This is a genomic window from Priestia veravalensis, from assembly GCF_001457055.1.
Lineage (GTDB): Bacteria > Bacillota > Bacilli > Bacillales > Bacillaceae_H > Priestia > Priestia flexa.
This window is the reverse complement of record NZ_KQ758627.1, coordinates 88,407-203,749: the sequence shown is the minus strand read 5'-3', so window position 1 is coordinate 203,749 and position 115,343 is coordinate 88,407. Positions and strand designations below refer to the sequence as shown.

Genomic DNA, 115,343 nt, shown 5'->3' with positions numbered 1-115,343 from the left:
ATTTGAACAAGAAGATATTAAACTTCAGTACTCTATTTCAGCAACAACGCGTCGTCCACGTGAAGGCGAAGTTGATGGTGTGGATTATTTCTTTAAAGAGCGCGAAGAATTTGAGCACATGATTGAAAATAAAAAGCTTCTAGAGTGGGCAGAGTACGTAGGGAACTACTACGGTACACCAATTGACTACGTCGAAGAAACGTTAGCTTCAGGGAAAGATGTCTTTTTAGAAATTGAGGTTCAAGGTGCTCTTCAAGTGAAAGAAGCATTTCCAGAAGGATTGTTTATTTTCTTAGCACCACCAAGCTTATCAGAGTTGAAGAGTCGTATTGTAAACCGCGGTACAGAAACAGAAGATTTAATTAACAACCGTATGCGTGTAGCAAAAGAAGAAATTGAGCTTATGGATGCATACGATTATGTAGTAGAAAATGACAAGGTAGAAAATGCATGTGCACGTATTCAAGCAATTGTCACGGCAGAGCATTGCCGCCGCGACCGTGTATCTGCACGCTATAAAAGAATGTTGGAGGTAGAATAAATGCTTTATCCGTCAATTGATTCATTAATGCAACGTTTAGATTCTAAATATACGCTAGTAACAGTAGCTGCAAAGCGCGCACGTCAACTTCAAATGCATAATGATACAACAATCCAAAGACCTGTATCTCATAAATTAGTAGGTTGTGCATTAGAAGAAATCAACTCAGAACAACTTACGTATACGCACGTACCTTCAAAAGATGAGAATGAAGAAAGATAATTGTTAAAATAACAACCTATTCGCAGTAGGTTGTTATTTTTTTCTGTTAGAAAGAGGGTTTGTCAAAATCAACTTCTATTCTTGAACATGTTATAATATGGACATTGTAAAGGTTGTTCAGTAGATAAAAAGATGGGAGTATGGGTAACGATGTTGAAAGGAAAACGAATTTTATTATGTGTTAGTGGTGGAATTGCTGTTTATAAGGCATCGGCTTTAACCAGTAAGTTAGTACAAGCAGGAGCCGAAGTGAAAGTCATTATGACAGATTCTGCTCGTGAGTTTGTTACGCCGTTAACATTTCAAGCACTTTCAAGAAATCCTGTATACACAGATACATTTGATGAAAAAGATCCGGCTGTTATTGCACATATTGACTTAGCAGATTGGCCAGATTTAATTCTTGTCGCACCTGCTACTGCTAATATGATAGGGAAATTAGCAAATGGAATTGCTGATGATATGATTTTAACTACTCTTCTTGCTGCCACAGCTCCAGTTTGGATTGCTCCAGCAATGAATGTTCATATGTACGATCATCCAGCTGTAAAAAAGAACATGCAAACATTAGCTTCATTTGGCTATCAGTTTGTGGAGCCTGGAGAGGGTTATTTAGCATGTGGTTATGTTGGGAAAGGAAGGTTAGAAGAACCTGAAACAATTGTTAGTCTTCTACAGTCTTATTTTTATGACCAAAAGCCACCTCAAGCCCTAAAAGGTACGAATGTTTTAGTTACAGCAGGGCCAACGGTTGAACGAGTGGATCCTGTACGTTTCTTTACTAATCGTTCGACTGGGAAAATGGGCTATGCTATCGCAGAAGAAGCAGCGAAGCAAGGAGCCAACGTAACGCTTATATCTGGGCCAACACAGCTGACGCCACCCGTTAACGTCAAAACAGTTCAAATCGAGAGTGCACAGCAGATGTTTGAAGCGGTGATGAAGCATTATACGGATATGGATGTTGTCATTAAATCCGCGGCAGTTGCTGACTATCGTCCAAAGCATGTTCATCAGCAAAAGATGAAGAAGCAGACGGGAGAGGCAGTACTAGAGTTGGAGCGCACTACTGACATTTTAAAAACGCTCGGAGATTATAAAGATTACAATCAGGTGCTCGTTGGATTTGCAGCAGAAACAGAACAGGTAGACTTATATGCTCAAAAGAAGCTCGAAAGCAAAAATCTAGATATGATTGTCGCTAACAACGTAACAAGTGAAGGTGCAGGTTTTGGAACAGATACGAATATCGTAAAATTTTATAAGCGAAACGGTGAGCAAAGGCAGCTTCCTCTTATGTCTAAATCATCTGTCGCTAAAGTTTTATTAGAAGAAGTGAAGCAGCTGCTAGAGAGTGTTCGACAATGAATTTTGCTAGCGTAATTGTTGACGTAGCAGCGAAGCAGACAGACCGAGCATTCGATTACTCGATTCCTCAACAGTGGAGAGAGATTCTTGTCCCAGGAATGCGGGTAATCGTTCCGTTTGGCCCGCGCAAGGTGCAGGGGTTTGTTGTAGACGTTAAATTAGAAACAGATGTAAAGCGAACGAAGCCAATCGCTGAGCTGCTTGATTTAACACCTGTGTTAACGCCTGAACTATTAGAGCTAGGTCATTGGCTCACTGAAAAAACGCTTTGCTTTAAAATATCTGCTTTTCAAGTAATGCTCCCTGCTGCGATGAAAGCAAAATATGACAAAAAGATATTGCTTCAACCAGGAGTAGAAAGTTCACAGCTTCACTCAAAGGTTCAGCCGTACTTTCAACATACTTCCGAAGTGATGTGGAGCGACATTGAGAAATCAGAGTCTGTAAATAGCTTTTATCGCGATATTCAAAAAGGACTCTTAGAAGTTGTATATTTAGTCAAAAGTAAAGGGAATAAAAAGACCGTGAAAGCTCTTCGTTTAGCTCAGCCGCCTGAACATGTCAAACAGCTGCTCCAAGAGTTGCCTAAACAAGCTGAAAAGCAAAAGCAAGTGCTTGAATTTATGCTTGTGCAAGAAGAAGTAGTAGCACAAAGAGACATTATGACTGTGCTTAACGTAACGAGTGCACCTATTAAAGGATTAGTTTCAAAAGGATTGCTTCACGAGGTTGATATGGAGATTTATCGAGACCCGTATGCCAATCGTGATTTTATTCCTTCAAAACCTTTTTCGTTAACAGATGAGCAATCGGCTGCTATCAAGCCAATCCTGCGCGATATTGAGAACCATGAACACGATGTTTTTCTCATGTATGGTGTAACTGGAAGCGGTAAAACGGAAGTGTATTTACAGTCAATTGATCAAGTGTTGAAACAGGGGAAAGAAGCAATTATGCTTGTTCCAGAAATATCACTAACGCCTCAAATGGTCAAAAGATTTAAAGAGCGATTCGGTTCGAAGGTAGCTGTGATGCATAGCGGTTTGTCGGCCGGTGAGAAATACGATGAGTGGCGTAAAATTCAGCGCAAAGAGGTATCCGTAGTCGTAGGGGCAAGGTCGGCTATCTTTGCTCCGTTTCAACATGTGGGCATCATCATCATTGATGAAGAGCATGAAACGAGCTATAAGCAAGAGGAGAATCCCAGGTATCACGCGCGCGATGTGGCAATTAAACGCGCAGAATTTCACAACTGTCCAGTAATTTTAGGAAGTGCAACCCCGACACTAGAGTCATTTGCACGTGCTCAAAAAGGGGTTTATAAACTTCTGCCACTACGCGAACGAATGAATAAATCAGCTCTTCCAAAAGTAGATATTGTAGATATGCGTGAAGAGCTCCGCGATGGAAACCGGTCAATGTTCTCTACGCTTCTTCTTGAAAAAATACGTGAGCGCCTTGAAAGACGAGAACAAATTGTATTGTTCTTAAATAAGAGAGGGCACTCATCTTTTGTTATGTGCCGTGACTGTGGATATGTTCCTTCGTGTCCGCACTGTGAAATTTCATTGACATATCACCGCTACCAAAACCGAATGAAATGTCATTACTGTGGCTATGAAGAGCTAACTCAAACGGCTTGTCCAGAGTGCGAAAGCGACCATATTCGCTTTTTTGGATCAGGGACGCAAAAGGTGGAAGAAGAGCTTGGAAAGGTGTTGCCTGAAGCGTCTGTCATTCGAATGGATGTTGACACAACAAGCCGAAAAGGGGCGCATGAAAAGCTCCTAACAAAGTTTGGAAATGGAGAAGCGCAGATTTTATTAGGTACGCAAATGATTGCTAAAGGTTTAGACTTTCCAAACGTAACGCTTGTTGGGGTGTTATCAGCAGATACGATGTTGAACCTTCCTGACTTTCGAGCTGCTGAAAAAACGTTTCAGCTCCTTACACAAGTAAGCGGAAGAGCGGGACGTCACCACTTGCCTGGTGAAGTCGTTATTCAAACCTATGCTCCTGAGCATTACAGCATTCAGTTAGCAAGTCAGCACGACTATGATACTTTTTATCTTGAGGAAATGAAGCTTAGACAAGCTCATCGTTATCCACCGTTCTTTTATTTGGCGTTGGTAACTGTCTCACATGAAAACGTGGCAAAAGTGGTGTCTGTGACTGGGAAAATATCGCAGTATTTAAGACAAAAGCTCTCTCCGCAAGCCGTTATTTTAGGACCTGTTGCCTCTCCAATTGCTAAGATAAAAGATAGATATCGATATCAATGCATGATAAAATACAAGCTGGAACCGAATATGATACCAGCTTTAAAATATGTAGTGAACCAGTACCAAGATCAAATGCAGCAGGAACAATTAACGATTACGATTGATTTACACCCTTATTCAATGATGTAAATCGACAACTAAAACGTTAAATGACTGCAGTTTTGGATATAAATAGAAAGAGTTGAAGGAGGGAGTAATTTGGCTAAATTAAAGCTAGTTTACCATCCCGATGAAGTATTAGAGACAAAGTGTGAACCTGTCACAGTGTTTGATAATAAATTAGCTAAGTTAATCAATGGCATGTATGGTTTAATGCTTGAAGCAGATGGAGTAGGACTTGCTGCTCCACAGGTTGGTGTATTACAGCAAGTAGCAGTGGTTGATATAGGAGATCGACACGGAAAAATTGAATTGGTTAACCCAGTCATTCTTGAAAAGCATGGTCAACAAACTGGTCCTGAAGGCTGCTTAAGTTTTCCGGGCCTTTTTGGTGACGTAACTCGCGCTGATTATGTGAAAGTACGAGCACATAATCGTCGTGGAAAAGTATTTGTAATGGAAGCAAAGGGTTTTTTAGCTCGTGCCATTCAGCATGAAATTGACCATTTACACGGGGTACTTTTTACTGAGAAAGTATCGCGTTATTATGAAGATGGAGAACTAGAAGGGTAGGAATTTAAAATGAAAGTTGTGTTTATGGGAACACCGGATTTTTCCGTACCGGTATTGCAGACTTTAATTAAAGATGGATATGAAGTAGTGGCCGTTGTAACACAGCCTGATCGTCCAAAAGGAAGAAAAAGAGTTATGACTCCACCACCAGTGAAAGTAGAGGCACAAAAGCATGGCATTCCAGTGCTGCAACCAGAAAAAATTCGTTTAGAAGAAGCGTACAGTGAAGTATTGGCATATAACCCTGACTTAATTGTAACGGCAGCGTTTGGACAAATTTTACCAACACAAATTTTAGAAGCGCCGAAATATGGCTGTATTAATGTCCATGCATCGTTGCTGCCTGAGCTTAGAGGAGGAGCACCGATTCATTATTCTATTTTACAAGGGAAGCCCAAAACTGGCGTAACGATTATGTATATGGTCGAAAAGCTAGATGCCGGTGATATTTTGACGAAAGTCGAAGTGCCTATTGAAGAAAAAGACCATGTTGGAACACTGCACGATAAACTAAGCGAAGCGGGAGCTAAATTATTATCTGAAACTATTCCAGCCCTCGTATCAGGTAATCTAACGCCAATAAAGCAGAACGAAGATGAAGCCACATTTGCGTTTAACATAAAGCGCGAACAAGAAAAAATTGATTGGACGCGAAGCGGTGAGGAAATTTATAACCACATCCGCGGTCTTCACCCTTGGCCAGTGGCATATACGACGCTAGATGGTCAAGTGATGAAAGTTTGGTGGGGAGAAAAAGTTGCTGCAGAAGGAGATCCGGGGAAGGTAGTATCCCTTGAAAAAGATGGATTTATCGTGGCGACAGGAAACCGTACAGGAATTAAAATTACAGAGCTTCAACCATCTGGGAAAAAGAGAATGGAAGCCGCGCAGTTCTTACGCGGGAATGGCATTGAAGTAGGAGCTGTGTTAGGAGCTCATAATGAGTAAATATAACGTTCGTGATATCGCGCTTGATATTTTACTTTCGATTGAAAAAAATCAGGCTTTCAGTAACTTGTTGTTAAATAAAAGTATTCAAAAGTACGGTGTTCAAGGGAAAGATGCCGGTCTCTTAACAGAGATTGTATATGGTACAATTCAAAGAAGAGATACGCTAGACTATAGTTTGGCTCCATTTTTAGCGAAAGCCAAAAAGCTTCAGCCTTGGGTCAAAGTATTGCTTCGTTTGTCTCTTTATCAGATGCTGCACTTAGATCGTGTACCTGATCGCGCAGTTATTCATGAAGCAGTAGAAATTGCTAAGAAGCGTGGCCATAAAGGAATTGCTTCGATGGTGAATGGTGTTTTACGTAATGTGCAACGAAACGGAGTTCCAAGCGTAGAAGAGATTAAAGATCCTATCGAGCGCTTATCGGTAGAAACGAGTCATCCTTTATGGTTGGTAAAACGGTGGGTGGAACAATATGGATTGGACAAAACGCGTGAAATTTGTTTAGCTAATCTAATGTCCCCTAAGCAAACGCTTCGCGTAAACACAGCGAGGTTCACTGTTTCTGAAGTAGTTGCTCAGCTTAAAGAAGAAGGTATTTCTGTAGAAAGCGGTGAGCTTGTTGAGGAAGCTTTAGAAGTTCAAAAAGGAAATGCTGCATATACAGATGCATTTAGAAAAGGGATGTTTACTGTACAGGACGAAAGTTCAATGCTTGTCGCTCATGCTCTTGGTGTCGAACAAGGAGAAATGATATTAGATAGCTGTGCAGCACCAGGTGGGAAATCAACTCATATCGGTGAAAAGCTTAACAATACGGGACAAGTCATTTCTTTAGATATTCATGATCATAAAGTCAAGTTAATTTCTGAGCAAGCAGAGCGCTTGCAGCTTACGAATGTTTCACCAACGGTGCAAGATAGTCGTAAGGTGGCAGAGCGCTTTGAAGCGGAAACGTTTGATCGCATTTTAGTCGATGCTCCGTGCTCAGGATTCGGGGTTATGCGAAGAAAGCCGGATTTAAAGTATGTTAAGACCGAGCGTGACGTTCAGCAATTGGCAAAAATCCAGCTTGATATTTTATCAGCTGTTGCGCCACTTTTAAAAAAGGGTGGGACGCTTGTATACAGTACATGTACGATTGATCGTGATGAAAATGGAGATGTAGTGGATGCATTTCTCGATAATCATGCAGAATTTATGGTAGACTCTACCTTGGCAGAACGCATGCCAGAAAAGCTTAAACAAAACGTTAAACATGGACAAATTCAACTGCTTCCAAGCGAGGAAAGCGATGGGTTTTATATTGCGTGTTTACAAAAGAAGGTGTAAAAATGGAAGGAACTGTTAGTGAAAGAACGAAAGATACAAAAGTGGAAAATAAAAAACCGTCAATTTACTCATTACAACTACATGAGTTAGAAGCATGGTTAGTATCTCAGGGAGAGAAAAAATTCCGTGGGAAACAGATTTTTGACTGGCTATATGTAAAGCGTGTAACTGAATTTGACGATATGTCAAATTTGTCAAAAGGACTGCGTGATAAGTTAAATGAAGCGTTTGTTTTAACTACGTTAAAAACAGCTGTTCAACAAACCTCTGCAGATGGAACAATGAAATTTTTATTTGAGCTTCACGATGGTTATACAATTGAAACAGTGCTTATGCGCCATGAGTACGGAAACTCAATCTGTGTAACAACACAAGTTGGCTGTCGCATTGGCTGTACGTTCTGTGCATCTACGCTTGGTGGATTAAAGCGTAACTTAGAAGCTGGCGAAATTGTTGCTCAAGTAGTGAAAGTACAAAAAGCGCTTGATGAACAAGGAGAACGCGTAAGTCATGTCGTAATTATGGGTATTGGTGAACCGTTTGATAACTACGATCAAATGATGGGCTTCTTAAAAATTATTAATCACGATAACGGTCTTAATATTGGTGCGCGTCATATTACGGTATCAACAAGTGGAATCATTCCTAAAATCTATAAATTTGCTGATGAGCAAATGCAAATTAATTTTGCCATTTCACTACATGCACCAAACAACGATATTCGTTCGAAATTGATGCCTATTAACCGTGCGTACAAGCTACCTGATTTAATGGAAGCAATTAAATACTATACAGACAAAACAGGTCGTCGTATCAGTTTTGAATATGGTTTGTTTGGTGGAGTAAATGACCAGGTGGAACATGCTGAAGAGTTAGCAGCGCTTATTAAAAACATTAAATGTCACGTGAATTTAATTCCTGTGAACTATGTTCCAGAGCGTGATTACGTTCGTACACCGCGTGAACAAATTTTTGAATTTGAAAGTACGTTGAAAAAACATGGTGTTAACGTAACAATTCGCCGTGAGCAAGGTCATGATATTGATGCAGCTTGTGGTCAATTGCGTGCGAAGGAGCGTAAAGAAGAGACGAGGTGATTGTATGGAAACTGTCTTTATGACAGACCGAGGGAGAATACGTCAACACAATGAAGATAACGGAGGGGTATTTTTGAATGCTCATGGCCAGGTGCTTGCAATTGTAGCAGATGGTATGGGAGGTCATCGCGCTGGAGATGTAGCCAGCGCGATGGCAGTTCAAAAATTGCAAGACGTCTGGACGAGTAGCTCAGTTATAAATGAACCGAATGATGCTACTATTTGGATACGTGAACAAGTGATGAATGTAAATGAAGCTATTCATCAACATGCAAGTAAACATGAAGAATGTAAAGGAATGGGCACAACCATCGTATTAGCTATTTGCACATCCGAATTTTGTACAATTGGTAATATTGGAGATAGCCGGGGCTATTTATTCAGTGAAGATGGTTTTAGGCAAATTACAGAAGACCATTCCCTTGTCAATGAGCTGGTGAAAAACGGTCAAATTTCACGAGAAGATGCGGAACATCATCCTCGCAAAAATATTTTATTACGTGCATTAGGTACTGAAGAAAAAGTAGATCTTGATGTAAAAACAGTTGAAGTTGAATCAACAGATTTATTATTATTGTGTTCAGATGGACTTTCCAATAAAATAAGCGAAGAGAAGCTCCAAGACATTTTACAACCTGGAACGTCCCTAAACGAAACAGGTACACACTTAATTACATTAGCTAATGAATTAGGTGGAGAAGATAATATTACACTCGCAATTGTGGACTTTACATCTGAAAGTGGGTGAGAACGTTGCTAATCGGGAGACGGCTAAACGACCGTTATAAAATTCTACATGTCATTGGTGGAGGTGGCATGGCCAACGTTTATTTAGCACGTGATATGATTTTAGATCGCGACGTGGCAATTAAAGTTCTGCGGCTAGATTTTGCTAATGACGATGCTTTTATTAAGCGTTTCCACCGTGAGGCACAATCTGCAACAAGCATTGCTCATCCAAATATTGTGAGTATTTATGATGTTGGAGAAGAAGAGGACATCTACTATATTGTAATGGAATATGTCCCTGGAATGACCTTAAAGCAATATATTTTACAAGAGTCACCGTTATCTTTAGAGAAAGCGATACATATTATGACTCAAATTACATCCGCAATTGCTCATGCTCATCAATATGGAATTATTCACCGAGATATTAAACCACAAAATATTCTAATTGACCATGATGATACGGCAAAAGTAACGGACTTTGGAATTGCCGTGGCTTTAAGCTCAACAACTATTACACATACAAACTCTGTATTAGGGTCTGTTCATTATCTATCTCCAGAACAAGCAAGAGGAGGTCTAGCGAATAAAAAGTCCGATATTTATTCATTAGGCGTTGTTTTATTTGAATTGTTAACTGGGCGAGTACCATTCTCGGGAGAGTCTGCTGTTTCCATTGCACTAAAGCACTTACAAACGGAAACACCCTCACCAAGGAAATGGAATCCTTCTATCCCACAAAGCGTAGAAAACGTTGTATTGAAAGCAACAACAAAAGACCCTTTTTATCGCTATAATACGGTAGAAGAATTTGAAGAAGATTTACGCTCTGCTATTCATCCCACTCGACACAATGAACAAAAGTTTATTGTACCAGATGATGATGAAGTAACAAAAGCAATTCCAATTATAAAAGATGAGCCGTATGGTCATGAATTGGAAAAGACGGCTGTTCGTAAACCTTCTAATACACATCAAAATGAAGTAGAATCTAAGAAAAAGCCTAGAAAGAAAAGTAAAGTTATTTTAACGCTTGCACTCATTTTTTTATTGTTAGCGGCAGCGAGCGTCGCTGCTGTGACTTTTATTCCTTCTTTACTATTGCCTAAGGATATTACGGTACCTGATTTACATAATGAAGACTATGAGTCAGCCGTGACTGAGCTTGTATCATTAGGGTTTAATGTGAAAGATCCAAAGGATATAGCTGATGACGAAGTACAAGAAGGAGATGTCGTTAAAACATTACCTAAAGCGGGAAATGTGGTAAAAGAAGGTACAGCTGTTATTATCTATCGAAGTACTGGGAAAGCAAAAGTAGCGTTTGATCGCTTTAATGGCCGAGATGTAAGTGAAGTTCAAAAGCTGCTTGAAAGTCAGAATTATAGTGAAGTGCGAACAATTGAAATCGACAGTGAGGAGCCCAAAGGAACAATATTAGATCAAAGTCCAAAAGAAGGTGAAGAGGTTGTTCCAGAAAGCACGGCCGTTACGTTATGGATAAGCAAAGGACCTCCGGAAATTAAAGTGAAGGATTTCTCAGGATGGACGGAAAAAAGCGTTCGAGATTATGTAGCAGAAGAAGAATTTGAAATTGCAGTAGAAAACGAATATTCTGATACTGTTGAAAAAGGTTTGGTTATTTCTCAAACCCCGAAAGCTGGTTCGGTTATTAAAAAAGGTGATAAGCTAACGTTTAAAGTTTCCTTAGGGAAGGAAGAAGTACCTCCTCAAACTGTCAATGTACAAGTAACAATTCCCTATGAGGAAAAGAATAGTGAAGGAAAAAATCCTGAGCAAAAAGTAGAGATTTACGTAGAAGATGCAGATAATACAATGTCTGTGCCTATTAAAGAACTAACAATTACAGAAACGGTTACTGAATCATTCGATGTGTTAGTGAAAGAAGGCGAGCCAGCCAAGTACAAAGTAGTTCGAGATGGTCAAGTAATTGAAGAAAAAGCTGTAGAATATCCAGAAGAATGATAGGAGTGAGGTTATGCCAGAAGGAAGAATTATTAAATCCTTAAGTGGATTTTATTATGTTCTTCATGATGGACAAGTAACCCAGTGTCGCGGAAGAGGAGTGTTTCGAAAGAAGAAAGTCACTCCATTAGTAGGCGATGAAGTAGTATTTCAAGCTGATAATGAGCTTGAAGGGTATATACTTGAAATTAAAGAACGTAAAAATGAGTTAGTGCGACCCCCAATCTCAAACGTTGATCAAGCGTTGTTAGTATTTTCAGCTATCGAGCCTGATTTTAGTACGGTGCTTTTGGATCGCTTTTTAGCTTTGGTAGAGTCAAATGATATTCAGCCGGTTATTTGTATTTCAAAAGTTGATTTGTTGTCAGAGAAACAAAAACAATTAATTGAGCAATATGCCGAAGATTATCGTAAAATAGGATATGAGGTAATTTTAACATCAACCGTAATGGAAAGTGGTATTGCAGAAATTAAGCCGCTGTTTGAAAATCAAATAACGGTCATTGCAGGACAATCAGGAGTTGGTAAATCTTCGTTACTAAACGTTTTGAAGCCTGAGTTAGAGCTGAAGACAAATGATATTTCAATATCTCTAGGGCGAGGAAAGCATACAACCAGACATGTAGAGCTTATTTCATTTGGTGAAGGACTCGTAGCAGATACACCGGGCTTTAGCTCCTTGGAGTTTCTAACTCTAGAGGTAGAAGAACTTTCTCACTGCTTTCCAGAAATGTCTCGCTTAAGTGAAGACTGTAAGTTCAGAGGATGTCTGCATGTGAAAGAACCAAAATGTGCAGTTAAGCAGGCAGTGGAGAACCAAGCAATTCCTGCTTACCGTTATGAGCATTATTTGCAGTTTGTTGAAGAAATCAAGCAAAGAAAGCCGAGGTATTAAACATGACAAAAATTGCACCTTCCATCTTATCAGCTAATTTTTCTAAATTAGGAGAAGAAATTCGTGAAGTAGAAGCTGGTGGAGCTGATTATATTCATGTGGATGTAATGGATGGCCATTTTGTTCCTAACATTACAATTGGTCCTTTAATTGTAGAAGCAATTCGTCCAATTACATCTCTTCCGCTAGATGTTCACTTAATGATTGGTAACCCTGATGCGTATATTCCGATGTTTGCAAAAGCAGGTGCTGATATTTTAACTGTGCATGCAGAAGCTTGTACGCATTTACATCGTACGATTCAATTGATTAAAGAACATGGTATGAAAGTTGGAATTGCGTTAAATCCAGCTACTCCAATTGATGTTGTAAAGCACGTGTTAGAAGACATCGACCTAATTTTATTAATGACGGTTAATCCAGGTTTTGGAGGCCAAAAGTTTATTAATAGCGTACTACCGAAAATTGAACAAATCTCGCAGCTTATTGAAATTCGTCAGCTATCTATTGAAGTGGAAGTAGATGGTGGAGTAAACGAAGAAACAGCAAAAAAATGCGTAGAAGCTGGAGCAAACGTTTTAGTAGCTGGCTCAGCTATTTATGATCAAGAAGACCGCGCAGCGGCAATTGATCGAATTCGTTCAACTATATAAAGAGTCTACAAAAGTTGTCAAAGGAGGAGTGAAATCTGCTTTTCCTTGGCAACTTTTTTAAATAATTCATAAATAGAAAGGGTGGCTTATCATTATTATTCATATTTTGGCAGGAGGTCCGGATAATTATGTGCCGGAACTTCACAAGTGGAAGGCGTGTGATAAGTGGATAGGTGTAGATCGCGGTGTGTTCACTCTTCTTGAGCAGGGGATTATTCCTGATGAAGCGTTTGGAGACTTTGACTCCATCAATGAAGAGCAGCTGAAGGCTATTCAGGATCGGCTGCAAGATTTACATGTTTATCCTTCTGAAAAAGATGCAACGGATTTAGAGCTTGCGGTTGAGTGGGCTGTGTCTAAAAAACCTGCGTACATTCGGGTTTTTGGAGCTACGGGCGGTAGAATTGATCATACGTTTGGAGCCATTCAGCTTCTGTATAAAAGCCTGCAAGAAAACGTGAAGGTAGAGCTAATTGACAAGCAAAATAGCATTCAATTGTTCTCTCCTGGAACGCATGAAATTGAAGTAAGAACTCAAGCGAAATACGTCTCGTTTGTTCCTTATGCTGGCGGTGTTGAAAACCTTACGCTAACAGGCTTTAAGTATCCCCTAACAAACCACTATGTAGAACTTGGCTCTACTTTATGTATAAGTAACGAACTTCTTGCACAAAGAGGTACTTTTTCATTTACTACAGGCATATTAATGATGATAAGAAGCAATGATGCAGATTGCTTGTAAAAGACTTTAATAATGTTGATGGAAGAATGGATGAAGGTAGTCCATTAAAAGTAGATGAATGGTGGAAATGGTGAGGAGGAGTAGTATGAAATTTTATACGATTAAACTTCCAAAGTTTTTAGGTGGTATTGTAAAGGTCGTGCTAAATTCATTTAAAAAAGATTAAAAAGCAAGATAATAAAAGAAGCACCATATACATGGTGCTTTTTCGTTATCGGAAATTAAACGCGCTCAACTTTACCTGATTTAAGGGCTCTAGCTGATACGTATACACGTTTTGGTTTACCGTCCACAAGGATACGTACTTTTTGAACGTTAGCACCCCATTTACGCTTTGTAGCGTTCATAGCGTGAGAACGTGCATTACCTGAACGAGCTTTTCTGCCAGTGATTACACATTTGCGTGCCATAGTTTTCCCTCCTAACACAAAAAAACTACTCAATTCTGCTTTTTGAGAAATACTATATTAATTTATCACAGCATTCTTTATAATGCAATACTTCTCAACAAAAGCTTTCAAGAAATTTTCCTTGACATATAAATTGAATGTATGTTCAATAATAAAGAGAGTTAAATTTGGGTAATTAGGGAATGTTCTTTTAAAAAGAGATTGGTTATAGTAAAATATTTATTAGCCTATGTATAGAAAGGGGAAAAAGTATGTCCATCGAAATGAAAACTAAGTACGGTCAAATTGATATCTCCACAGACGTAATTGCAACGATTGCTGGAGGGGCAGCTATTGACTGCTATGGCATCATCGGCATGGCTTCTAAGAATCAAATTAAAGATGGTCTTACTGACATTCTTCGTAAAGAAAACTTTACACGGGGTATTATCGTAAGGCAAGAAAATGATGAAGTACATATTGATATGTATATCATTGTTAGTTATGGAACGAAAATCTCAGAAATTGCTCATAACGTACAGACTAAAGTGAAATATACGCTAGAACAAACAGTGGGTCTAACGGTTGACTCAGTAAATATTTACGTGCAGGGTGTTCGTGTAACGAACGTGTAATTAAGGAGGAAGATTCGTGTCAATGACAACATTGAACGGAAAGCGTTTTGCGGAAATGGTGCTTCAAGGAGCACAGCATCTGTCAAACAATGCTGACTATGTAGATGCACTAAACGTTTTTCCAGTTCCAGATGGAGATACAGGTACCAACATGAACCTGTCGATCACATCAGGTGCTAAAGAAGTAAAAAGAAATGTATCAAATCATATTGGACAAGTAGGACAAGCTTTATCAAAAGGCCTATTAATGGGGGCGCGTGGTAACTCAGGCGTGATCTTATCACAGCTTTTCAGAGGTTTTGGCAAAGCGATTGAACAAAAAGAATTTATTACGACAGTAGACTTTGCACACGCGCTTGAGATGGGCGTTGAAACAGCCTATAAAGCTGTTATGAAGCCAATTGAAGGTACGATTCTAACCGTTGCAAAAGATACGGCTAAAAAAGCAGTTGAAGTAGCTGAAAAGCAACCAGAAATGATTCCATTTATGGAAGAAGTGCTAAAAGCATCAAAAGCCTCTCTTGATCGCACCCCAGAATTACTGCCTGTTTTAAAAGAAGTAGGCGTTGTAGACAGCGGTGGACAAGGCTTAGTTTTAATTTATGAAGGATTCCTAGCAGAGCTAAAGGGAGAAAAGCTTCCAGGTGTACCTCTGGCAATTCCATCAATGAATGAGCTTGTAAACGCTGAACACCATAAGCACGCTCAAAGCCATATGAACACTGAAGACATCGAGTTTGGGTACTGTACAGAATTTATGGTTCGGTTAGAAGCAGACAAAATGGAAAAGCACGCATTCTCAGAAGAGACATTTCGCCAGGATCTAAGCGAATGGGGCGATTCTTTATTAGTTGTGTCTGATGATGAAGTCGTAAAAGTGCATATTCATGCTGAGCATCCGGGTGAAGTATTAAATTATGGCCAGCGCTACGGTAGCTTAATAAAAATGAAAATTGAAAACATGCGTGAACAGCATAGCGAAATTGTTTCGAAAGAAGCACCTGCTCCTGTAAAGGCTGAGAAAAAGCCATACGGTATTGTGACGGTTTCAATGGGAAGTGGCATTGCAGAGCTGTTTAAAAGTATCGGAGCCACTGTTGTAATTGAAGGTGGCCAAACGATGAATCCAAGTACAGAAGATATTGTCAAAGCAATCGAAGAAACACACGCTGAAAAAGTGATTATCCTTCCTAATAATGGTAATATCGTGATGGCTGCAAATCAAGCTGCGTCTGTAGTAGGAGATCACGTTGCTGTTGTTCCTTCTAAAACAGTTCCACAAGGAATGACAGCGCTTCTATCGTTTAATCCTCAATCAGATCTAAATACGAACGAAGAAGCGATGACAGAAGCCCTTGGTCATGTGAAGACGGGGCAAATTACGTACGCTGTACGTGATACCAATATCGACGGCTTAGAGCTTGCAAAAGGTGACTTTATGGGAATTGCTGAAAAGCAAATTGTTGTAAAGGATACTGAAAAGCTTGAAGCTGCTAAAAAGTTACTACAACATATGGTTGATGAAGACTCAGAAATCATCACGATTTTGCAAGGTGAAGATGTAACTGATACAGAAATGGATGAGTTAGTATCATTTGTTGAAAGTCAATTTGACGATGTTGAAGTTGAAGTCCATAAAGGTGGGCAACCATTATACTCATATATCTTTGCGATTGAATAATATAAATGCAGGTTAGTTTTATGACTAACTTGCATTTTTTTTATTGATTTTTAAACTGTCGGAATTTACACAATACGAACATTTTGTTTTGTATTTGTTCTTTTGTTCGTATAAATGGTTCTTTCGGTTGAAAAGCCTACTATATTGTGATAATTTTTAAAGGGGGCGTACATCGTGCGTTACTTTAAAGTGAATACTTAAGTGAAGATGAATGCAGCATAGGGGGAATTTACAATGGAGATTTTGAAAGGTACGGCACTGCTTTTATTGGTCTTATTTTTATTTTGGCTTTTCAGTAACAAAGCACCGTATGGGATGAAAGCTATGGGTGCTTTGGCAAGCGGTGCCGTTGCGGCGTTTCTCGTTGAAGCATTTCAACTGTATGTGGGTGGCGATTTATTAAACATCAAATTTTTAGGTGAAGTAGGAGAAGCTGCTGGGGGTATGGGTGGCGTCGCTGCTGCTGCGTTAGTAGCGTTGGCACTAGGCGTATCTCCCGTTTACGCATTAATGATGGGGGTTGTCTGTTCAGGATTAGGCCTGTTACCTGGCTTCTTTGCTGGCTATATCATGGCTTTTGCTATGAAAGTAGTAGAGAAAAAAGCGCCTGCAGGTTTAGATTTATTGGGAGCAATTTTAGTTATTGCACCGTTAACACGCTTAATCGCAACAGGGATTTCGCCTTTGGTGGATGCCACGCTATTGAACATTGGTTCCATCATTAAGGAAACAGCAAATGCTAATCCAATTCTAATGGGAATTATACTCGGTGGCGTTATCACGGTTGTTGCTACGGCACCTCTAAGCTCAATGGCTTTAACAGCTATGCTTGGCTTAACGGGTCTTCCGATGGCAATTGGTGCACTAGCGGTTTTCGGTTCGTCATTTATGAATTATGTATTATTCGATCGTTTGAAATTTGGAGATCGTCGTACCACAATTTCAGTAGCTGTAGAGCCATTAACGCAAGCTAATATAATATCGGCTAACCCAATTCCAATTTATGTAACAAATTTTGTTGGTGGAGCAGTAGGTGGTGTCATTGTTTCCCTATTTGGATTGGTAAACGATGCGACAGGAACAGCTACTCCTATTGCAGGTTTAGCAGTTATGTATGGCTTTAACGATCCAATAAAAGTAACAATTTGCGCAGCACTATGTGCAGTTGGTGGAGCAGTTATTGGGTATATTGGTTCAAACGTGTTTAAAAACTTTAATATCAAAACAGTTGCAGAGCTTGAACAAGAAACAAAAGAAGCAGCATAACTCAAAGGGGCTGGGACATAAGTAATTCAGCCAATGATAAACCTGAACGATTGAGAGTTTCTCACTTTTAATCGTTCAGGTTTTTTGGTTGATTGTGAAAACAATGTTGGAGACAGGGTGGAATGGAGCGTAGGACACTCGACTCCTGCGGGAAAGAGAGGGAAACCTGAGATCCCGCAGCGCAGCGAGGAAGCTCAGGTTCCTCCCCGCGGAAAGCGAGTGGTCGTAGCGCAATGGAACGAACGTGTTCAGACAAACCAAAGAGATGGGAACAGCTAGTGTTCGTCTCTTAGAAGCAATCATTTTGTTATGTCCCAAACTCTTTTTTATCGGAGAATAAAGAGAAAAATGTTAGCTTATTATTTCGAATTTTAAAACTTTATTATAACGAATTTCTAGGGTTCCAAAAATAGAAAACGTCAAGTAACATATAAAGTGATAGCGATAACATTAAAGTTTAATATCCTTTTTACAGGGGGAGAGTAACCATGAAATATAAATCCGTATTCGATATTATTGGTCCAATTATGATTGGTCCATCAAGTTCACATACAGCAGGTGCTGCGCGTATTGGTAGGGTAGCAAGAACGTTGTTTGGCAAACAGCCAGAAAAAGTCATCGTCTCACTTTATGGATCTTTTGCTCAAACATATAAAGGCCATGGGACAGATGTAGCAATCATTGGAGGGGTATTAGATTTTGATACGTTTGACCCTCGAATTCCTGAGTCTCTTACATTAGCTAAACAAGCGGGCATGGACGTGACGTTTATTGAAGAAACAGCGATTACTGATCATCCAAACACGGCGCGCGTGCGAATGATTGATGGTGATAAAGAAATTGAAGTTGTTGGTATCTCAATTGGTGGTGGTAAAATTCAAATCACAGAATTAAATGGATTTGAGTTAAATTTATCAGGCATGAATCCTGCTATCCTTGTTGTACACAACGATCGTTTTGGAGCGATTGCAACGGTGACGAATATATTAATGAAGCATTCTATTAACATTGGCCATATGGAAGTATCTCGAAAGGAAAAAGGACAGGTTGCATTAATGGCCATTGAAATGGACACAAACATTGAAGATGCAGTAATTGAAGAGCTGCAAGGATTACCGCACATTATTAAAGTGACAAGAATGGTTGAGTAGCGTACTGCTTTTTATGCCTTTTTGGAAAAAGGAAGTAATCTATCGTTTAAATAAATGCTTAGCAAGATGATATTGGCTTAGATAGAATGACATCATGTTGTAAAATGGGAGGATACTATGTTTCGAAATGTAGCGGAATTAGTAGAGTTAGCAGAAAGTAAAAAGGTCAAAATAGCGGAAATTATGATTGAACAAGAAGTAGAAGTTACTGGCTTAAACCGTGAAGAGGTCTTTGAAAGAATGGATCGCAATTTAACGGTTATGGAAGAAGCGGTGGAGCGTGGGTTAAGAGGCGTTCAGTCCGTTACTGGTCTAACAGGTGGCGATGCTGTTTTAATACAAAAGTATATTGAAAGTGGAAATGCTTTATCTGGTAATTTAATCTTAGATGCAGTAAGTAAAGCGGTAGCAACGAACGAAGTAAATGCTGCGATGGGAACGATTTGTGCAACACCGACAGCCGGTTCAGCTGGAGTGGTGCCTGGAACGTTATTTGCAGTGAAAAATAAATTAAATCCAACGCGTGAAGAAATGATTGAATTTCTATTTACATCAGGAGCATTTGGATTTGTTGTGGCAAACAATGCTTCCATTTCAGGTGCAGCAGGAGGGTGTCAAGCTGAAGTAGGGTCAGCGTCTGGCATGGCAGCGGCAGCGATTGTAGAAATGGCGGGTGGTACACCTAGTCAAGCAGCTGAAGCAATGGCAATTACGCTTAAAAATATGCTAGGATTAGTATGTGACCCTGTAGCAGGATTAGTAGAAGTACCGTGCGTAAAGAGAAACGCGATGGGCGCTGCGAATGCAATGATTGCTGCTGATATGGCGTTAGCAGGTGTTACAAGTCGAATTCCGTGTGATGAAGTAATTGATGCAATGTATCGAATTGGTCAAACAATGCCAGTAGCGTTACGAGAAACTGCACAAGGAGGCTTAGCGGCAACACCAACAGGTCGCGAGCTAGAAGCAAAGATCTTTGGTATTGCATTAAACAAAAGTGAATGAATTAAATAAAATTTCCATTAAAACCATTAAAGGGATTGGAGAAGAGACAGCGACTCTTCTCGAAGAAATGAAGATACAATCTGTACAAGATTTACTTGAGCATTTTCCTTATCGCTATGAGGACTATGAGCTGAAAGATTTAGCGGATGCTAAACATGATGAAAAAGTAACGGTAGAGGGAAAGGTTCACAGCGTTCCCTCTCTTACTTATTACGGAAAAAAACGGTCTCGATTAACCTTTCGCTTGTTGGTTGGTCGTTATCTTGTTACCGTTACGTGCTTTAACCGACCTTATTACAAATCAAAGCTTGAAATTGATCAAACGGTTACTGTGACGGGAAAATGGGATCAGCACCGCCAAACGATTACTCTTCAAGAACTACAGTTTTCACCTTTCAAAAAAAATCAAACCATTGAGCCAGTTTATTCCACAAAAGCAGCGCTTACTGTAAAAGCAATTCGTAAGTTTATCACCCTGGCTTTAAATCAGTATGGAAGTCAAATTGAAGACATGCTCCCTTTATCGCTCCGAAATCGATATAAGTTAATGGCACGAGAAGATGCGGTGCGAACGATTCATCTACCTCGAGACCATAGCGATTTAAAACAAGCGCGCAGGCGATTTGTATATGAAGAGTTTTTGCTGTTTCAGCTAAAGATGCAGGCGCTTCGAAAGCGTGAGCGAGAAGAAACGGCTGGTATGTCTCAAGTGTTTCAATCAAGCGATTTAGTTGAGTTTACAAATCAACTGCCATTCCCGTTAACAAACGCTCAAAAACGAGTAGTGAATGAAATTACTGCTGATATGAAGTCGCCTTATCGAATGAATCGCCTATTACAAGGAGATGTAGGTTCAGGTAAAACGGTTGTTGCTGCCGTTGCGCTATATGCAACGGTATTGGCAGGGCATCAAGGTGCTCTAATGGTTCCAACTGAAATTTTAGCCGAACAGCATGCTGAATCCTTAAGTGCCATGCTTGAAAAAGTTCAAGTGCGCGTCGGGTTGTTAACGGGTTCAGTTAAAGGGAAAGCAAGGCGTGAGCTTCTGCGACAAGTTCAGGCCGGAGAAATAGACGTGTTAGTCGGTACTCATGCGCTCATCCAAGATGAAGTAGTGTATAAAAGTCTTGGTCTTGTCATTACGGATGAGCAACATCGCTTTGGTGTAGGTCAGCGTAGAGTTCTTCGTGAGAAAGGTGAAAGTCCAGATGTATTATTTATGACGGCGACTCCTATTCCAAGAACGCTTGCCATTACTGCTTTTGGTGAGATGGACGTGTCGATTATAGATGAAATGCCAGCTGGTCGAAAAGCAATCGAAACGTATTGGGTAAAGCATGATATGCTAGAGCGTATTTTGCAATTTGTCCAGAAAGAACTGAGTGAAGGACGGCAAGCCTACGTAATTTGTCCATTGATTGAAGAATCAGAGAAGTTGGACGTTCAAAATGCCATTGATGTTCATAGTACCCTTGTTCAATATTTTAAAGGGCAATGGAATGTAGGACTGATGCATGGGCGCTTAACACCAGATGAAAAAGAAGAAGTCATGAAAGAGTTTAGCGTAAACAATGTGCAAATTCTTGTTTCGACAACGGTTGTTGAAGTAGGGGTGAACGTTCCAAACGCCACGGTTATGGTCATCTATGATGCGGAGCGCTTTGGACTATCACAGCTCCATCAGCTTCGCGGGCGAGTAGGAAGAGGAGACGCGCAGTCGTATTGTATTTTGTTAGCAGATCCAAAGTCTGAAGCTGGAAAAGAGCGCATGAATATTATGACGGAGACAAATGATGGTTTTGTATTATCAGAAAGAGACCTTGAGCTTAGAGGGCCTGGGGACTTTTTTGGCCGAAAGCAAAGCGGAATGCCTGAGTTCAAAATAGCGGATATGGTCCACGATTATCGAGCGCTTGAAGTAGCCCGTACAGATGCTACTGAGCTTGTGAATTCGGAGGCGTTTTGGCAAGATGAGCAATATCAGTTGATGCGTTCTTATTTGGAAGCAACAGGTGTATTAGCAGGTGAAAAATTTGATTAATAGTCAGTGAATCGGCTTTGCAATTGAGGTGTAACTTTACTAAAAATGTTGCATTTCAATTGCAATAATTATATACTGCTGTTAGTACCTAGTATTAAAAGTTCGGATGGTGTGTTATGAAGCGTAATAAAAGAGATCGACAGCTGTTATTAAAAGCTACAATTGACGAGAATCCATTTATCACAGACGAAGAATTAGCCGACCGTTTTTCAGTTAGCGTACAAACAATTCGCTTAGACCGCCTAGAATTGTCTATCCCTGAATTACGCGAGCGAATTAAATATGTAGCTTCTAAGAAATTAGAAGATGAAGTGCGTTCTCTGCCTATTGAAGAAGTAATTGGGGAAATTATCGATATTGAACTAGACCAATCCGCTATTTCCATCTTTGATGTGCGTGAAGAACACGTTTTTCAACGCAATCAAATTACAAGAGGACATCACTTGTTTGCTCAAGCAAACTCACTTGCAGTAGCGGTTATTAATGATGAATTAGCATTAACAATTGAGGCTACAATTCGCTATCATCGTTCGGTAAAGATTCATGAGCGCGTGATAGCAAAAGCAAAGGTTCTGTCTACAGATGAAACTCGAACAATCGTAGAGGTAAATAGTTTTGTAGGACAAGAGCAGGTGTTTTCAGGAACGTTTAATATGTACCGATCTACATCTGATAAATAAAACTAAAGGATGAGAAAGAACATGAAAATAGCAATTGATGCTATGGGAGGGGACAACGCTCCCAAAACGGTTATTGAAGGTGCAGAATTAGCCATTCAGCAGTTTGAAAACTTACATATTACACTTGTTGGTAATGAAGTTGAAATAAAGAAGTACCTAACAAATCCAGAGCGTATCACAATTCTTCATACTGAAGAAGTAATTGAAGCAACAGATGAACCAGTTCGTGCAGTACGCAGAAAGAAAAATGCATCAATGGTGCTTATGGCTACTGAAGTAGCTGAGGGGCGTGCTGATGCATGTATTTCTGCAGGTAACACGGGTGCTTTAATGACGGCTGGGTTATTTGTTGTTGGTCGTATTAAAGGAATTGAGCGTCCTGCTCTAGCTCCGACGCTGCCAACTTTGGACGGCAAAGGTTTCTTAATGCTAGATGTAGGAGCTAACGTTGATGCGAAACCTGAGCACCTTGTACAATATGCAATTATGGGCTCGGTATACGCAGAGAAGGTAAGAGGTGTTCAATCGCCTAAAGTTGGGCTTTTAAACGTTGGAACGGAAGAGAAAAAAGGTAATGAGTTAACAAAGCAAACGTTTAAATTGCTTCAAGAAACCAACATTAACTTTATCGGAAACGTAGAATCACGAGATCTTTTAAACGGCGTTGCAGACGTTGTAGTAACGGATGGTTTTACGGGTAATGTTGCATTGAAAACTATTGAAGGAACGGCACTTTCACTATTTTCAATGTTAAAAGCAGAGTTAATGAGTAGTTTTAAAAGCAAGGTAGCTGCTTCCGTGTTAAAGCCTCAGCTTAAAGGGCTAAAAGCAAAAATGGACTATAGCGAGTATGGCGGCGCAGGCCTGTTCGGTCTAAATGCACCGGTTATTAAAGCTCATGGTTCGTCAGACGCTACGGCCATCTTTAATGCGATTAAACAAACCGTAAATATGGTAGAAAATAACGTCTCTTCTACCATTCAAGCTTCCGTTGAAAGTGAATAAAATAACGAATAAACGAGGAGAGGATAAGAATGGGGAAAATAGCTTTTATGTTTCCAGGCCAAGGCTCACAAGCCGTAGGTATGGGGCAAGACTTATATGAGCAATCTGAAGAAGCAAAGCAACTTCTTTCAAAGGCAGATGAAGTGCTAGGCTTTTCATTATCAAACCTTATGTTTGAAGGTCCACAAGATGAACTGACGTTAACGTATCATGCGCAACCTGCTCTTGTTACTGCTAGCACAATGCTTTTAAACGAGTTTAACAAAAGTGGGATTACACCTGATTATGTAGCAGGTCATAGTTTGGGAGAATACAGTGCGTTAGTAGCAGCTGGAGTAATGTCTTTTGAAGATGCTGTTGTTGCTGTAAACAAGCGTGGACGCTATATGGATGAAGCTGTTCCTGCTGGTGAAGGAACAATGGCTGCCATTTTAGGAATGAGTGCTGAAGAGTTAAAAGCTGTAACGGACGAAATTACGGCTTTAGGAGCTTCTGTCCAGCTTGCTAACATTAATTGTCCAGGTCAAATTGTAATTTCTGGAACAGCAGAGGGTGTTGAAAAAGCGAGTGAACTAGCGAAAGAAAAAGGAGCAAAACGAGCGATTCCTTTAGATGTAAGCGGACCGTTCCACTCTAGCTTAATGAAGCCCGCTGCTGCTAAACTGCAGGATACGCTTAGCATAATGGATTTTAAAGATGCGAAAGTTCCTGTTGTAGCTAACGTAACGGCGCAACCAACAATCCAAAAAGAAGCTGTACAAGCGCTGTTAATTGAACAATTATATTCTCCAGTTCGCTGGCAAGAAACGGTTGAGTTATTGCTTGCTGAAGGCGTAGATACATTTATTGAGATTGGTCCAGGAAAAGTATTATCAGGGCTTGTGAAGAAGGTGAATCGCCGTGCTACGGTTTATTCAGTGAGTAATGTTGAAACGTTACAAGCAACAATTGAAGCAGTGAAAGGGGTAGAATAAAATGTTAGAAGGAAAAGTAGCGGTTGTTACAGGAGCGTCTCGTGGAATTGGACGTGCGATTGCGCTTGAATTAGGAAAGCAAGGAGCTAAAGTAGTTGTAAACTATGCAGGTAGCGAAGCGAAAGCACTTGAGGTCGTTGATGAAATTAAAGGTTATGGAACAGATGCCATTGCGATTCAAGCAAACGTAGCGGATGCAGATTCTGTTCAAAGCATGATTAAAGAAGCAATTTCAACGTTTGGCTCTTTAGATATTTTAGTAAACAATGCTGGTGTTACAAGAGATAACCTGCTAATGAGAATGAAGGAAGATGAGTGGGATGATGTTTTATCAACAAACCTAAAGGGCGTGTTTTTATGTACGAAAGCAGCAACTCGCCAAATGATGAAACAACGTCATGGACGAATCATCAACATTTCATCTATTGTGGGTGTTAGCGGAAACGCAGGACAAGCAAACTATGTAGCTGCTAAGGCTGGTGTTATCGGATTAACAAAAACATCTGCAAAAGAGCTTGCAAGTCGTAATATTACAGTAAATGCAGTGGCACCAGGGTTTATCGCAACTGATATGACGGATGAGCTTCCAGAAGAAGTAAAAGCTGAAATGCTAAAGCAAATTCCACTTGCATCCTTTGGTGATCCACAAGATATTGCCAATATTGTTTCATTCTTAGCTACAGATGCAAGCCGCTATATTACGGGACAAACCATCCATGTTGACGGCGGAATGGTTATGTAATATCTTAAAAGAATTGAAAAGTAAGGGTTTTGACAAACTTTATTATTCAGCCATAGTATTTTAAAGGAAAATCTACTATAATGACTTGAGGGGAGGTGAAGAACAATGGCAGAAGTACTAGAGCGCGTAACAAAAATCATTGTTGATCGTCTTGGTGTAGATGAAAGCGAAGTGAAATTAGAATCTAATTTCAAAGAAGATTTAGGTGCTGACTCTCTTGATGTAGTTGAGCTTGTAATGGAGCTTGAAGATGAGTTTGACATGGAAATCTCTGATGAGCAAGCAGAACAAATCGCAACTGTTGGAGATGCGGTTAATTACATACAGAGTCAAGTTTAATTCTGTTGTATCATTAAAAGCCCCGTTTAATAGCGGGGCTTTCTGTGTTTTTTGCGTTATTTTTGAAAAAAATAATTTTTTTTTTCAAAATGCGATGTATCTTTTAGGATACCTCGTTTTATAATGGGTTATGTTATGAAAAAACTATGAACTAATTGTGGCTGGTAAGCGGAGGTATTTTATGCCTAAACATTATTCGAATCGAGACCGAAAAAATAATTCTCAAGTAGTAAAAAACTTTAAACAGTTTCAAGAAGAAATCAACGTGACGTTTGAAAATGAAAAGCTCTTATTTCAAGCTTTTACACATTCATCGTATGTGAATGAGCATCGTAAAAAACCTCATGAAGATAATGAGCGTTTAGAATTCTTAGGGGATGCCGTGTTAGAGTTGACCGTCTCACAATTTCTATTTAAAAAATACCCAATGATGAGCGAAGGAGAACTGACAAAGCTACGTGCAGCCGTAGTGTGTGAGCCATCTCTTGTGACTTTCGCAAATGAGCTCGAATTTGGTAAACTAGTGTTGCTCGGTAAAGGTGAAGAAATGACGGGTGGCCGTCAACGTCCAGCTTTACTGGCGGATGTATTTGAAGCATTTATTGGTGCATTGTATTTAGATAAAGGAATTGAAACAGTAAATCAATTTTTAACAAAAGTTGTATTCCCGAAGATTAATGAGGGTGCTTTTTCTCATGTGATGGATTTTAAAAGTCAGTTACAGGAAATTATTCAACGAGATGGGTTTGGTCAGCTAGAGTACAAGGTGCTACAAGAAAAAGGCCCGGCTCATAATCGTGAATTTATGTCACGTGTATCACTTAATGGTGAAGAGCTAGGTGTTGGAGTTGGTAGATCTAAGAAAGAAGCTGAGCAAAAAGCGGCTCAAGTAGCCATCTCGAAAATAAAAGCGTCGAATGCAAAGTAAAAGAGAGTATTAGTCTGATGTAGGAACGAGTCCCCCCAAGCAACGAATGGTTGTTGCAAAGGGGGATTTACTATGAAAATAAGGAAAAGGGGGAATCTATATGTTCCTCAAGCGTTTAGATATTACTGGCTTTAAGTCATTCGCTCAGAAAGTATCAATTGACTTTGTACCAGGGGTTACAGCAGTTGTTGGACCAAACGGTAGTGGTAAAAGTAACATTACAGATGCAATTCGCTGGGTAATGGGCGAGCAGTCTGCAAAGTCACTGCGTGGTGGGAAAATGGAAGACGTTATTTTTGCGGGAAGTGAATCAAGGCGTGCTGTTAATGTAGCAGACGTAACGATTACGCTAGAAAATGACGATCAGTTCCTACCGCTTGATTATCATGAAGTAAGCATTACAAGGCGAGTAAATCGCTCAGGTGATAGTGAATTTCTTATTAACAACCAACCATGTCGTTTAAAAGATATTGTGGATTTATTTATGGACTCAGGTTTGGGAAGAGAAGCTTTTTCCATTATTAGTCAAGGTAAAGTTGAAGAAGTTCTCAGCAGCAAACCAGATGAGCGTCGTAAAATATTTGAAGAAGCAGCGGGCGTTTTAAAGTATAAAACGCGTAAACGTAAGGCTGAGTTAAGGTTAATTGAAACACAAGAAAACTTAAATCGCGTGCTTGACATTTTACATGAAATTGAGGGACAGTTAGAGCCTTTAAAAATACAGTCTTCCATTGCAAAAGATTACTTGCAGAAAAAAGAAGAATTAGAACAGATTGATATTGAAGTAACAGTTTTTGAAATTGAAGAGCTTCATGGTAAGTGGGAAGCGCTTAAACGAGAAATAGCATCTCATCAGCGAATGGAGCAATCGCTTTCTGCCAACATTGGAGAGCGTGAGCAAGAGATTAATTGTTTACGCGTGCGTATTCAGCGTGCGGATGAGGAAATCGACGCGCTACATAAACACCTTCTTTTTGTTAGTGAAGAAGTTGAAAAGCTAGAAGGTAAGAAAGAAGTGTTAAAAGAGCGTAAAAAGAACGCTTCGCAAAATAAAGAGCAGTTAGAGCGACTTGTAAAAGAGTATACTCAAACAAAAAAAGAGTTGCTGATAGCGAAGCAAAAAGAAGAGAATGACTTAACTGCCTTTGAAAACGACGTTGCTAAAACGCGTGAAGAAGTAGCCGAACAAGAGCGTCTGTTTGCAACGTATAGTGAAAACCTGGATGAGCAGTTAGAGCAGTTAAAAAGCGAATATTTTGAGTTGGCAAATGCACAGACAGCTTCTCGAAATGAGATTGCTTTTCTAGAGCAGCAAAAGCATCAAACGTCTGAAAAAGAAGCGCGGCTTTTAAAAGCAAACGAGCAATATGTTCAACAACGAGTGGATCTAGAGCGGAAAAAAGGAGCTCTTATTGATAAACTGCAAAACTTTCAACAAGAATTGCAGGATGCCACGCGTCAATTAAAAGAGCAGCTTGCAAAGCTCGATTCCCTGCGAGAGGAATATCGAAAGCAAGAGTCAACCCTGTATCAAGCCTATCAATACGTCCAGCAAACAAAGTCTAGAAAGCAAATGCTTGAAGAGATGCAGGAGGACTATGAAGGGTATTTCCATGGTGTAAAGGAAATTTTAAAAGCGAGAAGCCAGAAGCTTCACGGGATTGAAGGAGCTATTGCTGAACTAGTTAGCGTGCCGAAAGAGTATGAGACAGCGATTGAAATTGCGCTCGGTGGTGCAACTCAGCATATTGTGACGTCTGATGAGCAGAGTGCGCGACAAGCAATTAGCTTTTTAAAACAAAATCATTACGGACGCGCTACATTTTTACCATTAACATCCGTGCGTTCGCGTTTTATACCGCCACAAACCATTTCGTTAATTGAAACTCACGATACGTTTGTGGGCGTCGCTTCTTCGCTTGTAAAATATGATGAGAAGTATCGTAGTATTGCAGAGAACTTGCTTGGTACGGTTATTATTGTAAAAGATTTAAAAGGAGCAAATGAGCTTGCTAGACTGATTCAGCATCGCTACCGCTTTGTTACTTTAACAGGAGACGTGGTGAATCCAGGCGGGTCCATGACAGGTGGATCGGTTAAGCAAAAAACCAATTCATTGCTTGGTCGTCAGCGAGAGCTTGAAACAATTACTGCGAAGCTGAAGGAAATGGAAGAAAAAACGCTTCAACTTGAGAAAAATGTGAAAGCTAAGAAAGAAACGATTGAAGAGTTGGAACAAGCTATTGGTAAAGAACAGTCTTTTGTTAAGCGTCTAGAAGAGCAAGAAAAAGCGTTAGATCGAGATGTGAAGCAAGTAGAAATTGAAGAGCAAGCGGTAAACGATCGATTAGCGATGTATGATCAAGACATGGTTAGCTTTAAAAGCGATCAAGAACATTTGATCAAGCGAATTCAAGTGTTAGAAAAGCAGCTAGGTGAAGCAAAAGAACAGACTTCAGAGCTAGAGGGAGTTATTGAAGAGCTTACTCATCGTAAGCGTACGCAACAAACTTCCCGAGAGGAAGTGCGCCAGAAGCTAACCGAAGTAAAAGTAGAGCTGGCTGGACAAGAACAGTCTCTTAAAAATAAGCGTGAAAAATATGATCGTATTTGCTTTGAGCTAAATCAAACAACGAAGCGCTTAGAAGAAGTAACAGAAGACTTGGCACTTTTAACGAATGAGATGACATCAAATGATTCTGGAGAGCTTTCACTAGAAGAAGCGGCTGCAGAAAAGGTTAAAGAAAAAGCAGAAACGTTGAAGAAAATGGATGACTGTCGGGCAGAGCGCTTGAAATCACAAAACAAGCTAGAAGATGCAGAGCGCTTTGTCAAAGAGTTGCATCGCCAGCATAAGCAAATTGCAAATGCGTTAAAAGACGAAGAAGTAAAACTGAACCGAATTGACGTTGAGTTAGACAGTCGTTTACATCAGCTGAATGAAGAATATCAAACGAGCTTTGAAGCAGCAAAAGCTTCGTATCAGCTAACGATTCCAATTGACGAAGCTCGTAAAAAGATTAAGCTTATTAAGTTAGGTATCGAGGAGCTTGGTACGGTTAACTTAGGGTCTATTGAACAATATGAGCGAACAGCAGAGCGCTATGAATTTTTAAGCAACCAGAAAAATGATTTAGATGAAGCTAAAAACACGCTTTATCAGGTTATTGATGAAATGGATGAAGAGATGAAAAAGCGTTTCTCTGATACGTTCTACCGAATTCGGGAAGAGTTTAACCATGTATTCCAGTCTCTATTTGGTGGAGGAAAAGCAGAGCTGAAGCTAACAGATGCGACGGATCTGTTGAACACTGGGGTGGACATTATTGCCCAGCCTCCAGGTAAAAAACTTCAAAACTTAGGGCTTCTTTCTGGAGGAGAACGGTCTTTAACAGCCATTGCTCTTCTCTTCTCCATTTTAAAGGTTCGTCCTGTACCGTTTTGTGTATTAGACGAAGTAGAAGCAGCTTTAGATGAGGCGAACGTGCACCGTTTTGCTACGTACTTAAGAAGTTATAGTGAGCAAACACAGTTTATTGTCATTACGCATCGTAAAGGAACAATGGAAGAAGCAGATGTGCTGTACGGCGTAACAATGCAGGAATCGGGAGTTTCAAAACTTGTATCCGTACGCTTAGAAGATTCGAAGCAATATGTTTAGTAGAAAGGGTGTTAAAACATGAGCTTTTTTAAGCGATTAAAAGAAAAGATTACAAATCAAACAGACTCCGTTACTCAAAAGTTTAAAGATGGACTTTCAAAAACGCGCGATTCGTTTTCAGAACGCGTCAATGATTTAGTTTCTCGCTATCGAAAAGTGGATGAAGAGTTTTTTGAAGAGTTGGAAGAGATTCTAATCGGCGCAGACGTTGGCGTTTCGACTGTTATGGATTTGATTGATGAATTAAAAGATGAAGTAAAACGAAAGAACATTCAAGATCCTCAAGAAGTTCAAGCGGTCATCTCTGAAAAATTAATTGATATCTATGAGTCAGGCGAGGAACAGCTGGCAGGCCTTAATATGCAGCAAGATAGCCTTACTGTTGTTCTGTTTGTTGGTGTTAATGGCGTAGGGAAAACAACAACAATTGGTAAAATTGCTCATAAGTTTAAGTCAGAAGGCAAGAACGTTCTGATGGCAGCAGGCGATACGTTCCGTGCAGGTGCTATTGAGCAGCTTGAAGTATGGGGCGAACGCGTTGGAGTAGATGTTATTAAGCAATCAGCTGGGTCAGATCCAGCTGCTGTAATGTATGACGCTATTCGGTCAGCAAAAGCTCGTAAAGCGGATATCTTACTATGTGATACAGCGGGTCGTTTGCAAAATAAAGTGAACTTAATGAAGGAGCTAGAGAAAGTAAAACGCGTAATTGAGCGTGAAGTGCCTGGAGCTCCACATGAAGTGCTACTTGTGTTGGATGCAACAACTGGGCAAAACGCTCTTAGCCAAGCTAAAATCTTCTCAGAAGCAACAAACGTAACGGGAATTGTTCTGACAAAGCTAGATGGTACTGCAAAAGGTGGTATTGTGTTGGCTATTCGAAACGAACTGAACTTACCAGTGAAATTCGTAGGGCTAGGGGAAAAGATGGACGACCTTCAGCCGTTTGATACGGAACAATACATCTATGGGTTATTTGCTAATGCGGTAGAAGATGAAGTGCAAAACAGTTAATTTAAAAACGCGATGAAGCCTTTCTTCGTCGCGTTTTTGCTGTTAAGGAAAAAACTTGACATTCTAATTGCTTCTTTGTAAACTAAAGACATGTAAAGGCTTTTCACTTAACAAGGGGGGCGGTCGTATGTTAGAAAAAACGACGCGAATGAACTTTTTATACGACTTCTATCAAGCGTTGCTTACACCAAAGCAAAGAAGTTATATGTCTCTTTATTATTTAGATGACTATTCCCTAGGTGAAATAGCAGAGGAATTTGATGTGAGTCGTCAAGCAGTTTATGATAATATAAAACGTACAGAGCAAATGCTTGAACAATATGAGGAAAAGCTATTGTTATTTCAACGGTTTCAAGAGCGTCAATCAATTGTTCAACAACTAAAAAATGAACTGACAGGCGAACTTGAAACAAACAACAAGCTTTCTTCTCTTCTTGATTCGCTCGAGAAATTAGATTAGGGGGCGGCATATATGGCATTTGAAGGATTAGCTGACCGTTTGCAAAGCACGTTACAAAAGCTAAAGGGAAAAGGTAAAGTAACTGAAGCAGATGTTAAGGAAATGATGCGTGAGGTACGCCTAGCCCTTTTAGAGGCGGATGTAAACTTTAAAGTAGTAAAAGACTTCATTAAGCGAGTAAGTGAGCGCGCAGTAGGTCAAGACGTATTAAAAAGCTTAACGCCTGGTCAACAGGTTATTAAAGTTGTACAAGAAGAATTAACAGCACTGATGGGTGGCGAACAAAGCAAAATTGCAGTGGCTCCAAAGGCTCCTACGGTTATTATGATGGTAGGACTTCAAGGTGCAGGTAAAACGACAACTACTGGTAAGCTAGCTAACCTACTGCGTAAGAAACATAACCGCAACCCATTGCTTGTAGCAGCTGATGTATATCGCCCTGCGGCGATTAAACAGCTTGAGACGCTTGGAAAGCAGTTAAGTATGTCTGTTTTTTCACTGGGAGATCAAGTAAGTCCCGTTGAAATTGCAAAGCAGGCCATTGCTTATGCTAAAGAAGAGCATCATGATTATGTATTAATTGATACAGCCGGACGTTTGCATGTAGATGAAAATTTAATGGAAGAGTTAGAGCAAATTAAAGAGCTCACAAACCCTCATGAAATTTTCTTAGTTGTCGATGCAATGACGGGTCAGGATGCTGTAAACGTAGCTGATAGCTTTAATAAACAGCTTGGCTTAACAGGTGTGGTATTAACGAAGCTAGATGGAGATACGCGCGGTGGTGCGGCTTTATCAATTCGTGCAGTTACCAATACACCGATTAAGTTTGTTGGTTTGGGTGAAAAGATGGATGCAATCGATGCATTCCATCCAGAGCGTATGGCTTCTCGTATCTTAGGAATGGGAGACGTTCTTACGCTGATTGAAAAAGCGCAGGCTAACGTAGATGAAGAAAAAGCTAAAGAGCTTGAAGCGAAACTGCGTACGCAGTCGTTTACATTTGATGACTTTTTAGAGCAGCTTGCTCAAGTTCGTCAAATGGGGCCGTTAGATGAACTTATTGGCATGCTTCCAGGTGCTAATAAAATGAAAGGCCTCAAGAACTTACAGGTAGATGAAAAGCAAATTAGTCATGTAGAAGCGATTATTCGTTCCATGACAAAAGCTGAAAAAACAAATCCTGAAATCATTAACGCTAGTCGACGAAAACGCATTGCAAAAGGTAGCGGTCGATCGGTTCAAGAGGTTAACCGACTATTGAAGCAGTTTGAAGACATGAAGAAAATGATGAAGCAAATGACAAACATGTCTAAAGGGAAGAAAAAGGGCATGAAATTACCTTTCTTTTCTTAATTTGTCACTAAATTTAGTTGTAAAAATAAACAGAATAAAATATTTTTTATACTGTTAAGAAAAAAACCTTTACAAACATTTTATCTTTTTGATATTATATTATCTTGTTGAAACATATTCGGAGGTGCTTTAAAAATGGCAGTAAAAATTCGTTTAAAACGTATGGGAGCTAAAAAATCTCCTTTCTATCGTATCGTAGCAGCAGACTCTCGTTCACCACGTGATGGACGTTACATCGAAGTGGTTGGGACTTACAATCCAGTAGCTCAACCAGCTGAAGTTAAAATTGATGAAGAGTTAGCTCTTAAATGGTTACAAAATGGTGCAAAACCATCTGATACAGTACGTAACCTTTTCTCTAACGAAGGCATCATGGAGAAATTCCATAACGCTAAATTAGGAAAATAATTATACTCGCGATGACATCACTAATTGAAACGATTGTTAAGCCACTTGTTGATTATCCAGATGAAGTCCGAGTGAAAGAAGTAAGTGAAGAACATCAAGTGACGTACTTCATTGAAGTTCACAAAGAAGATATCGGAAAGATTATTGGAAAGCAAGGGCGGGTTGCCAAAGCGATTCGGACTGTTGTCTCTGCGGCGGCATCGCAATTAGATAAAAAAGTGCATGTGAAAATTCAAGAGTGAAAAAAGGGAGAGGGATAACCTCCCCCTTTTTTTTATGTAACTACTTCTCAAATGACGGATAGAAATGGTTTAATAAGAATCGTAGGATGAAGAGGAGGGGTTTGATGCAAATTATTCAAAAGGTTGTTGTGAAGCAAGTTGTGACGGAAAGCAGCAAGGCGTTACTACATAATCGTTTCTCTCAGCGAAAAGTCGAGCTGCAAAAAGAGTTAGAGCAGCTTAAGTTTCAACTGAAACAAATAGAGAAAACAAAAAAAACTCAATCATCTTTGCTTCATACCCAGTTTGAAAAAGAGCGTTCATCCAGACTTGAAAAAATAGACGTAATTGATTTTCAAATTGAACAGCTAGAGCGCCTGGCGTTAGGAAGTGAGCTTGTTGAATCAGAAATGGATTCGTTGCTTGAAGTGAAAATCGGTGATAATTGGAATGATATAAAGCAAAAAAAAGAGATTGTAATCAAAGACGGCATTGTCGTTGAAATTCGATAGAGGTGAACAATGAATAATTGGTTTAAAGTAGGTAAAATTGTTAATACACATGGGATTAAAGGTGAAGTACGCATTATCTCAACCACAGATTTTGCAGATGAACGCTACGAAGTAGGAAACAAACTTTATTTGTTCCAAGAAAAGCAAACTGAACCTGTTGAGGTAGTTGTGGCTACGCATAGAAAGCATAAAAATTTTGACCTTGTATCATTTGAAGGGTATCCAAATGTAAATGACGTTGAGAAATTTAAGAACAGCACGGTGAAAGTATCGGAAGATCAATTGTCTGAGCTTGAAGACGGTGAGTTTTATTTTCATGAAATTATTGGCTGCATTGTTAAAACGGAAGAAGGTCAAGAGCTTGGGAAGATAAAAGAAATCTTAGTTCCTGGTGCGAATGATGTGTGGGTTGTAAAAGGAAAAGATGGAAAAGAGATTTTAATTCCTTATATCGACGCAGTTGTTCAGGAGATTGATGTTGAGAATAAAGAAATTATTATTACAGTAATGGAAGGGTTATTAGACTGATGAAGATTGATGTCCTGTCTTTATTTCCTTCAATGTTTGAAGGAGTGTTTGGTGAATCCATTTTAAAAAAAGCGCAAGAAAAGCAAGCCGTAGAGTTAAACGTGGTAAATTTTAGAGAATACTCAGCGAATAAGCATCAAAATGTTGATGACTATCCGTATGGCGGCGGAGCAGGGATGGTATTAACACCTCAGCCAATTTTTGATGCGGTAGATGCGCTGACAAAAGACTCTAAGCCACGCGTTGTTTTACTGTGTCCACAAGGAGAGCGCTATACGCAAAAAAAAGCAGAAGAGCTAGCGCAAGAAGAGCATCTAATCTTTGTATGTGGTCACTATGAGGGATATGACGAGCGAATCCGTGAGCACGTTGTAACTGATGAGATTTCAATTGGTGATTATGTGTTAACCGGTGGAGAGCTAGGGGCAATGGTTGTAATTGACAGCGTAGTACGTCTATTGCCAGGCGTATTAGGGAATCAGGATTCGGCTGTAAAGGACTCGCATAGCACAGGGTTGTTAGAACACCCACATTATACACGTCCTGCTGATTTCAGAGGATTTAAGGTTCCTGATGTCTTAATGAGCGGTGACCATCAAAAAATTGCAGCATGGCGCGAAAAAGAGTCTCTCAAGCGAACGCTGCTAAGAAGGCCAGATATGCTAGAACAGCTTGAGCTTTCTTCACAGCAAAAGAAAATAATAGCTGAATTGCAAAATGAAGAAAGTGAATAAGACGAAGAGTTCCCAATGTGTTTTAAAAGATACAGAAAAATAATTTCTCTTATTGCATACGCCATGAGAGTGTGCTAAGATAAATCTTGTGGCTTGAGCTGATAGGCTTTTGTCACTTATAACGGTGTTCCGCTGCAATGATCTATAAGCATTGTTATGAGCGTCTGTTGGAAGGAGTTGAAACACGCGATGCAAAAATTAATCGAAGAAATTACAAAAGAACAACTTAAAACCGATCTTCCTACGTTCCGTCCTGGTGATACTGTACGTGTACACGTAAATATCGTTGAGGGTAGCCGTGAACGTGTTCAGGTATTTGAAGGTGTTGTTATCAAGCGTCGTGGTGGTGGTATCAGCGAAACATTTACAGTACGTAAGATCTCTTACGGTGTAGGTGTAGAGCGTACATTCCCACTTCATACGCCAAAAATTGCAAAAATCGAAGTAATGCGCCGTGGTAAAGTACGCCGTGCGAAACTTTATTACCTACGTGAATTACGTGGTAAAGCTGCGCGTATTAAAGAAATTCGATAATCGTGAAGGGGAGCTTGTTAAACAAGCTCCTTTTTTCAAATCTTTTTTTATAATTATTAGGTGTTTCAGTGACTTTCAGATACAATAAAAGATGTAGTATATAAAGGTTGGGGGACTGAGAATGGCCCGAGGAAAAAATGAATTTTTTGAATGGATTAAAGCCATTGCTATTGCTGTTTTATTAGCTGTAGTTATTCGCTACTTTTTATTTGCGCCGATTGTAGTAGATGGATTATCAATGATGCCAACTCTACATGATCAGAACCGCATGATTGTAAATAAGTTTTCGTATAAAATTGGGGATCCTGATCGTTTTGATATTATCGTCTTTCATGCAGATGAACAAAAGGACTACATAAAGCGAATTATTGGTCTACCGGGTGATCATATTGAATATCGTGATGATGTTTTATATGTGAACGGAAAGCCGTATGAAGAACCATATCTTGATGAATATAAAAAAGAAGTTATTGATGGTAACTTAACAGAAGATTTTACCCTAGAAGGTTTAACAGGTGAAGGAGAAGTACCTGAAGGCCATTTGTTTGTAATGGGAGATAATCGTCGCTACAGTAAGGATAGTAGACAAATTGGGTTTGTAAGTATGGATCAAGTACTTGGAAAGACAAGCTTAGTTTACTGGCCGCTATCTGAAGCTCGACTATCTAATTAAAAAATGTAGTAATTGATAAAAGGTGAGTAGAACATGACAATACAATGGTTTCCGGGACATATGGCGAAAGCGAGACGTCAAGTTACGGAAAAACTAAAATTAATTGATATTGTATATGAGCTAGTAGACGCTCGTATTCCACAATCATCAAGAAATCCAATGATTGATGAGATTATTGTAAATAAGCCTCGCATTGTCTTATTAAATAAAACAGATAAAGCGGATCCGCGCATGACAGAAGAATGGTTGCGTTACTATCGTGAACAGGGTGTACAAGCGTTAGCGATTGATGCACAGGCAGGAAAAGGGATGAAACAAATTGTCTCTTTATCAAAAGAAATTCTCCATGAAAAATTTGAGAGAATGAAAGCAAAAGGAATTAAAAAACCTCGTGCGATTCGAGCGATGATTGTTGGAATTCCCAACGTAGGAAAGTCTACGCTTATCAACCGCTTAGCAAGCAAAAAGATTGCCAAAACAGGAGATCGTCCTGGTGTGACTCAAGCACAGCAATGGATTAAAGTGGGAAGTGAGCTAGAGCTTTTAGATACGCCAGGAATTCTTTGGCCGAAGTTTGAAGATCAAACGGTAGGCTATAAATTAGCGACAACAGGTGCAATTAAAGATACAATCGTTAACATGCAGGACATTTGTGTTTATGCACTTCGCTTCCTTTCTCGCTATTATCCCGTTAATCTTAAAGAGCGTTATGGTCTTGAGGAGATACCAGAGGATATTGTTGAGCTTTTTGATGCGATTGCCAAAAAAAGAGGTTGTATTATGAGCGGTGGAATGGTTGATTATGATAAAACAGCCGAACTGGTGCTGAGAGAGATTCGAACGGATAAGCTAGGAATGCTAACGTTTGATGATCCAGCTGAGCTTTCGTCAGAAGAATAGGCTGTAAAAAAAGTTAAGGTCGCTTTTTACCTATGTAAGGTAAAGGCGGCTTTTTTATTGATTGAAAATAATAACAGAACAGTCGATATAGAAGGATAGTAAGGAGAGAGGAAAAGATGAAACTAAACATTAATGACATTAAGCAGGCGTTGCAAGCAATCGACAACCTTCAGGATCCCTTATTTGCGCAGTATGAGCAAGATGAGCGCAAGGGTGTACAACAAGCTGTTGTACAAAGAAAGAAACAAATACAAGCCTCTGAGAGCTTAAAAGAGCAATTCTATCAAATGTTAGCATATGAAAACAAACTGTATGACCAAGGCTTACAGTTTATTGCAGGAGTTGATGAAGTAGGGAGAGGACCTTTAGCAGGACCGGTAGTTGCCGCCGCAGTTATTTTGTCTAGGGACTTCTTTTTACCTGGATTAACAGATTCTAAAAAGTTATCAGAAGCCAAGAGAGAAGAGTTTTACGAACAGATTTGTCAGCAAGCAGTAGCAGTTGGTGTTGGAATTGTAGATGCAGCAACTATTGATAAATTAAATATCTATCAAGCAACGAAAAAAGCCATGTTAGAAGCAATCGAGGGATTATCTATTGAGCCTCAAGCCTTATTAATAGATGCTATGGAGTTGCCGCTTAATATTCCGCAGGAGTCTATCATTAAAGGTGATGCCACAAGCATTTCTATTGCAGCAAGCTCTGTGGTTGCAAAAGTGACAAGAGACCGAATGATGAAGGAACTAGCTTTAATTTATCCCGAATATGGATTTGAAAAGCATATGGGATATGGTACAAAGCAACACTTAGAGGCAATTGATACCTATGGAATTTTAAAGGAGCATCGCCGTTCTTTTGCACCTATTAAAGAGAAAATATAAGTGGTAAAGAGGGGGAAGAATGATGAAAATTTCAGGTTTTCAACAGCTTTTCTCAGCATCTAGTCATAGTACCAGGTCGTTTACACTTACTGCTGGCGATCATGTTCTTGGACGGGTGCTCAAACTTTTTCCGAAACAAACAGCACTTTTAAAGCTCAACGGAATGACAATGGTAGGAAAATTGGAAGCCCCATTAATAGTTAGACAAAACTACTGGTTTCAAGTTACTTCGACAGAAGGAGAATTGCCGCACTTAAAAATGATTTCTCCCATCAAACAAGGTTCTGAATTAGTTGAATCATTAGTGCAAGAACTGAGAATTGAAGTGAATAAAGAGAGCAAAAAGTGGTTGTCTAATCTTGTAGAACAAGGACATGCGCTTACTAAAGAAAAGGTAAATAGCCTCGGTAATATTCTTGCAAAAGAGAGCTTGACAGAACAAACGAAGGAAATTCTAACCTATATGTTAAAGCTGCGTCTTCCCTTGTCTAAAGAAGTGTTCGATGCATTGAAAAATGTTATGGGAAGCAGCTCTTTTTCAAAAGAGTTACAAGCGATTAAAGAATATAATCCAAACTCAGGGCTTGGAAAGGTAATTGATTCAATCTTTTTTCAGTCTAGCGGTGCTCAAAATGAACCTTTTAAAAAAACATTCGTGAATTGGTTACAAGCGACGAATCATAACGAAAAAGCCTATCAAATGCTGCAACATTTGAATTTGTTTCCTAAGAGTAAAAGGGAAGAAGACGTATTAAGTGTAGCCTCACGCTTATTTACCTTACAGCAAAGCGAAGTGAAAGCTGTGTTCTTAGCCAAGGTGCAAGAATCTTTTCGTGAAGGTTTTGACATGGTGCGTCAGCTATCACAAGAAGTGTACGAACAGGCTGGGGAGTATGAAGCATTCTCGAACGCATGGAAAGCAATTGACCAGTACTCTAATAGCGAGGTAATCAAACAACTAATGGGAGTACAGCGCTTAACAGCTTTCTTTCACGCGTTTGGATTATCACAAGAAGGTGGAGGAGCACTTCTGAACCTTTTAGCTTCAGAAGTCAAATCGGTCGACGATGCAGGTATTCGAGAGAAGATGGAGCTGCTTATATCTCGAATAACTGGTTTTCAACTTCTATCACAGGCCAATGGTCCACTGTCTAACTTCTACATGGAAGTTCCACTGTTAGTTGGCAAACAGTGGAGAGATGTTTCTATACAATGGAGTGGTCAAAGACAAGAAAACCAAGGGGTTAATCCTAATTATTGTCATATTTTGTTTTATGTGAACCTTGAAGCGTTACAAGACGTTGTCATTAGTGTAAATATCCAAAATCGAATCATTACTTTGCAGATAATAAATCAATATGCCGACCTGTTGAAAGAGAGCGGTGAAAAGTTTACAAAAAGCTTAGTAAAAAAGCTGGAAGAGTTGGATTACCAGCTATCAGGAGTTAGTTATCGTCCTTTGAAACAAGAAAGTTCAATTGAAAAGAAAATGTCTACATCGTCTTATTCGTATAGAGGAGGAGTTGACTTTTTGATATGAGCATAAATGATAGAAAACAAAAGGCGGTTGCGCTAACGTATAATCAAGAAAGAGATGAGGCGCCTAGGATCGTTGCCAAAGGAAGTGGAGAAGTTGCAAAGCGTATCATTGAACAGGCACAGGAGCATAACGTTCCTGTTCAAAAAGATGCTTCTTTAACCGAGCTAGTAAGCACGCTAACTATTCATGAAAAGATTCCAAGCGAGCTTTATGAAGTGGTGGCAGAGGTTTTTGCGTTTGTTTATCAGCTGGACCAAGAGATAAAGAAAAAATAATTTTCCAATTATTTTAATATTTTTTAATTGAATAGTAGACAACTAGACAATTATTTTTATACAATGAAAGCGCAGTCTATTTTATTGGTTGATTACGTTAGGAGGATGGGAAATGAATATCCATGAGTATCAAGGGAAAGAACTCCTAAGAAAATATGGAGTAGCAGTACCTAATGGTAAAGTAGCATATAGTGTAGAAGAAGCGGTTGAAGCTGCTAAAGAACTTGGATCTCAAGTTTCAGTTGTTAAAGCGCAAATCCATGCTGGGGGACGTGGAAAAGCGGGTGGTGTAAAAGTAGCGAAAAGCTTAGATGAAGTTCGTACATATGCACAAGATATTTTAGGTAAAACGCTCGTTACGCATCAAACAGGTCCAGAGGGGAAAGAAGTAAAGCGTTTACTTATTGAAGAAGGTTGCGATATTAAGAAAGAATACTACATTGGTTTAGTATTAGATCGCGCTACTTCTCAAGTTGTATTAATGGGTTCTGAAGAAGGTGGTACGGAGATTGAAGAGGTAGCGGAAGCAACTCCTGAAAAAATCTTCAAAGAATACATTGATCCAGCAATTGGTCTACAAGGTTTCCAAGCGCGTCGACTCGCGTTTAATATTAATATTCCAAAAGAATTAGTAGGTAAGGCAGTTAAATTTATGGCTGGTTTATATACTGTATTTGTTGAAAAAGATTGTTCAATCGCTGAAATCAACCCACTTGTTGTAACAGGCGATGGAAACGTAATGGCACTTGATGCGAAGCTAAACTTCGACTCAAATGCACTATATCGTCAAAAAGATATTTTAGAGTATCGCGATTTAGATGAAGAAGATGCGAAAGAAATTGAAGCGTCTAAATATGACCTAAGCTATATTTCATTAGATGGAAACATCGGTTGTATGGTAAACGGTGCTGGACTTGCTATGGCCACAATGGACATCATTAAGCACTATGGCGGAGACCCGGCTAACTTCCTTGATGTTGGGGGCGGCGCTACAGCTGAGAAAGTAACAGAAGCGTTCAAAATTATTCTATCTGACCAAAATGTAAAAGGGATTTTTGTTAACATCTTTGGTGGAATTATGAAGTGTGATGTAATTGCAACTGGTGTTGTAGAAGCGACAAAACAAGTTGGCTTAAGCTTACCATTAGTTGTGCGTTTAGAAGGAACAAACGTAGAGCTAGGTAAGAAGATTCTTCAAGAATCAGGGCTGAATATCACAGCAGCTGAGTCAATGGCAGACGGCGCACAAAAAATCGTTTCACTAGTGAAATAGAAAGGCTGGGGGATAGGAATGAGCGTATTTATTAATAAGGACACAAAAGTAATTGTACAAGGTATAACAGGCGGAGTAGGTCTTTTCCATACAACGCAGATGTTAGAGTACGGCACACAAATCGTCGGTGGTGTAACGCCAGGTAAAGGTGGTATGGAAGTTGAAGGCGTTCCCGTTTTTAATACGGTATTAGAAGCCAAAGAAAAAACAGGTGCTACAGCTTCTGTTGTTTACGTGCCACCTGCGTTCGCGGCTGATTCAATTATTGAAGCAGTTGATGCAGAGTTAGATCTTGTTATTTGTATCACAGAAGGTATTCCTGTATTAGATATGGTAAAAGTAAAGCGCTATATGGAAGGCAAAAAGACTAGACTTGTAGGACCAAACTGCCCAGGTGTTATTACGCCAGAAGAATGTAAAATTGGTATTATGCCAGGATATATTCACAAAAAAGGTCATGTTGGTGTCGTATCACGCTCTGGTACGTTAACATACGAAGCAGTACATCAACTTTCTGAAGCAGGAATTGGTCAATCAACAGCTGTTGGTATCGGTGGAGACCCGGTTAATGGTACAAACTTTATTGATGTTCTAAAAGCCTTCAATGAAGACGAAGAGACGTATGCTGTTATTATGATTGGTGAAATTGGTGGTACAGCGGAAGAAGAAGCTGCAGAATGGATTAAAGCAAACATGACAAAACCTGTTGTAGGGTTTATTGGTGGGCAAACAGCACCTCCAGGGAAACGTATGGGCCATGCTGGTGCCATTATTTCTGGTGGAAAAGGAACGGCTGCTGAAAAGATCAAAACAATGAATGAATGCGGTATCAAAGTCGCTGAAACGCCGTCTGTAATGGGTGAGACATTAATTAGTGTGTTAAAAGAACAAGGTTTATTAGAAAAATGTAAAACTCATTAAAGCATAAAAATGGTCCTCCTTGCTGAGGACTATTTTCTATGCCATAAAAGGAGTCGATGATATGGATGAGTTGCGCAAAAAAATAATTCACTTATCGCATTGTCAGCTATTGACTTGGAAGCAAATCTTTTCGTTTCTTCAGTATGATTCTTCTCTTCAACATCTGTACAATTATTCTCCGAATGACCTTCAGCAAATCCTTCAGGTTCCATTCAATCGAGCATGTCAAGTGAAAAAATATTTGCAAACTATTCCAATACAAGATATTCTAAATAAATATGAAGAGCAAAGTATTTACTGTATAACAATTATTGATGATGAATACCCCCATTTATTAAAAAATATCTATGATCCACCTTGGGTTTTGTTCTGTAAAGGAGATTTTTCATTATTTCAGTATAAAGATTGTTTAAGCGTGGTTGGAACAAGACAGCCTACTCAGTATGGATATGATGCTATACAATCGGTTTTAGCTCCGTTGCTTCATAATCAATTTGTAATTGTAAGCGGATTAGCTTTGGGTATTGACACAGCTGCTCATCAGCTAGCCATTGCTAAACAAGCAAAAACTATTGCAGTTTTAGGAAGTGGCTTTTATAATATCTATCCAAAGCATAATCTTCCATTAGCAAATGAAATTGCTCATAACCATTTATTGGTGTCAGAGTATCCGCCACCGACTAAACCAGCCAAGTGGCACTTTCCAAAGCGGAATCGAATTATTAGTGGCTTGACAAGTGGTACAGTTGTGGTTCAAGCTAAAGAGCGAAGTGGTTCATTTATTACAGCTGATCAAGCACTTCAACAAGGAAGGGAAGTATTTGCTATACCTGGCCCTATTACAGATGATGCTTCAAAAGGAGTAAACAAACTGATTCAAATGGGTGCGAAGCTTGTACAGAACCCTACAGATATAATAAATGAATTACATCGATTCCAAAGTCATAGGTAATTTTTTATTTGGAAAGATGTATGATTTGTAAGATGAAAGAGTATTACTGAAACATAACGAAATTTAGAGAAAAGTATTTGATACAATATGATAAAAAAAAGATTAATTAATAATAATGAAGGTTTTATTTTACCTCTTGAGGAGGAGCAAATAGATGTCTGACTACCTAGTAATTGTAGAATCGCCTGCTAAGGCCAAAACAATTGAACGCTATTTAGGAAAAAAATATAAAGTGAAAGCATCGATGGGACATGTTCGTGATTTACCCAAAAGTCAAATGGGCATTGATACTGAACATAACTATGATCCAAAGTATATTACCATTCGTGGTAAGGGACCGGTACTGAAAGATTTAAAAACAGCAGCTAAAAAAGCGAAAAAGATTTATCTAGCAGCCGATCCAGATCGTGAAGGTGAAGCCATTGCATGGCACTTGGCTCATAGCCTAGATGTAGATATTGCATCAGACTGTCGCGTTGTATTTAATGAAATTACAAAAGATGCAATTAAAGAGTCTTTTAAACATCCACGTGCAATCAATATGGATTTAGTTGATGCGCAGCAAGCAAGACGTATTTTGGACCGATTAGTGGGATATAACATTAGTCCATTACTATGGAAGAAAGTGAAAAAAGGATTAAGCGCTGGACGTGTTCAATCGATTGCAGTACGCTTAATCATTGATCGTGAAAAAGAAATTACGGACTTTGAGCCGGAAGAGTATTGGACGGTACAAGCAACTTTCCAAAAAGATAACGATCAGTTTGAAGGATCGCTAATTGAGTACAAAGGGAAGAAAGCAAACCTTTCCAATGAAGAAGAAGTAAAAGCCATTCTTCAAACGATAGAAGGTAACGAGTTTAAGATTTCAAAAGTAACAAAAAAAGAAAGAAAACGAAATCCAGCTCCTTCCTTTACAACTTCTTCTCTTCAACAAGAAGCAGCACGAAAGCTGAATTTTAGAGCAAAGAAAACAATGATGATTGCTCAGCAGCTATACGAAGGTATTGATTTAGGGAAAGAAGGAACCGTTGGTTTAATTACGTACATGCGTACCGATTCAACCCGTATCTCTGAAACAGCGCAAGAAGAAGCAAAAGAGTACATTTTAAACGCATATGGCAATGACTATTTAGCACAAGAAAAGAAAAAAGAAAAGAAGCAAGCCAACTCACAAGATGCTCACGAAGCAATTCGTCCTACTTCGGCAATGCGTAAACCTGCAGATGTGAAGGAATTTTTATCAAGAGATCAGTTTCGTTTATACAAGCTTGTTTGGGAACGCTTCTTAGCAAGCCAAATGTCTTCGGCCGTAATGGATACAATGGCTGTTGATTTAAAAAATAGTGACGTAACGTTTCGAGCAAATGGGTCAAAAGTGAAGTTTCCTGGGTTTATGAAGCTATATGTAGAAGGTAGCGATGACCAAGTCGAAGAAAAAGAAAAGCAGCTTCCAAACTTAGAAGAAGGGGAAACAGCTTATTCAAAAGATATTGAGCCAAAGCAGCATTACACACAGCCACCACCGCGTTATACGGAAGCGAGATTAGTTAAAACGCTTGAAGAATTAGGGATAGGAAGACCATCCACCTATGCACCAACGCTTGATACGATTCAAAAACGCGGATATGTTGCTTTAGAGAACAAGCGCTTTGTACCAACGGAACTTGGTGGGATTGTGCTAGAACTTATTTTAGAATTTTTCCCTGAAATTTTAGATGTTGAATTCACAGCTAAAATGGAAACGGACCTTGATAAGGTGGAAGAAGGAAGCGTACAGTGGGTTAAGGTTATTGACGAATTTTATCGCGATTTTGAAAAGAGGCTTGAAAAAGCAGAAAAAGAAATGCGTGAAGTAGAGATCAAAGACGAACCTGCTGGAGAAGACTGTGAAGCTTGTGGATCACCAATGGTATTTAAAATGGGGCGCTATGGAAAGTTCATGGCATGTTCAAACTTTCCAGAATGTCGTAATACAAAGCCAATTGTCAAAGAAATTGGCGTAAAGTGCCCGACGTGTGAAGAAGGGAACATTGTAGAACGTAAGTCCAAGAAAAAACGTACTTTCTATGGCTGTGATCGTTTTCCAAGCTGTGAATTCATTTCTTGGGATAAGCCAATTGCTAGAAAGTGTCCAAAGTGTGAGAGCTTACTTGTAGAGAAAAAGCAGAAAAAAGGAACGCAAGTAGTTTGCACAAGCTGTGATTATAAGGAAGAAACGCAACAATAAGAAGCGCGGTTAGTTATTTAGAATAAATTGTAACGATGAATGATTGATTATTATGAAGGATATAAGTGCGACGACATGAGGTAGTGTGCTAAAATGGAAACGTTCTTAGCGACTCATTTACATGGCGTCGTATTTTTTTGAGAAAAAAGTAGCAGCGAGTGGAGATAAACGATTAAACAAACAGAAAAAAGGTATGTTATAATACTTCTTTGTTTGATATTTTAGTTGGAGGATTGAACATGACAGAACAAGTAATTAACGTAATTGGTGCTGGTCTTGCTGGAAGCGAGGCCGCTTGGCAAATTGCGAAAAGAGGATTAAAAGTAAGACTTTATGAAATGCGTCCAGTAAAGCAGACACCAGCGCATCATACAGATAAATTTGCTGAATTAGTATGTAGTAACTCACTTCGTGCCAATACTTTAACAAATGCAGTTGGAGTATTAAAAGAAGAGATGCGTAAGCTAGACTCAATTATTATTGAATCAGCAGATGCGTGCGCAGTTCCGGCAGGTGGCGCTTTAGCTGTAGATCGTCATGAGTTTGCAGCGCGCGTAACGGAAAGTGTAAAAAACCACCCGAATGTCGAAGTTGTACACGAAGAAATTACGGAAATTCCAAAAGGCCCAACAATTATTGCAACAGGTCCATTGACATCAAAAGATTTATCAGAACAGCTACGTACTTTAACAGGTGAAGACTATCTTTATTTTTATGACGCGGCGGCTCCAATCATTGAAAAAGACAGCATTGATATGGACAAGGTATATTTAAAATCACGTTATGATAAAGGTGAAGCAGCTTATTTAAACTGCCCAATGACAAAAGAAGAGTTTACGAAGTTTCACCAAGCATTAATTGATGCTGAAGTGGTACCTTTAAAAGAGTTCGAAAAGGAAATCTACTTTGAAGGTTGTATGCCAATTGAAGTAATGGCAGCGCGTGGAGAAAAAACGATGTTGTTTGGACCACTTAAGCCTGTAGGGTTAGAAGATCCCAAAACCGGTAAACGACCTTACGCTGTTGTACAATTACGCCAAGACGATGCAGCAGGAACGCTTTATAATATCGTTGGTTTCCAAACGCACTTAAAGTGGGGAGCTCAAAAAGAGGTATTAAGCTTAATTCCTGGCCTTGAAAATGCTGAAGTAGTTCGCTATGGAGTAATGCACCGCAATACGTTCATTAACTCTCCGAAACTACTTCGCCCAACTTATCAATATCGCGAACGTGAAGACTTGTTCTTTGCTGGTCAGATGACGGGAGTAGAAGGCTATGTTGAATCTGCTGCTAGCGGTCTAATGGCTGGAATGAATGCAGCCCGTTACGTTTTAGGAGAAGAGTTAGTTGTCCTACCTCAAGAAACAGCAATTGGAAGTATGGCTCACTATATCACGCATACAAACGCTAAAAATTTCCAGCCGATGAACGCAAACTTTGGCTTGTTTAAAGAGCTAGAAGTCCGTATTAAAAACAAAAAAGAGCGAAATGAAGCGCTCGCTACAAGAGCATTAGAAACTATTCAGAATTTTACAACAAAATAACGAAATTGTTTGCAAGGGCTACTGAATTGTGATAATATTTAGTAGCCCTTGTGAGGTGATATGAGTGGAATTTGTTAAAGTTTCTTTAAATTCCTTCCTAGAATATTTACAAATTGAAAAGAACTATTCACAATATACAGTTGATTGCTATGAAAAAGATATTGAGTCATTCATCTCTTTTTTAGAAGCAGAACAAATACAAAATTTACAAGATGTTACATATGCAGATGCAAGACTGTTTTTAACAAGGTTATATGAAAAGTCATATTCAAAAAAATCAATGTCGAGAAAGATTTCATGTTTACGAAGTTTTTATCGATATTTGTATCGTGAACAAATAGTGGTTGAAAATCCGTTTGCGCTTGTTTCATTGCCGAAAAAAGATCAGTATACGCCACGCTTTCTTTATGCGGAAGAGCTGATGAAACTGTTTGAGTTAAATGATCTTACTACGCCGCTTGGCCAGCGTAATCAAGCGCTCCTTGAATTAATGTATGCTACGGGAATTCGTGTGAGCGAATGCGCAGCCATTCAGCTTAGTGATATTGACTTTTCACTTCAAACGCTTCTTGTGCATGGAAAAGGAAAAAAACAGCGTTACGTTCCATTTGGTAAATATGCAAAAGACTCTCTTCATACATATATACAGAATGGGCGAGTGCAGTTGAAAAGCAAAAGCGCTACCAATACGAATGCGCTCTTTTTAAATAATCGCGGAACAACATTGACGGATAGAGGTGTTCGCTTAGTTATTGAAAAACTCATGAATAAAACGGCAGAGAACATACATATTAGTCCTCACGTTTTACGTCATACTTTTGCTACGCATTTATTAAATGAAGGAGCCGACTTACGTACGGTTCAAGAGCTACTTGGTCATGAAAATTTATCCACAACTCAAATATATACGCATGTAACGAAGGATCGGTTAAAAACAGTATATATGAATCATCATCCTCGTGCATAGAAGGAGGAGTTAGTTATTATGTCTACATTTCATGCTACAACGATTTTTGCCGTTCAACATAATGGTCAATGTGCTATGTCAGGTGATGGGCAAGTGACGTTTGGAAATGCTGTTGTGATGAAACATACAGCTAAAAAAGTACGTCGCTTATTTCAAGGACAGGTTTTGGCTGGATTTGCAGGTTCAGTTGCTGATGCGTTCACACTGTTTGAAATGTTTGAGAGTAAATTAGAAGAGTATAACGGCAATTTACAGCGCGCATCAGTTGAATTAGCAAAACAATGGCGAAGTGATAAAGTTTTACGCAAACTAGAAGCTATGCTGATTGTGATGAACAGAGATAGCTTACTATTGGTTTCGGGAACAGGTGAGGTCATTGAGCCTGATGATGGGATTTTAGCTATCGGTTCTGGTGGGAATTATGCATTATCGGCTGGTCGTGCATTAAAACAGCATGCTGGAGAACATTTAACTGCAAAAGAAATTGCAAAAGCTGCTTTGGATGTTGCAAGTGAGATTTGTGTGTATACGAATAATCAAATTATTGTAGAAGAACTGTAGGAAAGGGGATTTTCTATGAATTCTCATTTAACGCCTCGACAAATTGTTGAAAAGCTTGATCAGTATATTGTTGGCCAAACAAGTGCAAAAAAAGCGGTTGCGGTTGCGCTAAGGAATCGCTATCGACGTAGTTTATTAAACGAAGCTTTGAAAGACGAAGTCGTTCCCAAAAATATTTTAATGATTGGGCCAACTGGTGTTGGTAAAACAGAAATTGCGCGCAGGCTTGCAAAGCTTGTTGGTGCACCTTTCGTTAAGGTAGAAGCAACAAAGTTTACAGAGGTTGGCTACGTTGGTCGTGATGTAGAATCGATGATTCGTGATTTAGTTGAGACATCCGTTCGTTTAGTGAAGGAAGAAAAAATGGTTTCTGTATCCGACAGTGCTCAAAGAAATGCCAATAGGCGTCTTGTTGAGCTTTTAGTTCCAAGCAAGAAAAAGCAGCAGACATTTAAGAATCCATTTGAAATGATTTTCTCCAATAATTCACAGCAAGCCGATACTCAAGCAGAACAAGAAGAAGAAGTAAATGTTGAAACAAAGCGCAAACAAATTGCCCATCAGTTAGCCCTTGGAGAACTTGAGGATCATTATGTAACAATTGAGGTAGAAGAACAACAGCCTTCTATGTTTGATATGCTGCAAGGTTCGGGTATGGAACAGATGGGGATGAATATGCAAGATGCTTTAAGTAACTTTATGCCAAAGAAACAGAAAAAGCGTAAACTTACGGTGAGAGAAGCTCGTAAAGTGTTAACAAACGAAGAAGCTCAAAAGCTAATTGATATGGATGAAGTAACGCAAGAAGCAATTCATCGTGCAGAACAGTATGGAATTGTCTTTATTGATGAAATTGACAAAATTGCTCAAAAGAGCGGTAACTCATCTTCAGCGGATGTATCACGTGAAGGTGTACAACGTGATATTCTACCAATTGTAGAAGGTTCTACAATTGTAACAAAGTATGGAGCAATTAAGACAGATCATGTTTTATTTATTGCTGCAGGAGCGTTCCATGTTTCCAAGCCTTCGGATTTAATTCCGGAATTACAAGGGCGTTTTCCAATTCGTGTTGAGTTGACAAAACTAACGGTAGAAGATTTTATGAGTATTTTAGTTGAACCAGATAATGCACTATTAAAACAATATGTAGCATTATTGGAAACTGAAGGTATACAAATTGAATTTTCTGACGATGCTATACGTAAGATTGCAGAAATTGCCTTTCAAGTTAACCAAGACACGGATAACATTGGGGCAAGAAGACTTCATACTATTCTGGAAAGACTGCTTGAAGACCTATCATTTGAAGCGCCAGAAGTTACGTTAGAAAAGATTGTTATTACTCCTCAATACGTGGAAAGTAAGTTAGAGAAGATTGCAAAAAATAAAGATTTAAGTCAATTTATTTTATAGGTATAGAATAGAGATTTCAGGAGGAACAAAGATAATGGATTTATTAGGAAAAACTAGAAAGATTAATGCGATGTTACAAAAGGCTGCGGGTAAGCCCGTAAACTTTAAAGAAATGGCTGAAACTTTATGTGAAGTTATTGAATCGAATGTATTTGTTGTTAGTCGTCGCGGTAAGTTATTAGGAATCGCAGTTAAGCAACAGATTGAAAATGACCGCATGAAAGGCATGTTAGAAGCGCGTCAATTCCCAGAAGAGTATACACAAAACTTATTCAACATTTCTGAAACATCTTCAAACTTAGATATTAATAGTGAATACACAGCGTTCCCTGTTGAAAACAAAGAGCTTTTTGAAGCTGGTTTAACAACAATCGTTCCAATCATCGGTGGAGGGGAAAGATTAGGTACGCTAGTATTAGCTCGTTTAGATCGTAACTTTGCAGATGATGATTTAATTCTAGCTGAATATGGTGCAACTGTAGTCGGTATGGAGATTCTTCGTGAGAAAGCAGAAGAGATTGAAGAAGAAGCGCGTAGCAAAGCGGTTGTTCAAATGGCAATTAGTTCACTATCGTACAGTGAATTAGAAGCAATCGAGCATATCTTTGAAGAGCTAAACGGTAATGAAGGTTTATTAGTAGCAAGCAAAATTGCTGACCGTGTAGGGATTACACGCTCTGTAATTGTAAATGCACTTCGTAAGCTTGAAAGTGCGGGTGTAATTGAGTCGCGTTCTTTAGGAATGAAAGGAACGTACATTAAAGTATTAAACAGCAAGTTTCTTGTTGAATTAGCAAAATTAAAATCAAACTAATCGTTAGAAAAAAGAGATCTTTGATTAGCAGTCAAAGGTCTCTTTTTTTTGTTAAGATCGCCATCCTAAAAAAGTACCTCTTTTATATAAAATGCGAGTTAATAGAACTATTACCATTTTTAATTAAAATATAAATAGTCCATAAAGAACTAGTTAATTTGAATAAATATAATTCTTTAAGACTATACAAAAAAAGATTAACTTTGATTATTTTAGTGTTTAAGAATTAATTAAATTACTTTTAATGTCATTTATTAGAGACTTATTAATTATATTTAGTGTATTTTGTCGAAAAAAGCGCCCGGATTTATTTTGAAGGTGTTAAAATAGATTTGTAAATTCAACGATAAATTTTAGTAATGTAGTACAAAAGTTGCTTATTAGGTATAGACAAGAAGCATACTTTTTTTTACAATAGGCTTTATGGTAGAAAAGTCGAAATTTGTCAGAAAATTAAACGCGGTAAGTAGGTGTCCTATATGAGTTTATTTTCAGGAACAATTCAGTCATTAGAGCAAGGTCTGAATTATTCAACGCTTAAGCAGCAAACAATTTCTCAAAACATTGCAAATGTAGATACGCCAAACTATAAGGCTAAAGATGTATCTCGGAAGAATCAATTTCAATCAGAGCTTCAATATTCATTGAAAGCATACCGTACGAACGAAAAACATATTGAATTCTCAAAATCATCCGAACAAGCAGCTGTTATTTCAAGAACAAGTCATACATACCAAGAAAACGGCAATGGGGTTGATTTAGATAAAGAAATGACGACAATGGCAGAAAATCAAATTTACTATGAAGCATTAATTGATCGACTTAACGGTAAATTTAATTCTCTACAAACTGTCATTAGAGGAGGTAAGTAGAGGTGTCAATATTTCAAAATCTCAGCATATCTGGGTCAGCTTTAACTGCTAATCGACTACGAATGGATGTTATTTCTTCTAATATGGCGAATGCCGAAACAACAAGAAGTGAACTTGTAAATGGAGAATGGCAGCCGTATCGCAGAAAAGTGGTTTCGCTCCAATCAAACGGTGGTCCAAGTTTTTCTTCGTTGCTACAAAATGAAATGAGTAAAGGGTCAGCGGGCGGTGTGAAAGTTAAGTCCATAACAGAAGATCAATCTCCTTTTAAGCTTGTGTATAACCCAACGCATCCTGACGCAAATGAAGATGGGTATGTTCAGCTTCCCAATGTGGATCCATTAAAAGAGATGACAGATTTAATTGGTGCAACAAGATCCTATGAAGCAAATATTACGGTGTTAAACGCAAATAAAAATTTATTATTGAAAGCATTGGAAATAGGAAAGTAAGGTGAAGCAGTATGATTCAAGGGATTCAACATCAAATGCCTGTACTAACTGAGAAAATATCGAACACAGGAACCGTTAAAGAAGCTCACGGTCAATTTTCAACTTTTTTAAAGGAGTCGTTAAACCAAGTAAACAACGCACAAAAGGCATCAGATCTAGCCACAGAAAAGTTAGCTCGTGGAGAAAAAATTGATTTACATAATGTCATGATTGTATCACAAAAAGCCAGTATTGCGATGCAGACGACAATTGAAATACGTAATAAAGCTGTTGAAGCATATCAAGAAATGATGCGTATGCAAATGTAGTAAACGGTTTTAGCTAAAAAGCGGTTATTTCATCCCTAGATAGAAAACAAGCAATAGCCGGAGGATTGTAATGAATGAAAAACTAGCACTCTATAAAAATCAAATAGGTGCGTTCTGGTCAAAGCGCACTAAGGTTCAAAAAGGTTTGATCATCGGCGGCCCCTTGGCGCTGCTAATTGCCCTTATTGCTATTTCTTTAGTAGCAACCAATGAGAAGTTTGTTCCCCTTTACAGCAATTTATCTGTACAGGAAACGGGTCAAATTAAAGCGGAGCTGGATACAAGAAAAATACCTTCTGAAATCTCAGAAAATGGAACGGTTATTTCAGTACCGGAACAACATGTTGACTCATTAAAGGTGGATCTTGCTGCACAAGGTATACCAGACAGTGGGAGCATTGATTATTCTTTCTTTGGGCAAAATGCTGGATTTGGTATGACGGACAATGAGTTTAACGTTGTTAAATTGGAAGCTATGCAAACCGAAATAGCTAATCTGATGAAAAATATCCAAGGTGTCAATAATGCGAACGTGATGATTACCTTGCCAGAAGAAAGTGTTTGGGTGAAGGATCAGCAAGGAGAAGCTTCAGCATCAATTGTTTTAAATACACAGCCAGGCTACAAATTTGATGAAGGACAAATAAAATCTCTCTATCATTTGGTTTCAAAAAGTGTTCCAAATTTACCTACTGATAATATCGTAATTATGAATCAAAACTTTGAATATTTTGACTTGAAGAGCAGTGACGAAATGTCTAATTCATCTAGTTTTGCTACTCAGCATGGTATTAAAAAGGAAATTGAACGTGATGTTCAGCGCCAAGTTCAACAAATGTTAGGTAGATTAGTTGGACAAGACAAAGTAATGGTTTCAGTTACAGCTGATGTTGACTTTACACAGGAAAATCGAGAAGAAAATTTAGTGGAACCTGTAGATAAAGAAAACATGGAAGGAATCGCAGTAAGCGTGGAGCGAATCAATGAAACGTTTACGGGAAAGAAACCTGAAGATGGTGGGGTTGCAGGGACCGGTGAAGAAGATACAACCAACTATGTAGAAAGTGGAAGTACCGACAGTGGAGACTATGAAAAGGCAGAAGAACGAATCAACAACGAAGTAAATAGAATTCGTAAAGAAATTGTAGAGAGTCCTTATAAAGTTCGTGACTTAGGAATCCAAGTAATGATTGACCCTTCTAATGCAAACGGTGAAGGTGAACTAGCAGAGAATTTAGAGGATGACATTCAGCAAGTTTTAAGCACGATTGTTCGTACGTCAATTTCAAAGGATGAACAAGGTGCTGAGTTAACTGATAATCAGGTTGCAGACAAAATTGTAGTCTCCGTACAGCCATTCCAAGAACAGAAAGTAGCCGTTAATCAACAGCAAAGCGGAATCCCAACATGGCTATATTTTGTAGGTGGTGGCTTATTACTAGTTATTCTTGCACTACTATTCTTATTGTTAAAGCGTAGAAAAGATTCTGAAGAAGAGTTCTATGAATATGAAGAAGAGTATGAAGATTCAGTTGAAACCATTCAAAAGCCTCCTGTCCTAAGTGAAGAGCAGCAGTCAAGAAAACGTCTAGAAGAGCTTGCAGGTGAGCAGCCAGATGAATTCGCAAAGCTATTGCGCACGTGGATTAGTGAGGAGTAGGAGGGAGTATAGTGGCGAAAGTGGTAAGTAAAAGTGAATTAACAGGTAAGCAAAAAGCAGCTATTTTATTAATTTCCCTTGGTCCTGATGCATCCGCTTCCGTCTATAAGCATTTAAGCGAAGACGAAATTGAACAGCTAACGTTTGAGATTTCTTCAATGCGAAAGGTAGAGCCTGCGGTTAAAGAAGCCGTTTTAAAAGAATTTGAGCAAATGACAATTGCTCAGAATTATATTGAAAAAGGCGGCATTACTTATGCGAAAGAAGTGTTGGAAAAAGCTTTAGGTCCTGAACAAGCAATAATGGTTATTAATCGTTTAACTTCATCTTTGCAAGTTCGACCATTCGATTTTGCGCGTAAAGCAGAACCAATGCAGCTTTTAAATTTTATTCAGCATGAGCACCCGCAAACGATTGCTTTGATCTTATCATACTTAGAGCCAGCTCAAGCTGGGCAAATTTTGTCATCTTTACCTCAAGAGCGTCAAGGTGATATTGCGAGAAGAATTGCTACAATGGATAGCACATCTCCAGAAGTCATCAGTGAAGTAGAACAAATTTTAGAAAGAAAGCTTTCGACAACGGTGACGCAAGATTACACCCATACTGGTGGAATCGAGACGGTGGTTGAAGTGTTAAATGGCGTGGATCGTGCAACAGAGAAAATTATTATTGATACTCTAGAAATTCAAGATCCAGAGCTTGCGGAAGAGATTAAACAGCGTATGTTTGTCTTTGAAGATATTGTGACGTTGGATAACCGCTCCATCCAGCGTGTCGTTCGTGAGGTTGAAAACGAAGACTTGCTATTGAGCTTAAAAGTAGCAAGCGAAGAAGTAAAAGATATTATATTCCGCAACATGTCCAAGCGAATGGTAGACACGTTTACAGAAGAAATGGAGTATATGGGACCAGTCCGTTTAAAAGATGTGGAAGAAGCTCAGTCTCGCATTGTGGCGGTTATTCGTAGATTAGAAGATATGGGAGAAGTAGTCATTGCAAGAGGTGGAGGAGACGATATTATTGTCTAGTATCATTAAATCTACCTATGCAAATCACGTACATGATTCAGCCAAAACAATCGAAATCAAGCCATTATTTAGTGGGAGAAATTTGATCAATTCAAATGGTCAGACAGCAAAGAATGAATGCCCTGACAAAATTCTTACTGAAGCAAAAGAAGCGTCTACACGTCTTTATGAAGAAGCTGAAGCAAGACTATTAGAAGCAAGACAGCAAATTGAAGCAGAGCGACAGCAGTGGGAGAATGAAAAAATACAGCTATATGAAGCAGAGAAAAAAAAGGGTTTTAACGCTGGGTATAGTGAAGGTCAACAGGCTGGATATAAGGACTATACATCGCTTATAGAAGAAGCCCGTACGGCTGTTAACGTAGCTAAAAAAGATTATACCGATTACCTTTCTCAAGCTGAAGAGGTTATCTTAGAGCTTGGCTTTACACTTGCTGAGAAAGTCATTGGGCAGAATATTCAACATAAAAATGAGAAAAGTTTTGTATCACTGGTTAAGCATGCAATAAAGGAAGTTAGAGAGAGCAAAGAGCTTCGAGTCTTTGTGGCACCTTGCCATTATGAAATGGTTTGTGAAAATAAACAGCAATTGTTCGATATATTGAATGGAGAAGCTAGCTTATTCATATACGCAGATGAAAATTTGACAGATGAACATTGCATTATTGAGTCGATGTACGGAAAGCTCGATGCATCGGTTGATAGTCAGTTAACGGAGCTAAAAAAGAAATTGAAACTACGTTTAATGGAGGAAAAGCAAAGTGAAAGTGAAGCAGCTTATTCCTGAGATAGCTCATATCTCTTCGTTTAAACGATATGGGAAAGTTAACCGAGTTATTGGAATGATGATTGAATCACGAGGACCACAAGCTTCCATTGGTGATGTTTGCTATATCCACTTAAAGGATACTTGTGAGCGAATTCAAGCAGAAGTAGTTGGATTTAAAGATGAACATGTCATTTTAATGCCCTATACATCTGTTCGATATATTGGACCTGGTTGCATCGTGGAAACAACTGAAAAACCGCTTCAAGTAAAAGTAGGACCTGAGCTAATTGGTCAAGCACTAGATTCCCTAGGAAATCCACTTGATGGAACTAGCTTACCTAGCTATCTTCCATCAGTGTTAACTGAACAGGAACCTCCTAATCCATTGCAACGCCCACCAATTTCTGAACCAATTGAAGTAGGGGTTCGAGCAATCGACAGTTTGCTTACAGTTGGCAAGGGTCAGCGGATTGGAATCTTTGCAGGAAGTGGAGTTGGGAAAAGTACGCTTATGGGAATGATTGCGAGAAACACGAATGCAGATATCAACGTCATTGCATTAGTAGGGGAACGTGGTCGAGAAGTCCGTGAGTTTATTGAGAGAGACCTTGGTTCGGAAGGTTTGAGAAATTCAATTGTCGTTGTCGCAACTTCTGATCAGCCTCCACTATTACGAATGAAGGCGGCTTATACAGCTACATCTATTGCAGAATACTTTCGAAGTCAAGGGCTTAACGTCATGATGATGATGGATTCCGTTACGCGCGTTGCTATGGCGCAGCGAGAAATTGGTTTAGCAGTGGGAGAACCTCCCACAACCAAAGGATACACACCATCGGTTTTTGCTTCATTACCTCGCCTATTAGAAAGAACAGGTACTACTGAACAAGGCTCTATTACGGCATTTTATACGGTATTAGTTGACGGTGATGATATGAATGAACCGATTGCTGATACGGTTCGAGGAATTGTTGATGGGCATATTGTATTGGATCGGAATTTAGCTAATAAAGGTCAATATCCAGCCATTAATGTGCTCAAAAGTGTTAGCCGCGTTATGAATCATATTGTAGAAGCAAATCATAAAATAAGTGCTGAAAAGCTACGGTTATTACTTTCTACATATATTGAAGCAGAAGACCTTATTAATATCGGAGCTTACAAAAGAGGGTCCTCTGCTGAAATTGATGAAGCAATTTTATATTATCCAGAACTTATTTCATTTTTAAAGCAAAAAACGAGTGAACATCCCACGCTTAAAGATAGCGTAGAGATACTAAAACAGCTCTTTCAGAAAGGTGAACGAACGTGACGTATCAGTTTAAGTTAGCAAAAGTCATGACGGTTAAGCAAGATGAAAAAAATCGTTTATTGGCTCAATATAATGAATCAGTTCAATATTTCGAGCAAGTCGGGCAGAGGCTTTACGATAAGCTCAAGCAGAAAGAAGAAATGCTTGAACTTCAGGCAAAAAAGCTTAAAAGTGGTTTAGCGGTTAGCGAGATTAAATTTTTTCAACAAGCGCTTGAAAGCATTGAGGCGACGATTGCCAGGCTCCAGCGAGACGTCATGTTGGCGCGACAGCAGATGAGTATGAAAGAGCTGAAGCTTCAAGAAAAAAATATTGAGTGCAAAAAGTATGAAAAGCTTAAAGACAAAAGCTATACAAGCTACCTAAAAACTCAGGGTGATGCGGAAAGTAAGCAAATGGATGAGATTTCTCTGCAACAGTTTATGCTACACAGAAATTAGGTGAGAAGATGGCTAGAAAAAAGCAAGATGAATATGAAGAAATAGAAGAAAAAAGAAATAGTAAGTGGCAAGTCTTCTTGTTTATTATTTTTATACCCCTGCTGTTTATTATTACAGCTATTTATATTGGTCTAACAATTAGTGGAGTCGATGTTCAAGAGAAAATCTCGTCGGTAACTTCATCTCTTCCTTTAATAGGAGACGATAATGAAAGCTTAAAATCTACTAATCAGCAACAGGCGAATAAAGAGTTAGAAAATCAAATAAAGAGCCTGAATGAAAAGCTTCAAAAGAAAGAAGACAATATTAGAAGTTTAGAAGAAAAAATAACGGCTAAAGAGCGCGAGATTGATGAGTTAAAAATTAAGATTAGAGATTCAGAAGATGAGAAAGATGTTGCTAGTCAAGAACAAGACGGTGGAGACGATAAACAGAAAGACATTGTTTCTACTTATGAAAAGATGAACCCGACGAAAGCAGCTCTCATTTTTACCGAATTAAAAGAAAATGAAGCAATCTTGCTGCTAAAAGCGTTAAAAACGGATGCACGCACGAAAGTCTTAGAAAAGATGGACCCTGCCGTTGCAGCTCGCTATACAAGCTTACTAGCTGAGCCGTTAAGTGAGTAATGGAGGTGAAAGAATGAAGGTAGCTATGCAGCCTATGCTTCCAGTTATGAATGAGAAGCAAAACGTAGATCGTACAGTTAAGAAAGAACATCCTTTTTTATTTCAAGCAATGCTATTCGTAGAGCTGGAAACGACTGATAATCTCAGCACGAACAGTCATTCTATTAGTCAGCCTTTGAACAATCAAATGATGAACGTAGATGATAACGAAGATTTGGCTGAATTCTTGGCGCTTCTTGAGCTTCATTTAGAAGAAGGGAATGTTGAAAAGATAGAAAATGAAGAGCAAAGTATTTTGTTTAAGTCTTTTGTTGATCTTATTCAACAGCTCCCTACAAGCGGAGTAAAAGAATCTAAGCTGAAGCAATTGCTTTCCAATGCTACGAATTTGCAGGCATACTTAGCGGATGTCACATTGCCAGGAAGTGCAAAAAATTTCGTTAAGGAATTTCAACAGTTTTTTCAAACCTTGCGAGAGCTTGTTCCAGTGGAATCCAGTCAACTAAAAGCATTGCAAGAAAAGCTGCAGCAGCCTGAGATACAATCTGTTCAGTTTTCTCGTAAAGAAATGAAACAGCTTATTGAACTGATTACACAAAAAATTGCTTCAGCAAGTGATAATCACTCACTGCCAACTAGACAATTAATAAGCATGGAAACGGATGAGTTAGGTAAGCAAAAAATTCCTGTTGATAAAGCGACGTTTGTACCGGGTGAAATGAGTAAGTTGCAGCAGCTATCGTTTCATGTAAATACGAATTTGCCCAAAGATATGCAGGCATCACAGGTGATGAAGCAGGTACAAGAGCTATTAGTGAAAGCTTCTTTTCAGCATAATGCGTCTCAAACGAAGCTAGTTTTAAAGCTCTTCCCTGAAAGGCTAGGATCCATTCAAATTGAACTAGTGCAGCGAAACCATGAGACTGTCGCTCGTATTATCGCATCATCTGCTCAGACAAAAGATCTCTTAGATACTCAGCTAGGGGCTTTGAAACAAACGCTTATTAGTCAGCAGGTGCAAGTAGATAAAATTGACGTTTTTCACACAGCAGAACAATGGATGACTAACGGCGAAGAACATCAAGAACAAAAGCAGCAAGAAAAACGAGTTGAAGAAAAAGACGAAAAAGACGAAACTAATCAAATCTTTTCTCACTCATTAGAAGAAGCGTTAATTAACTACAATGTGTAGGTGATGTATATGACAAATAAGGTTCAGTCTGATTTGTATTTGGCAAATCAGCCCGTGCAGCAAAAGCAAACAGGAACAAGCTCGCTTGGAAAAGATGACTTCTTAAAGATTTTAATTACTCAATTACAAAATCAAGATCCAACTAGTCCTATGGAAGATAAGGAGTTTATTTCTCAAATGGCTCAGTTTTCAACACTAGAACAAATGACAAATATGAGTACATCGATGGAGAAATTTTTACAAGTAGTTCAAAGTGAATCTCCAATTCTAAAAGGTAGCGAGCTTATTGGTAAGACGGTTTCTTGGGTAGATGAAACGAATAAAGAAAGCGAAGCTGTTGTGAAAGCCACTTCTGTAAAAGACGGCAAGCTTACTTTTATGTTAGATGATGAGTCTCATACAACTTTAACTCTTGACGATATTTTGTCTGTCACTCGTTGAACACTATAAATAAGGGGGAAGTTACATGTTACGTTCAATGTATTCTGGAATTAGTGGAATGAAAAATTTTCAAACCAAGCTAGACGTAATCGGTAATAATATTTCAAATGTTAATACGTACGGATTTAAGAAAGGGCGTACAACGTTTAAAGACTTAGTTAGTCAGCAAATAGCAGGAGCGAGTGCACCGGGAGCGGATCGAGGCGGAGTGAATCCAAAGCAGGTAGGGCTTGGGTCTCAAATTGGAACAATTGATACGATACATACTTCTGGAAGCATTCAGCCAACAGGTCGCCCACTTGATCTAGCTATTTCAGGAGAAGGATTCTTTACTGTAGCTAATGGGGCAGATGGCCAAACAATTGATAGACCACTGTATACACGAGCAGGTAATTTTTATTTAGATGAAGGTGGAAACATTGTAACAGCTGAAGGCCTTTACCTTATTGGTTCTGTTTATGACGTTAATGGAAATGAAACGGAGTTTATAGGGGCAATAAATATTCCAGATACAGCTAAAAGTTTTAGCATTGGTCAAGATGGAGTCGTAAATTATGTTGATTCAGACGGTGCTTTACAAATAGCGGGTAGAGTTCGATTAGCAAAATTCTCAAACAATGATGGCCTTGAAAAGGTAGGAGGTAATCTCTTTGCTGAAACAGCCAATTCAGGTAGCGCAAAAGTTGATGGTACAGAATTTTTTGATTTAAGTGAACCGGGAGTAAACGGAACAGGAACGCTTGTATCGAGTGCTTTAGAGATGTCTAATGTTGACTTATCGGAAGAATTTACGGAAATGATTGTATCTCAGCGTGGTTTCCAAGCGAATACTCGAATCATTACAACTTCTGATGAAATCTTACAAGAACTTGTCAACTTAAAACGATAAACTGATAGCCTAGGAGGAAAGAAGCTGAGCTGATCAGCTTGGCTTTTTATCAATTATGGTGACTTTAACAAGGTTAAATGGAAAGCAATTTACGCTAAATGCAATTTACATAGAGCAAGTGGAATCGTTTCCTGACACAACTATTACATTAACCAACAATAAAAAGTTGGTTGTAAAAGAGTCGATTGCTGAAGTGAATGAAAAGGTATGCGCTTATTATCAATCGATTAATGTGTTAGGACTTCGGCGCGATATGGAGGAATAAGCTGTGTTTAAAAATAAGTTAGTTGGCACTATGATCATTATTTTATTGTCTTTAACATTGATTGGGAGTGTTGGGGTCATTGTCACGCTAAAGTTAGCAAGCGAGCCAGCGGCTGAAGCTGCGCCTTCCATTGATGAAGTAATTGATTCATCTGTTGACATTGCTGATATTAAAACAAATTTAAAAAGCAATAATTATATTAGCCTATCATTTAAAATTCAAATGGATAGCAAAAAAGCAGCTGAAGAACTACAGAAAAGAGAGTTTCAAGTAAAAGACATTATTATTAAAGAACTATCGGAGATGACAGCTGAAGATTTCGAGGGAAAAAAAGGTTTAGAAGCGCTTGAAGAGCGAATTTCAAAACAGATCGATAGCTCGATTGAGACTGGGCATGTGGTGAAGATTTATACGACCTCCAAGGTTCTACAATAATGGAAAAATGGCAGGTAGGAGGTGAGGTTTTTGGCCGGTGATGTATTGTCTCAAAACGAGATTGACGCACTGTTGTCTGCGCTGTCGACAGGAGAGATGGATGCGCAGCAGTTAAAAGATGAAAACACGAAAAATCGCGTCAGGTCCTATGATTTTAAAAGAGCCTTACGGTTTTCAAAAGATCAAATTAGAAGTTTAACAAGGATCTATGAGAACTATGCGAGATTATTAACAACATTACTTTCAGCTCAACTGCGAACAATCACACAGGTTTCAGTTGTATCAGCAGATCAAATTCCTTATGAAGAGTTTGTTCGCTCGGTTCCGAGCATGACGGTCTTAAATGTCATGTCAGTCGAACCTCTGGATGGCAGAATAATTATGGAAGTAAACCCGAATATTGCATACGCGATGCTAGACCGTATTTTAGGTGGCAAAGGAGAAGCAGGAAATAAAAAAATAGATAATTTAACAGAGATTGAAACAAAACTACTTCGTAATTTGTTAGATAAAACGCTGGATATTATGGAAGAGGCCTGGAGTTCAGTTGCTGTGATTAATCCAGAAATGGAAGAACTTGAAGTTAATCCACAATTTTTACAAGTTATATCACCAAATGAGATTGTTGTAGTCATTTCGCTAAGCGTACAAATTGGTGAAGAAACAGGCATGATTAACTTATGTATCCCACATGTTACGCTGGAGCCTATTATTTCAAAGCTATCAGTGCATTATTGGATGCAATCATCTAAAAAAGAGCCAAATGAATTAGAGGTTGAGCAGATTCGAACACAAGTTCAAGGTGCAACCGTTCCTGTTGTTGCGATGCTAGGACAGACTGATATATCCATTGAGGATTTCCTTTCTTTAGATAAGGGAGACATCATTCGCTTGGACCGAGGTGTTAATCAACCTCTCATCGTTCAAGTTGGAGGTGTACCGAAATTTAGTGCGCAGCCAGGACAATTAAAAAGGAAATTGGCGATTCAAATTTTAGATCAGTTTAAGGGGGGAACGTCGTTATGACAGGAGATATGCTTTCTCAAGATGAAATCGATGCATTGCTAAAAGGAACGTCTTCATTAGACCCTATGCCTTCAGATAGCAACCTAGAAGAAAGTGAAATTAGTAAACACTTTACAGAGATGGAACGCGATGCGCTTGGTGAAATTGGCAATATTTCATTTGGTAGCTCTGCTACTGCATTGTCAACCTTATTAAATCAAAAAGTTGACATTACAACGCCTTATGTTTCGTTGATTCATAAAGAAGAGCTGAAAGAAGAATTTCCCAATCCGCATGTTGCGGTAGAAGTTCATTATACAGAAGGAATTTCAGGTCGAAACTTACTTGTTATTAAACAAAGTGATGCAGCTATTATCTCTGATTTAATGCTTGGTGGAGACGGTGAAAATCCAGGAGAATTACTAGATGAAATTAAACAAAGTGCCGTTCAAGAAGCGATGAACCAAATGATGGGTTCAGCAGCGACATCTATGTCTACGATTTTTCAAAAGAAAGTAGATATTTCGCCACCAATCCTTGATATTTTAGATCTTCCAGAAGGAGAAGGCACGAACTTATTAGAAGGGGACGATGTGCTAGTTAAAGTTTCATTCAATCTAAAAGTTGGCACGCTAATCGATTCTAATATTATGCAATTGTTATCTCTTCCTTTTGCAAAAGGGTTAGTAAATGAACTGCTGAATCCAGTTGCGACCGCAGAAGAAGAGAGTGAACTTGTTCAAGAAATACCATCTCAACAACCTTTGCAAAATCAAGTGAGTGAATCACTGCAACAAGAACCAGTTATGCCTGCAGCTCCTGTTAATGTTCAACCTGTTGCTTTTTCATCTTTTGATGGAAATGAAATACCATCACAGTCCGAAACAAATAATTTAGACATGTTGTTAGATATACCACTTCAAGTAACTGTAGAGTTAGGGCGTACAAAACGAACTGTTAAAGAAATTTTAGAGATGTCATCGGGGTCAATAATTGAGTTAGACAAACTTGCTGGTGAGCCGGTCGATATTTTGATTAACAGCAAGCTAATCGCTAAAGGTGAAGTAGTGGTAATTGATGAAAACTTTGGCGTTCGCGTGACGGATATAGTTAGTCAACGTGATCGTATTAATAAATTAAAGTAACTTTATATAGGGGGAAAATAAAATGAGTAAACGAGTATTAATTGTAGACGATGCGGCATTTATGCGCATGATGATTAAGGATATTCTTGTGAAAAATGGATATGAAGTTGTGGGGGAAGCTGCTGATGGAATGCAAGCTATCGATCTTTATAAAGAGCATCAGCCAGACCTCGTAACAATGGATATTACAATGCCGGAAATGGATGGTATTACGGCTTTAAAAGAGATTAAGCAACTGAATCCAGCTGCGAAAGTAATTATGTGTTCAGCAATGGGACAACAAGCAATGGTTATCGATGCAATTCAAGCTGGTGCAAAAGACTTTATTGTGAAGCCATTTCAAGCAGACCGTGTGCTTGAAGCCATTTCAAAAGCTGTAGGATAAAGAAAAAAGTGGAGCAGCTGCTCTGCTCCACTTTGTATTATGAAAAGGTAAGAGGTGGCAAACATTGCTGCGATATATCGTATTTATTTTAGCTATCGCTGGAAGTCTGTTGTTTCAAAATAGTATAAGCGTGCAAGCGGCAGAAACATCGGATTCAGTGAAAGAATGTATAGAAAATCCAAGCGCTTGTGAAAAAGAGTTGGACCCTAACGCAGTTGGTGATAGTGATACCAATCAAGGTGCGACTATTTCCGCTGGTGAAGTGGTGAAAATGTTAGTTGCTTTTGCATTTGTGATTGGCTTATTGCTAGTTGTCTTAAAATTTGTGAAGTCAAAAGGAAATGTATTAAAGCAAAATCAGCTGGTGGAAAATTTAGGTGGAACTAACCTTGGGAATAGTAAATCGGTTCAAGTTGTTAAGGTCGGTGAGCAGCTGTTCGTTGTAGGTGTAGGAGAAAATATTGAGCTGCTTTCAGAAGTAGTTGGAGAAGACAAGGAGCAGTTGTTAAAGAAGTACGAAGATCAACGCAGTGATGGTGAATATAAAGTGGTTCTTCCATCACTATTTGAACGAAAAGAAAAGGAAGCTATTTCAGTTGAAAGTATGAAATCTTTTACACAATCGTTAAATCAGATGATGAAAAAGCGGAAAACCAAGTTGGAAGAATTAGAAAGGAACCGTAAGCAACATGAATGAAGTGATGGAGATTTTTAATGCTAGTGATGCTGAAAATGTATCAACCTCAATCCAATTATTGCTGCTTTTAACGGTTCTATCAATTGCTCCAGGTATTTTAATTTTAATGACATGCTTTACTCGAATTGTTATTGTTCTTTCGTTTGTTCGAACGTCATTAGGCACTCAGCAAATGCCTCCCAATCAAGTACTGTTAGGACTCGCTTTATTCATAACATTCTTTGTTATGGCACCGACGTTTTCACAGGTGAATAAAGAAGCTTTGCAGCCTTTATTTAATGAAGAAATTAATTTAACAGAAGCGTACGATCGAGCATCTCTTCCTATGAAAGAGTTTATGAGTGCTCATACAAGGCAGAAAGACTTAGCGTTATTTTTAGAATATGCAGAGATGGATAAACCAAGTTCAGTAGAAGAAATTCCATTAACGGCATTGGTTCCTGCATTTGCAATTAGCGAATTAAAAACAGCCTTTCAAATCGGCTTTATGATCTTTGTTCCGTTTCTTGTCATTGATATGATTATTTCCAGCGTATTAATGTCGATGGGGATGATGATGTTACCGCCAGTGATGATTTCTCTGCCGTTTAAAATTTTGCTTTTTGTCTTAGTAGACGGTTGGAATTTAGTCGTTAAATCATTATTAATAAGTTTTCAATAGGTGAAAAACATGAATGGAGAATTTGTCATTTCGTTAGCAGAAAAAGGCGTATATACAATCTTAATTGTGTGTGGTCCACTTTTGCTATTAGCACTCGTTGTCGGTTTGCTTGTCAGTATTTTTCAAGCGACAACTCAGATTCAAGAACAAACCTTGGCCTTTGTGCCAAAAATTGTAGCGGTACTTGTAGGAATTGTATTTTTTGGGCCATGGATGTTATCTAAGATGGTGTCATTTACGTATAATATCTTTTCAAACCTACATAGGTATATCGGATAAAGATGGTGGAGCTAATCAATGTTTATCCGGCATTTCTCTTAATTTTAGTACGATTGTCCGCTTTCTTTATTACGGTACCGCTTTTTTCATATCGTACAGTTCCAACTTTTCACAAAGTAGGGCTAGCGGCAGCTTTATCACTTGTTGTAGTCACAACACTAGATTTTCCAATTATTCCACTTGACGATCGCTTTTTGCTTCTTGTCATTAAGGAGTGTCTCGTTGGAATTTCGATGGGGTTAATTGCATATATCGTAATCATGGCAATTCAAATTGCTGGTGGGTTAATTGATTTTCAAATGGGTTTTGCTATCGCTAACGTGATGGATCCGCAAACGGGTGCTCAAAGTCCAATTACCGGTCAGTACCTTTATATTTTTGCCCTGCTCTTTTTATTATCGACCAATGGTCATCATTTGTTAATAGATGGAGTTTATCATAGTTATGAAGTATTAAAGATTAACGAGCTTTCATTTTCAGTTGGAACCGAACTGTTTGTGACGACAATTATTAAAACATTTAGCATGATGTTCCTATTAGCGGTTCAAATGTCGCTCCCGGTTGTTGGCGCGTTATTTCTTGTTGATATAGCACTAGGAATCGTCGCAAGAACGGTACCTCAGCTTAATATTTTTGTAGTAGGATTTCCGCTCAAAATCATCGTGGCGTTTATTTTTCTAATCGTGGTTATGGGAAGTATGTTTTATATGATGCAGCTAATCTTTGAATACATGCTAGAGGCGATGCGAACGATGGTTCATTTACTAGGAGGAGTATAAAAATGTTTCTCGTTCGGTTAGATTTGCAGTTTTTTGCGGGAGAAAAAACGGAAAAGGCAACGCCTAAAAAGAGGCAAGACTCTAGAAAAAAAGGACAAGTAGCAAAAAGCCAAGACGTCACGACAGCCATTATGCTACTTCTTGTTTTTCTCTATTTTATATTCGGAGCTCGGCATACGCTTGAAAAGATGATGCTCATTATAAAGGAATCTTTTCAGACATATATGCTAACGGAAGTTACGGAAGAAAGTGTGTTTATTTTGCTACGAGACCTTCTTCCTGAAATTGCATATGCACTCGGACCTATTATGCTCGTTGCCTTGGTAGGTGCGCTTGCAGCTAATTATATGCAGGTGGGTGTCCTCTTTTCAGCTGAACCCCTTCAGCCAAAATTGGAGAAGGTTGATCCAATTAAAGGGGCTAAAAGAATTTTTTCAATGAGAGCCATTGTAGAACTATTGAAATCAACGTTAAAGATCGTCTTAATTGGTGCCGTTACGTTTGCTGTATTATGGATTAACATTGATGAGGTTCTCATTTTATCTCATCGGAGCATCGGAGACAGTCTGGTATCGCTAGCAAAACTAGTGTTGCAAATGGGCCTTGCAGCCTCTTGTGTTCTACTTTTATTATCTGTTCTTGACTACATGTACCAAAAGTTTGATTTTGAAAAAAACATTCGGATGTCAAAGCAAGATATTAAAGAAGAAAATAAAAATGTTGAAGGAGATCCACTCATCAAATCTAAAATTAAGCAGAAACAACGTGAGATGGCGATGTCTAGAATGATGCAAGAAGTGCCGAAAGCGGATGTTGTCATTACGAATCCAACTCATTATGCAATTGCTTTAAAATATGATGAAGATAAAATGGATGCTCCATACGTGGTGGCAAGCGGAGTAGATTTTGTAGCTCAAAAGATAAAAGCCGTTGCAAAAAGCCATGAAATCATTATGGTAGAAAACCGACCTTTAGCAAGAGGCTTATATGAACAAACGAAAGTTGGCGATGTGGTGCCCGAAGAGTTTTTTAAAGCGGTAGCTGAGATTTTAGCGTATGTGTATCGCATTCAAAAAAAGGTATAAGTATTGAAGATTATAAGAAATAAGGAGAGAAATGATTCATGTCTGCAAGAGAGTTACCAGTTGTTATAGGTGTTGTACTCATTATTGTTATGCTTGTTATTCCGCTCCCGTCTTGGTTGTTGAGCGTGTTAATTATGGTAAATATATCTCTTGCACTGCTTGTTTTGCTTGTATCAATGAACATGAAAGAGCCGCTTGAGCTATCTGTTTTTCCATCGTTATTGCTTGTGCTGACACTTTTTCGCTTGGGGTTAAATGTATCCACCACAAGAGCTATCTTAGGTGAAGGTAATGCCGGCGGTGTGGTAGAGACATTCGGTAACTTTGTTATCAGTGGGAATCCACTTGTAGGATTTGTTGTTTTTGTTATTTTAATTATCATTCAGTTTTTAGTTATTACAAAAGGAGCTGAGCGCGTTTCAGAGGTAGCTGCACGCTTTACTCTTGATGCAATGCCAGGAAAACAAATGAGCATTGACGCTGATTTAAATGCAGGAATGATTTCCGAAAAAGAAGCCATTCAAAGGCGTGAGAAAATTCAGCGTGAAGCGGATTTTTACGGATCAATGGACGGAGCCAGCAAGTTTGTAAAGGGAGATGCAATTGCTGGTATTGTTATTACACTAATTAATATTTTATTTGGCATCATTATTGGAATGATGCAAATGGGTATGAGCATTGGAGAAGCATCCCAAACGTTTACTTTATTAACAGTTGGTGATGGGTTGGTCAGTCAGATTCCAGCATTAATGATTTCCACTGCTACAGGTATTATTGTAACAAGAGCAGCTTCTACAGGGAATTTAAGTCAAGATATTACGGGACAGCTATTTGCGTTTCCTACAATGCTATATGTTACTGGAGCGACTATTGCTGTTCTTGGCCTCATTACGCCAATCAATGATTTATTAACACTTCCATTAGCACTTTTACTAGCAGCAGGAGGTTATTACTTATCTCCTAAAAAAGCAAAACTTCTTTTAAACGAAGAAGCCGCATCAGAAGAAGAAGTGCCAGCTGATGATATGAAAAGTCCTGAGAGCGTTGTGAATTTATTGAGCGTAGATCCTATCGAGTTTGAATTTGGTTATGGTCTTATTCCTTTAGCAGATACAAATCAAGGAGGCGACTTGTTAGATCGTATCGTTATGATTCGCCGTCAGCTTGCTTTAGAGCTTGGTTTAGTAATTCCTGTTGTAAGAATTCGCGACAATATTCAACTACAGCCAAACGAATATCGGCTAAAAATTAAAGGGAATGAAATGGCAAGAGGTGATTTATTGCTCGATCATTACTTAGCAATTAGTCCTGGAATGGGTGACGATATGATAGAAGGCATTGATACAATTGAGCCTGCCTTTCAAATGCCAGCCAAGTGGATTAATGAAGCAACTAAAGAGCAAGCAGAGATGTTTGGGTATACCGTAGTAGATCCGCCTTCAGTGGTATCAACACATATTACAGAAGTAATTAAAGCATATGCTCACGAGCTAATAGGTCGCCAAGAAACTAAACAATTAATTGATCATGTAAAAGAGTCGTATCCAATCTTAATTGAGGAGGTTACCCCATCTCCACTCTCAGTAGGAGAAATCCAGCGAGTATTAGCTAAATTATTAAAAGAGCAGGTATCGATTCGGAATTTGCCAGTTATCTTTGAAGTACTAGCTGACTATGGAAAGATGACATCTGATACGGATCTATTAACAGAATATGTTCGTCAAGGATTATCTAGGCAAATTACCACCCAGTATGCTGCTGGAGAACAGCTGCTTCGCGTCATTACGCTATCGGGGAAGGTTGAAAAAGTACTAGCTGAAGGAGTTCAACAAACAGAACATGGGAACTATTTATCATTGGATCCATACGTTTCCCAAAACATTGTGGAACATATTGTAGCTCAAGTTGATGGGGCAGGGTTTCAAGATCAAACACCGATTGTTCTTTGCTCACCAGCTGTACGGATGTATGTCCGCCAGCTAACAGAAAGATATATACCTCAAGTTGCGATTTTATCATATAACGAACTAGAAGCAAGTATTGAAGTTCAGAGCGTTGGAGTGGTTGATTTATCATGAAGGTAAAAAAATATGTGGCATCTTCAATGCCGGAAGCAATGAAAGTTATTCGAGCAGAGCTTGGTCCAGAAGCGGTGATCTTAAAGTCGCGTTCTGTTAAAGTTGGTGGATTTATGGGCGTCTTTACTAAAAAGAAGTTGGAAGTAATTGCTGGGGTAGACGACCAAGTAAAAAAAACTAAAAAATATGTTAAAAAACGTACAGATGAACAGCTTATGAAGCAGATTGATGAATTAAAACAGCTTATTGCAACGGTGCACCCATTAAGAAATACTGTTGTTGAATATCCGTTGCTTGTTCAAAAAGTTATTTCATATTTGCAACATCAAGAGATCGAAGAACGATTGTTAAAAGAAGTAAGAGATAAAGTCATGGAGTTATATTATACAACACCTTCGCTAGGCGATAAGCAGGTGGTTGAATGGCTGAAAAGCTGGTTTGAAGATTACCTATCATATTCAGAACGTTCAAAAGTATTTCAAAAGAAATATATTAACGTTGTTGGTCCTACAGGCGTTGGTAAGACAACAACGCTAGCAAAATTAGCTGCGTCGTGTATTTTAGAACAAAATAAAAGAGTTGCGTTCATTACAACTGATACATATCGTATTTCCGCTATCGATCAGTTAAAAACGTATGCGTCCATTCTGAATGTTCCAATTGAAGTTTGCTATAACAATGAAGATTTTCAGCAAGCGCTTCAGATATTTAATGAATACGATATTGTGTTCATAGACACAGCGGGGCGGAACTTTTTAGACAGCCAATACATTCATGACCTCCACAATATGATGTCGTTTAATGAACACATGGAAACCTTTTTAGTGTTAGCAGCGACGGCAAAAATGGCTGATTTACGTAAAGTTTACCAACAGTTTAGTAGTATACCAATTGATTCAATTATTTTGACAAAGCTAGATGAGACCACAACATTTGGTCCAATTATTAATGTGCTAACGGAGTGTCAGCTGCCAGCTTCTTTTATGACGATTGGACAAGATGTCCCTGACGATCTAGAGAAATATACTGCTGAAAAAATAGTGGATTATCTGTTTGGAGATTGGAAACATGAATGATCAAGCAGCAGCTTTAAGAAAAAGGGTAGCAGCGGTCAAACATGGTTCTAATCAACGGACGGAGGCTAAGACATTAGCAGTCATTAGTGGAAAAGGGGGAGTTGGAAAGTCTAATTTTTCGCTGAATTTTTCATTGTCTTTACAAGAGAAAGGATATCGGGTGCTGCTTTTTGATATGGATATTGGAATGGGCAATATTGACGTATTAATGGGAATTGCTTCGACCTACACTATCGTGGATATGTTAGAGAATAAATGGCCCATTCAGCGTGTCATCAAACAAGGACCAAAGGGTCTTTCATATATTGCAGGAGGCTCTGGAATTACCTCTTTATTTGAGTGGAAACAAAATGATTTGCATTATCTAATTGATCAATTTAACTCCGTTTCTCAAGATTATGACTACTTAATTTTTGATATGGGAGCAGGAATGACAGAGGGCGTCATTGCTTTTTTAAAGGCAATGGATGACATGGTGCTCATTACTACGCCTGAACCAACATCAATTACGGATTGTTACGCTGCATTAAAGTTCTTACATTTATATGGTGTGAATGCTTCTTTTAAGATGGTAGTAAATAAGTCACTTTCTATTAAAGAAGGTGTAAACACGTATGAACGCTTTAATCAAGCAGTTAAACAGTTTTTGAAGTGCTCAATTGAATTGTTAGGAACAATAGAGGAAGACCGCTGCGTTTCTCATTCGGTAAATAGTCAGGTTCCATTCATTTTACAATATCCAAAAGGCAGTGCAAGCCAAGGAATTAAGAATATTGTAAATCAATATGCAACATCGTCTAGTACCAGAAATCACAGCGTTGGGTTTGTAGCCAAGCTGAAGAAGTTATTTCTCGAAAGGTAGGGTTTGCTAGTTGAATAAAATTAAAGTATTAATCGTTGATGATTCAGCGTTTATGAGAAAGGTTATTACTAGTTTACTAGAGGAAGACGGTAGGTTTAACGTAGTGGGGACAGCTCGAAACGGCGAGGAAGCACTAAAGAAAGCTGTGCTATTGAATCCACATGTTATGACACTTGACGTAGAGATGCCTGTGATGAACGGATTAGAGATGTTAAAAGAATTAATGAAAATTAAGCCAACTCCTGTTGTAATGTTGTCTAGTACAACGTTTGAAGGAGCAAATAATACATTTTTAGCGATGGAGTATGGAGCAGTTGATTTTGTTGCCAAACCTTCAGGTGCTATTTCACTAGATATCGACAAAGTAAAAGATGAGCTATTAACAAAACTCTATATTGCGAGCAAAGCAAATCTTCCTTTCAATTCAAAAGAATCAATTAAAGACAAGCCTGTGAAATCATCAATGGTAAGGGGAGACCGAAAGCCGTTAAAGAAAGTGGTTTGCATCGGTACATCAACCGGAGGGCCAAGAGCATTACAAGAAGTTCTAACAATGCTTCCTGCAACGATTCCAGTCCCTATTTTAATTGTTCAACACATGCCAGCTGGTTTTACGAGTTCACTAGCAGCTAGATTAGATCGGTTAGCTGCTATTTCGGTAAAAGAAGCAAGAGATGATCAAAAGTTAGAACCAGGATGTGCGTATATTGCACCCGGAGGCTACCATCTAACCGTAAAAGAATCTAAAGAAGGATTAATAACTGTTTTGGATCAGTTGTTACCGGTAAAAGGGCACCGACCATCAGTTGATACTTTGTTTCAGTCGCTTGCAGATTGTCCTAACTATGAAAAAGTCGCGGTTGTATTAACTGGAATGGGAGCAGATGGAACGGAAGGCGTTATTCATATGAAAAGCAAAGGGCAAACCATAGCGATTGCCGAGTCGGAAGAAACGGCTATTATTTATGGAATGCCAAAGTCTATAATCGCCACAAGGTTAGTAGATGAAATACAGCCATTACATTATGTAGCAAATCGTATTTTACATTACGTGCAGAAATAGGGGGAGCACTCAATGGATATGAGTCAGTATTTAGAAGTATTTATTGAAGAGAGTAAGGAACACTTACAGAATATTAATCAACAGTTGTTAGAGTTTGAAAAGGATGTTAATAATCTTAGTTTTGTAAATGAAATTTTCCGTTCAGCTCATACGTTAAAAGGAATGTCAGCAACGATGGGGTTTGAAGATTTAGCGAACCTTACTCATAAAATGGAGAATGTACTAGATGCGATTCGTAACCAGCAATTAAGCGTAAATACACGCGTTGTCGACTTAGTGTTTGAATCAGTGGATGCTTTAGACGTCATGGTGGAGTCAATCGCCACAGGTGGTGACGGAGGATATGATGTACAAGAGATTGTAACGAAACTCCAGGCTTTAGAAAGCGGAGGATTAGAAGTGGCAGCAGCTACAGAAAGTAAAGTCGTATCACCTAGTATTGTATATGATGAATTTGAAACGGACCTTCTAAACCAAGCGTTACAACAAGAATTCTTTGTATATGAGGTAACCGTTACATTAGATGAGCGCTGTTTATTAAAGGCAGCGCGAGCATATATGGTATTTGACGTGTTTGAGCAAGCTGGTGAAGTGGTTAAGTCAAACCCATCAGTTCAAGATATAGAACAAGAACAGTTTGATCAACAATTTACGGCTGTATTGGTATCAAAAGAAGAGGAAAGCTCGTTAAAGGAGCAGCTGATGCAAATCTCTGAAGTAGAGCATGTTCAGATTAATACTGTGGAGCCAAAAGAAAATGTAGCAACCGATAGTGAAAAACAAATGTCACGCCCTCAACAGTCTAATACAAAGCGTGCTGATGACCTTAATGTCAAAGAAACTGCACCAGCAAAAACTGCACCTATTAATAAAACAATCCGAGTGAACATCGATCGCTTAGATAGCTTAATGAATTTATTTGAAGAGCTAGTTATTGATAGAGGGCGCCTTGAGCAGATTTCAAAAGACTTAAATAATCAAGAGTTAGAGGAAACTGTTGAGCGGATGTCACGTATCTCTGGAGATTTGCAGTCTATTATTTTAAACATGCGTATGGTTCCAGTCGAGACTGTTTTTAATCGTTTTCCACGTATGGTTCGTCAACTGGCAAAAGATTTAGGGAAAGAAATCAACTTGCAGATTATCGGTGCTGAAACAGAGCTTGATCGTACGGTTATTGATGAGATTGGTGATCCCCTGGTCCACTTGCTTCGCAATGCGCTAGACCATGGGATTGAAATGCCGGACGTGCGTGAACAGAATGGGAAAAAGAGGGAAGGTACAGTTCGACTGAAAGCATATCATAGTGGTAATCATGTGTTCATCGACCTTGAAGATGATGGTGCAGGGATCGACCGCGATAAAATTTTAGAAAAAGCCCTGAAAAAAGGAATTGTTTCAGAAACAGGTGCTCAAGGTTTAACAGATCAACAAGTATATGATCTTATGTTTGCATCTGGTTTTTCCACAGCCGAACAAATTTCTGATGTTTCAGGGCGTGGTGTAGGGCTTGATGTTGTCAAAAATACAATTGAGTCCTTAGGTGGAACGGTGACAATTGATTCAATACCAGGCTATGGATCTACTTTTTCTATCCAACTACCCTTAACATTATCAATCATTTCAGCGTTGCTTGTTAATATGCAAGATGAACGCTATGCACTTCCATTGTCATCTATCATTGAAACAGCACTTGTAAATAAAAAAGACGTTATGAAAGCTCACGGGCAAGAAGTTATTGATTTCCGAGGAAAAATCATACCGCTATTAAACCTAAAAAAGCTGTTTGACGTACCGGAAACTTCTGAGGAAAAAGATGTTTATCCTGTTGTGATTGTACGAAAAAGTGATAAGACAGCCGGTTTAATTGTTGACTCGTTTATAGGTCAGCAAGAAATCGTTTTAAAATCATTAGGCAATTACTTAACTTCTCCGTTTGCCATTTCAGGAGCAACAATTTTAGGTGATGGGCAAGTAGCGTTAATTATTGATTGTAATGCTTTAATTAAATAATAATGTTTGGGAAAACAACGTTTTAAACCGTAGTGGAGGAGAGCGAAATGGAGACAAAATTCATTGTATTTCAGCTGGGGAACGAAGAGTATGGAATTGCAGTAGAGCAGGTTAAATCAATTGAGAAAATGCAACATATCACGCGAGTCCCTCGAACAGAAAAATATGTGCGCGGCGTCATCAACCTACGTGGAGTAGTAATTCCAATTCTAGATTTGAGAAAGCAGTTTGGCTTGCAAGAGCAAACTCATACAGATCATACACGAATTATTATTGTCATAATAAACGATATTGAAGTTGGCTTAATCGTAGACGCAGCAAACGATGTGTTAGATATTTATGATGACCATATTGAACCAGCACCTGAAGTCATCGAAGGTATTGAAGCTGATTATATAAGCGGTGTTGTAAAAGTAGAGGAGCGCTTAATAGTACTAGTGAATTTAGGAAAGGTTTTAGGTTTGGATGACCAAGAATAAAACCAACTTAGACAATTTGAAGTTTGACGCAATCCATTTAGATGTTTTGAGAGAAATAGGAAATATTGGAGCTGCTAATTCAGCCACGGCCCTTTCTCATTTGGTAAAAAAAAGAATTGAGATGCAGCTTCCAAGCGTAAAAGTTACTGATATAAACGAAGCGGTTGAAGAAATTGGAGGTCCTGAGCGAGTAGTAGTGCAGCTATTATTACAGATTAAAGGAGATATTCAAGGTAGCTTGTTTTTTCTATTATCAGTAGATGATACGAAGACATTACTAGGCTATTTATTAGATGAACCTTCAATAGAAATTGAAAGTTTGAATTTCCTTGAATCAGAATTAATGCGGTCTACGCTATATGAAATAGGGAATATTTTATGTGGCTCCTATTTAACTGCTCTTGCAGATTTAACAAGCCTTCATATCTACCCTTCATTACCAGCTGTTTGTGTAGATATGCTTGGTGCTACGATGACGAGTGGATTACTGGAAGAAGGGTATCAGATGGAATCGGTTTTAATAATTGAAACAATGTTACAAGAACAAGCGCACTCTTCCGTTATGAAAGGGAATTTCCTCCTTGTTCCAGACAACGATTCTATTCAACCATTATTTCAAGCATTAGGAGTACCATTGCATGGATAAGCATATTGTAAAAGTTGGTATTTCAGATATGAATGTTGTGCAAGGACCTGATTTAATTCGCACAGCAGGATTAGGCTCGTGCGTAGGAGTTGTATTATATGATGACATCTTAAAGGTAGCGGGTCTAGCTCATATTATGCTGCCGGATTCTCGGCATGTGAAAGAGTCATTCAACCGGGCTAAGTATGCAGATACAGCCATTATTGATTTGATTGAAATGCTCGTACATTTAGGTGTAAATAAAAGACACTTATGTGCCAAAATAGCAGGTGGTGCGCAGATGTTTCAATTTACTTCAAATAATGATTTTATGAAAATTGGCGCTCGAAATATTATAGCTGTGGAGCAGGAGTTAAAACAGCATCATATTAGGTTAATATCAAAAGATGTGGGAGGAACAAACGGCAGAACAATTGAATTCGATCCCACAACTTCACGACTAATGGTTCGAACGGTAAACAAAGGTGTGGTTGAAATCTAGCCAGTAAGCTAAAAGGGTAGCTATTTATTGTACGAAAGAAGGGGGAGAAGCCGTCATGACAAGTGTAAATGTAATGGATGAAAAGAAACGGTGGGAAAAATGGTCAAAAGAACGAGATGAAGAGGCTGGTAATTTGCTTGTGAAGCAATATATGCCGCTTGTCAATTACCATGTGCAACGAATTGGAGTGGGTTTACCTCGAAATGTACATAAAGAAGAGTTAAAAAGCCTTGGCTTAATGGGGTTGTATGATGCACTTGAAAAATTTGACCATAAACGTGATTTGAAATTTGATACGTATGCATCGTTCCGTATCAGAGGTGCTATTTTAGACGGATTAAGAAAAGAAGATTGGCTCTCTAGAAGCGCACGTGAAAAAGCCAAAAGAGTGGAGCATACGATTGAAAAACTTGAACAACATTATTTACGAAATGTTACTGTTCAAGAGATTGCTAGTGAAGTAAAGATGACAGAAGAAGAAGTCATTCATGTGATGAATGAAGGTTTTTTCACTAATGTTTTATCAATTGAAGAACCAATAAAAGAGCATGATGAAGGTGATCACCAATCGTATACAATCCGTGACGAGAGAATGATTACTCCTGAAGACCATCTTTTAAAAGAAGAATACTTTGCGGAACTGGTTCGGGTAATTGAAAAGCTTAATGAGAAAGAGCAGCTTGTCATTTCATTATTTTATAAAGAAGAATTGACGTTTACTGAAATTGGACACGTTTTAGGTTTATCCACATCACGTATTTCACAAATACACTCAAAAGCTTTGTTCAAACTAAGAAATACGTTAAATAAAATGATGTAGGTTAGAGGGATTTTACAATGTATATCTTATTAATGATTAGCTTTGTTTTACATAGTGTGACGCTTCTAGTTATTTGGCGGTTGCGTCAGCAACTGTATTCGGTAAATGCTTTAGAAAAAAAACAGCGTGAAATAATAGAGGAAATGGATAGCACAATGGCGACTTATTTAGCGGAAGTGGATGCTCAAAACGATGCTTTTCTACTAAAGGTGCAGCAAAGAATGAAGCGAATAGAAGCTGAACAGCCAGGTGTGTCTATAACAAAACCACCTTCTGATGAGGAAGGGAAAGAAAAGTTAGATATTGCTTATCAAAAAATAGATTTAAAAAGCGAACCACAAGAGTCTTTTGCAGAACTTCTTCAACAAGAGATGACCGAAGAAGTTGAAAGAAGTGAAAACGAACTGACAAAGGAAGAAGCTAGTAAATTATCTAGAAATGAAGTACAAGAAATTGCGCTTTCTCTGCAAAAAAAAGGTTTAACAATCGAAGAAATTGCGAAAAATCTATATAGAGGGAAAACTGAAATTGAGTTATTATTGAAATTTCAACAATAAACTGCATTTTAGGCTTGCTTGTGAAAAGTGAGTGTGCTATATTTGTTTTTGGTGTTAATACACACGCTCATTGATTTAGTCATTGGTGCTACGCTTTGTAGTTTTGGCTAAAGATGAAATGAGCGGAGGATAATCAAAACCATTAGGAGGAAAAACACATGTCAGTAATTTCAATGAAACAATTACTAGAAGCTGGTGTACATTTCGGTCACCAAACTCGCCGTTGGAACCCAAAAATGAAGAAATATATCTTCACTGAGCGTAACGGTATCTACATTATCGATCTTCAAAAAACAGTTAAGAAAGTAGAAGAAGCTTACCGCTTCGTTAAAGAATTAGCTGCTGATGGCGGTACTATGTTATTCGTAGGTACTAAAAAGCAAGCTCAAGATTCTGTTAAAGAAGAAGCAGCTCGCGCTGGTATGTACTTCGTTAACCAACGTTGGTTAGGTGGTACATTAACAAACTTCTCTACAATCCAAAAACGTATTAAGCGTTTAAAAGACATCGAAAGAATGCAAGAAGACGGTACTTTTGAAGTACTACCTAAGAAAGAAGTAGTTCAACTTAAAAAAGAGTTAGAGCGTCTTGAGAAATTCTTAGGCGGTATCAAAGATATGAAACAACTTCCTGATGCATTATTCATCATCGATCCTCGTAAAGAGCGTATCGCAGTAGCAGAAGCTAAAAAATTACACATCCCAATCGTTGGTATCGTAGATACAAACTGTGATCCAGACGAAATTGATTATGTAATCCCTGCAAACGATGATGCAATTCGTGCTGTGAAACTTTTAACTTCTAAAATCGCTGATGCAATCTTAGAAGCAAAACAAGGTGAAGAAACAGCAGTTGAAACTGAAACAACTACTGCTTAATTCCACGAAAGGTGATAAGAGGGAATAGCCTTTTATCACCTTTTTTTGAAAAGATTTAATTAATTGATATAGAGTACATACCCAAATAAGGAGGCTATTTATTATGGCAATTACAGCTCAAATGGTAAAAGAATTACGTGAAAAAACTGGCGCTGGTATGATGGATTGTAAAAAAGCATTAACTGAAACTGGCGGTGACATGGAAAAAGCAATCGATTTCTTACGTGAAAAAGGTATTGCTAAAGCGGCTAAGAAATCTGATCGTATCGCTGCTGAAGGTTTAACTTACATCGAAACACAAGGTAACGAAGCAGTTATCCTTGAAGTAAACTCTGAAACAGATTTCGTTGCGAAAAACGAAGGTTTCCAGAAGTTAACAAAAGAACTTGCTGCACATATCTTAGCTAACAAACCAGCTAACGTTGAAGAAGCTGTTGCTCAAAAAATGGAAAATGGAGCTACTGTAGAAGAGCACATTAACTCAGCAATCGCTACAATTGGTGAAAAACTTTCTCTACGTCGTTTCGCTGTAGTAAGCAAAACAGATGCTGACGCATTTGGTGCTTACTTACACATGGGTGGACGTATTGGTGTATTAACAGTATTATCTGGTACAACTGATGAGCAAGCTGCAAAAGATGTTGCAATGCACATCGCTGCTATCAACCCTAAATATGTATCTCGTGACGAAGTTTCTGCTGAAGAGACTGAGCGTGAGCGTGAAGTATTAACACAGCAAGCATTAAACGAAGGTAAGCCAGAAAAAATCGTTGCAAAAATGGTTGAAGGTCGCTTAAGCAAATTCTTCGAAGATATCTGCTTATTAGATCAAACATTTGTTAAAAATCCTGATCAAAAAGTTCGTCAATTCGTTGAGAGCAAAGGTGCAACAGTAGAGAGCTTTGTACGCTTTGAAGTAGGAGAAGGTATTGAGAAGCGTCAAGATAACTTTGCTGAAGAAGTAATGAGCCAAGTTAAAAAGTAAGAATGTGATTAAATGGGGAACACTCTGTGTTCCCTTTTTCAAAAAAATGGATCTCACCGTTGACGATGGAGGTTAGGCATGAGTCAAGCAAAATATAATCGTATTGTATTAAAATTAAGTGGCGAAGCATTAGCAGGAGAAGACGGATTTGGTATTAATCCTTCTATCATTAAGTCGGTTGCAGAGCAAGTGAAAGACGTTTATGACTTAGGCGTTGAAGTAGCAGTAGTCGTTGGTGGTGGAAACATTTGGCGTGGTAAAATTGGTAGCGAAATGGGAATGGACCGTGCAGCTGCAGATTACATGGGCATGCTTGCAACTGTTATGAATTCACTAGCACTTCAAGATAGCTTAGAGAACATTGGAGTACAAACTCGCGTTCAAACATCTATCGAAATGAGACAAGTTGCTGAACCATACATAAGAAGAAAAGCGGTTCGTCACCTTGAGAAGAAACGCGTTGTAATCTTTGCAGCAGGTACAGGAAATCCTTACTTCTCTACTGATACGACAGCTGCGTTGCGTGCGGCTGAAATTGAAGCAGATGTAATTCTAATGGCGAAAAATAATGTTGATGGCGTATACAATGCTGATCCGAAACTAGTTCCAGACGCAGTAAAGTATGAAACATTAACATACATTGATGTCTTAAAGGATGGACTAGCTGTAATGGATTCGACTGCTTCTTCTCTATGCATGGATAATGATATTCCGCTAATCGTCTTCTCGATTACGGAAGAAGGAAACATCAAACGTGCCGTAACAGGCGAAAATATTGGAACAATTGTAAGGGGGAAATAATGATGGCAAAACAAGTGTTGCAAGATGCAAAGGAAAGAATGGAAAAAGCACTTCAGTCATATAGTCGTGAATTAGCTTCAATTCGTGCTGGACGTGCGAGTGCTTCATTATTAGACCGCGTGACGGTTGAATATTATGGTGTTCCAACACCAATTAATCAACTTGCACAAGTTAGCGTACCGGAAGCTCGTATGTTGGTAATCCAACCTTATGATAAATCACAGCTTGGTGAAGTGGAAAAAGCAATTATGAAATCTGACCTAGGCCTAACGCCAACAAGCGATGGTTCAATCATCCGTTTATCAATTCCTGCTTTAACAGAAGAGCGTCGTAAAGAGCTTGTTAAAACAGTGAAGAAAGCGTCTGAAGATGCGAAAGTAGCAGTTCGTAATATTCGTCGTGATGCAAACGATGACCTTAAAAAGTTAGAGAAAAACGGTGAAATTACAGAAGATGATCTTCGCGGATATAGTGATGATATTCAAAAGTTAACGGATGACCACATTGCTAAAGTTGATAGCGTGACAAAAGATAAAGAGCAGGAAATTATGGCGGTATAAGTCATTTCAATGTAAAATATATTGTAAAAGACCCTCTATTGTTTACAGGGGGTTTTTTTGTTAATAATGTGTAGTAAGACAAAATATCGAATGACAAAGAACAAAATGTCAATGAGAACATACAACGGGGGACCTTTGCATGTTAAAAAAAATTCAAGCATGGAAAAAAAGTCAAGATCCAGGCACACAGTCTTTTGAGGAACGAAAAGAGCGAGTGAAGAAGCAGGCTGTACCAGAACATATTGCAATTATTATGGATGGTAATGGGCGCTGGGCACAAAAAAGAGCACTTCCTAGAATGATGGGACATCATGAGGGAATGAAAGTCGTTCGACAAATTACAAAAGCAGCAAGTCAATTGGGCGTTAAAGCGCTAACTTTATATGCTTTTTCAACAGAGAACTGGAAACGACCAAAGGTGGAAGTAGAATTCCTTATGAAGTTACCTGAGGAATTTTTAACGACTTTTTTACCGGAGCTGATTGAAGAAAATGTTCAGGTGCGCATTATGGGAGATAAGAGTGAACTACCTTCTCATACATTACGTGCAGTTGATAAGGCAATTGATGAAACAAAAGATAATACAGGCCTTATTTTGAACTTTGCACTTAATTATGGAAGTCGACATGAAATCGTTAAGGCTGTCCAGGCTATTGCGAAGGATGTTGAATCTAACAATTTAAATCCTTCTGAAATTAATGACGAATTGTTTTCTTCGTATTTAATGAGTAAGAGCTTACAAGATCCAGATTTGTTAATTCGAACAAGTGGTGAACTGCGCTTAAGTAACTTTATGCTTTGGCAGTTAGCTTATACTGAATTTTGGTTTACAGATGTATTATGGCCAGATTTTAAAGAAAATCATTTAATTGAAGCAATTGAGGCGTTCCAAAATCGTGGGCGTCGCTTTGGTGGAGTCTAAGAGGGTGTTGAACTAACATGAAACAAAGAATCATTACAGCCATTGTTGCACTAGCGGTGTTTGTTCCTATTGTCATGATTGGTGGCATGCCATTTACTGCTTTAATGTATTTGTTAGCAACAATTGGTGTTGTTGAACTGTTAAATATGAAAAAAATCAAACCATTGTCTTTTCCCAGCATTATCAGTTTCCTACTAACGTGGGTGTTTTTACTACCAAATAGCTCAGATGTTGCATTTCAAATGGTAAGTGAACATAAAGTAGAAGTAGCTCTATTTGCTACGCTGTTATTATTAATGTATACAGTAGTTGTAAAAAATGTATTTACATTTGATGGCGTAGGTTTTCTTTTATTAACGACCATTTACGTAGGGCTAGGCTTTCACTACTTTATTGAAGTTCGTGCAGAGCATGGGTTAACATATTTATTTTTCGCATTTCTTTTAATTTGGGCAACTGATTCTGGCGCTTACTTTATCGGACGAGCAATGGGGAAGAGAAAGCTGTGGCCTGAGATTAGTCCTAATAAAACAATTGAAGGCTTTGTTGGTGGAGTAGTATGTGCATTAGTAGTTGCGGTTATTTTTAAAGTCACGTCGGGCATTGAGCAGTCCATGGGCGCAGTACTTTTAATTGGAATCATCATCTCTTTGTTTGGACAAATGGGAGATTTAGTACAGTCGGCATTTAAACGACATTATGGAGTAAAAGATTCAGGTAAACTCTTACCGGGGCATGGAGGAATACTAGACCGATTTGACAGTCTGCTATTTATTATGCCAATTCTGGCGTTTCTTTTATCTCTCTAGTAGAACCATAATTAAAAATAGCTAAGGCTTGTCTACTCAGTAAAAACATGTCTTTGAAGTAATGGGAGTGAATATATTTGAAGAAACTTTCTTTATTAGGTGCTACAGGTTCGATTGGACTTCAAACAGTTGACGTTGTTCAAGCTCACTGTGATTCTTTTGAACTTGTAGCTATGTCATTTGGTCGAAATGTACAAGAAGCACGCAAGATTATTCAAGTATGTAAGCCATCTCTTGTCTCACTTATGAACAAAGAAGACAGTGAAACACTGCAGGCGGAGTTTCCAAACGTAACGTTCATGTATGGTGAAGAAGGTTTGGTGGCGGTAGCGACACACCCGGAAACGGAAGTAGTAGTGAATGCCGTTGTGGGAAGTGTTGGATTAGTACCAACGCTTGAAGCGATTAAAATGAGAAAAACAATTGCGTTAGCCAATAAGGAAACGTTAGTTACAGCAGGCCATATTGTTATGAGTGCGGCTAAGGAGTATGGAGTGGACATTTTACCAGTAGATAGCGAGCATTCAGCTATTTTTCAAAGCCTTCAAGGGCAAGATGATAAAGCAATCGATCGTTTAATCTTAACAGCTTCTGGCGGTAGCTTCCGAGATAAAACAAGAGAAGAGTTAAAAGGTGTAACCGTTCAAGAAGCGTTAAATCATCCAAATTGGTCGATGGGCGCAAAAATTACAATTGACTCAGCTACTATGATGAATAAAGGACTAGAAGTCATTGAGGCACGCTGGCTTTTTGATATTCCGTATGAACAAATTGATGTATTATTACATAAAGAAAGTATTATTCATTCAATGGTGGAGTTTGCTGATACTAGTGTAATTGCACAGCTTGGAACACCAGATATGCGCGTGCCAATTCAATATGCGTTAACCTATCCAAAACGCTTACCGCTGCAGGGCACAGATCGTTTAAGCTTGGCTGATATTGGACAGCTACACTTTTCGAAAATGGATCAAGACCGCTTTAGATGTTTGCGTTTTGCTTTTGAAGCAGGTAAAGTAGGCGGTACGATGCCAACGGTTTTAAACGCAGCAAATGAATCCGCTGTTCAGGCCTTTTTAGATGGGGCTATTACGTTTTTAGAGATTGAAGATGTGATTGAACGAGCAATGAATGAGCATCAGGTTATAAAAAATCCTTGCTTGTCTACAATAAAAGAAGTAGATTTAGAAACAAGAAAACTTGTAAACCTTTTAGCTCGTACTAATTAAAGTTAGTATGATAACTTAAGAAGGCGTACATTTCTGATTAACGTTTCACCTTATCATAAGAAGGGGGGCATACCCATTGAATACGGTCATTGCGTTTATTATTATCTTTGGTGCTCTTGTCTTTTTCCATGAGTTAGGGCATTTAATTTTTGCGAAACGAGCTGGAATTCTATGCCGTGAATTTGCTATCGGCTTTGGGCCGAAAATTCTTTCGTTCAAACGAGATGAAACAGTCTATACAATTCGCTTATTGCCATTAGGTGGATTCGTACGTATGGCCGGGGAAGATCCGGAAATGATTGATGTGAAACCGGGTCAGGTTATTGGCTTACTGTTTAATAATGATGAAAAGGTAGAAAAAGTCATTATTAATAATAAAGAGCAATATCCAGATGCTAGAGTGATTGAAGTAGAGCATGCAGACTTAGAGCATGAAATGGTTATTAAAGGATATGAATCAGAAGATGAAGAACGATTACACACCTTTAGAGTAGCTGAAGAGTCGTACTTTATTGTTGATGGTGATGAGGTTCAAATCGCACCGTACAGTCGTCAATTTGCTTCCAAAACATTGGGACAACGTGCTATGGCTATCTTTGCAGGTCCTTTAATGAACTTTGTGCTAGCTTTCGTTATTTTTGTGGTGCTAGGGATTTCACAAGGCTATGCAGTTGATAAGCCGGTACTTGGTGAATTAACAAAGGACGGCGCTGCTATTGAAGCGGGCTTGAAACAAGGTGATGAAGTACAAGCAATTGATGGTGCAGCTGTTTCGACATGGCAAGATGTTGTTGAAGTCATCCGTAAGCATCCAGAGCAAGAGATTACGTTCACTGTTAATCGCGGTGATGAAACGCGTGAAATAGAGGTAACACCGGATAGTCGTGAAATGGGAGAAGAAAAAATCGGTTTAATAGGTGTGTATGCACCTGTTGAAAAGTCGGTAATTGGCTCTATCACAAACGGCGCAACTGAAACAGCAACGTGGATGAAAGAAATTGTGACTGGGTTAGGAAAGCTAGTGACAGGACAGTTTTCACTTGATATGCTTTCAGGTCCTGTTGGTATTTATGCAGCTACTGACCAAGTGGCACAGTCAGGTATTTACTACCTAATGAAGTGGGCGGCTGTTTTAAGCATCAACTTAGGAATCGTGAATCTATTACCTATTCCGGCTTTAGATGGTGGACGTCTCGTGTTCTTTGCAGTTGAAGCAGTACGGGGTAAGCCGATTGATCGTCAAAAAGAAGGTGTAGTTCACTTTATTGGATTTGCGTTACTTATGCTATTAATGCTTGTAGTAACGTGGAATGACATTCAAAGTTTCTTTTTATAAAAACAAATAGGGAATACGTGATGAACAAAGGTAAGCCCCTGTAAATAGGGGCTTACTGTGGTTGTAAAAGCGTGATAAACTATGAAAATAGAGAAGTGAGTAAAGAGGTGCAAGGTTATGAGACAAAGTGCAACATTAATTCCTACATTAAGAGAAGTACCTGCTGATGCAGAAGTAAAAAGTCATCAGCTTTTAGTGAGATCAGGCTTTATTCGCCAAAATGCTAGTGGTGTATACAGCTTCTTACCTTTAGGTAAAAAAGTGCTTCAAAAGGTTGAAGAAATTGTAAGACAAGAAATGGAGCGTGCTGGCTCAGTTGAATTGCTAATGCCTGCACTTCAACAAGCAGAGTTGTGGAAAGAGTCTGGCCGTTGGTATTCATATGGACCAGAATTAATGCGTATGAACGATCGCCATAGCCGTGAATTCGCTTTAGGCGCAACGCATGAAGAAGTTATTACAAGCTTGCTTCGTGATGAAGTAAAATCATACAAAAGATTACCTTTAAACCTATATCAAATCCAAACAAAGTTTCGTGATGAAAAACGTCCGCGTTTTGGACTATTACGTGGTCGTGAGTTTGTGATGAAAGATGCTTATTCTTTCCATGCTTCACAAGAAAGCTTAGATGAAGTGTATGATAAGATGTACGAAGCATACAGCCGCATTTTTGAGCGTTGCGGATTAAACTTCCGCGCAGTTATTGCAGATTCAGGGGCAATGGGTGGAAAAGATACGCATGAGTTTATGGTGCTATCTGAAATCGGTGAAGATACAATTGCTTATTCAGATACATCTTCTTATGCTGCAAATATTGAAATGGCTCCAGTCGTAACGCAGTATAAGAAATCAAACGAAGCACCTGTTGAACTTGAAAAAGTAAATACGCCTGATGCGCGCACAATTGAAGAAGTTGCATCGTTTTTAAATGTCGAAGCATCATCATGCATTAAGTCGCTGCTATTTAAGGTAGATGATCGCTTTGTGTTGGTCTTAGCTCGTGGAGATCATGAGATTAATGATATCAAAGTAAAAAATTATTTTGAAGCAACAGTTGTTGAGCTTGCAACGCCAGAGGAAGCAAAAGAAGTGATGGCAGCTCAAATTGGTTCACTTGGTCCTATTCAAGTAAGCGAGAAGATTGAAGTAGTCGCAGATCATGCAGTAAAAGCTGTTGTAAATGGCGTATGCGGAGCAAACGAAGATGGTGTTCACTACCAAGGCGTGAATCCAGAGAGAGATTTTACAGCAACATATGAAGACTTCCGCTTTATTCAAGAGGGAGACGCTTCTCCAGATGGACAAGGTATTATTAAGTTTGCTAAAGGAATCGAAGTGGGTCACGTATTTAAATTAGGTACGCGCTATAGCGAAGCAATGGGCGCAACATACCTAGATGAAAATGGCCGTTCTCAGCCAATGATTATGGGCTGTTACGGAATTGGTGTATCGCGTACATTAGCAGCGATTGCTGAGCAGTTTAATGACGAGAAAGGTTTTGTGTGGCCTCAAGCTGTTGCGCCTTATCATGTCCATGTTATCACGGTAAATGTGAAAAATGATGAGCAGCGCAAGCTTGGTGAAACGTTATATAACCAGCTATTAGATCGTCGTGTAGAAGTGCTGCTTGATGATCGACAAGAACGTGTAGGAGTTAAATTCGCAGATTCAGATCTAATTGGAATTCCAGTGCGCGTTACGGTTGGTAAACGTGCCTCAGAAGGAATTGTAGAAGTGAAAATGCGTCAAACAGGGGAATCATTTGAAGTCCATGTTGATGAAGTAGAATCAAAAATTATGGAAATGTTAGCTAAGTAATTTACGCTAATTTTAAAATCGCTCAATGCAAATATGACAAGTTTCGTATTTGCAGTTGAGCGATTTTCGTTTGATTTTATAAGCATTGCATCAACAGCCGATGCTAGGTTTATGTTAAAATGAAGTGCATTATTTTTTAAAGGAGGCAGAAGTTTTGGGAGAACAAACGCTAGGAAAAAAAGAGCGTTTTAAGCTACTGCTGCAGCAGTTAGAGTTAACGAGTGACCAAGTTGTTCCTTATTTTGACCAAGCCTCAATTGAGAAGGTAGTCATTAATAAAGAACAAAAAAAATGGCACTTTTACTTTCAATTTCAACGAGTGCTTCCGTTTAATGTGTATGAGCTTTTTCAAACACGTATTCGGTCAGCTTTCTCACATATAGCAAACGTCTCTTTTTCTATTACAGCAGAGACGAAAGAATGTACACAGGACGACATTCAAAGCTACTGGCAACATTGTATCAGTGAACTTCAAGGTATTTCGCCTTTACTTATGTCGCTTTTACAAGGACAAAGGCCAACGCTAAATGGTGTAAAGCTAGTATTAAATGCAAGACATGAGGCGGAAGGAACGGCTCTGCGAAAAAAATATGGTCAGCTAATTGCCGACCAGTATTCGTCCTATGGTTTTCCACAGATGCAGCTGGTAACAGAGGTTGTGCATTCTGAGGAAGCTTTTCAACAGTTTGTTGAGCAGCGCAAGCAGGAAGATACAGAAAAAGTGCTTCAGGCCATTACTGAAATGCAGAATAAAGAAAACGATAAAAGTGATGGGCCAGATTTACCAAAAGGTCCGCTTACAATCGGTTATACAATTAAAGATGAAGTGGTCTCACTTGATACCATTGTTGATGAAGAGAAGAGAATTGCTGTACAAGGCTATGTATTTGATGCTGAAACAAGAGAGCTTCGAAGCGGCCGTACGCTATTAATCTTTAAAATTACAGACTATACAAATTCCATTATGATTAAGATGTTCTCACGCGATAAAGAAGATATTCCACTGCTTCAAGCAATTAAAAAAGGCATGTGGGTGAAAGTACGAGGCAGTGTACAAAATGATACGTTTGTACGCGATCTTGTTATGATTGGAAACGATGTGAATGAAATTTCACCAATTACAAGACAGGATAAAGCTTCTGATGACGAAAAGCGTGTTGAGCTTCATCTCCATACACCGATGAGTCAAATGGACGCTGTAACATCGGTGAGCACATTGGTTGGTCAAGCTAAAAAGTGGGGACATAAAGCCATTGCCGTAACGGACCATGCTGTAGCACAGTCTTTCCCTGAAGCATACGGTGCGGGAAAGAAAAACGGGATTAAAATTTTATATGGTGTCGAAGCAAATCTCGTGGATGACGGTGTGCCGATTGCATATAATCCTCAAGATGTTTCGCTTCCAGATGCCACGTATATCGTATTTGACGTAGAAACAACTGGTTTATCAGCCGTGTATGACACGGTCATTGAGCTGGCTGCTGTTAAAATGAAAGAGGGAGAAATCATTGATAAGTTTGAAAGCTTTGCTAACCCGCATCACCCTCTTTCAGCTACGACAATTGAGTTAACGGGTATTACGGATGACATGGTACAAGATGCGCCAGATGCTTCAGAGGTCTTAAAGAAGTTCAGCGATTGGATTGGAAATGACATTTTAGTTGCACATAACGCGAGCTTTGATATGGGCTTTTTAAATGCAGGATTACAGCGAGCTGGATTTGAAAAAGTACAAAATGGTGTGATTGATACCTTAGAGCTAGCAAGGTTTTTATATCCACATATGAAAAATCATCGTTTGAACACGTTAGCGAAAAAGTTTGATGTAGAGCTAGTCCAGCATCACCGTGCGATTTATGATGCTGAAACAACTGGTTATTTACTAGTCAAAATGTTAAAAGATGCGTTTGAACGTGATATCTTAAATCATAATCAGCTTAACGATTATATGGGAGAAGGGAATGCTTACCAGCGCGCACGCCCGTATCATGTAACGATGTTGGCTCAAAATGAAACAGGCTTAAAAAACTTGTTTAAGCTCATTTCAATTTCTCATTTAAACTATTTCTATCGTGTACCGCGTATCCCGCGTTCCAAACTTCAAAAGTTTCGAGAAGGGATTTTAATCGGGACTGCTTGCGACCGCGGTGAAGTATTCGAAGGAATGATGCAAAAAGGTATCGATGAAGTGCAAGAAGCGGCAGAATTCTATGATTACATTGAAGTACAGCCGCCTGAAAACTACAAGCACCTCATCGAACTAGAGCTGGTGCGAGATGAGCGAGCGTTAAAAGACATTATTAACAATATTGTGAAGCTCGGTGAAAAGTTAGAGAAGCCTGTAGTTGCTACTGGAAACGTTCATTATCTGAATCCAGAAGATAAAATATATCGAAAAATATTAATTAGTTCACAGGGTGGCGCTAATCCGCTTAATCGTCATCAGCTACCGGACGTTCATTTCCGCACAACAGATGAAATGTTGGAGTGCTTCTCATTTTTAGGTGCTGATAAAGCCAAGGAAATTGTCGTAGCCAATACGCAAAAAGTTGCTGATATGATTGAAGAAGTTAAGCCGATTAAAGACGACTTATATACGCCGAAAATTGAAGGTGCCGATGAAGAAATGAGGGCGATGAGCTATGCGATGGCTAGAAGCATCTATGGAGACGATTTGCCTGAAGTTGTTGAAGCAAGGTTGGAAAAAGAGTTAAAAAGTATCATTGGTCACGGCTTCGCGGTTATTTATCTAATTTCTCATAAGCTTGTAAAGAAATCGCTAGATGACGGCTATCTCGTTGGGTCGCGTGGTTCTGTCGGATCTTCATTTGTAGCGACGATGACGGAAATTACCGAAGTAAATCCACTGCCGCCGCACTATGTTTGCCCTTCATGTAAGCATTCGGAGTTTTTTGATGACGGTTCGGTAGGTTCTGGATTTGACCTCCCTGATAAAAGTTGCGTCGAATGTGGCACTCCGTATAAAAAAGACGGACATGACATTCCGTTTGAAACGTTCCTTGGTTTCAAAGGAGATAAAGTACCGGATATCGATTTGAGTGCGTCACGTTGCTAATTGAAAAGATTAGCCACTAGCTATAATGCTAGGAGAACTACTATTTCGAAGTGTGGAATGATGGGGTAACGCCCTGAAACACACTCACTGAAGCTGCGGCAGGCATAAGAAGTAATGCAAAAACAACTTTTGTCTGAAGCCCGCTAAAGTAGGCTGAAGGTCACCCTAACAGTACGGCTGAGGAAAGGGAGCTATAAAGCTTCTGTGAACGATAGGTCTGGTGTCTATAAAATCTATATGGTTAGAATCAGTAGAATAACTGGGACGAACCCTCGATTGACTTCTCGTGAATGTCACATATCAGAAATGATATGGGTTCCTAATAGGAATTTTGAGTGTGGATGAGTAAACGTTTGGTTATGAAAGTCCATACTGTGTTACAGGCACAGTCAAGCTCAACGGGATTTAGGGGGAACCTAAGTAGATTATGTAAAGATAGAAATAGTGGAACGTGAGAAGCTTCCAACACATCAGAAGGTTGCACTTCGTTAAAAGTGTTTCTATGGAAAAGTAACAGCTATAACATAGATTTATGGAAGTGGCAGTGATGCCGTAGTACCGCTTACAAGATTGCCTATGATGACTGAATAACCAATAAGTCGGAGGATAAAACACTCTTGAGGGAAGGGCATTAGTCGTTAACGTCGAAACAAACCTACAAAAGTCAGGTTCTAGTAAGACTTAAAGAAACGAAAACTTTCGAGAGGAAGTGATTAGTTGACTGACTTAATGATACAAAAGTTGAGAAATAACGAATACTTTGGTATGCAAGACCGGTTGGATAATCTTTATGAAGAAAGCGCAAATGGTAGATACTTTAAAAACCTTTATGATTTTATTGTATCGGAAGAGAACATTAGATTAGCATATCGAAATATCAAAAGTAATACTGGAAGCAAAACAAAAGGCACAAATGGACATACCATTAAACATTTACAAAGAATGGATATTAACAAGCTTGTTGCAATAACAAGAAAAAGACTTAAATACTACGAACCACATTCTGTTAAAAGGGTATTGATACCTAAACCTAATGGCGATAAGAGACCACTTGGAATTCCCACAATAGAGGACAGATTAATTCAACAGATGTTTTTGCAAATTCTTGAACCTATTGTGGAAGCAAAGTTTAACTCAAATAGTTTTGGGTTTAGACCGAAAAGAAGTACCCACGACGCTTTGGCTAGATGTTATCATCTAGTAAATCACAGCTTCAATCATTATGTGGTTGATGTAGATATAAAAGGATTTTTCGATAATGTTAATCACACCAAGCTTCTCAAACAACTATGGACCATCGGGATACGGGACAAAAAAGTATTATCAATTATTAAGAAAATGCTGAAAGCCGAAGTCAAAGGAATTGGAGTACCAGAGAAAGGCACGCCACAAGGCGGGATATTATCACCACTACTCGCAAATGTTGTATTAAACGAGTTAGATTGGTGGATATCAAACCAATGGGAAACAAAACCTACGAAAATATCTTATAAATTAAAACGAAACAAAACAGATGCTCTTAAAAAGACGAAACTCAAACCGATGTACCTAGTAAGATATGCGGATGACTTTAAAATCTTTACGAATTCATACAATAATGCCAAGAAAATCAAAATAGCCGTCGAAAAATGGTTACAAGAAAGACTTGGCTTAGAGACAAGCAAAGAGAAAAGCAAAATCACAAATATCCGAAAAAATGGTACAGACTTCTTGGGAGTACGGTTCAGAGCCGTTAAAAAGGGAACTGGAAAAACAGGATATATAGTAAACTCAAAAATGTGTCCTAAATCTAAAAATAAGGTAGAAGAAGTAATTAGGCATAAGTTAGTAAAGATAAGAAAAAGTCCTACACCAGAAAAGATTATGATGTACAACGCCAATATCCTTGGAATGCAGAACTATTACAAAATAGCTACAAGAGTATCCCAAGACTTTAATGATATAAGGCATAGAGTACACAAAAATATTAAATCACTTTTATACAGAAATATTTTTAATTTTACTCAAGAGAAAAACAAAGTGATTGAAAAATTTTACACTGGTTACCGATGTCCTAGATTTAAAAGTAATGGCATTTTAGTATATCCGATGGAAGCAGTTAAACACGATATCCGAGGTCAACGCAAGCCAGAATTTACAATCTATAATGCTAAAGACCGAAAAGCCATTCACAAAGAGATTAAAAACGTATCCGTTACTGAAATTGAAATGTTTAGAAAAGGTACTTATAAGTCCAAGAGCGTAAAATACGAAGACAATCGTCTAAGTAAATACGTTGCCCAGAAAGGTTGCTGTGGAATAACGGGTGAAAGATTAACCCCGTTTAACGCAATATGTCACCACAAGAAACCAACTGCCCAAGGTGGAACTGATGACTACGATAATCTAATAATTATCAAAAAAGACTACCATATGTTAATTCATAATAACAATCCAACGACAAATCCAAAGTACAAAGCAATACTTGAAACTTTTGATTTAAAAGCAATTAAAAACCTAAATCAGTTAAGAACGGAAGTAGGAAATCCAAAACTTAGCTGAGTAACTTCGACAATGTTAACGATGGAACGCCGTATGACACTGAAAGGGTCACGTACGGTGTGAGATGGGGGAAAAGCTGGAGATAACTTCAAATGCTTACCTATCATCATACTTCTCTGGTGAATATCAGCCAAGAGCGCATAACTATACAAAAGTGCTGTTTGGAGAAGACAACGTATACCGTGCTGGAACAATCGGTACCGTTGCAGAGAAAACGGCGTATGGATATGTAAAGGGATACGCTGGAGATCATGAATTGCATTTGCGAAATGCGGAAGTTGATCGATTAGTAGCAGGGTGTACAGGAGTAAAACGAACAACAGGTCAGCACCCTGGAGGAATTATCGTTGTACCAGACTATATGGATATCTATGACTTTACACCAATTCAGTTCCCAGCAGATGATCGAAACTCTGAGTGGCGTACAACTCATTTTGACTTCCACTCTATTCATGACAATCTCTTAAAGCTTGATATTCTAGGGCACGATGACCCTACGGTTATTCGTATGCTACAAGACTTAAGTGGAATTGATCCAAAGACCATTCCGACAGATGACCCTGAAGTCATGAAGATCTTTAGCGGAACGGAATCTTTAGGTGTAACAGAAGAGCAGATTATGTGTAAAACAGGAACTCTTGGTATCCCTGAATTCGGTACTCGATTTGTTCGCCAAATGTTGGAGGATACAAAACCATCTACGTTCTCAGAACTTGTTCAAATTTCTGGGCTATCTCACGGAACGGATGTATGGCTAGGAAATGCGCAAGAGTTAATTCGTAATAATATTTGTAACCTAAGTGAAGTAATTGGCTGTCGTGATGATATTATGGTGTATTTAATTTATCAAGGGTTAGAGCCTTCCTTAGCGTTTAAAATTATGGAGTCAGTTCGTAAAGGGAAAGGGTTGACCCCTGAATTCGAAGAAGAAATGATTAAAAACGGCGTGCCAGATTGGTACATTGATTCGTGTAAAAAGATTAAGTACATGTTCCCGAAAGGTGCGACACGTTGCTCGTTTAACCCCAACAGAAATGTTGGATAAAGACAAGCCCGTGTAGATACAAAGACAGTAAATCTACATGAGAACTACATGAAATGAGTCGGAGGCGTGAAATCCCCTCCTACCGTAACAGGATACGGTGAAACCCCCTGAGCACCGCGACTTGCAGGAATGGTCTCCTGGCTTGAACTGTAAGAGAGCTCGCTAAGGTTCGTCTTAAAAGCGTGACACGTAGACGTGAGTAAAGGCGGGGGTCCCAAAAAGTGGCTATGGTGAGGCAACGAATCCTCGTATGGAAAGGCTCGTAAGGACAACTCAGTTGAGAAGCTGAGGCTATCGCTTGCGATGGAACATTTGCGGATTACCTATCTTTTGGGGGAATATCTGCGTTCAACCATTAAAGGTTGTTCGGCTGAAGTCTTTAAACTCCTGTTAGATTAAGCTAAATGTCGGGTCAGAGAGGACACCTAAGGTCACCACTAAAGAAGGGATAATTTCATGTGGAACGTGTGAAGGGTGTAGGATGGATGGCAGGAGCCAAGTGAAATCCCTGAGAGTAGGAAATGACTCTCTTCATACACCTGGCGGCAGCCCGTAGTAGTGTTGAAGCTTCTGTAATGGAAGTGGAGCGAAGGGGCATAGTCGGACTTAAGAAAAGGAGCAACCAACATTCACTAACTGCTAAGAAATTCCGTTGAGAGTAAAGTACCGAGATGCAAGTATCCTTGTGAAAGGAGCGAGCATCTATAAAACTTAGCATACCGAAATCGGAAGAGGAGTTTCAAGCTCTCAGAGATACAATATACGCGGTAACGAAAGCCGCAATCGCTGAGAGAAAGCAACCTAAGTTCCAAGGAATTATTGAAGTAGCTAGAAGCAATGAAGACAAGCTTCTTAGCTTAGGTTATAAGCAAAAACAAATTAAAAAGATACTTTCATTTCGGGAAAAATTAGTGAAGTAACATTTGGTTGTTGTTCGATGGAACGCCGTATGAATCGAAAGGTTCACGTACGGTGTGAAGCGGGGGAAAATGGAACCCAAACAGGTGAGGCTGAGGGGAATATTACCTATCGCTACCCCATGCAGCAGCATACGTTTTAATGGCTGTACGTATTGCGTATTTTAAAGTTCATCATGCGCTTTTATATTATGCAGCATATTTCACAGTACGCGCCGATGACTTCGATATTGACACAATGATCAAGGGTTCGACTGCTATTCGGGCGAAAATGGAAGAAATCAATGGTAAGGGACTTGATGCTTCTCCGAAAGAGAAGAACTTATTAACAGTGCTTGAACTTGCGCTTGAAATGTGTGAGCGTGGCTATTCATTCAAAAAAGTTGATTTGTATGAATCGAGTGCAGATGAGTTTATTATTGATGGTACATCGTTAATTCCACCATTTAATTCCATTCCAGGATTGGGTACTAATGCGGCTTTAAATATTGTGAAAGCTCGCAAGGATGGAGAGTTTTTATCAAAAGAAGATCTACAGCAAAGGGGAAAAGTATCAAAGACAATTCTAGAGTATTTAGACAATCACGGTTGCTTAGAAAGCTTGCCAGATCAAAACCAACTTTCACTTTTCTAACATTTGCATAAAATAAGCGGTTATGATATAGTGAATGTGGAAATGCTAAGGATACGGACGAGTAAAGAGTGGGGAAACCCGCTCTTTCTTATTGATATGAACTTACGAACTAGTAAGGAGTATGGGAAACGAATCGGCGGTTAGCATGATTCGTTTTTTCTGTACGTGCATGCTTTTTGACTCGAGACGTTCTAGCATCGAAACTTAAGTACCGGACTGTATCACGGCGATATGAATTGAAAACATTCATTATTATTTTCATCATTCTTACTCATTAGTATATCGTGCGTATGTACCAGCTTCATACTAGGTATTGAAAGGACAGTATCAAATGTGTCCACTCTTTTTTAGATAAGAGACATAGATTTTGTTGTCTCGAAAGGAGGATTAGAAATGGGCAAAAGCGTAAAAGAAACAGTAGAAGAAATGGTTACACCAATTTTAGAAGAAATGAACTTAGAGCTAGTGGAAATAGAGTATGTAAAAGAAGGGCGCGATTGGTTCCTTCGAGTTTTTATTGATTCTGAAACGGGTGTAGATATTGAAGACTGCGGAGCTGTAAGCGAAAAGCTTAGCGAGAAAATGGATGAAGTTGATCCAATCACACATAACTATTTTCTTGAAGTATCCTCTCCAGGTGCTGAGCGACCTTTAAAGAAGGACAAAGACTTTGAACGTTCAATCGGTAAGCATGTATACATAAAAACATATGAGCCAATTGAAGGAGCAAAGGAGTTTGAAGGCGAACTAGTAGCATTTGACGGTACAACAGTAACGTTATCAATTCGCATTAAAACACGTACAAAAACAGTGGAATTACCATATGAAAAAGTTGCGTTTGCTAGGCTGGCAATTGTGTTTTAACGCATTAGCAACTAGTGAATATTAAAGGGGGATTAACCAAAATGAGCAGTGAGTTATTAGATGCCTTGGTAGTTCTTGAAAAAGAAAAAGGCATTAGTAAAGATGTTATTATTGAAGCGATTGAAGCAGCGTTAATTTCTGCTTATAAGCGCAATTTTAATCAAGCGCAAAACGTGCGTGTTGATTTAAATTTAGATCGAGGAACAATGCGCGTATTCGCACGTAAAGACGTTGTAGATGAAGTGTATGATCCACGCTTGGAAATCTCAGTTGAAGAAGCCCAAGGGATTAATCCTAACTTTCAATTAGACGACGTTGTAGAAATTGAAGTAACGCCAAAAGACTTCGGTCGCATTGCTGCACAAACAGCGAAGCAAGTTGTAACACAGCGCGTTCGTGAGGCAGAGCGTGGCGTTATCTATTCTGAGTTTAGCGATCGTGAAGAAGACATCATGACAGGAATTGTTCAGCGTCAAGACTCACGCTTTATCTATGTAAGCCTTGGGAAAATTGAGGCTCTATTGCCACAAAGTGAACAAATGCCCAACGAACAATATAAACCACATGACCGTATTAAAGTGTATATCACAAAAGTGGAAAAAACAACAAAAGGTCCTCAAATTTACGTTTCAAGAACACACCCTGGATTACTTAAGCGTTTATTTGAAAAAGAAGTACCAGAAATTTATGATGGTACAGTTGAATTAAAGTCAGTTGCACGTGAAGCTGGCGATCGTTCTAAAATCTCTGTTCACTCAGAATATGCTGAAGTAGATCCAGTCGGTTCTTGTGTAGGACCAAAAGGTCAACGTGTTCAGGCTGTTGTGAATGAATTAAAAGGTGAGAAAATTGATATCGTTCGCTGGTCAAATGACCCGGTAGAATTTGTGGCAAATGCATTAAGTCCATCAAAAGTATTAGAAGTAATGGTGGATGAAGAGGAAAAAGCAACAACGGTTATCGTGCCAGATTACCAGCTGTCATTAGCAATCGGTAAACGTGGACAAAATGCACGTTTAGCAGCTAAGTTAACAGGATGGAAAATTGACATTAAGAGTCAATCCGAAGCCGAGCAAGAAGGTATTTATATTCAAAAAAGTGATGACATGTTAGTGAGTCAACATGCATTTGATTCAGACGAAGATGACATGGAATAAGAGGTGAGCCAAATGAACAATCGTAAAAAAGTCCCGATGCGAAAATGTGTGGCCACTGGTGAAATGATGCCTAAAAAAGAGCTAGTACGCGTTGTACGCTCTAAAGAAGGTGAAGTTTCGGTTGACTTAACGGGTAAAAAGTCCGGGCGCGGTGCCTATTTAAGTAAAGATAAAGAAGCCATTTTATTAGCAAAAAAGAAAAATGTCTTATCTACTCACTTGAGCGCACCGATTGAAGATGCAGTTTATGATGAATTGTTGACGCTTGTAGAGAAGGAGAAGCAATGACATTGAATAATGAAAAGTGGCTCTCTTTTTTAGGACTTGCAAATCGAGCACGTAAATTAATTTCTGGTGAAGAGCTTGTAATAGGAGAAGTGCGCAAAAAAAAAGCAAAGCTTGTTCTTTTAGCCGGTGATGCATCAGATAACACAACAAAAAAAGTCATCGACAAATGCACGTATTATCAAGTTCCGGTTCGAACCGTTGTGGATCGCTACGTTTTAGGAGAAGCAATCGGTAAAGATGCACGTGTTGTCGTTGCAGTGATGGATAGTGGCTTTGCCAAAAAGCTAATCACGATGCTCGATTAATCTTTTTGGGGGTGAAAATATTGAGTAAAGTTCGCGTACATGAATATGCAAAACAATACAATATTTCAAGCAAAGACGTTATAGAAAAATTAAAAGAAATGAATGTTGAAGTGTCTAACCACATGACAACGTTAGAGGATGAGCATGTGAAAAAACTAGATGCAGCACTAAATAATAATTCAAAACCAAATAATAATGATAAAAAAGGCAACAAAAAGCCAGCAAAACCTGCTGCCAACAAAGGTGGAAAAGGTAATAGAAAGCCTCAGGGAGGAAAAGGAAGACCGGCTCCGGCACAACCAAAAGAACTTCCTGAAAAAATCACATACTCTGAAAGTTTAACAGTTTCTGAATTGGCAAAAGAGTTAGGCAAAGAGCCTTCAGAGATTATTAAAAAGCTGTTCATGGTTGGGGTTATGGCAACAATCAACCAAGAGCTTGAAAAAGAAGCAATTGAATTAATTGCTGGTGAGTATGGCGTAGAAGTGGAAGAAGAAGTTGTGTTAGACGCAACTGATTTTGAAGCAATGGAAATCATTGACGATGAGAAAGACCTTCAAATTCGTCCACCAGTTGTTACAATTATGGGTCACGTAGACCATGGTAAAACAACGCTATTAGATTCAATCCGTAACACGAAGGTAACGGCTGGAGAAGCTGGTGGAATCACGCAGCATATCGGTGCTTACCAAGTTGTGGTAGAAGAGAAGAAGATTACGTTCTTAGATACACCAGGACATGCCGCGTTCACAACAATGCGTGCGCGTGGAGCAAAAGTAACAGATATTACAATTCTTGTTGTTGCAGCTGATGATGGTGTAATGCCACAAACAATTGAAGCAATTAACCACGCGAAAGCTGCTGAAGTACCAATTATCGTAGCTGTTAATAAAATGGATAAAGAAGCAGCAAACCCAGACCGCGTTATGCAAGAACTAATGGAACACGGATTGGTAGCGGAAGAATGGGGTGGCGATACAATCTTCTGTAAGCTATCTGCTCTATCAGGAGAAGGTATTGACCAGCTTCTTGAAATGATCCTATTGGTAAGTGAAGTAGAAGAATTAAAAGCAAACCCAAATCGTCGTGCTGTTGGAACGGTTGTCGAAGCACAGCTTGATAAGGGCCGCGGTTCAGTAGCTACTTTACTTGTTCAAAATGGAACACTAAAAGTTGGAGATCCAATCGTTGTCGGAAACACGTTCGGTCGTGTTCGTGCAATGGTAAACGACATCGGTCGTCGCGTGAAAGAGGTTGGTCCTTCAACTCCAGTTGAGATCACAGGTCTAAACGATGTACCGTTAGCTGGTGACCGCTTCATGGTGTTTGAAGATGAGAAAACAGCTCGTCAAATCGGTGAGCTACGTGCTCAAAAGCAGCTTGAACAACAGCGTGGTGAAAAAACGCGCGTAAGCTTGGATGATTTATTTGAGCAAATCAAGCAAGGTGAAATGAAAGACTTAAACATAATCGTAAAAGCTGACGTACAAGGTTCTGTTGAAGCTTTAGCAGCATCTTTACAAAAGATTGATGTTGAAGGCGTAAACGTACGCATCATTCACACTGGTGTAGGTGCAATTACAGAATCTGATATCATCTTAGCAACAGCTTCTAATGCAATCGTAATTGGATTTAACGTACGTCCAGATGCAGGTGCAAAACGCACGGCAGAAGCTGAAAAAGTAGATATTCGTCTACATCGTATTATCTACAAAGTGATTGAAGAGATTGAATCAGCGATGAAAGGAATGCTTGATCCTGAGTTTGAAGAAAAAGTTATTGGTCAAGTTGAAGTTCGTCAAACGTTCAAAGTATCTAAAATTGGTACAATTGCCGGCGGTTACGTCACAGAAGGTAAAATTACGCGCCACAGCAGCATCCGTTTAATTCGTGATGGTATCGTTATCTTTGAAGGTGAAGTTGATGCCCTAAAACGATACAAAGATGATGCAAAAGAAGTAGCTCAAGGCTACGAGTGTGGTATTACAATTAAAAACTTCAATGACATTAAAGAAGGCGATGTTATTGAAGCATATGTAATGGAGCAAATCGATCCTAAGTGATTGGATTAGTGGAATGTGAATGTTTAATTTATAACGCGGCCTCACTAAAGGATAAGCGAGCGGTTTTACAGCGGATTTTAATGCGCCTAAAACAAAAGTATAATGTATCGGTATCCGAAACAGATTTTCAAGATGTGTGGCAGCGTACAAAAATTAGCATAGTTGCAGTTTCATCTAGTCGCGTCGCAACGGAACAAGAATTACAAAAAGCAATTGCTCTAATGGATTCTTTTCCAGAAATCGAACGCACTATTACAACCTTTGATTGGTTATAATACCGATTATAAGCAGAAAATTTTTCTGTTGATGAAGTGTTGGAACCAATTGGATTTTTCAAGCTGATTTAATAGCAGTCAGCCTGTTGAAGTGGTATAAAAGGGGTGACACAGTATGAAAATTAGAGCAACTAGAGTCGGTGAACAAATGAAAAAAGAGCTAGGTGAGATTTTAAATCGAAAGATTAAAGATCCACGCATCGGCTTTGTAACGGTTACGGACGTTCAGGTTTCAGGCGATTTGCAGCAAGCAAAAGTATATATCTCTGTATTAGGAGATGCTGAGCAGCGTGAGAATACGTTAAAAGGTCTTGCAAAAGCAAAAGGCTTTATTCGCTCAGAGATTGGTCAGCGCATTCGCTTACGTAAAACACCTGAAATTACATTTGAATTTGATGAGTCAATTGATTATGGTAATCGGATTGAGTCGTTACTTCATGAAATTAAAAAAGAAAGCAACGATGAGCAAGACCATAATTAATGGATGATTAGGGTGCTCAAATGAGCATGATAAAGGGTGTCTCAACAAGTACATGTGCTTTTTGAGGCACCTTTTTTATGGAGGAAAAGGAGTTGAGTAAGTTGGATGGTGTTTTAGTTTTAAATAAGCCAGCGGGGATGACGTCTCATGACTGTGTCTTTAAAGTTAGAAAGTTACTAAAAACAAAAAAAGTAGGTCATACGGGCACGCTTGACCCAGATGTAACAGGTGTACTCCCCATCTGTATCGGTCGCGCAACCAAAATTGTAGAGTATTTAACAGGTGCAACAAAAACGTATGAAGGGGAAGTCACTATTGGTTTTTCTACCACGACGGAAGACTCATCTGGTGATGTGGTGGAAAGAAAAGAGATAAATGCGACGTTTACGCGTGCTCAAATTGAAGAGGTTCTTAAATCCTTAACGGGGACGATTGAACAAGTTCCTCCCATGTATTCAGCCGTAAAAATTAATGGTAAAAAGTTATATGAATACGCAAGGCAAGGGATTGAGATTGAAAGACCTGTGCGTACTATTCAAATTTATCAGTTTGAACTTCTTGATGACCGAGATGTATTTACGGGCGAAAACATTTCATTTCGCTTCCGTGTGACCTGTAGTAAAGGAACGTATGTTAGAACACTTGCTGTTATGATCGGTGAGAAACTTGGTTACCCGTCTCATATGTCTTATTTAAAAAGAACAGGATCGGGTCAGTTTTCTTTAGAGGATTGCTTAACGTTTGAACAGATTGAACTAGCAGTAAAAGAAGGAACAATTCAATCACTTTTACATCCTATTGAGCGTGCGCTCTTTCATTTGCCGAAATTCAAAATAAATGATACATTAGCAGAGAAAGTGAGAAACGGTGCGGTATTACCATGTCCAGAAGATGAATCTTTACTCGAGGGGCAATTTCTAATGGTGGATTCAGCTGGAAAATGCATGGCGATTTATGCGCAGCATCCCACAAAAAAACATTTAATTAAACCGGTAAAAGTCTTAGCAATCGACTGAATTGGTTAAGGAAAAGGTGAAGTGCGTTTTGGAAACGATAGAGATTCGACATCCACATCATTTAGGACGAGAGGTTGTACAGCGTTCTGTTTTAGCTCTTGGATTTTTTGATGGTGTACATTTGGGGCACCAGCAAGTGATTAAAACAGCAAAGCAAATCGCTGATGAGAAAAATGTAGCGAGCGCAGTGATGACTTTCACACCTCATCCATCCGTCATTCTTGGGAAAAACGTTCAGCACGTTGATATGATTACACCTTTAGAAGAAAAAAAACGACTTATTAAAAAACTGGGAATTGACTTTTTATATATAGTGCATTTCGATCGGGCGTTTGCATCTTTATTACCACAAGAGTTTGTTGATCAGTATATTATCGGCTTAAACGTAGAGCATGTTGTGGCAGGATTCGATTATTCATATGGTAAGCTAGGAAAAGGGACGATGGAAACGTTACCTTTTCACTCTCGTTCACAGTTTACGCAGACGGTCGTAGATAAGCTAACAACAAATGAAGAGAAAGTAAGCTCAACGTTAGTTAGACAATTCTTAGCTGATGGTGAAATGGAGAAAGTGAAATTGCTGCTTGGACGTAATTATGAAGTAGAAGGAACGGTCGTTCATGGTGAAAAAAGAGGCAGGCAAATTGGGTTTCCAACGGCAAATGTTTCCTTAGCCGCTGATTATCTCTTGCCAAGAACAGGCGTATACGCAGTGGAGTTAGAGCTAAATAATCAATGGTATCAAGGAGTATGCAATATAGGATATAAACCAACATTTCATGAAGACTTAAAAAAGCCCACAATTGAAGTGCACCTTCTATCATTTAATAAGCAAATTTACGGTGAGCATGTAAGAGTTCGTTGGCATAAGCTCATTCGTAGTGAGCGCAAATTTTCTGGAATTGAAGCGCTAATTGAACAAATTTCATTAGATAAAGAAGAAGCAAACCAGTACTTTTTAGGTGTTTCAAAAAACGTACAATAAACTAAAAGAAAAAGCAGAGATTTTCTTGCTTTTTTGAAAAGAAAGTAGTAATATAACACTTGTATGCAAAACAACCATTGCTTGGCATGACGATTCACCAACGTCTTGCTCGGTAACTGGGGTTTATAAACAAGGAGGTGAATAGGATGGCTATCACACAAGAGCGTAAAAATGAAATCATTAATGAGTACAAAACTCATGCAAACGATACTGGATCTCCAGAGGTTCAAATCGCTGTCCTAACAGAGCAAATTAACAATCTAAACGATCATTTACGTACTCACAAGAAGGACCACCACTCTCGTCGTGGACTTCTAAAAATGGTAGGTAGACGTCGTAACTTACTTAACTATCTTCGTAACAAAGACGTTACTCGTTATCGTGATCTAATCAACAAGCTTGGTTTACGTCGATAATAAGAAGAAAGCGGGAGCATTCCCGCTTTTTTAGTATGTACATTTAGATGTTTTGAAAAGATGCTACATAATGTGAAAAAAGCTATTGTTTTTTAGTATTTCGTTTATAATAAAACTATCACATTTATTTACATACATATATTTTATATGTAGAGAGGGGTACTCGTCGATATGGAACAAGAAAAACGAGTGTTCTCCATGGAACTAGCCGGTAGAAGGCTAGAGGTTGAAGTTGGTCAATTAGCAAAGCAAGCTAACGGAGCAGCACTGATTCGTTATGGAGACACAGTAGTATTAAGCACGTCAACAGCTTCAAAACAAGCGAAAGACGTAGATTTTTTTCCTTTAACAGTTAACTATGAAGAGCGTTTATACGCAGTTGGTAAAATTCCAGGTGGATTTATTAAGCGTGAAGGTCGTCCAAGTGAGAAAGCTATTTTAGCTAGCCGCTTAATTGACCGTCCAATTCGTCCGCTATTCGCAGATGGATTCCGTAACGAAGTACAGGTCGTAAGTGTTGTAATGAGTGTAGATCAAAATTACTCGTCTGAAGTTGCCGCTATGTTTGGTTCTTCTTTATCACTTTCTATCTCTGATATTCCATTCGAAGGCCCAATTGCTGGGGTTATCGTAGGGCGTGTAGACGGTAAATTTGTTGTAAATCCAGGTGTAGAAGACCAAGAAAAAAGCGATATTCATTTAACGGTTGCTGGAACAAAAGACGCTATTAACATGGTTGAAGCTGGTGCAGATGAAGTACCAGAAGAAGTGATGTTAGAAGCAATTATGTTTGGACATGACCAAATTAAGAAGTTAATTGAATTCCAAGAAGAAATTGTTGCAGCTGTTGGTAAAGAGAAAATGGAAGTGCAACTTTATACAGTAGATGCAGACTTAGAAAGACAAGTGCGTGAAATTGCAGAAGCAGACATGAACCGAGCTGTTCAAGTTCAAGAAAAGCATGCTCGTGAAGAAGCAATTAGCGAAGTAAAAGCAGCGGTAATTGCGCAGTTTGAAGAGCAACAAGTTGAAGCTGATGTATTAGGTCAAGTCAGTGAGATCTTATCTAAGCTTGTTAAAAGCGAAGTGCGTCGTCTAATTACAGAAGAAAAAGTGCGTCCAGATGGTCGAAGCATTGACGAAATTCGACCATTATCATCTGAAGTTGGCTTATTGCCGCGTACACACGGCTCTGGGTTATTCACGCGTGGACAAACGCAGGCACTTAGCATTTGTACACTAGGAGCGCTTGGAGATGTGCAAATTCTAGATGGCTTAAGCGTAGAAGAATCTAAACGCTTTATGCATCACTATAATTTCCCTTCTTTCAGCGTAGGTGAGACAAGACCAATGCGTGGACCTGGACGTCGTGAAATCGGTCATGGAGCACTTGGTGAACGTGCATTAGAGCCTGTTATTCCAACAGAAAAAGATTTCCCATACACAATCCGCCTTGTATCTGAAGTGTTAGAATCAAACGGTTCAACGTCTCAAGCAAGTATTTGTGCAAGTACGCTTGCAATGATGGATGCTGGGGTTCCAATTAAAGCTCCTGTAGCGGGTATTGCAATGGGTCTTATTAAATCGGGTGAGCATTACTCAATTTTAACTGATATCCAGGGAATGGAAGATCACTTAGGTGATATGGACTTTAAAGTAGCGGGAACAGCAAAAGGTGTTACTGCGTTACAAATGGATATTAAAATTGATGGCCTATCTCGTGAAATCTTAGAAGAGGCTCTTCAACAAGCACAAAAAGGACGCATGCAGATCTTAGATCACATGATTTCTACAATTAATACACCTCGTGAAGAGCTGTCTCAGTACGCTCCGAAAATCTTGACGATGGCAATCAATCCAGACAAGATTCGTGATGTTATTGGACCAAGTGGTAAACAAATTAATAAGATCATTGAAGAAACTGGTGTTAAGATTGATATTGAACAAGATGGTACAATCTTTATCTCATCAATTGACCAAGAGATGAACCTAAAAGCGAAGAAAATCATTGAAGATCTTGTTCGTGAAGTTGAAGCTGGACAAATGTATCTAGGTAAAGTTAAACGCATCGAGAAGTTTGGTGCATTTGTTGAAATTTTCAGCGGTAAAGATGGCCTTGTTCATATTTCTGAGCTTGCTGAAGAACGTATTGGTAAAGTGGAAGACGTTGTTGCTATCGGTGATGAAATTCTTGTAAAAGTAATGGAAATCGACAAGCAAGGTCGCGTTAACTTATCAAGGAAAGCAGTTCTGAAAGAGCAAAAAGAAAAAGAAGAGCAGGCAAAAGAAACAAAATAATTGCCTTGTTATTCCCCCACGCAGTCTAACTGATGTGGGGGTTTTATTACATTGGCTTGAAGACGCTGTTCTACCTTGTCCTTTTTCTACATACTTTGTATGGAGAAGGGGGAAGGATAAGTGAAACGTTCAATCATTCAATTTACTGCATTTTTATTTTTACTTGCAATTACATATAAATCAATTTATAATCCGTTTGCTACTGATTATGTAGAAGCATTTCAGACAACGGTTGAGCAAGCTGGTGTCGAAAGAAACGACCTATATCAGAAGATTGCCGAGAAAGCAAAGATATATAACGTTAAGCCTTCTAATGCAGCCATTGACCCAGTCTGGAAGAAAACGCCGGGTTACAATGGAATCGCTGTAGATGTAAAGGCTTCCTATGAGAACATGAAAAAAAGCGGTAAGTTTAATGAAGACAAGCTGGTTTATAAACAAATAAAGCCAAAGGTGCATTTAGATGATCTTCCATCTGAAGCTATCTATCGAGGACACCCTGAAAAGCCTATGGTATCGTTTACGATAAATGTGGCCTGGGGAAATGAATATTTACCAGATATGCTTCAAACTTTAAAGAAGCACGATGCAAAAGCAACGTTTTTTTTAGAAGGAAGATGGGTTAAAAATAACCCTGAGTTGGCAAAGATGATTGTAGATGAGGGACATGAAGTTGGAAATCATTCCTACTCGCATCCTAACATGGCTACATTATCATCAGGACAAATTGTTGATCAATTAAAGAAAACGAATGAAGTAATTACGGCTACTACTGGTAAGAAAGTAAAGTGGTTTGCGCCCCCAAGCGGTAGCTTTCGAAAAGAAGTAGTAACGTTAGCTTCAGAGCAAAAAATGAGTACAATTATGTGGACAGTAGATACAATTGATTGGCAAAAGCCAACAAAAGATGTGCTGATTAATCGCGTGATGAAAAAAATTCATCCAGGTGCAATCGTGCTGATGCATCCTACTGAGGCTACAGCGAATTCATTGGATCAGCTGTTAACGGATATTGAGAAAAAAGGGTTAGATGTTACGACGGTAACGATGCTGCTTGATGAAGAAAGAATGGTCAGTTATCGTAAAGATTAACGGATATCAAGCGTATTTTTCTTATAAACGTATCTCATTAAAATGAAGCAAATGACAAAGGAGGAGTTAGCTTGATTACTCGACATACATGCAAAAATGGTGTGCGAATTGTGCTTGAAAATATCCCAACGGTTCGTTCGGTAGCGATTGGAGTTTGGATTGGGACTGGTTCTCGAAGTGAACATCCAGAAATTAATGGTGTCTCACATTTTTTAGAGCACATGTTTTTTAAAGGTACTAAGACACGCTCTGCTCGTGACATTGCAGAGAGCTTTGATCAAATTGGAGGACAAGTTAATGCCTTTACATCAAAGGAATATACTTGTTACTATGCAAAAGTGTTAGATGAACATTCCAATCAAGCGCTTGATGTGCTAGCAGATATGTTCTTTAACTCTGCTTTTGATGAAGAAGAGTTAGCTAGAGAGAAAAATGTAGTATACGAAGAAATTAAGATGTATGAAGATACCCCAGACGACATCGTACATGACTTATTAGGTAAAGCTGTGTATGGTGACCATCCGTTAGGATATCCAATTTTGGGAACGGAAGAGACGTTAAAAACGTTTAACGGTGATTCGCTTCGTAGCTATATGGAAAAAATGTACATTCCTGAAAATGTTGTGATTTCAGTAGCGGGTAACGTAGATGATTCTTTTATTAAAGAAGTTGAAAAGTATTTTGGTACATACACTTCATCATATGATGCCCATCAGTATGTACAGCCAGCTTTTCATACAAATCACATCGCTCGCAAAAAAGATACAGAACAAGCGCATTTATGCTTAGGTTTCGAAGGGCTTCCAATTGGTGGAAAAGATGTGTATAGCCTAATCGTTTTAAATAACGTATTGGGAGGAAGTATGAGCAGTCGCTTGTTCCAAGAGGTACGAGAGCAACGTGGATTAGCTTATTCGGTCTTCTCTTATCATTCTTCCTACCGTGATAGTGGCCTTGTGACTATTTATGGTGGAACAGGTAGCAATCAGCTTGATGTGCTGTATGATACAATTCAAGATACGCTTACAGAGCTTACAGACACAGGGATTACGGCGAAAGAGCTTGCTAACAGTAAAGAGCAGTTAAAAGGAAACTTAATGCTGAGTCTAGAAAGCACAAATAGTCGTATGAGTCGTAACGGAAAAAATGAACTAATGTTGGGTCATCATCGCTCATTAGATGAAATTTTAGATCTAGTTAACAATGTGACAATTGACAGCGTTAATTCATTGGCACGTTCTATTTTTAAAGATGATTTTGCACTATCTTTAATTAGCCCTAGCGGTGAAATGCCAAAAGGATTGAATAAAAAATAAGAGTACGAAAGCGGCTGGAACATAAGTATTTCAGTCAATGATCTATCCGAACTATTGAGAGTTAACGACTCTTTTATAGTTCGGATTTTTTGTTGATTAGGAAACTAATTTTAAAGAATTAGTGGAATGGAGCGTAAGGCATGTGACTCCTAGGGGGACTAGAGGAAGAGATGAGACTCCGCAGCGAGGAGGCTCAGATTCCTCCCTGCGGAAAGCGAGTGTCCGTAGCGGAATGGAACGAAACGAACCTGTTATTATAACCTAACTACCTTAGAAAAGACATAACTCGTCTTTGAGAAAGAAACATTTCGTTTTGTCCCACACTTTTTTATTTTCTTGTCATGTTTTTACTATGTTCATTGATAAACTAGTTATAAGGGGGAGAGGTTTATGAGGTTAAGTGAACTAAGCGGTAAGGAAATTGTGGATTTAAAGCGAGCTGAACGCCTTGGCGTACTGGGGCAAACGGACTTAGAATTTAATGAGCAGGGCCAAATAAAAGCGCTATTAATTCCTTCTATGAAATGGTTTGGTTTCCGAAAGCAGGGTAGTGATGTAAGAGTACCATGGTCTCATATTGAAAAGATAGGAACCGATATGGTTATAGTTAATTTAGAACAATAAGAAAATACATCGATTGAATAGTAGAAAAGCATGGCTGTTAGTAGCCATGCTTTTTTTGGACTCGAATATTTGTCATACAATGCGGAGAAAGATTCACCGATTCTCAGTTGTTTACATACTATGTTGAAGAAAATGCAATAGGTATCTAATGGTAATGAATGATTCTATGATATCTATAATTTTAAAGAACTAGACGTCTCTATTTAATATTAAAGAAGGTGAACAGACACATGTTAACGGATTTGCACATAGCTGTCATTGGTGGTGATGCAAGACAGCTTGAGGTCATACGAAAGCTCATCCAATTAGATGCAAAAACATCGCTTATAGGGTTTGATCAGCTTGATCACGGCTTTACTGGTGCGACTAAATATCAAATTGATGAACTAAATTTTTCCGATGTCGATGCCATTATTTTGCCTGTACCAGGTACAAATCATGAAGGGCAAGTCGATACCATCTTTTCAAATGAAAAAGTAATTTTAACAGAAGAGATCTTAGCTAGTACTCCTGCGCATTGTACCATTTATTCAGGAATTAGTAATGATTATTTAAATAGCCTTGTTCAAAAGACAAATCGAACACTCATTCAGCTGTTTGAGCGTGACGATGTTGCTATCTACAACTCAGTTCCAACAGTTGAGGGGACAATTATGCTGGTCATTCAACATACAGATTTTACAATACATGGAGCGAATATATCCGTTCTTGGATTAGGAAGAGTAGGAATGAGTGTGGCGCGCTCGTTTGCAGCATTAGGAGCAAATGTAAAGGTTGGTGCGCGTAAATCAGAGCATTTAGCACGCATTAGCGAAATGGGGTTAACACCGTTTCATTTAAACGATTTAGCTCAAGAAATAACGGATAGTGATATTTGTATTAATACGATTCCATATCCGGTTTTGACATCTAGTGTCTTAGCCAATATTCCAACGCATGCTCTTGTAGTGGACCTTGCATCAAAGCCTGGAGGTACTGATTTTCGCTACGCTGAAAAAAGAGGAATTAAAGCGATTCTAGCACCGGGACTTCCTGGAATCGTGGCACCAAAAACAGCAGGACAAATCGTTGCCAATGTCATTGTGACGTTACTGAAAGAAGCTGCTGATCAAAGGGAGGAGAAACAATAATGTCACTTAAAGGAAAACGAATTGGTTTTGGTTTAACGGGCTCTCACTGTACGTACGATGCAGTAATGCCAGAAATTGAAAAGCTTGTCAATTTAGGAGCAGAAGTAATGCCTGTGGTATCTTATACTGTTCAATCAACAAATACACGTTTTGGAGATGGCGAAGATTGGATTCGAAAAATTGAAGAAGTTACCGGGAACTCTGTTATCAATACCATTGTAAAAGCAGAGCCATTAGGACCCAAAATTCCACTTGACTGCATGGTGGTTGCTCCAATTACTGGAAATACAATGAGTAAATTTGCGAATGCTATGACCGAATCCCCAGTTCTAATGGCTGCAAAAGCAACGCTACGTAATAATAAGCCTGTTGTCTTAGGTATTTCAACCAATGACGCATTGGGTCTAAATGGTGTAAACTTAATGCGACTAATGGCTACTAAAAACATTTACTTTATTCCATTTGGTCAAGATGATCCTATTTCAAAGCCAAACTCAATGGTAGCTCGTATGCCGATGCTTTCTGATACGGTGTATGCGGCATTGGAAGGGAAACAAATTCAACCTGTTGTCGTGGAGCGTTTTCGCGATTAAGAAACAAAGTAGCGCGCCGCATCATAAAGTAATTTTAAGAATATATTTCTGTCAAAGGTGAAAAAAGAAGAGAAGATTTTAAAATCTTCTCTTCTTTAGCGCAATAAAATAAGGTATTATGTTAAAATAGTCAGTATATGCAGAAAAATGTTGAGTAGTTGAAAATTGTTGGAGGCGGTATTAAAATGACAAGAGAATTACATGTAGCAGTAGTAGGAGCAACAGGTGCAGTAGGACAACAAATGATAAAAACTCTACAAGAGCGTAATCTTCCAATTGGCAAATTAACATTATTATCTTCAGCTCGTTCAGCGGGTAAGAAAGTCACTTATAATGGAGAAGAAATAATCATTCAAGAAGCAAAGCCAGAGAGCTTTGAAGGAGTAGATATTGCTTTATTTAGCGCAGGAGGAAGCATTTCCAAGGCGTTAGCACCGGAAGCAGTGAAACGTGGAGCGATTGTAGTTGATAATACAAGCGCATTTCGTATGGATGAAAACGTACCTTTAGTTGTGCCAGAAGTAAACGAAGAAGCACTAAAAGCACATAATGGAATCATTGCAAATCCAAACTGTTCAACGATTCAAATGGTAGCAGCACTGCAGCCACTGCGTGAAAAATACGGTTTATCTAAAGTGATTGTATCGACGTATCAAGCTGTTTCAGGTGCTGGTGCCGCAGCAATTAATGAATTAAAGGAACAAGCACAAGCAATCCTGGACGAAAAAGAATTCACGCCAGAAATTTTACCAGTTGGTGGGGATAAAAAGCATTACCAAATTGCTTTTAACGCTATTCCTCAGATTGATAAGTTCCAAGATAACGGCTTTACATTCGAAGAAATGAAAATGATTAACGAAACGAAAAAAATTATGAGCATGCCTGAACTACCAGTAGCTGCTACTTGTGTTCGCTTACCGGTTGTTACAGGACATTCAGAGTCAGTTTATATTGAAATTGAAAACAATGATGCAACGGTAGCTGATGTGAAAAAATTACTAGCTGATGCACCTGGTATCGTTTTACAAGATGACCCAGAGAATCAAGTATATCCAATGCCTGCAGACTGCGTAGGCAAGCGTGAAGTATTCGTTGGTCGTATCCGTAAAGATTTAGATCACGAAAATGGCTTCCATATGTGGATTGTATCTGATAACTTATTAAAAGGTGCAGCTTGGAATTCTGTACAAATTGCAGAGTCACTTATTAAGCTTGGCTTAGTAAAATAAGCGCAACTAGCGTGTTTCAGAGTATTAATGAGGTGTAAGTATGAAAATCATCATCCAAAAATTTGGAGGAACTTCCGTTCGTAATGAACAAGGAAGAGAACGTGCTATTCATCATCTGAAAAATGCACAAAAAGAAGGTTACAAAGTAGTGGTAGTTGTATCTGCAATGGGACGTAAAGGCGAACCATATGCAACGGATACGCTGTTATCACTTGTGAATGGTAATAAGGCTTCTGTGAATAAACGAGAGTTAGATATGTTAATGGCTTGTGGAGAATTAATTTCTTCCGTTGTATTCACTAACTTATTAAACGAAAATGGCATAAAGGCTACAGCTCTAAATGGTGCTCAGGCTGGTTTTATCACGAATAGTGATTTTACTAATGCCAAGATTATTGAAATGAAATGTGACCGTATAATAGAAGAATTAGAAGAGTATGATGTCGTGGTAGTAACAGGCTTTCAAGGAGCAAACGAAAGCGGTGATACAACAACGTTAGGTCGAGGAGGTAGCGACACGTCTGCTTCTGCTTTAGGAGCTGCATTACAAGCTGAATACATTGACATTTTTACAGATGTCGAAGGGGTAATGACAGCAGATCCACGCATTGTTGAAGATGCAAGACCGCTATCGGTTGTGACATATAATGAAATTTGTAACATGGCATATCAAGGTGCGAAGGTTATTCATCCAAGAGCTGTTGAAATTGCTATGCAGGCCAAAGTACCAATGCGCGTACGTTCAACCTATGCTGACTCTGAAGGTACACTAGTGACTTCCCATAGTGCGGCTCAACAGCGTGGAAGCGATGTCCAAGAGCGTCTTGTAACAGGCATTGCTCACGTATCCAATGTGACACAAATTAAGGTATTCAGTAAGGACGGTTATTACGACACGCAGGCTGAAGTATTTAAAGCTATGGCTCAGGAAAAGATTAGCGTGGACTTTATTAATATTTCACCAAAAGGTGTTGTGTACACTATTACTGAAGAATCAACAGATAAAGCGATTGCGGTTTTACAAGAGCTTGGTTACGAGCCTTCTGTTATCCGCAATTGTGCTAAGGTATCTATCGTAGGTGCAGGGATTGCCGGTGTGCCTGGCGTAACGGCTAAAATTGTAACGGCGCTTGCAAGCGAAGGAATTCAAATTTTACAATCAGCTGATAGTCACACAACAATTTGGGTACTTGTAAAAGAAGAGGATTTGAAGAAAGCAGTTAATGCACTTCACCGTGCTTTTGATTTATCAAAAGTAACTCAATAAAGTAAACAGACTCCATCAATTAAATATTGTTGATGGAGTTGTTTACCAATGGAGATAATTGAACGTCAAGGAGTGAAGACATGATTGATTTTGGTAAAGTAGCAACGGCTATGGTAACCCCTTTTGATCATAAGGGAAACATTGATTTTGAAAAAACAACACAGTTAATTAACTATTTGATTGAGAATGGATCAGATTCTTTAATCATTGCTGGAACAACGGGTGAATCACCAACGTTATCCACAGAAGAAAAGCTAGCTCTATTTAGACACTCAGTTAAAGTAGCGGCAGGTCGTGTTCCAGTAGTAGCTGGAACTGGTAGTAACAACACGTATGCATCGATTGAGCTAACAAAAAAAGCTGAAGAAATTGGCGTAGATGCTGTAATGATCGTTGCGCCGTATTACAATAAACCAAATCAAGAAGGTTTATATCAGCATTTTAAAGCAATTGCAGAGAGCACAAAGCTTCCTGTGATGCTTTATAACATTCCAGGTCGCTCTGTTATTAACATGGAGCTTACTACCATTGTACGCTTGTCAGAGCTTTCAAACGTAGTAGCAATTAAAGATGCAAGCGGAGATCTTGACGCTATGACAGCTATTATTAACAATACAGCTGATGACTTTGCGCTTTATAGTGGCGATGACGGTTTAACGTTGCCGGTATTATCAATTGGTGGTAATGGTATTATTTCTGTGGCGTCTCACGTATTAGGTAACGAGATGCAAGCGATGGTATCAGCATTTGAGACGGGTAAAGTAAAAGAAGCAGCTCAACTACATGGTAAATTATTGCCTGTTATGAAGGCTCTTTTCTCTGCTCCAAGCCCAACACCTGTAAAAACAGCTCTGCAGTTTAAAGGCTTAGACGTAGGATCTGTACGTTTACCACTTGTTCCTTTAACTGAACCTGAGCGTGAATCATTACGAAAAATGCTTAACACGCTATAATAAAAAGCCTCCTCATTCATAAAAGAATGCAGGGGGCTTTTTTATTCATTAGAAAAGCATGGATGAAATTTCTTGTATTCCAATTCTGTCATCAGTTATAATGAAGACAAATGAGATTATGGACGGGTCTATGATTTTGGGAGGAAACGGAATTGGATAAAAAGACAGAAAATATTAAAATTTCAGCTTTGGGTGGTATAGGAGAAATCGGTAAAAATATGTACATCGTTGAGGTGAACGACGATATCTATGTACTAGATGCAGGAGCAAAGGTTCCAGGCGGGGATATGCTTGGAATTGATATGGTGATTCCTGATATTTCGTATTTAATTGAAAATAAGGAACGTGTAAAAGCTATTTTCTTAACGCATGGTCACGAAGAACAAATTGGTGCTATTCCATTTATTTCAAAAAAAATTGAAGTGCCCGTATATGGAACGGAATTTACCCTTGCGTTAGTAAAAGAAAGAATGAAAGAGGTTGGACTAAATAGTTTCTCATTGTTAAACGTTATCAGTTCATCGACACGTCTTTCGTTTGAGAACGTAAGCGTTTCATTTTTCCGAACAAACCACAGTATTCCTGACTCAGTAGGCATTTGTTTGCATACTTCACATGGCGCAATCGTACATACAGGAGACTTTATTTTCGATCAAAATCGTTTGTCAAAAAAACCTGATATTGGAAAAATGGCGATGATTGGTGAGCAAGGAGTATTGTGCTTGCTATCTGATAGTATCAATGCTGAAAAGCCTGGATATACAACATCTGAAGCTGTAATTGGTCAAGAGGTTGCTTCGCTGTTCCATCATACAAAAGGACGAATTATTGTAGCGACATATAGCTCAAACATTCAGCGGATTCAGCAGGTAATTCAGGCAGTGTATGAAACCAATCGCAAGCTAGTTGTAGTTGGAAAAAGTATGATGAAAACAATTGAAATCGCAGTGGAACTTGGACACTTATCAATACCCGAAGATTTAATTGTCCCTGTGCAAAAGCTTCGCGATATTTCTGAGCACGAAACGGTTGTGCTAACGACAGGGCATCAAGGAGAGCCAATGGCAGCATTACATCGCATGGCCAAACAATCTCATAAATTTATTCAAGTGAAAAAAGACGACACGGTGCTAATTGCTGCAACACCAATTCCGGGCCATGAAGTAATCTTTGCAAAAGTAATCGACATTATTAGTCGCTTAGGAGCAAACGTCGTTCATAGCCAAAAGCAAGTTCACGCTTCTGGGCATGGCAGTCAAGAAGAACTAAAATTCATGTTGAATTTAATGAATCCTAAATACTTAATCCCTGTAAACGGCGAATATCGTATGCAAAAATCACATGAAAAAATTGCAAAGGAAATAGGCTTAGGTGATGATGAAATTTTTGTACTTGATAAAGGTGAGGTAATTGAGTATAAAGACGGTCGCATGCAGCCATCAGGACGTATCTATGCAGGAAATACGTTAATAGATGGACTAGGTGTGGGTGACATTGGTAATATTGTCTTACGTGATCGTCGCTTGCTATCACAAGATGGAATTTTAACAGTGGTGGTTACAATCAATAAAAAGCAGCGTACTGTTGTGGCAGGACCGGAAATTATTTCTCGAGGGTTTGTATATGTAAGAGAATCGGAAGCTCTACTTACAGAGGCAGGAAAAGTGGTTGAAGAGATTTTAGCAAAGTGCATGGAAGAAAAAGTGATTGAATGGTCATCTTTAAAATTAAAAATGCGCGAAGCGTTAAATCAGTTTTTATATGAAAAAACAAGACGTAAACCGATGATTTTACCAATTATCATGGAAATATAAGAGTTAAGAGGCTGGAAGGTAAAAGCTAATGACATGAGGCTGGGACATAAGTAATTCAGCTAATGATAAACCTGAACGATTGAGAGTTTCTCACTTTTAATCGTTCAGGTTTTTTGTTGATTGTGAAAACAATGTTGGAAA

116 protein-coding genes and 3 pseudogenes (1 of these 119 only partly in view) are annotated in these 115,343 nt (G+C 38.9%); 118 read left to right on the top strand and 1 reads right to left on the bottom strand.

Features of this window, described 5'->3' with window-relative positions; genetic code table 11:
• From gmk to spoVM, 14 genes are all read left to right on the top strand, one after another.
• Positions 1-541, top strand: the 3' portion of a protein-coding gene (gene gmk, locus AS180_RS01055) for a guanylate kinase (protein ID WP_025909042.1). The gene continues 74 nt to the left of window position 1, outside the view; 541 of the gene's 615 nt are visible here — the last part of the coding sequence; its start codon lies off the left edge, out of view; its stop codon occupies positions 539-541.
• On the top strand, positions 542-763 hold the full coding sequence (gene rpoZ, locus AS180_RS01050) for a DNA-directed RNA polymerase subunit omega (RefSeq protein WP_025909041.1): 222 nt from the start codon (positions 542-544) through the stop codon (positions 761-763).
• Between the two features lie 150 nt (positions 764-913).
• The gene (gene coaBC / locus AS180_RS01045) at positions 914-2,131 is read left to right on the top strand and encodes a bifunctional phosphopantothenoylcysteine decarboxylase/phosphopantothenate--cysteine ligase CoaBC (RefSeq protein ID WP_062686224.1); all 1,218 of its coding nucleotides are present in this window, start codon (positions 914-916) and stop codon (positions 2,129-2,131) included.
• A complete protein-coding gene (priA, locus tag AS180_RS01040) occupies positions 2,128-4,542 on the top strand; it encodes a primosomal protein N' (RefSeq protein WP_062686222.1) in 2,415 nt (804 codons plus the stop codon). Before coaBC ends, priA begins: the two co-directional genes overlap by 4 nt.
• Before the next feature lie 69 nt (positions 4,543-4,611).
• Entirely contained in the window at positions 4,612-5,085 is a 474-nt protein-coding gene (gene def, locus AS180_RS01035) for a peptide deformylase (protein ID WP_062686220.1), read from the top strand.
• Between the two features lie 9 nt (positions 5,086-5,094).
• Positions 5,095-6,033, top strand: a complete 939-nt coding sequence (gene fmt / locus AS180_RS01030; RefSeq protein WP_062686218.1) for a methionyl-tRNA formyltransferase — start codon at positions 5,095-5,097, stop codon at positions 6,031-6,033.
• Complete coding sequence (rsmB, locus tag AS180_RS01025; RefSeq protein WP_025909036.1) at positions 6,026-7,366, top strand: 16S rRNA (cytosine(967)-C(5))-methyltransferase RsmB; 1,341 nt, start codon at positions 6,026-6,028, stop codon at positions 7,364-7,366. Before fmt ends, rsmB begins: the two co-directional genes overlap by 8 nt.
• Before the next feature lie 2 nt (positions 7,367-7,368).
• Complete coding sequence (gene rlmN, locus AS180_RS01020) at positions 7,369-8,463, top strand: dual-specificity RNA methyltransferase RlmN (RefSeq protein WP_062686216.1); 1,095 nt, start codon at positions 7,369-7,371, stop codon at positions 8,461-8,463.
• Between the two features lie 4 nt (positions 8,464-8,467).
• Positions 8,468-9,211 (top strand): Stp1/IreP family PP2C-type Ser/Thr phosphatase, encoded by a 744-nt coding sequence (locus tag AS180_RS01015; RefSeq protein ID WP_062686214.1) that lies wholly within the window; start codon positions 8,468-8,470, stop codon positions 9,209-9,211.
• Between the two features lie 5 nt (positions 9,212-9,216).
• Positions 9,217-11,178: a Stk1 family PASTA domain-containing Ser/Thr kinase gene (pknB, locus tag AS180_RS01010; RefSeq protein WP_062686212.1), complete on the top strand. Its 1,962-nt coding sequence runs from the start codon at positions 9,217-9,219 to the stop codon at positions 11,176-11,178.
• 13 nt (positions 11,179-11,191) lie between these two features.
• Positions 11,192-12,073 (top strand): ribosome small subunit-dependent GTPase A, encoded by an 882-nt coding sequence (gene rsgA / locus AS180_RS01005; protein ID WP_062686210.1) that lies wholly within the window; start codon positions 11,192-11,194, stop codon positions 12,071-12,073.
• 2 nt (positions 12,074-12,075) lie between these two features.
• On the top strand, positions 12,076-12,726 hold the full coding sequence (rpe, locus tag AS180_RS01000; protein ID WP_025909031.1) for a ribulose-phosphate 3-epimerase: 651 nt from the start codon (positions 12,076-12,078) through the stop codon (positions 12,724-12,726).
• An 88-nt stretch (positions 12,727-12,814) separates the two neighbouring features.
• Complete coding sequence (locus tag AS180_RS00995; protein WP_090752673.1) at positions 12,815-13,468, top strand: thiamine diphosphokinase; 654 nt, start codon at positions 12,815-12,817, stop codon at positions 13,466-13,468.
• A gap of 85 nt (positions 13,469-13,553) precedes the next feature.
• Positions 13,554-13,634 carry a stage V sporulation protein SpoVM gene (spoVM, locus tag AS180_RS00990; protein ID WP_062686209.1) on the top strand — a complete coding sequence of 27 codons (81 nt, stop codon included), beginning with the start codon at positions 13,554-13,556 and terminating at the stop codon, positions 13,632-13,634.
• A 55-nt stretch (positions 13,635-13,689) separates the two neighbouring features.
• Here spoVM and rpmB read toward each other — a convergent pair whose 3' ends face one another.
• Entirely contained in the window at positions 13,690-13,878 is a 189-nt protein-coding gene (gene rpmB / locus AS180_RS00985; protein WP_025909029.1) for a 50S ribosomal protein L28, read from the bottom strand.
• A gap of 251 nt (positions 13,879-14,129) precedes the next feature.
• Here rpmB and AS180_RS00980 point away from each other — a divergent pair, with 251 nt between their 5' ends.
• The 104 genes and pseudogenes from AS180_RS00980 (at position 14,130) to AS180_RS00480 (ending at position 115,202) form a co-directional block, all read left to right on the top strand.
• Positions 14,130-14,492 carry an Asp23/Gls24 family envelope stress response protein gene (locus tag AS180_RS00980; protein WP_025909028.1) on the top strand — a complete coding sequence of 121 codons (363 nt, stop codon included), beginning with the start codon at positions 14,130-14,132 and terminating at the stop codon, positions 14,490-14,492.
• A gap of 16 nt (positions 14,493-14,508) precedes the next feature.
• Positions 14,509-16,173, top strand: a complete 1,665-nt coding sequence (locus AS180_RS00975; protein WP_025909027.1) for a DAK2 domain-containing protein — start codon at positions 14,509-14,511, stop codon at positions 16,171-16,173.
• A gap of 234 nt (positions 16,174-16,407) precedes the next feature.
• Positions 16,408-17,439 (top strand): PTS sugar transporter subunit IIC, encoded by a 1,032-nt coding sequence (locus AS180_RS00970; RefSeq protein ID WP_025909026.1) that lies wholly within the window; start codon positions 16,408-16,410, stop codon positions 17,437-17,439.
• A gap of 117 nt (positions 17,440-17,556) precedes the next feature.
• Positions 17,557-17,718: a hypothetical protein gene (locus AS180_RS22040; RefSeq protein ID WP_156413416.1), complete on the top strand. Its 162-nt coding sequence runs from the start codon at positions 17,557-17,559 to the stop codon at positions 17,716-17,718.
• Positions 17,719-17,927: 209 nt separating this feature from the next.
• Entirely contained in the window at positions 17,928-18,590 is a 663-nt protein-coding gene (gene sdaAB / locus AS180_RS00965; RefSeq protein ID WP_025909025.1) for an L-serine ammonia-lyase, iron-sulfur-dependent subunit beta, read from the top strand.
• Between the two features lie 117 nt (positions 18,591-18,707).
• Positions 18,708-19,595 (top strand): L-serine ammonia-lyase, iron-sulfur-dependent, subunit alpha, encoded by an 888-nt coding sequence (sdaAA, locus tag AS180_RS00960; RefSeq protein ID WP_025909024.1) that lies wholly within the window; start codon positions 18,708-18,710, stop codon positions 19,593-19,595.
• Positions 19,588-21,636 carry an ATP-dependent DNA helicase RecG gene (recG, locus tag AS180_RS00955; RefSeq protein ID WP_025909023.1) on the top strand — a complete coding sequence of 683 codons (2,049 nt, stop codon included), beginning with the start codon at positions 19,588-19,590 and terminating at the stop codon, positions 21,634-21,636. Before sdaAA ends, recG begins: the two co-directional genes overlap by 8 nt.
• A gap of 116 nt (positions 21,637-21,752) precedes the next feature.
• Positions 21,753-22,316: a transcription factor FapR gene (gene fapR / locus AS180_RS00950; RefSeq protein WP_025909022.1), complete on the top strand. Its 564-nt coding sequence runs from the start codon at positions 21,753-21,755 to the stop codon at positions 22,314-22,316.
• 21 nt (positions 22,317-22,337) lie between these two features.
• Positions 22,338-23,321, top strand: coding sequence for a phosphate acyltransferase PlsX (gene plsX, locus AS180_RS00945; protein WP_025909021.1), 984 nt, complete (start codon positions 22,338-22,340; stop codon positions 23,319-23,321).
• A 29-nt stretch (positions 23,322-23,350) separates the two neighbouring features.
• Entirely contained in the window at positions 23,351-24,295 is a 945-nt protein-coding gene (fabD, locus tag AS180_RS00940) for an ACP S-malonyltransferase (protein ID WP_025909020.1), read from the top strand.
• A gap of 1 nt (position 24,296) precedes the next feature.
• Positions 24,297-25,037 (top strand): 3-oxoacyl-[acyl-carrier-protein] reductase, encoded by a 741-nt coding sequence (fabG, locus tag AS180_RS00935; RefSeq protein WP_025909019.1) that lies wholly within the window; start codon positions 24,297-24,299, stop codon positions 25,035-25,037.
• 105 nt (positions 25,038-25,142) lie between these two features.
• A complete protein-coding gene (acpP, locus tag AS180_RS00930) occupies positions 25,143-25,376 on the top strand; it encodes an acyl carrier protein (protein WP_025909018.1) in 234 nt (77 codons plus the stop codon).
• A gap of 181 nt (positions 25,377-25,557) precedes the next feature.
• Positions 25,558-26,304, top strand: a complete 747-nt coding sequence (rnc, locus tag AS180_RS00925) for a ribonuclease III (RefSeq protein ID WP_025909017.1) — start codon at positions 25,558-25,560, stop codon at positions 26,302-26,304.
• Between the two features lie 100 nt (positions 26,305-26,404).
• Positions 26,405-29,965: a chromosome segregation protein SMC gene (gene smc, locus AS180_RS00920; protein ID WP_025909016.1), complete on the top strand. Its 3,561-nt coding sequence runs from the start codon at positions 26,405-26,407 to the stop codon at positions 29,963-29,965.
• Between the two features lie 18 nt (positions 29,966-29,983).
• Entirely contained in the window at positions 29,984-30,979 is a 996-nt protein-coding gene (gene ftsY, locus AS180_RS00915; RefSeq protein WP_025909015.1) for a signal recognition particle-docking protein FtsY, read from the top strand.
• A gap of 127 nt (positions 30,980-31,106) precedes the next feature.
• The gene (locus AS180_RS00910; RefSeq protein WP_025909014.1) at positions 31,107-31,439 is read left to right on the top strand and encodes a putative DNA-binding protein; all 333 of its coding nucleotides are present in this window, start codon (positions 31,107-31,109) and stop codon (positions 31,437-31,439) included.
• Positions 31,440-31,451: 12 nt separating this feature from the next.
• The gene (gene ffh, locus AS180_RS00905) at positions 31,452-32,795 is read left to right on the top strand and encodes a signal recognition particle protein (protein WP_025909013.1); all 1,344 of its coding nucleotides are present in this window, start codon (positions 31,452-31,454) and stop codon (positions 32,793-32,795) included.
• A gap of 135 nt (positions 32,796-32,930) precedes the next feature.
• Positions 32,931-33,203, top strand: a complete 273-nt coding sequence (rpsP, locus tag AS180_RS00900; RefSeq protein ID WP_025909012.1) for a 30S ribosomal protein S16 — start codon at positions 32,931-32,933, stop codon at positions 33,201-33,203.
• An 11-nt stretch (positions 33,204-33,214) separates the two neighbouring features.
• Positions 33,215-33,445, top strand: a complete 231-nt coding sequence (locus AS180_RS00895) for a KH domain-containing protein (RefSeq protein WP_025909011.1) — start codon at positions 33,215-33,217, stop codon at positions 33,443-33,445.
• 104 nt (positions 33,446-33,549) lie between these two features.
• Complete coding sequence (locus AS180_RS00890; protein ID WP_061784592.1) at positions 33,550-33,936, top strand: YlqD family protein; 387 nt, start codon at positions 33,550-33,552, stop codon at positions 33,934-33,936.
• A 9-nt stretch (positions 33,937-33,945) separates the two neighbouring features.
• Entirely contained in the window at positions 33,946-34,464 is a 519-nt protein-coding gene (rimM, locus tag AS180_RS00885) for a ribosome maturation factor RimM (RefSeq protein WP_025909009.1), read from the top strand.
• Positions 34,464-35,198: a tRNA (guanosine(37)-N1)-methyltransferase TrmD gene (gene trmD / locus AS180_RS00880; protein ID WP_025909008.1), complete on the top strand. Its 735-nt coding sequence runs from the start codon at positions 34,464-34,466 to the stop codon at positions 35,196-35,198. The genes rimM and trmD overlap by 1 nt, the downstream gene beginning before the upstream one ends.
• A 189-nt stretch (positions 35,199-35,387) precedes the next feature.
• The gene (gene rplS, locus AS180_RS00875) at positions 35,388-35,732 is read left to right on the top strand and encodes a 50S ribosomal protein L19 (RefSeq protein ID WP_025909007.1); all 345 of its coding nucleotides are present in this window, start codon (positions 35,388-35,390) and stop codon (positions 35,730-35,732) included.
• A 121-nt stretch (positions 35,733-35,853) separates the two neighbouring features.
• Entirely contained in the window at positions 35,854-36,405 is a 552-nt protein-coding gene (lepB, locus tag AS180_RS00870) for a signal peptidase I (RefSeq protein ID WP_025909006.1), read from the top strand.
• A gap of 33 nt (positions 36,406-36,438) precedes the next feature.
• Complete coding sequence (gene ylqF / locus AS180_RS00865) at positions 36,439-37,305, top strand: ribosome biogenesis GTPase YlqF (protein ID WP_025909005.1); 867 nt, start codon at positions 36,439-36,441, stop codon at positions 37,303-37,305.
• Positions 37,306-37,421: 116 nt separating this feature from the next.
• A complete protein-coding gene (locus AS180_RS00860) occupies positions 37,422-38,186 on the top strand; it encodes a ribonuclease HII (protein WP_025909004.1) in 765 nt (254 codons plus the stop codon).
• Between the two features lie 19 nt (positions 38,187-38,205).
• Positions 38,206-39,726, top strand: coding sequence for a hypothetical protein (locus AS180_RS00855; protein ID WP_152545171.1), 1,521 nt, complete (start codon positions 38,206-38,208; stop codon positions 39,724-39,726).
• Positions 39,723-40,001 carry an EscU/YscU/HrcU family type III secretion system export apparatus switch protein gene (locus AS180_RS00850; protein WP_025909002.1) on the top strand — a complete coding sequence of 93 codons (279 nt, stop codon included), beginning with the start codon at positions 39,723-39,725 and terminating at the stop codon, positions 39,999-40,001. Before AS180_RS00855 ends, AS180_RS00850 begins: the two co-directional genes overlap by 4 nt.
• A 112-nt stretch (positions 40,002-40,113) precedes the next feature.
• A complete protein-coding gene (sucC, locus tag AS180_RS00845) occupies positions 40,114-41,274 on the top strand; it encodes an ADP-forming succinate--CoA ligase subunit beta (protein ID WP_025909001.1) in 1,161 nt (386 codons plus the stop codon).
• An 18-nt stretch (positions 41,275-41,292) separates the two neighbouring features.
• Entirely contained in the window at positions 41,293-42,195 is a 903-nt protein-coding gene (gene sucD / locus AS180_RS00840; RefSeq protein WP_025909000.1) for a succinate--CoA ligase subunit alpha, read from the top strand.
• 61 nt (positions 42,196-42,256) lie between these two features.
• On the top strand, positions 42,257-43,147 hold the full coding sequence (gene dprA / locus AS180_RS00835; protein WP_025908999.1) for a DNA-processing protein DprA: 891 nt from the start codon (positions 42,257-42,259) through the stop codon (positions 43,145-43,147).
• A gap of 154 nt (positions 43,148-43,301) precedes the next feature.
• Positions 43,302-45,377 (top strand): type I DNA topoisomerase, encoded by a 2,076-nt coding sequence (topA, locus tag AS180_RS00830; protein WP_025908998.1) that lies wholly within the window; start codon positions 43,302-43,304, stop codon positions 45,375-45,377.
• Positions 45,378-45,616: 239 nt separating this feature from the next.
• Complete coding sequence (trmFO, locus tag AS180_RS00825; protein WP_025908997.1) at positions 45,617-46,921, top strand: FADH(2)-oxidizing methylenetetrahydrofolate--tRNA-(uracil(54)-C(5))-methyltransferase TrmFO; 1,305 nt, start codon at positions 45,617-45,619, stop codon at positions 46,919-46,921.
• Positions 46,922-46,985: 64 nt separating this feature from the next.
• Positions 46,986-47,888: a tyrosine recombinase XerC gene (gene xerC, locus AS180_RS00820; RefSeq protein WP_025908996.1), complete on the top strand. Its 903-nt coding sequence runs from the start codon at positions 46,986-46,988 to the stop codon at positions 47,886-47,888.
• An 18-nt stretch (positions 47,889-47,906) separates the two neighbouring features.
• Positions 47,907-48,449 (top strand): ATP-dependent protease subunit HslV, encoded by a 543-nt coding sequence (gene hslV / locus AS180_RS00815; protein WP_025908995.1) that lies wholly within the window; start codon positions 47,907-47,909, stop codon positions 48,447-48,449.
• Positions 48,450-48,464: 15 nt separating this feature from the next.
• Entirely contained in the window at positions 48,465-49,865 is a 1,401-nt protein-coding gene (gene hslU, locus AS180_RS00810) for an HslU--HslV peptidase ATPase subunit (protein WP_062686207.1), read from the top strand.
• A gap of 34 nt (positions 49,866-49,899) precedes the next feature.
• The gene (codY, locus tag AS180_RS00805; protein ID WP_025908993.1) at positions 49,900-50,679 is read left to right on the top strand and encodes a GTP-sensing pleiotropic transcriptional regulator CodY; all 780 of its coding nucleotides are present in this window, start codon (positions 49,900-49,902) and stop codon (positions 50,677-50,679) included.
• Positions 50,680-51,158: 479 nt separating this feature from the next.
• Positions 51,159-51,551, top strand: coding sequence for a flagellar basal body rod protein FlgB (gene flgB, locus AS180_RS00800; RefSeq protein WP_025908992.1), 393 nt, complete (start codon positions 51,159-51,161; stop codon positions 51,549-51,551).
• A gap of 2 nt (positions 51,552-51,553) precedes the next feature.
• Positions 51,554-52,003, top strand: a complete 450-nt coding sequence (gene flgC / locus AS180_RS00795; protein WP_025908991.1) for a flagellar basal body rod protein FlgC — start codon at positions 51,554-51,556, stop codon at positions 52,001-52,003.
• 11 nt (positions 52,004-52,014) lie between these two features.
• Entirely contained in the window at positions 52,015-52,311 is a 297-nt protein-coding gene (gene fliE / locus AS180_RS00790; protein WP_025908990.1) for a flagellar hook-basal body complex protein FliE, read from the top strand.
• Between the two features lie 70 nt (positions 52,312-52,381).
• Positions 52,382-53,971, top strand: coding sequence for a flagellar basal-body MS-ring/collar protein FliF (gene fliF, locus AS180_RS00785; protein WP_061784583.1), 1,590 nt, complete (start codon positions 52,382-52,384; stop codon positions 53,969-53,971).
• Between the two features lie 20 nt (positions 53,972-53,991).
• Complete coding sequence (fliG, locus tag AS180_RS00780; protein ID WP_373688722.1) at positions 53,992-55,002, top strand: flagellar motor switch protein FliG; 1,011 nt, start codon at positions 53,992-53,994, stop codon at positions 55,000-55,002.
• Positions 54,995-55,789 (top strand): flagellar assembly protein FliH, encoded by a 795-nt coding sequence (gene fliH, locus AS180_RS00775; RefSeq protein WP_025908987.1) that lies wholly within the window; start codon positions 54,995-54,997, stop codon positions 55,787-55,789. Before fliG ends, fliH begins: the two co-directional genes overlap by 8 nt.
• Entirely contained in the window at positions 55,764-57,083 is a 1,320-nt protein-coding gene (gene fliI / locus AS180_RS00770) for a flagellar protein export ATPase FliI (protein ID WP_025908986.1), read from the top strand. Before fliH ends, fliI begins: the two co-directional genes overlap by 26 nt.
• Positions 57,080-57,523, top strand: coding sequence for a flagellar export protein FliJ (fliJ, locus tag AS180_RS00765; RefSeq protein WP_025908985.1), 444 nt, complete (start codon positions 57,080-57,082; stop codon positions 57,521-57,523). The genes fliI and fliJ overlap by 4 nt, the downstream gene beginning before the upstream one ends.
• Positions 57,524-57,531: 8 nt before the next feature.
• On the top strand, positions 57,532-58,152 hold the full coding sequence (locus AS180_RS00760; RefSeq protein WP_025908984.1) for a MotE family protein: 621 nt from the start codon (positions 57,532-57,534) through the stop codon (positions 58,150-58,152).
• A gap of 13 nt (positions 58,153-58,165) precedes the next feature.
• A complete protein-coding gene (locus AS180_RS00755; RefSeq protein WP_062686205.1) occupies positions 58,166-59,344 on the top strand; it encodes a flagellar hook-length control protein FliK in 1,179 nt (392 codons plus the stop codon).
• 9 nt (positions 59,345-59,353) lie between these two features.
• The gene (gene flgD / locus AS180_RS00750) at positions 59,354-59,785 is read left to right on the top strand and encodes a flagellar hook assembly protein FlgD (protein ID WP_025908982.1); all 432 of its coding nucleotides are present in this window, start codon (positions 59,354-59,356) and stop codon (positions 59,783-59,785) included.
• Between the two features lie 25 nt (positions 59,786-59,810).
• A complete protein-coding gene (gene flgG / locus AS180_RS00745) occupies positions 59,811-60,674 on the top strand; it encodes a flagellar basal body rod protein FlgG (protein WP_025908981.1) in 864 nt (287 codons plus the stop codon).
• Between the two features lie 55 nt (positions 60,675-60,729).
• Positions 60,730-60,939, top strand: a complete 210-nt coding sequence (locus tag AS180_RS00740) for a flagellar FlbD family protein (RefSeq protein WP_025908980.1) — start codon at positions 60,730-60,732, stop codon at positions 60,937-60,939.
• Positions 60,940-60,942: 3 nt separating this feature from the next.
• Positions 60,943-61,374: a flagellar basal body-associated protein FliL gene (gene fliL, locus AS180_RS00735; RefSeq protein ID WP_025908979.1), complete on the top strand. Its 432-nt coding sequence runs from the start codon at positions 60,943-60,945 to the stop codon at positions 61,372-61,374.
• A 30-nt stretch (positions 61,375-61,404) separates the two neighbouring features.
• Positions 61,405-62,400 carry a flagellar motor switch protein FliM gene (gene fliM / locus AS180_RS00730; RefSeq protein ID WP_025908978.1) on the top strand — a complete coding sequence of 332 codons (996 nt, stop codon included), beginning with the start codon at positions 61,405-61,407 and terminating at the stop codon, positions 62,398-62,400.
• Positions 62,397-63,524, top strand: a complete 1,128-nt coding sequence (gene fliY, locus AS180_RS00725; RefSeq protein ID WP_025908977.1) for a flagellar motor switch phosphatase FliY — start codon at positions 62,397-62,399, stop codon at positions 63,522-63,524. Before fliM ends, fliY begins: the two co-directional genes overlap by 4 nt.
• Before the next feature lie 22 nt (positions 63,525-63,546).
• Positions 63,547-63,909 carry a response regulator gene (locus AS180_RS00720; RefSeq protein ID WP_025908976.1) on the top strand — a complete coding sequence of 121 codons (363 nt, stop codon included), beginning with the start codon at positions 63,547-63,549 and terminating at the stop codon, positions 63,907-63,909.
• A 64-nt stretch (positions 63,910-63,973) separates the two neighbouring features.
• Positions 63,974-64,606, top strand: a complete 633-nt coding sequence (locus AS180_RS00715) for a flagellar biosynthetic protein FliO (RefSeq protein WP_025908975.1) — start codon at positions 63,974-63,976, stop codon at positions 64,604-64,606.
• Positions 64,599-65,267, top strand: a complete 669-nt coding sequence (gene fliP / locus AS180_RS00710; RefSeq protein ID WP_025908974.1) for a flagellar type III secretion system pore protein FliP — start codon at positions 64,599-64,601, stop codon at positions 65,265-65,267. The genes AS180_RS00715 and fliP overlap by 8 nt, the downstream gene beginning before the upstream one ends.
• Positions 65,268-65,276: 9 nt before the next feature.
• Entirely contained in the window at positions 65,277-65,546 is a 270-nt protein-coding gene (fliQ, locus tag AS180_RS00705; protein ID WP_025908973.1) for a flagellar biosynthesis protein FliQ, read from the top strand.
• Between the two features lie 2 nt (positions 65,547-65,548).
• Positions 65,549-66,325 carry a flagellar biosynthetic protein FliR gene (fliR, locus tag AS180_RS00700; protein ID WP_025908972.1) on the top strand — a complete coding sequence of 259 codons (777 nt, stop codon included), beginning with the start codon at positions 65,549-65,551 and terminating at the stop codon, positions 66,323-66,325.
• Between the two features lie 2 nt (positions 66,326-66,327).
• Positions 66,328-67,410 (top strand): flagellar biosynthesis protein FlhB, encoded by a 1,083-nt coding sequence (gene flhB, locus AS180_RS00695; RefSeq protein ID WP_025908971.1) that lies wholly within the window; start codon positions 66,328-66,330, stop codon positions 67,408-67,410.
• A 38-nt stretch (positions 67,411-67,448) separates the two neighbouring features.
• On the top strand, positions 67,449-69,488 hold the full coding sequence (flhA, locus tag AS180_RS00690; protein WP_025908970.1) for a flagellar biosynthesis protein FlhA: 2,040 nt from the start codon (positions 67,449-67,451) through the stop codon (positions 69,486-69,488).
• Positions 69,485-70,564, top strand: a complete 1,080-nt coding sequence (locus tag AS180_RS00685; RefSeq protein ID WP_025908969.1) for a flagellar biosynthesis protein FlhF — start codon at positions 69,485-69,487, stop codon at positions 70,562-70,564. Before flhA ends, AS180_RS00685 begins: the two co-directional genes overlap by 4 nt.
• On the top strand, positions 70,557-71,426 hold the full coding sequence (locus tag AS180_RS00680; RefSeq protein ID WP_025908968.1) for a MinD/ParA family protein: 870 nt from the start codon (positions 70,557-70,559) through the stop codon (positions 71,424-71,426). Before AS180_RS00685 ends, AS180_RS00680 begins: the two co-directional genes overlap by 8 nt.
• 10 nt (positions 71,427-71,436) lie before the next feature.
• Positions 71,437-72,489: a protein-glutamate methylesterase/protein-glutamine glutaminase gene (locus AS180_RS00675; RefSeq protein ID WP_025908967.1), complete on the top strand. Its 1,053-nt coding sequence runs from the start codon at positions 71,437-71,439 to the stop codon at positions 72,487-72,489.
• A 12-nt stretch (positions 72,490-72,501) separates the two neighbouring features.
• On the top strand, positions 72,502-74,502 hold the full coding sequence (locus AS180_RS00670; RefSeq protein WP_025908966.1) for a chemotaxis protein CheA: 2,001 nt from the start codon (positions 72,502-72,504) through the stop codon (positions 74,500-74,502).
• A 47-nt stretch (positions 74,503-74,549) separates the two neighbouring features.
• A complete protein-coding gene (locus AS180_RS00665) occupies positions 74,550-74,981 on the top strand; it encodes a chemotaxis protein CheW (protein ID WP_025908965.1) in 432 nt (143 codons plus the stop codon).
• On the top strand, positions 74,968-75,627 hold the full coding sequence (locus AS180_RS00660) for a chemotaxis protein CheC (RefSeq protein ID WP_025908964.1): 660 nt from the start codon (positions 74,968-74,970) through the stop codon (positions 75,625-75,627). Before AS180_RS00665 ends, AS180_RS00660 begins: the two co-directional genes overlap by 14 nt.
• The gene (locus tag AS180_RS00655) at positions 75,620-76,108 is read left to right on the top strand and encodes a chemotaxis protein CheD (RefSeq protein ID WP_025908963.1); all 489 of its coding nucleotides are present in this window, start codon (positions 75,620-75,622) and stop codon (positions 76,106-76,108) included. The genes AS180_RS00660 and AS180_RS00655 overlap by 8 nt, the downstream gene beginning before the upstream one ends.
• 55 nt (positions 76,109-76,163) lie before the next feature.
• A complete protein-coding gene (locus tag AS180_RS00650) occupies positions 76,164-76,928 on the top strand; it encodes a FliA/WhiG family RNA polymerase sigma factor (protein WP_062686204.1) in 765 nt (254 codons plus the stop codon).
• Between the two features lie 17 nt (positions 76,929-76,945).
• Entirely contained in the window at positions 76,946-77,485 is a 540-nt protein-coding gene (locus AS180_RS00645) for a hypothetical protein (RefSeq protein ID WP_025908961.1), read from the top strand.
• Positions 77,486-77,643: 158 nt separating this feature from the next.
• Complete coding sequence (gene rpsB, locus AS180_RS00640; RefSeq protein WP_025908960.1) at positions 77,644-78,363, top strand: 30S ribosomal protein S2; 720 nt, start codon at positions 77,644-77,646, stop codon at positions 78,361-78,363.
• Positions 78,364-78,466: 103 nt separating this feature from the next.
• Entirely contained in the window at positions 78,467-79,348 is an 882-nt protein-coding gene (gene tsf / locus AS180_RS00635; RefSeq protein ID WP_025908959.1) for a translation elongation factor Ts, read from the top strand.
• Between the two features lie 78 nt (positions 79,349-79,426).
• On the top strand, positions 79,427-80,149 hold the full coding sequence (gene pyrH / locus AS180_RS00630; RefSeq protein ID WP_025908958.1) for a UMP kinase: 723 nt from the start codon (positions 79,427-79,429) through the stop codon (positions 80,147-80,149).
• A gap of 2 nt (positions 80,150-80,151) precedes the next feature.
• Positions 80,152-80,709 carry a ribosome recycling factor gene (frr, locus tag AS180_RS00625; protein WP_025908957.1) on the top strand — a complete coding sequence of 186 codons (558 nt, stop codon included), beginning with the start codon at positions 80,152-80,154 and terminating at the stop codon, positions 80,707-80,709.
• Between the two features lie 139 nt (positions 80,710-80,848).
• Entirely contained in the window at positions 80,849-81,631 is a 783-nt protein-coding gene (locus AS180_RS00620; RefSeq protein WP_025908956.1) for an isoprenyl transferase, read from the top strand.
• 17 nt (positions 81,632-81,648) lie between these two features.
• Complete coding sequence (locus AS180_RS00615; RefSeq protein ID WP_025908955.1) at positions 81,649-82,440, top strand: phosphatidate cytidylyltransferase; 792 nt, start codon at positions 81,649-81,651, stop codon at positions 82,438-82,440.
• A 77-nt stretch (positions 82,441-82,517) separates the two neighbouring features.
• Complete coding sequence (dxr, locus tag AS180_RS00610) at positions 82,518-83,669, top strand: 1-deoxy-D-xylulose-5-phosphate reductoisomerase (protein WP_025908954.1); 1,152 nt, start codon at positions 82,518-82,520, stop codon at positions 83,667-83,669.
• 76 nt (positions 83,670-83,745) lie between these two features.
• Positions 83,746-85,005 carry an RIP metalloprotease RseP gene (gene rseP / locus AS180_RS00605; RefSeq protein ID WP_025908953.1) on the top strand — a complete coding sequence of 420 codons (1,260 nt, stop codon included), beginning with the start codon at positions 83,746-83,748 and terminating at the stop codon, positions 85,003-85,005.
• Between the two features lie 117 nt (positions 85,006-85,122).
• Positions 85,123-86,823, top strand: coding sequence for a proline--tRNA ligase (locus AS180_RS00600; protein ID WP_062686202.1), 1,701 nt, complete (start codon positions 85,123-85,125; stop codon positions 86,821-86,823).
• Positions 86,824-86,977: 154 nt separating this feature from the next.
• Positions 86,978-89,890, top strand: a pseudogene (locus AS180_RS00595) (PolC-type DNA polymerase III); the annotation flags it as partial.
• A 726-nt stretch (positions 89,891-90,616) separates the two neighbouring features.
• On the top strand, positions 90,617-92,440 hold the full coding sequence (ltrA, locus tag AS180_RS00590; protein ID WP_025908950.1) for a group II intron reverse transcriptase/maturase: 1,824 nt from the start codon (positions 90,617-90,619) through the stop codon (positions 92,438-92,440).
• Between the two features lie 112 nt (positions 92,441-92,552).
• Positions 92,553-93,440 (top strand): annotated as a pseudogene (polC, locus tag AS180_RS00585) (PolC-type DNA polymerase III); the annotation flags it as partial.
• A gap of 982 nt (positions 93,441-94,422) precedes the next feature.
• Entirely contained in the window at positions 94,423-94,545 is a 123-nt protein-coding gene (locus AS180_RS23775) for a hypothetical protein (protein ID WP_258954098.1), read from the top strand.
• Positions 94,521-95,036: pseudogene (locus tag AS180_RS00580) on the top strand (helix-hairpin-helix domain-containing protein); the annotation flags it as partial. The gene AS180_RS23775 and the pseudogene AS180_RS00580, both read left to right, overlap by 25 nt.
• A 393-nt stretch (positions 95,037-95,429) precedes the next feature.
• Entirely contained in the window at positions 95,430-95,900 is a 471-nt protein-coding gene (rimP, locus tag AS180_RS00575) for a ribosome maturation factor RimP (RefSeq protein WP_025908947.1), read from the top strand.
• Between the two features lie 41 nt (positions 95,901-95,941).
• Positions 95,942-97,057 (top strand): transcription termination factor NusA, encoded by a 1,116-nt coding sequence (gene nusA, locus AS180_RS00570; RefSeq protein WP_025908946.1) that lies wholly within the window; start codon positions 95,942-95,944, stop codon positions 97,055-97,057.
• Positions 97,058-97,069: 12 nt separating this feature from the next.
• On the top strand, positions 97,070-97,345 hold the full coding sequence (gene rnpM, locus AS180_RS00565; RefSeq protein WP_025908945.1) for an RNase P modulator RnpM: 276 nt from the start codon (positions 97,070-97,072) through the stop codon (positions 97,343-97,345).
• On the top strand, positions 97,342-97,650 hold the full coding sequence (locus tag AS180_RS00560; RefSeq protein WP_078989371.1) for a YlxQ family RNA-binding protein: 309 nt from the start codon (positions 97,342-97,344) through the stop codon (positions 97,648-97,650). Before rnpM ends, AS180_RS00560 begins: the two co-directional genes overlap by 4 nt.
• A 20-nt stretch (positions 97,651-97,670) precedes the next feature.
• Positions 97,671-99,713 (top strand): translation initiation factor IF-2, encoded by a 2,043-nt coding sequence (infB, locus tag AS180_RS00555; protein ID WP_025908943.1) that lies wholly within the window; start codon positions 97,671-97,673, stop codon positions 99,711-99,713.
• Positions 99,710-99,988, top strand: coding sequence for a DUF503 domain-containing protein (locus tag AS180_RS00550; RefSeq protein WP_025908942.1), 279 nt, complete (start codon positions 99,710-99,712; stop codon positions 99,986-99,988). The genes infB and AS180_RS00550 overlap by 4 nt, the downstream gene beginning before the upstream one ends.
• Positions 99,989-100,103: 115 nt before the next feature.
• Complete coding sequence (rbfA, locus tag AS180_RS00545) at positions 100,104-100,469, top strand: 30S ribosome-binding factor RbfA (RefSeq protein ID WP_025908941.1); 366 nt, start codon at positions 100,104-100,106, stop codon at positions 100,467-100,469.
• Positions 100,470-100,570: 101 nt separating this feature from the next.
• On the top strand, positions 100,571-101,485 hold the full coding sequence (gene truB, locus AS180_RS00540) for a tRNA pseudouridine(55) synthase TruB (protein WP_025908940.1): 915 nt from the start codon (positions 100,571-100,573) through the stop codon (positions 101,483-101,485).
• A gap of 28 nt (positions 101,486-101,513) precedes the next feature.
• Positions 101,514-102,470, top strand: a complete 957-nt coding sequence (gene ribF / locus AS180_RS00535) for a bifunctional riboflavin kinase/FAD synthetase (RefSeq protein ID WP_025908939.1) — start codon at positions 101,514-101,516, stop codon at positions 102,468-102,470.
• 146 nt (positions 102,471-102,616) lie between these two features.
• A complete protein-coding gene (gene rpsO / locus AS180_RS00530; RefSeq protein ID WP_025908938.1) occupies positions 102,617-102,886 on the top strand; it encodes a 30S ribosomal protein S15 in 270 nt (89 codons plus the stop codon).
• Positions 102,887-103,057: 171 nt separating this feature from the next.
• Positions 103,058-105,184, top strand: coding sequence for a polyribonucleotide nucleotidyltransferase (gene pnp, locus AS180_RS00525; protein WP_025908937.1), 2,127 nt, complete (start codon positions 103,058-103,060; stop codon positions 105,182-105,184).
• Positions 105,185-105,304: 120 nt separating this feature from the next.
• Positions 105,305-106,276, top strand: coding sequence for a polysaccharide deacetylase family protein (locus tag AS180_RS00520; protein WP_025908936.1), 972 nt, complete (start codon positions 105,305-105,307; stop codon positions 106,274-106,276).
• Between the two features lie 71 nt (positions 106,277-106,347).
• A complete protein-coding gene (locus AS180_RS00515; RefSeq protein ID WP_025908935.1) occupies positions 106,348-107,592 on the top strand; it encodes a M16 family metallopeptidase in 1,245 nt (414 codons plus the stop codon).
• A gap of 121 nt (positions 107,593-107,713) precedes the next feature.
• Entirely contained in the window at positions 107,714-107,857 is a 144-nt protein-coding gene (locus AS180_RS22035; RefSeq protein WP_156413415.1) for a hypothetical protein, read from the top strand.
• Positions 107,858-107,982: 125 nt separating this feature from the next.
• Positions 107,983-108,216 carry a YlmC/YmxH family sporulation protein gene (locus tag AS180_RS00510; RefSeq protein ID WP_035320336.1) on the top strand — a complete coding sequence of 78 codons (234 nt, stop codon included), beginning with the start codon at positions 107,983-107,985 and terminating at the stop codon, positions 108,214-108,216.
• Between the two features lie 230 nt (positions 108,217-108,446).
• A complete protein-coding gene (gene dpaA, locus AS180_RS00505; RefSeq protein WP_025910561.1) occupies positions 108,447-109,346 on the top strand; it encodes a dipicolinic acid synthetase subunit A in 900 nt (299 codons plus the stop codon).
• On the top strand, positions 109,346-109,939 hold the full coding sequence (locus AS180_RS00500; protein WP_025910560.1) for a dipicolinate synthase subunit B: 594 nt from the start codon (positions 109,346-109,348) through the stop codon (positions 109,937-109,939). The genes dpaA and AS180_RS00500 overlap by 1 nt, the downstream gene beginning before the upstream one ends.
• A 185-nt stretch (positions 109,940-110,124) precedes the next feature.
• A complete protein-coding gene (gene asd, locus AS180_RS00495) occupies positions 110,125-111,168 on the top strand; it encodes an aspartate-semialdehyde dehydrogenase (protein ID WP_061784560.1) in 1,044 nt (347 codons plus the stop codon).
• Positions 111,169-111,208: 40 nt separating this feature from the next.
• On the top strand, positions 111,209-112,435 hold the full coding sequence (gene dapG / locus AS180_RS00490; RefSeq protein WP_061784559.1) for an aspartate kinase: 1,227 nt from the start codon (positions 111,209-111,211) through the stop codon (positions 112,433-112,435).
• Positions 112,436-112,515: 80 nt separating this feature from the next.
• Positions 112,516-113,388 carry a 4-hydroxy-tetrahydrodipicolinate synthase gene (dapA, locus tag AS180_RS00485; protein WP_025910557.1) on the top strand — a complete coding sequence of 291 codons (873 nt, stop codon included), beginning with the start codon at positions 112,516-112,518 and terminating at the stop codon, positions 113,386-113,388.
• A 152-nt stretch (positions 113,389-113,540) separates the two neighbouring features.
• The gene (locus AS180_RS00480; protein WP_025908580.1) at positions 113,541-115,202 is read left to right on the top strand and encodes a ribonuclease J; all 1,662 of its coding nucleotides are present in this window, start codon (positions 113,541-113,543) and stop codon (positions 115,200-115,202) included.
• Positions 115,203-115,343 lie beyond the last annotated feature (141 nt).

Excerpts from the sequence above, each read along its gene's own strand:
- rpoZ (WP_025909041.1), top strand. The coding sequence starts at position 542 with ATGCTTTATCCGTCAATTGATTCATTAATGCAACGTTTAGATTCTAAA.
- coaBC (WP_062686224.1), top strand. The coding sequence starts at position 914 with ATGTTGAAAGGAAAACGAATTTTATTATGTGTTAGTGGTGGAATTGCT.
- priA (WP_062686222.1), top strand. The coding sequence starts at position 2,128 with ATGAATTTTGCTAGCGTAATTGTTGACGTAGCAGCGAAGCAGACAGAC.
- fmt (WP_062686218.1), top strand. The coding sequence starts at position 5,095 with ATGAAAGTTGTGTTTATGGGAACACCGGATTTTTCCGTACCGGTATTG.
- rsmB (WP_025909036.1), top strand. The coding sequence starts at position 6,026 with ATGAGTAAATATAACGTTCGTGATATCGCGCTTGATATTTTACTTTCG.
- rlmN (WP_062686216.1), top strand. The coding sequence starts at position 7,369 with ATGGAAGGAACTGTTAGTGAAAGAACGAAAGATACAAAAGTGGAAAAT.
- AS180_RS01015 (WP_062686214.1), top strand. The coding sequence starts at position 8,468 with ATGGAAACTGTCTTTATGACAGACCGAGGGAGAATACGTCAACACAAT.
- rsgA (WP_062686210.1), top strand. The coding sequence starts at position 11,192 with ATGCCAGAAGGAAGAATTATTAAATCCTTAAGTGGATTTTATTATGTT.
- rpe (WP_025909031.1), top strand. The coding sequence starts at position 12,076 with ATGACAAAAATTGCACCTTCCATCTTATCAGCTAATTTTTCTAAATTA.
- spoVM (WP_062686209.1), top strand. The coding sequence starts at position 13,554 with ATGAAATTTTATACGATTAAACTTCCAAAGTTTTTAGGTGGTATTGTA.
- rpmB (WP_025909029.1), bottom strand. The coding sequence starts at position 13,878 with ATGGCACGCAAATGTGTAATCACTGGCAGAAAAGCTCGTTCAGGTAAT.
- AS180_RS00980 (WP_025909028.1), top strand. The coding sequence starts at position 14,130 with ATGTCCATCGAAATGAAAACTAAGTACGGTCAAATTGATATCTCCACA.
- AS180_RS00970 (WP_025909026.1), top strand. The coding sequence starts at position 16,408 with ATGGAGATTTTGAAAGGTACGGCACTGCTTTTATTGGTCTTATTTTTA.
- sdaAB (WP_025909025.1), top strand. The coding sequence starts at position 17,928 with ATGAAATATAAATCCGTATTCGATATTATTGGTCCAATTATGATTGGT.
- sdaAA (WP_025909024.1), top strand. The coding sequence starts at position 18,708 with ATGTTTCGAAATGTAGCGGAATTAGTAGAGTTAGCAGAAAGTAAAAAG.
- fapR (WP_025909022.1), top strand. The coding sequence starts at position 21,753 with ATGAAGCGTAATAAAAGAGATCGACAGCTGTTATTAAAAGCTACAATT.
- plsX (WP_025909021.1), top strand. The coding sequence starts at position 22,338 with ATGAAAATAGCAATTGATGCTATGGGAGGGGACAACGCTCCCAAAACG.
- fabD (WP_025909020.1), top strand. The coding sequence starts at position 23,351 with ATGGGGAAAATAGCTTTTATGTTTCCAGGCCAAGGCTCACAAGCCGTA.
- fabG (WP_025909019.1), top strand. The coding sequence starts at position 24,297 with ATGTTAGAAGGAAAAGTAGCGGTTGTTACAGGAGCGTCTCGTGGAATT.
- acpP (WP_025909018.1), top strand. The coding sequence starts at position 25,143 with ATGGCAGAAGTACTAGAGCGCGTAACAAAAATCATTGTTGATCGTCTT.
- rnc (WP_025909017.1), top strand. The coding sequence starts at position 25,558 with ATGCCTAAACATTATTCGAATCGAGACCGAAAAAATAATTCTCAAGTA.
- smc (WP_025909016.1), top strand. The coding sequence starts at position 26,405 with ATGTTCCTCAAGCGTTTAGATATTACTGGCTTTAAGTCATTCGCTCAG.
- ftsY (WP_025909015.1), top strand. The coding sequence starts at position 29,984 with ATGAGCTTTTTTAAGCGATTAAAAGAAAAGATTACAAATCAAACAGAC.
- AS180_RS00910 (WP_025909014.1), top strand. The coding sequence starts at position 31,107 with ATGTTAGAAAAAACGACGCGAATGAACTTTTTATACGACTTCTATCAA.
- ffh (WP_025909013.1), top strand. The coding sequence starts at position 31,452 with ATGGCATTTGAAGGATTAGCTGACCGTTTGCAAAGCACGTTACAAAAG.
- rpsP (WP_025909012.1), top strand. The coding sequence starts at position 32,931 with ATGGCAGTAAAAATTCGTTTAAAACGTATGGGAGCTAAAAAATCTCCT.
- AS180_RS00895 (WP_025909011.1), top strand. The coding sequence starts at position 33,215 with ATGACATCACTAATTGAAACGATTGTTAAGCCACTTGTTGATTATCCA.
- AS180_RS00890 (WP_061784592.1), top strand. The coding sequence starts at position 33,550 with ATGCAAATTATTCAAAAGGTTGTTGTGAAGCAAGTTGTGACGGAAAGC.
- rimM (WP_025909009.1), top strand. The coding sequence starts at position 33,946 with ATGAATAATTGGTTTAAAGTAGGTAAAATTGTTAATACACATGGGATT.
- trmD (WP_025909008.1), top strand. The coding sequence starts at position 34,464 with ATGAAGATTGATGTCCTGTCTTTATTTCCTTCAATGTTTGAAGGAGTG.
- rplS (WP_025909007.1), top strand. The coding sequence starts at position 35,388 with ATGCAAAAATTAATCGAAGAAATTACAAAAGAACAACTTAAAACCGAT.
- lepB (WP_025909006.1), top strand. The coding sequence starts at position 35,854 with ATGGCCCGAGGAAAAAATGAATTTTTTGAATGGATTAAAGCCATTGCT.
- ylqF (WP_025909005.1), top strand. The coding sequence starts at position 36,439 with ATGACAATACAATGGTTTCCGGGACATATGGCGAAAGCGAGACGTCAA.
- AS180_RS00860 (WP_025909004.1), top strand. The coding sequence starts at position 37,422 with ATGAAACTAAACATTAATGACATTAAGCAGGCGTTGCAAGCAATCGAC.
- AS180_RS00855 (WP_152545171.1), top strand. The coding sequence starts at position 38,206 with ATGATGAAAATTTCAGGTTTTCAACAGCTTTTCTCAGCATCTAGTCAT.
- AS180_RS00850 (WP_025909002.1), top strand. The coding sequence starts at position 39,723 with ATGAGCATAAATGATAGAAAACAAAAGGCGGTTGCGCTAACGTATAAT.
- sucC (WP_025909001.1), top strand. The coding sequence starts at position 40,114 with ATGAATATCCATGAGTATCAAGGGAAAGAACTCCTAAGAAAATATGGA.
- sucD (WP_025909000.1), top strand. The coding sequence starts at position 41,293 with ATGAGCGTATTTATTAATAAGGACACAAAAGTAATTGTACAAGGTATA.
- dprA (WP_025908999.1), top strand. The coding sequence starts at position 42,257 with ATGGATGAGTTGCGCAAAAAAATAATTCACTTATCGCATTGTCAGCTA.
- topA (WP_025908998.1), top strand. The coding sequence starts at position 43,302 with ATGTCTGACTACCTAGTAATTGTAGAATCGCCTGCTAAGGCCAAAACA.
- trmFO (WP_025908997.1), top strand. The coding sequence starts at position 45,617 with ATGACAGAACAAGTAATTAACGTAATTGGTGCTGGTCTTGCTGGAAGC.
- hslV (WP_025908995.1), top strand. The coding sequence starts at position 47,907 with ATGTCTACATTTCATGCTACAACGATTTTTGCCGTTCAACATAATGGT.
- hslU (WP_062686207.1), top strand. The coding sequence starts at position 48,465 with ATGAATTCTCATTTAACGCCTCGACAAATTGTTGAAAAGCTTGATCAG.
- codY (WP_025908993.1), top strand. The coding sequence starts at position 49,900 with ATGGATTTATTAGGAAAAACTAGAAAGATTAATGCGATGTTACAAAAG.
- flgB (WP_025908992.1), top strand. The coding sequence starts at position 51,159 with ATGAGTTTATTTTCAGGAACAATTCAGTCATTAGAGCAAGGTCTGAAT.
- fliE (WP_025908990.1), top strand. The coding sequence starts at position 52,015 with ATGATTCAAGGGATTCAACATCAAATGCCTGTACTAACTGAGAAAATA.
- fliF (WP_061784583.1), top strand. The coding sequence starts at position 52,382 with ATGAATGAAAAACTAGCACTCTATAAAAATCAAATAGGTGCGTTCTGG.
- AS180_RS00760 (WP_025908984.1), top strand. The coding sequence starts at position 57,532 with ATGGCTAGAAAAAAGCAAGATGAATATGAAGAAATAGAAGAAAAAAGA.
- AS180_RS00755 (WP_062686205.1), top strand. The coding sequence starts at position 58,166 with ATGAAGGTAGCTATGCAGCCTATGCTTCCAGTTATGAATGAGAAGCAA.
- flgD (WP_025908982.1), top strand. The coding sequence starts at position 59,354 with ATGACAAATAAGGTTCAGTCTGATTTGTATTTGGCAAATCAGCCCGTG.
- flgG (WP_025908981.1), top strand. The coding sequence starts at position 59,811 with ATGTTACGTTCAATGTATTCTGGAATTAGTGGAATGAAAAATTTTCAA.
- AS180_RS00740 (WP_025908980.1), top strand. The coding sequence starts at position 60,730 with ATGGTGACTTTAACAAGGTTAAATGGAAAGCAATTTACGCTAAATGCA.
- fliY (WP_025908977.1), top strand. The coding sequence starts at position 62,397 with ATGACAGGAGATATGCTTTCTCAAGATGAAATCGATGCATTGCTAAAA.
- AS180_RS00720 (WP_025908976.1), top strand. The coding sequence starts at position 63,547 with ATGAGTAAACGAGTATTAATTGTAGACGATGCGGCATTTATGCGCATG.
- fliP (WP_025908974.1), top strand. The coding sequence starts at position 64,599 with ATGAATGAAGTGATGGAGATTTTTAATGCTAGTGATGCTGAAAATGTA.
- fliQ (WP_025908973.1), top strand. The coding sequence starts at position 65,277 with ATGAATGGAGAATTTGTCATTTCGTTAGCAGAAAAAGGCGTATATACA.
- fliR (WP_025908972.1), top strand. The coding sequence starts at position 65,549 with ATGGTGGAGCTAATCAATGTTTATCCGGCATTTCTCTTAATTTTAGTA.
- flhB (WP_025908971.1), top strand. The coding sequence starts at position 66,328 with ATGTTTCTCGTTCGGTTAGATTTGCAGTTTTTTGCGGGAGAAAAAACG.
- flhA (WP_025908970.1), top strand. The coding sequence starts at position 67,449 with ATGTCTGCAAGAGAGTTACCAGTTGTTATAGGTGTTGTACTCATTATT.
- AS180_RS00685 (WP_025908969.1), top strand. The coding sequence starts at position 69,485 with ATGAAGGTAAAAAAATATGTGGCATCTTCAATGCCGGAAGCAATGAAA.
- AS180_RS00680 (WP_025908968.1), top strand. The coding sequence starts at position 70,557 with ATGAATGATCAAGCAGCAGCTTTAAGAAAAAGGGTAGCAGCGGTCAAA.
- AS180_RS00670 (WP_025908966.1), top strand. The coding sequence starts at position 72,502 with ATGGATATGAGTCAGTATTTAGAAGTATTTATTGAAGAGAGTAAGGAA.
- AS180_RS00665 (WP_025908965.1), top strand. The coding sequence starts at position 74,550 with ATGGAGACAAAATTCATTGTATTTCAGCTGGGGAACGAAGAGTATGGA.
- AS180_RS00660 (WP_025908964.1), top strand. The coding sequence starts at position 74,968 with ATGACCAAGAATAAAACCAACTTAGACAATTTGAAGTTTGACGCAATC.
- AS180_RS00655 (WP_025908963.1), top strand. The coding sequence starts at position 75,620 with ATGGATAAGCATATTGTAAAAGTTGGTATTTCAGATATGAATGTTGTG.
- AS180_RS00650 (WP_062686204.1), top strand. The coding sequence starts at position 76,164 with ATGACAAGTGTAAATGTAATGGATGAAAAGAAACGGTGGGAAAAATGG.
- AS180_RS00645 (WP_025908961.1), top strand. The coding sequence starts at position 76,946 with ATGTATATCTTATTAATGATTAGCTTTGTTTTACATAGTGTGACGCTT.
- rpsB (WP_025908960.1), top strand. The coding sequence starts at position 77,644 with ATGTCAGTAATTTCAATGAAACAATTACTAGAAGCTGGTGTACATTTC.
- tsf (WP_025908959.1), top strand. The coding sequence starts at position 78,467 with ATGGCAATTACAGCTCAAATGGTAAAAGAATTACGTGAAAAAACTGGC.
- pyrH (WP_025908958.1), top strand. The coding sequence starts at position 79,427 with ATGAGTCAAGCAAAATATAATCGTATTGTATTAAAATTAAGTGGCGAA.
- frr (WP_025908957.1), top strand. The coding sequence starts at position 80,152 with ATGGCAAAACAAGTGTTGCAAGATGCAAAGGAAAGAATGGAAAAAGCA.
- AS180_RS00620 (WP_025908956.1), top strand. The coding sequence starts at position 80,849 with ATGTTAAAAAAAATTCAAGCATGGAAAAAAAGTCAAGATCCAGGCACA.
- AS180_RS00615 (WP_025908955.1), top strand. The coding sequence starts at position 81,649 with ATGAAACAAAGAATCATTACAGCCATTGTTGCACTAGCGGTGTTTGTT.
- AS180_RS00600 (WP_062686202.1), top strand. The coding sequence starts at position 85,123 with ATGAGACAAAGTGCAACATTAATTCCTACATTAAGAGAAGTACCTGCT.
- AS180_RS23775 (WP_258954098.1), top strand. The coding sequence starts at position 94,423 with ATGGAACGCCGTATGAATCGAAAGGTTCACGTACGGTGTGAAGCGGGG.
- rimP (WP_025908947.1), top strand. The coding sequence starts at position 95,430 with ATGGGCAAAAGCGTAAAAGAAACAGTAGAAGAAATGGTTACACCAATT.
- nusA (WP_025908946.1), top strand. The coding sequence starts at position 95,942 with ATGAGCAGTGAGTTATTAGATGCCTTGGTAGTTCTTGAAAAAGAAAAA.
- rnpM (WP_025908945.1), top strand. The coding sequence starts at position 97,070 with ATGAACAATCGTAAAAAAGTCCCGATGCGAAAATGTGTGGCCACTGGT.
- AS180_RS00560 (WP_078989371.1), top strand. The coding sequence starts at position 97,342 with ATGACATTGAATAATGAAAAGTGGCTCTCTTTTTTAGGACTTGCAAAT.
- rbfA (WP_025908941.1), top strand. The coding sequence starts at position 100,104 with ATGAAAATTAGAGCAACTAGAGTCGGTGAACAAATGAAAAAAGAGCTA.
- rpsO (WP_025908938.1), top strand. The coding sequence starts at position 102,617 with ATGGCTATCACACAAGAGCGTAAAAATGAAATCATTAATGAGTACAAA.
- pnp (WP_025908937.1), top strand. The coding sequence starts at position 103,058 with ATGGAACAAGAAAAACGAGTGTTCTCCATGGAACTAGCCGGTAGAAGG.
- AS180_RS00510 (WP_035320336.1), top strand. The coding sequence starts at position 107,983 with ATGAGGTTAAGTGAACTAAGCGGTAAGGAAATTGTGGATTTAAAGCGA.
- dpaA (WP_025910561.1), top strand. The coding sequence starts at position 108,447 with ATGTTAACGGATTTGCACATAGCTGTCATTGGTGGTGATGCAAGACAG.
- AS180_RS00500 (WP_025910560.1), top strand. The coding sequence starts at position 109,346 with ATGTCACTTAAAGGAAAACGAATTGGTTTTGGTTTAACGGGCTCTCAC.
- asd (WP_061784560.1), top strand. The coding sequence starts at position 110,125 with ATGACAAGAGAATTACATGTAGCAGTAGTAGGAGCAACAGGTGCAGTA.
- dapG (WP_061784559.1), top strand. The coding sequence starts at position 111,209 with ATGAAAATCATCATCCAAAAATTTGGAGGAACTTCCGTTCGTAATGAA.
- dapA (WP_025910557.1), top strand. The coding sequence starts at position 112,516 with ATGATTGATTTTGGTAAAGTAGCAACGGCTATGGTAACCCCTTTTGAT.